Source organism: Variovorax paradoxus (assembly GCF_902712855.1).
GTDB lineage: Bacteria > Pseudomonadota > Gammaproteobacteria > Burkholderiales > Burkholderiaceae_C > Variovorax > Variovorax paradoxus_Q.
Genome location: NZ_LR743507.1, coordinates 2,369,635 through 2,482,280, shown reverse-complemented (window position 1 = coordinate 2,482,280; position 112,646 = coordinate 2,369,635). Strand labels below are relative to the sequence as shown.

Sequence of the window (112,646 nt, the reverse complement as noted above, 5' to 3'; positions counted from 1 at the left end):
TTTTCACTTTCATACGTTCCGGAGAGCTCATGAATCACAAGTTCGGCATCGCCCTCGCGGGTCTGACCCTTGGCGCCGCAGCCTTCGCGCAGACCAAGTGGGACATGCCCACCGCCTACCCGGCCAGCAACTTCCACACGGAGAACATCGCCCAATTTGCCAGCGACGTGGAAAAGGGCAGCAGCGGCAAGCTCAAGATCACGGTGCACGCCAACGCGTCGCTCTTCAAGGCGCCCGAGATCAAGCGAGCGGTTCAGGGCGGTCAGGCGCAGCTGGGCGAAATCCTCCTCGTGAACTACCAGAACGAATGGCAGATGTTCGGTGCCGACGGCATCCCGTTCCTGGCCGACAGCTACGACGCCGCCTGGAAGCTCTACCAGGCACAGAAACCCGCGTTGGAGAAGAAGCTGGCCGAGCAAGGCATCCAGTTGCTCTACACGGTGGCCTGGCCGCCGCAGGGCATCTTCGTGAAGAAGGAGATCGCCTCGGCTGCCGACCTCAAGGGCGTGAAGTGGCGTGCCTACAGCCCCGCCACGGCGCGCATCGGCGAACTCGTCGGCGCGCAGCCCGTTACTGTGCAGCAGGCCGAACTGTCGCAGGCCATGGCTACCGGCGTCATCGAGTCGTACATGTCCTCGGGCTCCACCGGCTACGACACCAAGACCTACGAGTACATCAAGAACTTCTACGACACCCAGGCGTGGCTTCCGAAGAACGCGGTGCTCATGAACAAGAAAGCGTTCGACGCGCTCGACAAGCCGACGCAGGAGGCGGTGCTCAAGGCCGCGGCCGACGCCGAGAAGCGCGGCTGGGACCTCTCCAAGAAGAAGAATGTCGAATACCTGGACCTCCTCAAGAAGAACGGCATGACGGTGCACGTGCCGTCGGCGCAGCTCAAGGCCGACATGAAGAAGGTCGGCGACACCATGATCAAGGAGTGGACCGAGAAGGCCGGCCCCGAAGGCCAGGCCGTCGTCGATGCCTACAAGAAGATGTGAGTCGGACTTCCACTGCATCCGATGCGCAAGTCGCTTGATCTTCTCTACATGAGCGCCGCCGCACTGGCGGCGCTTTTCATGGTCGGCCTGCTTGTGATGGTGCTCCTGTCCATCGTCGGCCGCCAGCTTCACTTCAACATCCCGGGCATCGACGCCTACGCCGGCTACCTGATGGCGGGCGCGGGCTTCCTGGCGCTGGCGCACACCCTCAAGCGCAGCGAGCACATCCGCGTCAGCCTGGTGCTGCAGAACCTGCCGCCCGCGGCGCAACGCTGGCTCGAGCGCTGGGCCACGGGCGCCGGGGCGCTGCTCGCGCTGCTGTTCGCCTGGTACAGCATCCGCCTGGTGTGGCAATCGCTCGACTACCATGACATTTCCACCAGCAACGACGCCACGCCGTTGTGGATTCCCCAGTTGTCGATGGCACTCGGCACAGCCGTCTTTGCGATTGCATCGCTCGACGAGTTCGTGATCGAGTGGCGCGGCCGCCCGGCCAAGGCCGCCGAGACGGAGGCGCTTCGCCATGAATGACATCGCCATTGCGGGTCTTCTGATTGCCGCGCTGTTCCTTATCCTGGGCAGCGGCGTCTGGATCGGCCTCACGCTTTCGGGCGTGGCCTGGATCGCCATGCAGATCTTCTCGTCCCGCCCTGCCGGCGACGCCATGGCCGTGACAATCTGGGGGTCGGCCTCGAGCTGGACGCTCACCGCGTTGCCACTGTTCGTCTGGATGGGCGAGATCCTGTTCCGCACACGACTCTCGCAGGACATGTTCAAGGGCCTCGCGCCCTGGATGCAAAGCCTGCCGGGCCGCTTGCTGCACACCAACGTGGTGGGCTGCGCGGTGTTCGCCGCCGTCTCGGGCTCGAGCGCGGCGACCTGCGCCACCATCGGCAAGATGAGCCTGCCCGAACTCAAGCGCCGTGGCTATCCCGACGACATGGTCATCGGCACGCTGGCTGGCGCCGGCACGCTCGGGCTCCTGATTCCGCCATCGATCATCATGATCGTCTACGGCGTGAGTGCGGACGTATCGATTGCGCGCCTCTTCATCGCAGGCGTCATCCCGGGCATCCTGCTGGCGCTGCTGTTCTCGGGCTACATCGTGTTCTGGGCGCTGCGCCACCCCGACCGCGTGCCGCCCGCCGATGCAAAGCTGCCCTTCACGGAGAAGCTCAAGGCTTCGATGTCGCTGATTCCAGTGGCGTTGCTGATCGTGTCGGTGCTCGGATCGATCTACGCGGGCATCGCCACCGCGACCGAAGCAGCCGCCGTGGGCGTGGTCGGCGCGATGGTCATCTCCGGCGCGCAGGGGTCGCTGACCTGGCACAGCTTCAAGGAAGCGCTGCTGGGCGCCACGCGCCTGTACTGCATGATGGCGCTGATCCTCGCGGGCGCGGCGTTCCTCACATTGGCCATGGGCTACATCGGACTGCCACGGCACCTGGCCGAATGGATCGGCTCGCTCGGGCTGTCGAAGTTCCAGCTCATCCTGATGCTGGCGGCGTTCTACGTCGTGCTCGGCTGTTTCCTGGACGGCATCTCGATGGTGGTCCTGACCATGGGCGTGATCATGCCGACCGTCACCGCGGCCGGCATCGATCCGGTGTGGTTCGGCATCTTCATCGTGCTGGTGGTCGAGATGGCGCAGATCACACCGCCGGTGGGCTTCAACCTGTTCGTGCTGCAGGGCATGACCGGCAAGGATCTGCTCTACATCGCGCGTGTGACGCTGCCGATGTTCTTCCTGATGGTCGCAGCCGTGCTCATCATCTACTTCGTGCCGCAGTTGGTGACGTGGTTGCCGCAGCAGATGGCCCCCTGACAATCGAGGGATGCTGCTTCCTGTTCTCGCTATCTGCATCGGCGCCTCCGTGGGCGCACTGGCCCGCTGGGGCCTCGCCCTCTGGTTCGGCGCCGGCGGCCTCATGCCTTGGGGCACGCTGGCTGCCAACCTGATCGGCGGCTACCTCATCGGCGTGGCCATTGCCACCTTTCAGCTGCTGCCGGACCTCGACCCGGTCTGGCGGCTCGCGCTGGTGACCGGCTTTCTCGGCGGCCTCACCACCTTCTCGAGCTTCTCCGCCGAGGTCACGACCATGCTGCTCGAAGGACGGTTGGGTGTGGCCATGCTCACGGCCGCAGCCCACCTGGGCGGCTCGCTCTTCCTCACCTGGCTCGGCATTCGCACCGTGCAGGCCTTCTCCGCTTGAACAGGCTGAAAACAGCCTTATGTCTTGCGGTTATAGATAAGGCATTCCATAGGTCGGCCGATAGAATCGACCCCAATGCCCCTGGTCTTTCTCGTCGCACTCCCATTCATCGCCAGCGTGCTGGCCGCGTTGATGCCGTCCAACGCGCGCAACCGGGAGTCGACGCTGGCAGGGCTGGTCGCACTGGGTTGCGCCGTCCAGGCGGCCTGGCTTTTTCCGCAGCTCGCGAACGGCAACGTGCTGCGCCAGGAAATCGAATGGCTGCCGGCCCTGGGCCTGAACCTTGTGTTCCGCCTCGACGGCTTCGCCTGGCTGTTCTGCATGCTGGTGCTCGGCATCGGCGCACTGGTGGTGCTCTACGCGCGCTACTACATGTCGGCCTCCGACCCGGTGCCGCGCTTCTTCTCGTTCTTCCTCGCGTTCATGGGCGCGATGATGGGCGTGGTGCTCTCGGGCAACCTCATCCAGATGGTGCTGTTCTGGGAGCTCACGAGCCTGTTCTCGTTCCTGCTGATCGGCTACTGGCATCACAGGCGAGACGCGCGACGCGGCGCGCGCATGGCGCTCACCGTCACCGGGGCGGGCGGGCTGTGCCTGCTGGCCGGCGTGCTGGTGCTGGGGCGCATCGTCGGCAGCTACGAACTCGACGTGGTGCTGGCCTCGGGCGAACTGATCCGCGCCCATGCGCTCTACCCGGTCGCGCTGGTGCTGATCCTTCTGGGCGCCTTCACCAAGAGCGCGCAGTTCCCGTTCCACTTCTGGCTGCCGCGCGCCATGGCCGCGCCCACGCCGGTGTCGGCCTACCTGCACTCCGCCACCATGGTGAAGCTCGGCGTGTTCCTGATGGCGCGGCTGTGGCCGGTGCTCTCGGGCACCGAGCAATGGTTCTGGCTGGTGGGCGGCGCGGGCGCGATCACGCTGCTGCTCGGCGGCTTCATCGCGATGTTCCAGCGCGACCTGAAGGCGCTGCTCGCCTACTCCACCATCTCGCACCTCGGGCTCATCACGCTGCTGCTGGGCCTGAACAGCCCGCTCGCGGCCGTCGCAGCGGTCTTCCACGTGATGAACCACGCGACCTTCAAGGCCTCGCTGTTCATGGCAGCCGGCATCATCGACCATGAAACCGGCACGCGCGACATTCGCAAGCTCAGCGGCCTGATGCGGCTGATGCCCGTCACGGGCGCACTGGCCATCATCGCCAGCGCATCGATGGCCGGCGTGCCGCTGCTCAACGGATTCCTCTCGAAGGAGATGTTCTTCGCCGAGACGGTGTTCATCCAGGCCACGCCGTGGGTCGACTTCAGCCTGCCCGTCGTCGCCACCGTCGCGGGCATCTTCAGCGTGGCCTATTCGGCGCGCTTCGTGTTCGACGTGTTCTTCGGCCCGCCCTGCGGCAACGACGTGCCCAAGCATCCGCACGAGCCGCCGCACTGGATGCGCGTGCCGGTCGAACTGCTCGTGCTGATCTGCCTGGTGGTGGGCGTGGCGCCGGCATGGTCGGTCGGCCCGATGCTGGCGGCCGCGGCCGCGCCGGTGGTCGGCGGCGTGCTGCCCGACTACAGCCTGGCCCTGTGGCACGGCTTCAACCTGCCGCTGGCCATGAGCTTCGTGGCGCTGGCCGGCGGCGGCGTGCTGTACCTGGTGCAACGGCGGCAGCGCGCCCGCGGCGGGCTCGAGCACACGCCGCTGCTGCATCGCTTCGACGGCCAGGTCATCTTCGAACACGTGATCGCGCTGCTCAGCGAGGCCGGCCGCCGCAGCCGCCGGCTCTTCGGCACGCGCCGCATGCAGACCCAGCTCCTGCTGCTCGTGGTGGTGGCGGTGGCAGGCGCCTTCGCCGCGCTGCAACAGACACCGGCGGGCACCGGTTCGCGCGAGCTGTTGCCGTTCTCGCCGATGTTCACCATGACGTGGCTGATCGGCGGCGTCTGCGCGCTCGCCGCCGCCTGGCAGGCCAAGTTCCACCGCCTCGCGGCGCTGATGCTGGCCGCGGGCGCGGGGCTGGTCTCCTGCGTCACCTATATCTGGTTCTCGGCGCCCGACCTCGCCCTGACGCAGCTGGTGGTCGAGGCGGTAACGACGGTGCTGATCCTGCTCGGGCTGCGCTGGCTGCCGATGCGCAGCAAGGACGTCATTCAACCCGCCAGCGCGCGGCTGCGCCCGTGGGGCCGGCGCGGTCGCGACCTGCTTGTGGCCACCGTGGCCGGCGCCGGCATGGCGGCGCTGTCGTGGGCCATGATGACGCGCAGTTTTCCGCAAAGCATCTCGCCCTTCTTCCTCGATCGCGCGCTCAGCGAAGGCGGCGGCACCAATGTGGTCAACGTGATGCTGGTCGACTTCCGCGGCTTCGACACCTTCGGCGAGATCACCGTGCTCGGCGTGGTGGCGCTCACCGTCTACGCGCTGCTGCGGCGCTTCCGGCCCGCGGTCGAGTCGATGGCGCTGCCGCCGCAGCAGCGCGCGCAGTCCGACGACGGCAGCAGCGACCTGCTGAACCCGCGCCGCGCCAAGGACACCGCGGTCGGCTACCTCATGGTGCCGGCGGTGCTGGTGCGCCTGCTGCTGCCCCTCTCGGTGCTGGTGGCGGTCTATCTCTTCATGCGTGGCCACAACGCGCCCGGCGGCGGCTTCGTCGCGGGTCTGGTGATGTCGGTGGCATTGGTGCTGCAGTTCATCGTTTCGGGCACCGAATGGGTCGAGGAGCACCTGCGCATCTACCCGCGGCGCTGGATCGCCATCGGCCTGCTCTTCGCGCTGGCCACCGGCAGCGGCGCGGTGTTCTTCGGCTACCCCTTCCTGACCACGCACACCGCCCACCTGCACCTGCCGGTGCTCGGCGAGCTGCACGTGCCCAGCGCCCTCTTCTTCGACATCGGCGTGTTCGCGCTGGTGCTCGGCGCCACCATGCTGATCCTCACCGCACTGGCCCACCAATCGGTCCGCAGCCATCGCTGGGCCGACGAGCAGGCAGAACAATGACCACCCCCGTTGCTTGCTCACTCTGTGTAGCCGCCTCCCCCCTCGAGGGGACAATACCCGCGGCCCGGCACAGCCGGTTCCGCGGTGTTCCCCGCGACAAGCGGAAGGCCGTGTTGCGCGGGGCATCATCGATCCGGCTTTGCCGGGCGATCGATGCCGCCCCCGGCAGGGGGTTGGCGAAGCGACACGCAGTGCGCGCAGCCTGGGGGGGAGCCTAGGATGGAAATCGTGCTCGCCCTCGCCATCGGCGTGCTCACCGGCTCGGGTGTCTACCTGCTGGTGCGCCCGCGCACCTTCCAGGTGATCATGGGCCTCACGCTCATCTCGTACGCGGTCAACCTCTTCATCTTCAGCATGGGCCGGCTCAAGGTCGACAGCGAACCCGTGCTCACGCCCGGCTTCGCGGCCACGCTCGCCAACACCGCCGACCCGATGCCGCAGGCGCTGGTGCTCACCGCGATCGTGATCGGCTTCGCGATGACCGCGCTGTTCCTGGTGGTGCTGCTGGCCTCGCGCGGCCTGACCGGCACCGACCATGTGGATGGCGAAGAGCGCCAGGAACGCGAGGACGCGCGCGAATGACCGAGCTCTTCCGCCTGCTCGACCAGCTGCTCGAGTTCAGCATGCCGCACCTCGTGGCGGTGCCGATCCTGGTGCCGATGCTCACCGCCGCGCTGATGCTGCTGCTGGGCGAGAACCGCCGCCGCGCCAAGTCCTTCCTCAGCGTGGTCTCGGGCCTGGTCGGCCTGCTGGCCGCGCTCGCGCTGCTGCGCTGGGTGAATGCGGCCGACACCGGCGGCGGGCCGGGCTCGATCGGCGTCTACCTGCCGGGCAATTGGCGAGCGCCCTTCGGCATCGTGCTGGTGGCCGACCGGCTCTCCACCATGATGGTGGCACTGACCGGCGTGATCGCCTTTGCCGCGTCGATCTATTCCACTTCGCGCTGGGACCGCGCGGGCGTTCACTTCCATCCGCTGCTGCAGCTGCAGCTCATGGGCTTGAACGGCGCCTTCCTTACCGGCGATCTGTTCAATCTCTTCGTGTTCTTCGAGGTGATGCTGGCCGCCTCCTACGGCCTGCTGCTGCACGGCTCCGGCCGGCTGCGGGTGCAGGCCGGGCTGCATTACATCGCGATCAACCTCGCTGCCTCATCACTGTTCCTGATTGGCGCGTCGATGCTCTACGGGGCCACCGGCACGCTGAACATGGCCGACCTCGGCATGCGCATCGCCGAGCTCGCGCCCGGCGACCGCGGCCTGGTGCACGCGGCCGCCGCCATCCTGTTCACCGCCTTCTTCGCCAAGGCCGGGGCGTGGCCGCTCAACTTCTGGCTGGTGCCCGCCTACAGCGCGGCCGTGTCGCCGGTGGGCGCGGTGTTCGCGCTGCTGACCAAGCTCGGCGTCTACACCGTGCTGCGGCTTTGGACGGTGCTCTTCGCGCCCGACACCGGCGCCTCGGCCGAGTTCGGCCAGGCGGTGCTGATCGGGGCCGGCATCGCGACCCTGTTCGTCGCGGCCATCGGCATCGTCGGCACGCAGCGCCTGTCCAACCTCGCGGGCTTCAGCGTGCTGATCTCCGCCGGCACGCTGCTCACCGCGGTGGGACTGGGCCAGCCTGCCGTCTGGGCCGGCGCGCTGTTCTACCTGCTGAGCTCCACGCTCGCGGTCAGCGCGTTCTTCCTGCTCACCGACATGATCGAACGCTGGCGCAACGCCGGCATGAGCGTGGCGCCGCACGAGGCCGCGGGCAACGCACCCTTCCTGGCAGAGGACCTGCGCGCGCTCGACGACGTGAACCTCGACGACGATGCGCAGGCGCTCTATGGCCGCGCCATTCCGGCGGGGGTCGCCTTTCTCGGCCTGAGTTTCATGATCTGCACGCTGCTGCTCACCGGGCTGCCGCCGCTGTCGGGCTTCGTGGGCAAGTTCGCGATGCTCACCGGAGTGATGGGCGGCGACGCGCCGCTCTCCGCGGCCGACTGGACCTTCCTCATGCTGCTGATCGTCTCCGGCTTCCTCGCGCTGATCGCGCTCAGCCGGACCGGCATCCGTCATTTCTGGACCCAGCCGCATGCCAACCTGCCCTCGCTGCCCGCGCTCGAGGTGCTGCCGGTGGCCGGGTTGATCGCGGCCTGCATCGCGCTCACCGTCTGGTCCGAGCCGGTGATGCGCCACGCGATGGCCACCGCCGAAGGCCTGCGCATGCCCGCCGCCTACCGCGAAGCCGTCATGACCGCCCGGCAGATCCCGAACCCGGCACCCGCAGCGGCAGCGGCCAAGGCCGACGGAAAAGGCGGCACGCCGTGAAGCGCCTGATTCCCTCGCCCCCGCTGTCGTTCGCCCTCCTGGTCGTCTGGCTGCTGCTCAACCAGTCGCTGGAGGCCAGCACGCTGGTGTCGGGCGTGCTGCTTGCCATCGCCGTTCCCCTGCTGACCAAGGGCCTGCGCCCAGCCACGGTGCGCATGCGCCACCCCGGCGTGGCGCTGCGGCTGTCGGCCGTGGTGCTCTACGACATGTCGCGCTCGGTGTTCGCGGTGGCGCGGGCACTGCTCGGGCGGCGCAGCCGCGACATCCGCGCGAGCTTCGTGCAGGTGCCGCTCGACATGCGCGACCCCAACGGCCTCGCCGTGCTCGCGATGATCATGTGCCTCACGCCCGGCACCGCCTGGGGCGAAGTGGCCTTCGACCGCAGCACGCTGCTGATCCACGTGTTCGACCTCGAGGACGAGGCGGCCTTCATCGCGCAGATCAAGGCTCGCTACGAACGTCCGCTGATGGAGATCTTCGAATCATGACGCCCATCCTTTTCTGGTCGCTCAAGTTTGCGCTGTTCCTGCTGGCGGTGGCGATGCTGTGCGCGGTCGCGCGCCTGCTGATCGGTCCCTCCGCGCAGGACCGCGTGATGGCGCTCGATTGCCTCTACATCAACGGCATGCTGATGATGCTGGTGCTGGGCATCGTCTATGCGAGCGACGTGTACTTCGGCGCCGCCATGCTGATCGCGCTCTTCGGCTTCGTGAGTTCCACCGCGATGGCCAAGTTCCTGCTGCGCGGGGAGGTCATCGAATGAACGCCGCGCCGGGCCGCCCCGGACACGCTCGCACCGCAGCGCGAAGCACGGAGGTACTCTGATGAGCGATTTCATCGTGGGGCCGCTGCCCCTGTGGGCAGAGATCGTCACCGCCGTGTTCGCGGTGCTGGGGGCCGCCTTTGCGGCCATCGGCTCCTTCGGCCTGGTGCGGCTACCGACCTTCTTCAGCCGCATCCATGCGCCCACGCTGGGCGCCACCGGCGGCGTCTGGTCGATGACCGTCGCCACCATCGTGTATTTCTCGGTGCAGAGCCACAGCATCTTCCTGCATGCGGTGCTGATCGTGCTCTTCGTCGCGCTCACCACGCCGGTCACCACCATCTTCCTGATGCGCGCCGCGCTGTTCCGCGAACGGCAGAAAGGCGGCGCCGTGCCGCCCACCGCGCCGTCGGACAGCGTGCCGATCCCAAAACGACGGGCCGACGAACACGAGGAAGAGTAGGCGCGCCGGCGGCCGCTCAGGCCGTCAGCCGTTCCTTGGCGCGCGCCACTTCCATCTCGCGCGGCAGCGTCACCGCGTTCTTCACCGCGAGGATCTCGGCCATGACGCTCACCGCGATCTCGGGCGGCGTCTTGCTGCCGATATAGATGCCGATGGGCCCGCGCAGCCGCGCGAGTGATGCCTCGGTCTGGTCGAAGTGCTCGATCATCCGGTCGCGCCGCGCATCGGCATTGCGGCGCGAACCGATCGCGCCGACGTAGAAGGCATCGGTCTGCAGCGCCTCGAGCAGCGCGAGGTCGTCGAGCTTCGGGTCGTGCGTGAGCGCCACCACGCAGCTGCGTCGGTCGGGCCTGAATGCGAGCACCGCGTCGTCTGGCATCTCCGTCGTGATGTGCACGCCGGGCAGCGACCATGCGGTGCGGTATTCGGCGCGCGGATCGCACAACGTGACCGTGAAGCCGCTGAACTTGGCCATGGTGGCGAGGTACTCGGCCAGCTGGCCGGCGCCGATGAGCAGCATGCGGTACTCGGGGCCGAAGGTGTTGGTGAGCTCGACGTCGTTCACCGCGAGCTCGTCGGGTGCCCTGGCCTCTGCGAGCCGAACCGCGCCGGTGGCCAGCACGACGGTGCGCCGCATGAGCCTGCCCTGCTCCAGTTGCGCCACCAGCAGGTCGAGAGAACCCGCATCCGGCGCGTACTCGAGCAGCAGTTCCAGCGTGCCGCCGCACGGCAGGCCGAATCGGTGCGCCTCGTCGGCGGTGATGCCGTACTTCACGAGCGAAGGCGGCGCGCCCAGCGGCACGTCCTCGCCCTTGCCGTGGGCGTGGCTGTAGCGCGCGATCAGGTCGTCCTCGATGCAGCCGCCCGAGACCGAACCCACTACCGCGCCGTCTTCCGCCAGCGCCATGATCGAACCGACGGGCCGCGGCGACGAGCCCCAGGTGCGAACCACGGTCGCCAGCAGCGCACGCTTGCCGGCGCGCCGCCAGTCGCGCAGCGTGCGCAGCACCATGACGTCGAGGTTTTCCATGATGGCGCGGCCCGTCCGCTCAGCCGGCGTCGCCGGGGGCAGCGGGGTCGTCCTTCTTGCCCAGGCCCATCTTCTTCATGAGGCCGGACATCATTCCGGCCTTCTCTGCCGGCGACTCGCCCACTTCCGCCACGGACGCGGGCGGCGGGCCGTAGCGGCTCTGCATCTCGGCCTCGAAGCGCTTGAAGAAGTCGTCGGCGGTCGACTTGGCGGCGCCGTCGATCAGCCGCTGGCCGAGCTGCGCGATCTTGCCGCCGACCTGGGCCTGCACGGTGTAGTCGAGTTCACAACCGGCAGCGGGCGGCGAGGCCGCTTCGGCTTCGTGCGCCACGGCGGCATCGGCCTCGGTTTCCGCAGCTGCAGCGGCAGCAGGTGCAGCGGCCACCGGCTTGAGCGTGACGCTCGACGAGCCCTTGGCGAATCCGGCCACGCCGCCCTGCCCTTCGAAGCTCAGTTTGTAGCCGTCGGGCGCCACGATGTCCGACAGCACGACCTTGCCGTTGAACTTGGCGGACACAGGGCCGATCTTGACCGCCAGGGCCACGCTGTAGGTGTTGTCGCCGGTCAGCTCGAACTTGTCGCAGCCGGGAATGCACTTCTTCAGCGTTTCCGGGTCGTTGAGCGCTTCCCAGGCCTGTTGTTGGGTCACGCCGAGGTGTCGGTTGCCGAGCATTTCCATGGTGGTTTCCTTCTTGTACTTGCCGGCACGCTACCTGCCGGACCGCATCAGCGCGGCCAGGCTGGCGGCCAGCTGGTCGAGCGCGCTGAGATTGTGAACCGCGAGCATCGCGTCCGCATGGGCATGCAGCACGGCAGCCCCACGGGCCAGAGGGGCGTAGCCCTCGAAGCGCAGCAGTGGGTTGAGCCACAGCAGGCGGCGCGAATGGCGCCGGAGCCATTGCAGCTCCTGCGCCAGCAGCGCGGGCTCGCCGGTGTCGAGGCCGTCGCTGATCACCAGCACCAGCGTACGCCGGCCGGTCAGCCGGCGAGCATGGCTGCGGCGCAGTTCGGCCAGTGAGCTGCCGAGCCGCGTGCCGCCCGCGAAATCGTCGATCGCCGCGCTGGCCGCGCCGAGCATGGCATCGGTGTCGGCCAGCCGGAAGGCGGGGGTCAGGTCGGTCAGGCGCGTGCCGAAGGCGAACACGTCGCGCCGGCCGGCGCGACGGGTGGCCGCATGCAGGAACGCCAGCAGCAGCCGCGCATAGCGCTCCATCGAGCCCGACACGTCCACGAGCACGAGCAGTGGCAGCGGCTGTTCCCGCCGCGCGAGCCGGGGCAGCCGCAGGATCTCGCCGCCGGTGCGCGCGGCCTCGTGCAGCACGCCAGGCCAGTGCATGCGCGCGTGCTGTCGGCCGGCATCGCCCGCCACGCGCAGGCGGCGCGACGGCAGCTCGGGGATCGGCAGGCGGACGTCGCGCGCGAGCCGCTCGACCAGGCGGTATTCGTCGCTGCCGAGCGCGTTGAAGTCGGCATGCTTCAGCCGCTGGCGATCGCTCGCCGTCATCGCCGCGTCGAACCCGATCTCGCGGTCGGGTTTGGCCGGCTCGGCGGGCCTGGCGTTGTTGCGCGGCGCGGTGAGCGCCTCGCGCACGCGCGGCCGGCGCTTCGACGGCTCGGCCTTGCCTTCTGCGCTGGGCAGCATCTGCGCGAGCAGCTTGTTGGCCAGCTCAGGGTCCTGGAACCAGGCATCGAACAGCTCGCGGAACACCATGCGGTCCTGCTCGCGGCTGACCATCACGGCCTCCATGGCGGCGCCCAGGTCGAGCTTGTCCTCGACGCCGACCAGCATCGCCGCCTCGGCGGCGAGCGCGATGCGCATGGCATCGGTGCGCACGCCCGCGCGGCGCAGGGCACGGCCGAAGGCGGTGATGTTGCCGCCGAGCTTGCCCTTGCGGACGTCGCCGAGTTGCTGGATGCCGGCCATGCGCACGCCAGGCGCTCAGCGCGCGGCCGGCTCCTGGGGTTGCAGCAGGTCGGACGCCAGTTCCTGCGTCAGCGCGGCCACGTCGTCGCGCTGCTTGAACAGGATGCCGGCGGTGTCGACCACTACCTCGGGGTCGAGCTCGACCGTGTCGAGCGCAATCAGCGCCCTCGCCCACTCCACGCTCTCGGCGATGCCGGGCGCGCGCTGGAAGGCATTGACGAAGGGCGCCGCGCGCAGCCGCGCAACGAAGGCCGAGACCTGCGCCGACAACGTCTCGCCGGCCTCGGGCACGCGAGCGCGCACGATGGCCAGTTCGCGTTCGCGCTCGGGGTAGTCGAGCCAGTGGTACAGGCAGCGCCGCTTGACCGCGTCGTTGAGCTCGCGCGTGCGGTTGCTGGTGAGGATGGTGACGGGCGGCACCACCGCGCGCACGGTGCCGAGTTCGGGAATGCTCACCTGGTACTCGCCCAGGTACTCGAGCAGGAAGGCCTCGAAGGGCTCGTCGGCGCGGTCGACCTCGTCGATCAGCAGCACGGCGCCGGGCAGCGGCGTTTGCAGCGCCTGCAGCAGCGGGCGGCGGATCAGGTAGTGCGGCTGGTAGACCTCGGCCTCCACGTCCCGGGCCGCGCCCGTGGCCTCGGCCGCGCGCATGTGCAGCAGTTGCGCGGCGTAGTTCCATTCGTAGAGCGCCTCGCGCTGCTCCAGGCCGTCGTAGCACTGCAGGCGCAGCAGCTCGCGGCCCAGCGCAGTCGACAGCGCCTTCGCCAGTTCGGTCTTGCCGACGCCGGGTTCGCCCTCGAGCAGCAGCGGACGCTGCAGCTTGAGCGCGAGGAACACGGCCGTGGCGAGCCGGCGGTCGGCGAAATAGCCGGCCTGCACCAGGCCTTCGGAAAGCGAATCGATGGTCGGGAAGATCATGGCGAAGCGTAGCGGAAGAGGCGTGACGGTCGCGTCTTCCGGCCCGCCATCAGGACAGCCCGCGCGTTCAGCCCAATGCCTTGGTCACCGCGCGCTGGGTCAGCACGCCGATCAGGTTGGCGCGGTAGGCCGCAGAGGCATGCAGGTCGCTGTTCAGGTCGCTCGCGTCGATCTTCACACCGGCCGCGGACTCGGCGGCGAAGCGCTTGTTCAGCGCATCTTCCAGGCCCGCATGGAGGAACACGCCGTTGCCCGCGCCGGTGACGGCCACGCGCACGCCGCTGTCGTACTGGGCGACGAACACGCCGACCAGCGGGAAGTGCGACGCCTTCTGGCGCAGCTTCTCGTACGCCGCCCGCTTCGGGATGGGAAAGCGGATCGCGGTGATCAGCTCGTCTTCTTCGAGTGCCGTGGTGAACAGGCCCAGGAAGAAATCGTCCGCCGCAATTTCGCGCTTCGACGTGACCACGGTGGCGCCGGTGCCCAGCACCGCGCTCGGATAGCAGGCCGCCGGGTCGTTGTTGGCCACCGAGCCGCCGATGGTGCCCATGGCACGCACCTGCCGGTCGCCGATGCGCGAGGCCAGGTCGGCCAGCGCCGGGAAGGCGGCCTTCACGTCGGCGTTGTTCGCCACCTCGAGGTGGCGCGACATGGCGCCGACGCTCAGGGTGTCGCCGCTCTTCGCGATGCCGGCGAGTTCCTTGATGCCGCCCAGGTCCACCAGTTGCTCGGGGGCCGAGAGGCGCAGCTTCATCGACGCCAGCAGGGTCTGGCCGCCTGCCAGCGGCTTGGCGCCTGCCGCCAGGAGGCGGGTCGCGTCGGCCACGGACGCGGGTTGTTCGAGTGTGAAGGCGTACATGGTGCGTGGTTCCTTCGTTGTTGCTTCGTTCTTGTTTATGGAGCCGGACGGCCCTGGGTGCTGGCGGCCAGCGCGGGCTGCTGCGGCATCGAGTCCTTCGCGGCGCTGCCGCTGCCCTTCTGCATCGCCTCCCAGACACGGCTGGACGATGCGGGCATGTCGAAGTCCTTCACGCCCAGCGGCGCCAGCGCATCGAGCACCGCGTTGATCACGGCCGGCGGCGAGCCGATGGCGCCCGCCTCGCCGCAGCCCTTGGTGCCCAGCGGGTTGTGCGTGCACGGGGTGCACACGGTGTCGAGCTTGAACTGCGGGAACTCGGCCGCGCGCGGCATGGCGTAGTCCATGAAGCTGCCGGTGAGCAACTGCCCGGTCTCGTTGTCGTACACGCAGTTCTCCAGCAGCGCCTGGCCGATGCCCTGCACCAGCCCGCCGTGTACCTGGCCCTCGACGATCATCGGATTGATGATGGTGCCGAAGTCGTCCACCGCGGTGAAGCGGTCCACGCGCACCTCGGCGGTCTGCCTGTCGATCTCGACCTCGCAGATGTAGGTGCCGCCCGGGAACGTGAAGTTGGTCGGGTCGTAGAAGGCGGTCTCGTTCAGGCCCGGCTCGAGCTTGTCGAGCGGGTAGTTGTGCGGCACGTAGGCGGTGAGCGCCACCTGTCCGAACGGGATCTTCTTGTCGGTGCCCTTGACCGTGAACTCGCCGTTGGCGAACTCGATGTCGGCGTCGCTCGCTTCCATCAGGTGCGCGGCGATCTTCTTGGCCTTGGTCTCGATCTTGTCGAGCGCCTTCATGATGGCTGCGCCGCCCACCGAGATGGAGCGCGAGCCGTAGGTGCCCATGCCGAACGGCACGCGGCCGGTGTCGCCGTGCACCACGTCGACGTTCTCCACCGGAATGCCCAGGCGTGCCGCCACCACCTGCGCGAAGGTGGTCTCGTGCCCCTGGCCATGGCTGTGGGAGCCGGTGAACACCGTCACGCTGCCGGTGGGGTGCACGCGGATCTCGCCGCACTCGAACAGGCCCGCCCGCGCGCCGAGGGCACCGGCGATGTTCGACGGCGCGATGCCGCAGGCCTCGATGTAGCTCGAGTAGCCGATGCCGCGCAGCTTGCCCTGCGCTTCGCTGGCCGCCTTGCGCGACGCGAAGCCGTCGACCTCCGCCAGCACACGCGCCTTGTCCATGCAGGCATGGAAGTCGCCCGTGTCGTACTGGAGCGCCACCGGCGTCTGGTAGGGGAAGGTGGTGATGAAGTTGCGCTTGCGGATCTCGTCCTGCCCCAGGTTCATTTCCCAGGCGCAGCGCGACACCAGCCGCTCCAGCAGGTAGGTGGCCTCGGGCCGGCCCGCCCCGCGGTAGGCATCGACCGGCGCGGTGTTGGTGAACCACGCATCGACCTCGACGTAGATCTGCGGCGTGGTGTACTGGCCCGCGAGCAGCGTCGCGTAGAGGATGGTCGGCACCGCGGTCGCGAAGGTCGACAGGTAGGCGCCGAGGTTGGCGTCGGTGTGCACGCGCATGGCCAGGAACTTGCCCTGGTCGTCCATCGCCATCTCGGCGTGGCTCACGTGGTCCCGGCCGTGGGCATCCGACAGGAAGCATTCCGAGCGCTCGGCCGTCCACTTGATGTTGCGGTTGAGCTGCTTGGCGGCCCAGGTCAGGCACACGTCTTCCGCGTACAGGAAGATCTTCGAGCCGAAGCCGCCGCCCACGTCGGGTGCCACCACCCGCACCTTGTGCTCGGGCAGCCCCAGCACGAAGGCCGTCATGAGCAGGCGCTCGACGTGCGGGTTCTGGTTGGACACGTACAGCGTGTAGTCGTCGGTGCCGCGGCTGTAGCTGCCGATGGCCACGCGCGGCTCGATCGGATTGGGCACCAGCCGGTTGTTGACCAGATCGAGCTTCGTGACGTGCGCGGCGTTGGCGAAGGCCGCATCGACCGCCGCCTTGTCGCCCAGCGCCCACTTGTAGCACTGGTTGTCGGGCGCCTCGTCGTGCAGCGTGACGCCGCCGGCCTTCTTCGCTGCGTCGGCCACGCTCACCAGCGCGGGCAGCACGTCGTAGTCGACCACGACCGCCTCGGCCGCGTTCTTCGCCTGCTCGACCGTCTCGGCCACCACCATGGCCACATGGTCGCCCACGTAGCGCACCTTGTTGATCGCCAGGATCGGGTGCATCGGCTCCTTCATCGGCGTGCCGTCGGGGTTGTTGATGAGCCAGCCGCAGGGCAGCCCGCCCATCTTGCCCTCGATGTCCTTGCCGCTGAAGATGCCGACCACGCCGGGCATCTTGAGGGCCTCGGCGGTGTCGACCGACCTGATGACGGCGTGGGCATGCGGCGAGCGCACGAAGACCGCATGGCTCTGGTTGGCCAGCGTGATGTCGTCGGTGTAATTGCCCGCGCCGGTCAGGAAGCGGTAGTCTTCCTTGCGGCGCAGCGCCTCGCCGATGTGGGGCAGGTTCGAGAAGTCGGAAGCACCCATGATGCTGTTTCCTTCACGCCGTGACGGTGGTCTTGACCGGAGCGCCCGAGGCCATCGCCTCGCCGCCCATCTTCACGGCCTTTACGATGTTCTGGTAGCCCGTGCAGCGGCACAGGTTGCCGTCGAGCAGTTCGCGGATCTCCGATTCGCTCGACTTCGGGTGGTGGGTGCACAGGTCGATGGCGCTCATGACCATGCCCGGTGTGCAGAAGCCGCATTGAAGGCCGTGACACTCCTTGAAGGCAGCCTGCATGGGGTGCATGGTGCCATCGGCCTCGGCGATGCCCTCGATGGTGGTGATGTCCGCGCCCGCTGCCTGCGCGACCAGGATGTTGCACGACTTCACTGCCCTGCCGTTCACATGGACGGTGCAGGCACCGCACTGCGCGGTGTCGCAGCCGACGTGCGTCCCGGTGAGATGGAGGTGCTCCCGGATGGCGTGGACGAGGAAGGTGTTGGGAGGAGCGTCGACCGTGACCTGGCGGCCGTTGACCTTGAAAGCGACCTGCATGTGGCTGTCTCCGTTGAAGGTGATGGCTGGTTCAGCAAAAGGCATCTTGGATGCCGGTCCGTCGCGCCATCCTAGGCAAAAACCCTTGACACTTGCACAGAGCGCGCGAAATTCTCAAAATGAAACAGGTTGCCGCCCGGCGAGCCCGGAAAAGCCGCCGCACGAGCGAACACACACGATGACCCCCACTCTCGTCCCGCCCTCCGCAGAGCGCTCCCTGGCCATTGCCCAAGCCCGCCGCGAACTCATCGAAGGCGACTCGCACGGTGCGCGCGCGCATGCATGCATCGACGCCTGGATCGCTCGTTCGTGGCAGCGCTGCCTCGAGGCCGGCCGCCGGCCGCAGCAGCGGGTCAGCTTCGAGCCGGTGAGCCGGTCGGCCAGCTGCGATGTCACCGAACGCAACCGCGCGCTGGTCGCGGCGGCACGTCCGGTGATCGACCGCCTCTCGCGCGCCATCGCGGACACCCGCTACTTCGCCATCCTGACCGACGCCGACGGCATCGTCGTCGACGTGGGTAACCTCCCCGACGGCACCGATGCCGCCAGCCGCTTCGCGCGCGACATCGGCCGCGTCGGTGTCGACCTGTCGGAACGCGCCATCGGCACGAGTGCAATAGGCACCGCGCTGGCCGAGCAGGAATCGGTGTGGCTGCACCGCGGCGAGCACTTCCATGACGACACCAGCGTCTACAGCTGCGCCGGCGCGCCGCTCTTCGGGCCGCGCGGCGACTGCATCGGCATGCTCGACCTGACCGGCGTGCAGGTGGTGGAGCGGCCCGAGCTGCGCCACCTGGCCACGCTGTCGGCGCGCAGCATCGAGAACTCGCTGGTGCTGCGCGAGCCCTGCGAGCTGCTGCTGCACCTGGCCTGGCCCGGCTGCACGGCCAGCGAAGCCACCGAGGGCCTGCTGTGCATCGACGCGGAAGGCCGCGTCACCGGGGCCAACGCAGCGGCACGGCAGATGCTGCACCAGCCGCTGGCGCGCAACGAGCATGCACTGATGTTCAACGACCTCTTCGCGCTGCCGCTGCACATGATGTTCGATGCGGCTCGCCGCGGCGACGCAGTGCTCGAGGTGCCGCTCTGGTCGGGCCTGCGGGTGCAGGTGCGGCCGCACCGCGGCGGTGCCACGAGCGGCGCCCCGGGTGTGCCGCCTGCCGACGCGCGACCGCGCCTGCGCGACGTCGAGACCGCGCTGATCCGCAAGGCGGTGGCCGATGCGCGGGGCAACGTGGCGGAGGCCGCAAGGGCACTGGGGATCAGCCGCGCGACCGTCTATCGCAAGCTGTGGCGCGGCCGGCCGGCCGGCGCGCCGGACTGAGCCCTCGCCAGGCTTTCATCCGGCTTGCGCTCAGGCACCGACGGGCACCTTGTCGAGAAAGCCGGTGACGCTGCGCAGCTTGCCCGCATCGAGCTGCACGAAGTCCGTGCCCTGGATCAGGTCTTCCGCGCCGCTCGGACCCAGCGTCCACGAGAAACGCAGGTGGTCGCCGTGCGCGTCCGCCTTGCCCAGCAGGTTGAAGCGGAAGCCCGGAAAGCGCTGGTGCACCGCGCCGACCAGCGCACTGATCTGGTCGTGCCCGCTGGCCTGCGCCATCGGGTCGACGTAGCGGGCGTCGGCGCTCCAGCCGGCCTCGATCAGCGCGGCGCGGCGCGCGGCGTCGGTCTCGTTCCAGACTGCGATGTAGCTGCGGGCAATGGCGGTGGCATCGTGTGCTGCGGTGTTCATGGCGACGGTTCCTTTCGAGGGGTTCGACCCGCAACATCGCGGGGTGAAGGAATGGTCGCGCCGCACGCGAGGCGCGTCGATGACGTGGCAGGTCATGCGGCCGTGTCCGCCGGCGCACCCGAACCGAACAGGAACAGCGGCTTGCCGCATATGCGCGACTTCCACGGCAGCAAGCGCCAGACGCGCAAACCGCGCGCGGCGATGCCCGCCGGACGCTACGAGTGCCCGTGCGCCCGCTCCAGGCACTCCTGAAACGCCAGCACCGCACGCGACGGCTTCGGCGAGCGCCGCAGCAGGCTCACGAAGCGGCACGCGTAGTTGAAGCGCGCCGGCAGCACCGGCTTCATGAGCCCGCGCTGCTCGAAGGCCTGCGCATAGTGGTCGGGCAGGAAGCCCAGGAAGCGCCCAGACAGGATCAGCGTGGCAATCGCTTCCTGGTCGAAGCCCGTGGCCTTGCGCGACAGCTTCGCGCGGTGGCTCAGTTCCATGTTGGGCGAGTGGTAGCCGAGCCCCGCGAAATGGTGCTCGCGCAGCTTTGCCCAGGTGAGCTTCGCGTGATCGGCATCGAACAGCGGGTGCCCCGCGCCGCAGTAGAGCAGCATGGTCTCGTCGAACAGGTCGGCGTACACCAGGCTCTTGGAACTGCGGTGCGCCGGGATGATGCCGATCTGGAAGTTGCCTTCCAGCACGCCCTGCTCGATCGCGTTGATCGAACCCACATGCAGCGCCAGGCTCACCTCGGGCGCGAGCTCGGTGAACCGCGCGATCGCCTCGCCGATGCGCGCCTGCGGATTGGTGGCGGTCTTGTCGAACACCGCCACCTCGAGCTGCCCGCCCATGCGGCTGTGGATGTCGTCGATGCTGCCCCTGAAGGCGTCGACCGAAGCCAGCAGCCGCAACGTCTCGTCGTACACACGCTGGCCTTCGGCGGTGAGCCCGAAGCCCGCACGGCCACGCCGGCACAGCACGAGGCCGAGCCGCGTTTCCAGGTCCTTCACGTGGCGGCTCACGGTCGAGGTGCCGATGTTCAGCTCGAGCTCGGCGGCCGCCATGCCGCCGCAATCGACCACGCTCCTGAACACCTTGAGAAGGCGCAGGTCCATGTCGCTGAGCTGCCCCAGAACGGCGCGATTGCGGGTGCCGGCGGCACCGTTTCGGGCTTTCTCTCTTACTTGCATGAACTGTCAAGTGAACATTGATATTGCGCCATTCTCCACACTGATGGCTCTGCCAACAATCGGCACACCCCGTTCACCCTCTTTACCTCTGGAGCCCGCCCTGCGCGGGAATCGCCATGACCCTTGCAACGCCCGCCATCGATCCGACACCCGCGACGCGCACCGACGCCGCCTGGCTCGACGCGCACTGGATGCCCTACACCGGCAACCGCAACTTCAAGGCCGATCCGCGGATCATCGTGGAGGCCAAGGGCGCCTACTTCACCGACATCGACGGGCGCAAGATCTTCGACGGCCTGTCGGGCCTGTGGTGCTCCGGCCTGGGCCACGGCCGCCCCGAGATCACGGAGGCAGTGAGCCGCCAGATCGCCAGGCTCGACTACTCGCCAGCCTTCCAGTTCGGCCACCCCGCCTCGTTCGAGCTGGCCAACAAGATCAAGGAACTCACGCCCGCCGGCCTCGACTACGTGTTCTTCACCGGCTCGGGCTCCGAAGCCGCGGACACCTCGCTGAAGATGGCGCGTGCCTACTGGCGCACCAAGGGACAGGCCAGCAAGACCCGGCTGATCGGGCGCGAGAAGGGCTACCACGGCGTGAACTACGGCGGCATCTCGGTGGGCGGCATCGCGGCCAACCGCAAGCTGTTCGGCCAGGGCGTCGAAGCCGACCACCTGCCGCACACGCAACTGGCGGCCAACGCCTTCACGCGCGGCATGGCCGACAACGGCGCCGAACTGGCCGACCGCCTGCTCGACCTGATCGCGTTGCACGACGCATCGAACATCGCGGCCGTCATCGTCGAGCCCTTCGCGGGCTCCGCCGGTGTGGTGATCCCGCCCAAGGGCTACCTGAAGCGCCTGCGCGACATCTGCACCGCCAACAACATCCTGCTGATCTTCGACGAGGTCATCACCGGCTTCGGCCGCTGCGGCGCCTTCACCGGCGCGGAAGCCTTCGGCGTGACGCCCGACATCATGAACATCGCCAAGCAGGTCACCAACGGCGCGCAGCCGCTGGGCGCCGTGGTCGCCAGCAAGGAGATCTACGACACCTTCATGGCCGCCGGCGGCCCCGACTACATGCTCGAATTCCCGCACGGCTACACCTATGGCGCGCATCCGGTGGCCTGCGCCGCCGGCATCGCCGCGCTCGACGTGCTGCAGAAGGAAGACATGATCGGCCGCGTGCAGGCGCTGGCGCCGCACTTCGAGAACGCGGTGCACAGCCTCAAGGGCAGCAAGCATGTCGCCGACATCCGCAACTACGGCCTGGCCGCGGGCCTCACGATCGCCGCGCTGCCGGGCGAGCCCGCACGCCGCCCGTACGAGATCGCGATGAACTGCTGGAAGAAGGGCTTCTACGTGCGCTACGGCGGCGACACCATCCAGCTCGCGCCGCCCTTCATCGCGGAGAAGGCCGAGATCGACCGCATGGTGAACGCGCTGGCGGACGCGCTGGCCGAGACGGCCTGACCTGCGCAGGGCCACGGCCTCATCGGAGGCCGGGTCCTACAGGCGGTGCGCCGGCCGCCTTCCAATAATCGGCTGGATGACGGTACTGCGCAGCGACATCCCCGCCCGCCTCGACCGCCTGCCATGGTCCCGATGGCATTGGCGCGTGGTGATCGCACTGGGCGTGGCCTGGGTTCTCGACGGGCTCGAGGTCACGCTGGTGGGCTCGATCGGCGCGGTGCTCGAGCGGCCCGACACGCTCGGACTCTCGGCCGGGGAGATCGGCCTGTCGGGCTCGGTGTACGTGGCGGGCGCGGTGCTCGGCGCCCTGCTCTTCGGTCGGCTGACCGACCGGCTGGGCCGCAAGAAGCTCTTCCTGATCACGCTCGTGGTCTATACCGTCGGCACGCTGGCCACGGCCTTTTCTCCCAACTTCGCCTTCTTCGCGCTGTGCCGCTTCGTCACGGGGCTGGGCATCGGCGGCGAATACGCGGCCATCAACTCGGCCATCGACGAACTCATTCCGGCGCGTGTGCGCGGGCGCGTCAACCTCGCCATCAACGGCAGCTTTTGGATCGGTGCGGCGCTGGGCGCGGCACTGAGCCTGGTGCTGCTCGACACGCGCGTCGTCGGCCCGGTGTGGGGATGGCGCGCAGGCTTCGCGCTGGGTGCGGTGCTGGCGGTGGCCATCCTGCTGGTGCGGCGCGACGTGCCCGAAAGCCCGCGCTGGCTCATCGCGCACGGCCGCGCCGACGAAGCGAAGCGCATCGTAGACCGGATCGAAGCGGAGGTCGAAGCGCAGCACGGCCCGCTGCCCGCGCCGCAGGGCCATGTGAACTACACGGCCGCGCGCGCCACCAGCCCGTCGATGCGCGAAGTGGCGCGCGTGCTGCTGCAACGCTACCGGCAGCGCAGCGTCGTCGCGCTGGCGCTGATGGTGTCGCAGGCCTTCTTCTACAACGCCATCTTCTTCACCTACGCGCTGGTGCTCACGCGCTTCTACGGCGTGCCCGAAGGCAGCGTGGCGCTCTACATCTTTCCGTTCGCGCTCGGCAATGTGCTGGGGCCGCTGCTGCTGGGGCCGCTGTTCGACAGCGTGGGCCGGCGCAAGATGATCGCGCTGACCTATGTGCTCGCGGGCGTCGGCCTGGCGTTCACGGGCTGGGCGTTCATGATGGGCTGGCTCGACGCGCGCAGCCAGGCGCTGTGCTGGTCGGCGGTGTTCTTCCTGGCCTCGGCCGCAGCGAGCTCGGCCTACCTCACCGTGAGCGAGGTGTTCCCGCTCGAGATGCGCGCGATGGCGATCGCGATCTTCTATGCGGTCGGCATGGGGGCTGGCGGCTTCGCTGCGCCGGTGCTGTTCGGCCTGCTGATCGAGACCGGCAGCCGCGGCGCGGTGATGGTGGGCTACGCCATCGGTGCCGCGCTGGTCATCGTGGCGGGGCTGCTGGCCTTGCGCTATGCGGCCGACGCCGAACGCAAGCCGCTGGAGGAAGTGGCGCCGCCGCTGTCATCCGAAGACGGCGCCGCCGACGCACGCACCTGACCGATCGCCGGGGACGCCGAAGCCCCGGAGCGAATCAAAGGCTGCAGGTGCGGAAGCCGAAGAATCCGTCGTCGCGGCCCGGCAGCGCGAAGCCGCGGCGGCGCGGCGAGCGCAGGCGCGCGCGGGTCGCGAACGAGGCGCCGCGCAGCACGCGCGCGCGCCCGAAGGCAGCGGCCGGGTCGAAGTCGCTGCCTGCGCTCCACGGGTCTGCCCGGTAGCCGGGCCACGGCTGCAGCGTGCCGGCCGTCCATTCGTGCACGTCGGCCCAGCGGAAGCCGCGCCGCGCCGCAGTGTGTGCCGCGATCTCCCATTCGACCTCGGTCGCGATGCGCCGTCCGGCCCAGCGCGCCCAGGCATCGGCTTCCCACCAGCTCAGGTGCACCGCGCTGTGGTGGCCGGCGGCGCGCACCGTGGTGCCGAAGCGCTGCTGCAGCACCGATCCGCCGGTGCCGCTGCGCGACACGCCGATCTGCTCCACATGCCTCGGTCCGCGCCGCCCGTCGATCTGCGACGAGAGCCAGCGCCAGCCTTCGCCGTGCCACAGCTCCTCGCGGTCGTAGCCGCCGTCGTCGACAAATTCGATGTACTGGTTCCAGGTGACCGGCTGCGCGTCGATCTCGAATTCGGGCACCTCCACGCGGTGCGCGGCGCGCTCCTGCGAGAAGGCGAAGCCGCTGTCGGGCACGCCCAGCTCCCAGCGCGTGGCCGGCAGCAGCAGCGGCTCGCGCGTGACGGCGATGGGCGCCTGCTCCACGCCCAGGGGCAGGCCGAGCGTCTGCGCCATCACCACGAACTGCTCGCCGCGCAGGTCTTCGTGGAACAGCGCGAGGCGATAGAAATACAGGCCCGCATCGGTCTCGGCCGCGTGCTCGAGCAGCTCGAGCGTGCTCTCCAGCGTCTCCAGCAGGTAGGCCTTGGTCTGGGCCAGGTCGGGCAGCTCGGGCGCCCAGCGGTGGCGCGGGTCGCTGTGCGCCGGGTTCCACCAGCCGTCGGCACCGGGGTCGATGGCCGCGAGCCGCGTGGGCCGCACCGGACAGTCGGCGCCGAAGGCACGCTGCGTGTTGCGCCCGATCCACCACTCGGCGAACCAGCCGATATGGCCGGCCAGCCAGATGGGCGGCACCACGTCGGGCAGCGACTCCACGCGCATGTCCTGGCCGAGGGCCTGCTCGAAGAGCGACAGCAGGTGCAGGGTGTGGTTGCGGGCGTCGATCAGGGCCAGCGACAGCATGTCGCGCCCGGCCCGGCACATGTCGGGGGAATCGATGGACAGGGGCATTGCTGCAACAGGGGCTGGCAGGGGGCGCGGAGTCTGGGCCATGAACCATTATGGCGATGGCTGGCCCCCGGGTACGACCCGAAACGACGCTTTCGATTGCACCGATAAAATCCGCTCCGCCTCATGCACCCGACCCGCCGGCGCACAACGCCGGTGCGTCGGGTGCGTTCGTATATGGGGCAATCCAATACAAAAATGGAGATGTGATGCACGGTTTGCTCAAGCTTTCCAGAGCCATCGACTGGCTCAATGCCCAAGTGGGCAAGTACGCGATATGGCTGATCCTGGCCGCCACGGTGATCAGCGCCCTCAATGCCATCGTGCGCAAGGTGTTCAACAGCAGTTCCAACGCCTTCCTCGAAGTGCAGTGGTATCTGTTCGCCTGGTCGTTCCTCATCGCCGCCGGGTTTACCCTGCTGCACCGCGAACACGTGCGCATCGACGTGATCAACAGCCGCCTGTCCAAGCGCAAGCAGGTCTGGATCGACATCATCGGTTTCGCATTCTTCCTGACCCCGCTGTGCCTGACGGTGCTCTACCTGTCGGTGCCGGTCGTGATCCAGATGTACCAGTCGGGCGAAATGTCCGGCAACTCGGGCGGCCTGATCCGCTGGCCCGTGTGGGCGGCGCTGCCGGCCGGCTTCACGCTGCTGCTGCTGCAGGGCTGGTCGGAACTCATCAAGCGCATCGCCTTCCTGCGCGGCCAGGGCCCCGATCCGATGGGCCGGCTGACCGACAAGACGGCCGAGGCCGAGCTGATCGAGGCCCTGCGCCTGCAGGCCGAAAAGGACGCCGCCCAAGCCGCGGCCGAAACGGGCGCCGCGCCCAAGCCGCAACACTGAACGGGCGAGCACCGGAACACCATGGAATTCATCGTCGCCAACTTCGCCCCGATCATGTTCGCGGGGCTGATCTGCTTCCTACTACTGGGCTTCCCGGTCGCATTCAGCCTCGGCGCCTGCGGCCTGTTCTTCGGATTCGTCGGCATCGAGCTCGGCGTGTTCCAGCCCTCGGTGATGGCCTGGCTGCCCCAGCGGCTGATCGGCATCATGGCCAACGACACGCTGCTGGCGGTGCCGTTCTTCACGCTCATGGGGCTCGTCCTCGAGCGAAGCGGCATGGCCGAGGACCTGCTCGACACGGTCGGCCAGGTCTTCGGCCCGATGCGCGGCGGGCTCGCGCTGGCGGTGATCTTCGTCGGCGCACTGCTGGCCGCCACCACCGGCGTGGTGGCCGCCTCGGTGATCTCGATGGGCCTGATCTCGCTGCCCATCATGCTGCGCTACGGCTACGACCGGCGGCTGTCCAGCGGCGTCATCGCCGCCTCGGGCACGCTGGCGCAGATCATCCCGCCCTCGCTGGTGCTGATCATCATGGCCGACCAGCTCGGCCGCAGCGTCGGCGACATGTACAAAGGCGCCTTCCTGCCCGGCTTCATGCTGATGGGCCTGTACGTGGTCTACGTCGTGTTCCTGGCGATCTTCAAGCCCGCGCAGGTGCCCGCGCTGCCGGCCGAGGCGCGAACTTTCCGCGAGCCCGACGGCAGCGGCGGCTATCCCTCGCTGGTCGGCATCACTGCGCTGTCGGCGGTCGTGGCCGTCGTGCTGGCACGCAACATGGAAGCCGTGCACACCTGGTTCCAGGGCGAGCCCGTCACCTTCGTCGCCACCGACGAAAAGGTCGTTGTCGCCATGTGCGGCGGCGTGTTCGTGGCGCTGGTGATCGCGCTGATCAACAAGGGCCTGAAGCTCAACCTGCTGTCCCGGCTGGCCGAGCGCGTGACCTTCGTGCTGATCCCGCCGCTGCTGCTCATCTTCCTGGTGTTGGGCACCATCTTCCTGGGTGTCGCGACGCCCACCGAGGGCGGCGCGATGGGCGCGGTCGGTGCGCTGATCATGGCCTGGCTCCGCCGTCGCATGAGCATGTCCCTGCTCAAGCAGGCGCTGGCCTCGACCACCAAGCTGTCGAGCTTCGTGATGTTCATCCTGATCGGCGCCACGGTCTTCAGCCTGGTGTTCCAGGCAGCAGATGGCCCGATCTGGGTCGAGCACCTGCTCTCGGCCCTGCCCGGCGGCCCGGTGGGCTTCCTGATCGCGGTGAACGTGCTGGTGTTCTTCCTGGCATTCTTCCTGGACTACTTCGAGCTGTCGTTCATCGTGGTGCCGCTGCTGGCGCCCGTGGCCCACAAGCTGGGCATCGACCTGATCTGGTTCGGCGTGCTGCTCGCGGTGAACATGCAGACCTCGTTCATGCACCCGCCGTTCGGCTTCGCCCTCTTCTTCCTGCGTTCCGTGGCGCCCGACAAGCAGTACGTGGACCGCGTGACCCAGAAGGTCATGGAGCCGGTGACGACGATGCAGATCTACAAGGGCGCGGTTCCCTTCGTGCTGATCCAGCTCACGATGGTCGGCGTGCTGATCGCGTTCCCGCAGATCGTCACAGGCAGCCTCGACAAGGAGGTCAAGGTCAACCTCGACGACATCGGCGCTCAGATGCGAGAAAGCCTGCAGCCCGACAACGATGCGACGCCGGCCGATCCCTACGGCGGCACGCCCGAGCCCGCGCCGGGCGCCGAACCCGCGGCGCCGGGCGCCACCGAAGGCGGTGCCTCGCCTGTGCCCGCCCCGGCGGACAGCGGCGCGAGCGACGACCCCATGAAGGCGATGCAGGACGCGCTCAAACAGCAGCCGCAGAAGCCCTGAACCTCACCCCCGCGCCCGTGCGGGGGCCGGGGCGAACAGCAAAAAGGCCGGCCCGTTCACACGGGCCGGCCTTTTTTGCTTTGAGTTGCGGCAGGATCAGATCTTGACGCTGTTCATGTACTGGTTGAACGGGTACTCCGAGAAGCGGTTCCACAGGATCTGGTCGCGCTGGAACGTGCGCATGTCCTGGTGGATCTTCTTGAACTCGGGCGACTTGGCCTCGTGCTCGGCGAAGACTTCCATCGAGGCCTTGAAGCCGGCGTCCATCACTTCCTTCGGGAACGGCTTGAGCTGCGTCTTGGCGGCCACGAGGCGCTTGAGCGCCACCGGGTTGAAGGCGTCGTACTTGGCGATCATGTCGCGCGCGGCGACCTTGGTGGCCGCGTCGAGGATGGCCTTGTTCTCGTCCGACAGCTTGGCGAAGGCCTTGTTGTTGATGAAGAACTCGAGGTCGGCGCCGCCTTCCCACCAGCCGGGGTAGTAGTAGTACGGGGCGACCTTGTTGAAGCCCAGCTTCTCGTCGTCGTAGGGACCGACGAACTCGGCCGCGTCCAGCGTGCCCTTCTCGAGCGCCTGGTACACGTCGCCCGCGGGCATGTTCTGCGACACCACGCCCAGCTTGGCCATCGCCTCGCCGAACACGCCGCCGCCCATGCGCATCTTCAGGCCCTTCAGGTCGGCGACCGTCTTGATTTCCTTGCGATACCAGCCGCCCATCTGCGTACCGGTGTTGCCGGCGCTGGCGGTGCGGAAGTTGTACTGCGCGAAGAAGGCGTCGAGCAGCTTGCGGCCGTTGCCGTATTCCTTCCACGAGTCGGTCTGGCGCGCAGTCAGGCCGAAGGGCACTGCGCAGCTGAAAGCGAAGATCGGATCCTTGCCGGTGAAGTAGTAGGCGGCGGTCTGCGCCATTTCGAGGGTGTCGCCCTGCAGGGCGTCGACCACGCCGAAGGCGGGCATCAGTTCGCCGGCGGGGTGCACCGAGATTTCGAACTTGCCGCCGGACAGCGCCTTGACGGTCTTGGACAGCATTTCGGCGCTGCCGAAAATCGTGTCGAGCGAACGGGGGAAGCTCGACGCCAGGCGCCAGCGCACCGCGGTCTGCGCATGCACGGCGGGCGCAATGCCGGCGGCCAAAACACCGGCGATGCCGGCGTTTTTGATGAGGGAACGACGATCCATTGATTGCTCTCCGAGTTCTAGGAAAAAACGAAACGCGGCTTGTGACAGCGTTGGGGACTTTTGTATAAGCCGGGGCGATTGTAAAAACGCGCTTACAGCGTCCGGCCGGGGTTTACCCTGCGCCACATCCCCGAGGCGTGAAGCACGCGCCCGAGGGCCTGGCGGACGAAGCATAAAATGTTAAATCGCCTTACATCCCCCTCAGACACCGGCATTTCCAGCATGAGACTCCCAACTTCCTTCAAGCCCGCACTGCTCGCGCTCGCCGCAGCCACCGCTTTCGGCGCGCAAGCCGCCGACATCAAGATCGGCGTTGCCGCCGCCCTGTCCGGCGGCGCCGCGCAATACGGCGCAGCCATCCGCAACGGCTTCCAGCTCGCGGCCGACGAAATCAATGCCGCCGGCGGCATCAACGGCGACAAGATCGTGCTGGCCATCGAAGACGAGCAGGGCAAGAAGGAAGACGCCATCAACGTCTTCAAGAAGCTGATCTTCCAGGACAAGGTCCTGATGACCTTCGGCCCCACGCTGTCGAACTCGGCCCAGGCCGCCGACCCGATCGCCCAGGCATCGAAGACCGTGGCCTTCGGCACCTCGAACACCGCCGACGGCATCACCTCGATCGGCGACTACGTGTTCCGCAACTCGGTCACCGAAGCGGACGTGCTGCCCGAGACCCTGCGCGTGGCCATCAAGCACGGCAACGTGAAGAAGGTCGCCGTGCTGTACGGCAACGACGACGTGTTCACCAAGAGCGGCTACGACAACTTCAAGAAGGCCCTCGAAGACCTGAAGCTGCCCGTGACCACGACCGAGACCTTCGCCAAGGGCGACGTGGACTTCAAGGCCCAGCTCACCAAGATCAAGGCCACCAACCCCGACGCGATCGTGCTGTCGGCCCTGCTGGCCGAAGGCGCGCCGATCATGGTGCAGGCCCGCCAGCTCGGCCTGAACGTGCCCGTCATCGGCGGCAACGGCATGAACTCGACCAAGATCTTCGACCTGGCCAAGGGCAGCTCGGACAACCTGTACGTCGGCAGCCCGTGGTCGGCCAGCAACGCCACGCCGGAGAACACCAAGTTCCAGAAGGCCTACAACGACAAGTTCAAGATCGCTCCGGACCAGTTCGCCGCCCAGGCCTACGACGGCCTGTACGTGGTGGCGCAGGCGCTCAAGGGCGTGAAGCTCTCGGGCAACCTGGCCGCCGACCGCACCGCGCTGCGCGACGCACTGCCCAACGTGAAGTGGACCGGCGCCACCGGCGCCTTCGCCTTCGCACGCGCCAAGGACAAGGCCGGCAAGCCCGCCGGCTACGACGCCCAGCAGACCGCCATCGTGAGTGTCACGAAGGGCACTGCGTTCATGATCGAGAAGTAAGCAAGGCCCTTTTCTTGCCGCTTCGATGGCGGGCCGGGTGGCCCGCCATGTTTCTCGCAACTGGCGCAGGACTGCCCTCTGCGCCGTTTTCTTTTTTGATTCGCCGCAATGCCCTGGAGGTTGCGGCCTGACGGAAGCCCATCGTGCTCGATCAGCAGCTTGTCAACGCCTTGTCGCTGGGGTGCGTCTACGCACTCTTCGCGCTCGGCTTCACACTCATCTTCGGCGTGCTCGGCGTCATCAACCTCTCGCATGGCGCGGTGTTCATGGTCGGCGCCTACTCGGCCGCCGAGTTCATGCGCGTCTCGGGCATGCCGCTGTGGGTCGGCCTGCCTTTCGCCTTCGCCTTCTGCGGGGTGCTGGGATTCCTGGTCGACGTGCTGGTGCTCAAGCCGCTGCGCAAGCGCAACGCACCCCACCTGATTCCGATGATCGCCACCATCGGCGTGGCCATCATCCTGAACAACGGCATCCAGGGCATCTTCGGCGCGGAAAACCTGCGCTTCCCGCCCGGCACCATTCCCGACGACGCGCTGGTGTTCGCCGGCATCCACGTCACCGTGCTCGAGCTGGGCATCGTGCTGGCGTCCTTCGTGCTCATGGGCGTGCTGATGCTGTCGCTGCAGCGCACGCAGCTGGGCCGCGCGCTGCGCGCCATCGCGGAGTCGCCCAAGGCGGCCTACCTGGTGGGCGTGAACGTCGAGGGCCTGTTCTACCTGACCTCGTTCGTGGCCGCCGGCCTGGGCGGCGTGGCGGGCGTGCTGATCGGCCTGTATTCGAACGCCCTCTTCCCGCTGATGGGCCAGCCGATGCTCGAGAAGGGCATCGCGGTGATCATCCTGGGCGGCATGGGCGACATCCGCGGGGCATTGCTCGGCGGCCTGTTCCTCGGCTTCGCAGAGGTGCTGTCGGTGGCCTACGTAGGCTCCAACATGCGCGACGCGGTGGCCTTCGGCCTGCTGTTCCTCGTGCTGCTGGTGCGCCCGAAGGGTCTTTTCGGTTCGCTGAAGGAGCGCAAGGTCTGATGATGGAAGCGCTCGACAACTTCTGGTCGGTCTACAGCAACCTGGTGCTCTCGCTGGGCATCAACGGGCTGCTGGCTCTCTCGATCTGGCTCACGCTCGCCTGCGGCATGCTGGCCCTGGCCAACGCGGCATTCATGGGCATCGGCGCGTACACCGCGTCGATCCTGACGCTGAACTACGGCGCGCCCTTCCCGGTGGCCATCGCCGCGGGCATGGCCGCGCCCGCCGTGGTGGCGTTCGTCATCGGCAAGCCCACGCTGCGCCTGTCGGGCGTGTACCTCGCGATGGCCACGCTGGCCTTCGGCGAGGTGGTACGCATCGCCATCCTCAACGCCGAGTCGCTCACGGGCGGCGCGCTGGGGCTGAACGGCATTCCGCAATCGACCGAGTGGTGGCACGTGGCGCTCGCGCTGGTGCTCACGCTGCTGGTGCTGTGGCGCGTGCGCCGCTCCAAGGTGGGCCGCGCCTTCGAAGCCATCAAGGAAGACGAGACCGCCGCCGGCCTGATGGGCATCGACGTGGCGGGCCACAAGATGCTGGCCTTCGTGCTGGGCGGTGCCATCGCCGGCCTGGCGGGCACGCTGAATGCGCACCTGACCTTCTTCATCGGTCCGGCCGAGTACGGCTTCAACCGCGCGGTCGACATCCTGACGATGGCGATCCTGGGCGGCATCGGCGGCCTCACCGGCCCGGTGCTGGGCGGCACCATCCTCACGCTGCTGCCGGAAACGCTGCGCGGCCTGGGGGCCTTCCGCCTGGTGGTCAACGGCTTCATCCTGGTGCTGATCGTGCTGTTCCTGCCCAAGGGCATCTGGGACCCGGCGCGCATCCGCCAGTGGTTCGGCCGCAAGGGGAGCGCAGCATGAGCGATACGCTTCTGACATTGAAGGGCGTGTCGCGCCACTTCGGCGGGCTCAAGGTCCTGCAGGACGTGAACCTCGACATTCCCAAGGGCGGCATCTTCGGGCTGATCGGTCCGAACGGCGCCGGCAAGACCACGGTGTTCAACCTGATCACCGGCCTGCTGCCGACCACCAGCGGCACCATCCACTTCGAGGGCCAGGACCTGGCGGGCCGCAAGCCCTTCCAGATCACCCGCGGCGGCATCGCGCGCACCTTCCAGAACATCCGCATCTTCAAGGAGATGTCGCTGCTGGAGAACGTGATCGTGGGCATGGACGCCAAGCTGCGCTACGGCCCTTTCGGCCTGCTGGCGAGCTCCGGCCTGTTCCGCAGCGAGGAGAAGCGCGCACGCGACCGCGCCCGCGAACTCCTGAGCTGGGTCAGGCTCGACCACAAGGCCGACGACGTGGCCGACAACCTTTCCTACGGCGACCAGCGCAAGCTGGAGCTGGCGCGTGCGCTGGCCACCGACCCCAAGCTGCTGCTGCTCGACGAGCCGGTGGCGGGCATGAACAGCACCGAGAAGAGCGAGCTGATGGTGGAGATCGAGAACATCGCCACGCGCGGTTTCACGGTCTTCATGATCGAGCACGACATGCGCTTCGTGATGGGCCTGTGCCAGCAGATCGCGGTGCTGAACTTCGGGCGCATCATCGCGCGCGGCGGCCCCGACGCGATCCGCAACGACCCGCAGGTGATCGAGGCCTACCTGGGCCGCGAAGACGACGAAGCCACGAACGAGGAGGCAGCGGCATGAGCGGCACCATGACGCCCCCCCTGCTGCAGGTGAAGGACCTGAAGGTGTCCTTCGGCCACGTGGAAGCCGTGAAGGGCATCGACTTCGAACTGCACGAAGGGCAGATCACCACGCTCGTGGGCGCCAACGGCGCCGGCAAGTCGACCACGCTGCTGGCGCTGTCGGGCCTGGTGAAGAAGGCATCCGGCCGCGTGACCTTCGCGGGGCAGGACATCACCGCGCTGTCTCCGCACAAGATCGTCGCCGGCGGCGTGGTGCAGGTGGCCGAGGGCCGCGCCACGCTGACCACGCTGACGGTGCGCGACAACCTGGAGCTCGGCGCCTACACGCGGCGCGACGGCGCGGCCGCGCGCGCGGCCGACCTGGAACGCATCTACGCGCTCTTCCCGGTGCTGAAGGACCGGGCCGACGGCCTGGCGGGCAACCTGTCGGGCGGCGAACAGCAGATGCTGGCCATCGGCCGCGCGCTGATGGCCAAGCCGCGCGTGCTGCTGCTCGACGAGCCTTCGATGGGCCTCGCGCCGATCATCGTGCAGGACATCTTCCGCACGCTGCGCGAGATCAACCGGCAGGGGCTGACGATCTTCCTGGTGGAGCAGAACGTGCGCCAGGCGCTGAAGATCGCGGACCGGGCGTATGTGATCGAGACCGGGAGCATCGTGCTGGAAGGCACGGGGCGCGAGCTGCTGGGCAACCCGAAGGTGCAGGACGCTTACCTGGGCAGCTGAGCCGGCTGTCTTTTCTTTCTCCCTCCTTCCGGGGGAGGGTCGGGGCGGGGGCACGCGGCCTTCAACGCCGCGCAGCTTTGGAGCCGCTTGCCCCCATCCCAGCCTTTCCCCGGGAGGGGAAAGAGCAATACCGAAAACTCAGGCGCGGCCGAAGCGGTCGGCGATGGATTTTTCGATGCCTGCCGCATCGAGCCCGATGCCCGACAGCAGCTTGGCCGGGTCGCCGTGTTCGATGAAGCGGTCGGGCAGGCCCAGCTGCAGCACCGGCTTCTGCACATTGGCAGCCTGCAGGGCCTCCAGCACCGCGCTGCCGGCGCCACCCATGATGGCGCCCTCTTCCAGCGTGACGATGGCGTCGTGCGTGGCCGCCACTTTCAGCAGCAGCTCGACATCCAGCGGCTTGGCCCAGCGCATGTTGACCACGGTGGCATCGAGCAACTCGGCGGCGGCGAGTGCGGGGTACAGCAACGTGCCGAAGGCAAGAACGGCGATCCGCTTGCCTTCGCGGCGGACTTCGCCCTTGCCCAGAGGCAGGGATTCCAGCGTGAGGTGCGGCGCCACGCCGGCACCCGAGCCGCGCGGATAGCGCACGGCCACCGGATGGTTCTGCTCGTAGGCGCTGCTCAGCAGCTGGCGCGTTTCGCGCTCGTCGGCCGGGCACGCGATGCTCATGTTGGGAATGCAGCGCAGGAACGGGATGTCGTACGCGCCCGCATGCGTCGCGCCATCGGCGCCCACCAGCCCGGCGCGGTCGAGCGCGAACACCACCGGCAGGTTCTGGATCGCCACGTCGTGGATCAGCTGATCGTAGGCGCGCTGCAGGAAGGTCGAGTAGATCGCCACCACCGGCTTCAGCCCCTCGCAGGCGAGGCCGGCCGCGAAGGTCACGGCGTGCTGTTCGGCGATGCCGACGTCGTAGTAGCGCTCGGGGAAGCGCTTCTCGAACTCCACGAGTCCCGAGCCCTCGCGCATCGCGGGCGTGATGCCCACGAGGCGGCCATCGGCGGCGGCGGTGTCGCACAGCCACTGGCCGAACACCTGCGTGAAGGTCTGCTTGGCGACGGCGGTCGGCTTGACCAGGCCCACCTGCGGATCGAACTTGCCGGGGCCGTGGTAGGCCACGGGGTCGGCCTCCGCCAACTTGTAGCCCTGGCCCTTCTTGGTGACCACGTGCAGGAACTGCGGGCCGTCGAGGTGCTTGAGGTTCTCCAGCGTGGGCACCAGCGAGTCGAGGTCGTGGCCGTCGATAGGGCCGACGTAGTTGAAGCCGAACTGCTCGAACAGCGTGGCCGGCACCACCATGCCCTTGGCATGCTGCTCGAGGCGCTTGGCCAGTTCGAACAGCGGCGGCGCATTGCGCAGCACGCTCTTGCCGACGCTCTTGGCGGCGGCGTAGAAGTTGCCGCTCATCAGCTGCGCGAGGTAGCGGTTGAGCGCACCCACCGGCGGGCTGATCGACATGTCGTTGTCGTTCAGGATCACCAGCAGCTTGCAGTCGCACACGCCCGCGTTGTTCAGGGCCTCGAAGGCCATGCCGGCCGTGAGCGCACCGTCGCCGATGATGGCCACGGTGTGGCGGTCTTCGCCCTTCTGCTTCGCGGCCATGGCCATGCCCAAGGCGGCCGAGATGCTGGTCGACGAGTGCGCGGTGCCGAAGGTGTCGTACTCGCTCTCGGTGCGCTGCGGAAAGCCCGAGATGCCGCCGATCTGGCGCAGCGTGGGCATGCGCTCGCGCCGGCCCGTCAGGATCTTGTGCGGGTACGTCTGGTGGCCCACGTCCCACACCAGCCGGTCGTGCGGCGTGTTGAACACATGGTGCAGCGCGACCGTGAGTTCGACGGTACCGAGGTTGGAACTCAGGTGGCCGCCGGTGCGCGAGACGTTGTCGAGCACGCAGGCGCGCACTTCGTCGGAGAGCTGGCGCAGTTGGGCCCGGTCGTATTTGCGGATCGGTGCGGGGTCGTGGAGTGTGGGGAGCAGCGGAGCCATGAAGGGTTGTTCTTTTCTCTCTCAGCGATCTCGGTCGACCACCATGTGGGCCAATGCGCGCAGCGCTGCGGTGTCGGCCAGCCCGCTTCGTTCCAGCGCGGCGAGCGCGTCGGCCAGCAGCTGGCGGGCCTGGGCGCGCGCGCCGTCGAGGCCGAGCAGCGAGACGTAGGTGGGCTTGTCGGCCGCTGCGTCCTTGCCGGCGGTCTTGCCCAGGGTCTGCGAGTCGGCGGTGACATCGAGGATGTCGTCGACCACCTGGAACGCGAGGCCGATGGCCGCGCCGTAGTCGCGCAGCGCAGCCAGCGCGGCCGATGAGACAGGGCCGCATGCAGCGCCCATCTCCACGCTGCCCTGCAGCAGCGCGCCGGTCTTCAGGCGGTGCATTTCGCGCAGTTGCGCTTCGTTCAGTGCGATGCCGACGCTGGCGAGGTCGATCGCCTGGCCGCCCGCCATGCCCTGGCTGCCCGCGGCGCGTGCGAGCAGGCGGCACAGCGAGGCCTTCATCGCGGGTGGAATCTCGTCGCCTTCGGGCGTGAGCAGCTCGAAGGCCAGGGCCTGCAGCGCATCGCCGGCCAGCAGCGCGTCGGCCTCGCCGAACTTGACGTGCACCGTGGGTTTGCCGCGGCGCAGGACGTCGTTGTCCATGCACGGGAGATCGTCATGCACCAGCGAATAGGCGTGGATCAGCTCGGTGGCGCAGGCCGCGCGCAGGGCCGCGACAGTGTTGCCGCCGACGGCCTCGCTGGCCGCCAGCACCAGCAGCGGCCGCAGCCGCTTGCCGCCGTCGAGCACGGCATAGCGCATCGCGTCGCCGAGCAGCACCGGCGCATCGACGCCGACCCAGCGCGACAGCGCCGATTCGACATTCGCCAGGTGGGGTTCGCTCCATCCGGCCAGGGTCTTCGCGTCCCAATGGGGGGGATTCATCGTCGCGGCGCTCATTCGGCCGCCCAGGCCTTGAGGCTGCCCGCGTCGAGCACCTTGATCTGGTCCTCGACCGCCTGCAGCTTGTCGCGGCAGAAGGCGAGCAGCGCGGCGCCGCGCTGGTAGCTGCCGAGCAACTGGTCGAGCGGCAGCTGGCCCGATTCGAGTTCCGCCACCAGCTGTTCCAGTTCCTGGAGTCCGGCCTCGTAGCTGGCAGGCAGCGGGCCGGTATCGGGCGTTGCCGCCGGGCTGGTCGGGGAAGGAGAAGGCACCTTGGGCATGCAAGCGAAACGTGGGTGAAACCGGGCATTTTAGGACGGTGACCCGGGCGCCCGCCGCAGGCACCCCGAAGCCGGACAAAAAGGCGAGGGGCAAAAAAGTGCCCCCCGGGTACAATGCGAACTTCTCTCGTTGACGAAGTCAGCACCCTCTTCGGGCCGCCGAACCACACAGGCGGCGCCTTTCCGTTCTTTTTTCTTCTTCTCTCCCTGTGGGGAGCTTGGTCAGGTCCTCCATGTCTGATTTAAGTCTTCAACTGCAGCAGGCCGCGAGCCAACTTCCAGTTTCCGCGTATTTCGACGAGGCCCTCTATGCCCGCGAAATGCAGAACCTTTTTGCGCGAGGGCCCCGCTATGTCGGCCATCGCCTGGCCGTGCCCGAAAAGGGCGATTTCCATACGCTGCCCCAGGAGCACCAGGGCCGCGCGCTGGTGCACACGCCCAAGGGCGTGGAGCTGATCTCCAACGTGTGCCGCCACCGCCAGGCCCTGATCCTGAAGGGCCGGGGCCAGCTCGACAGCCAGACCGGCGGCAACATCGTCTGCCCGCTGCATCGCTGGACCTATGCCGCGAGCGACTCGCGCACCACCGGCACGCTGATCGGCGCCCCGCACTTCGAGCAGGACCCCTGCCTGAACCTGCACAACTACCCGCTGACCGAGTGGAACGGACTGCTGTTCGAAAAGAACGCCGACGGCTGCGGCCCCGACGTGGCCGCCGACATGGCCGGACTCGGACCGCAAGCCGATCTCGACTTCTCGGGCTACGCGCTCGACCGCGTCGAATTGCACGAGTGCAACTACAACTGGAAGACCTTCATCGAGGTCTACCTCGAGGACTACCACGTCGGCCCGTTCCACCCCGGCTTGGGGCAATTCGTCACCTGCGACGACCTGCGCTGGGAGTTCAAGCCGCGCTACTCGGTGCAGACGGTGGGCGTGGCCAACCGGCTCGGCCGCGCGGGCAGCCCTGTCTACCAGAAGTGGCAGGAGCAGCTGCTCAAGTACCGCGAAGGCAAGCCGCCGAAGTACGGCGCCATCTGGCTCACCTACTACCCGCACGTGATGGTCGAGTGGTATCCGCACGTGCTCACGGTGTCGACGCTGCACCCGGTCAGCCCGACGAAGACCCTCAACATGGTCGAGTTCTTCTATCCCGAGGAAATCGTCGCCTTCGAGCGCGAGTTCGTCGAGGCCCAGCAGGCCGCCTACATGGAAACCTGCGTGGAAGACGACGAGATCGCCGAGCGCATGGACGCCGGCCGCCGCGCGCTCATGCTGCGCGGCGACAACGAGACCGGCCCCTACCAGAGCCCGATGGAAGACGGCATGCAGCAGTTCCACGAGTGGTACCGCAGCGCGATGCAGAACGCCTGAGCCGATGAACGCGGCATCGACGGGTGTTCGGGGAACACCGCGGAACCGGCTTCGCCGGGCCGCCGGTGTTGCCCCCGGCGAGGGGGCAGGAGAAGCGACACGAAGTGCGCGAAGTCTGGGGGAGAGCCAATAGTGCAAGCGCTGTGGATGGTGCTGGGGGCCTTTCTGTTCGCCACGATGAGCGTGGTCGTCAAGATCGCCTCCGAGTGGTTCAACAGCGGCGAGATGGTCCTGGGACGCGGCCTGATCGGCATCGTGTTCCTGTGGCTGCTGGCGCGCAGCCGCGGGGTGTCGCTGGCCACCAGGTACCCCGGCATGCACGCATGGCGCAGCACCATCGGCGTGGTGTCGCTGGGCGCGTGGTTCTATGCGATCGCGCACATGCCGCTGGCCACCGCGGTCACGCTCAACTACATGAGCAGCGTGTGGGTCGCGGCCTTCCTCGTGGGCGGCGCACTGCTGGCCTGGGTGCCGGTGCCCGGGCGCGACGGCCGGGTCCAGCGACCGCCTTTGCAGGGCGCGCTGGCCATGACGGTGCTCGCGGGCTTCGTGGGCGTGGTGCTCATGCTCAAGCCCAGCGTCAGCGGCAACGAGGGTTTCGCCGGCATGCTGGGCCTGCTGTCGGGCCTGACCGCCGCCTTCGCCTACATGCAGGTGGTGGCGCTGTCGCGCATCGGCGAGCCCGAGTTGCGCACCGTCTTCTACTTCGCGGTCGGCTCGGCCGTGGCCGGCGCTTTCGCCACGGCCGCCACGGGGTTTTCGGGCGGCAGCGCATGGACATGGCAGCATGCGCTGTGGCTGCTGCCGATCGGCCTGCTCGCCGCCCTCGGACAACTTTGCATGACGCGCGCCTACGCCACGGCCAAGACCCAGGCCGGTACGCTGGTGGTCGCGAACCTGCAGTATTCGGGCATCGTCTTCGCTGCGTTCTACGGCGTGCTGGTGTTCCACGAGCGCATCGACGCCGCCGGCTGGGGCGGCATGGCCCTTATCATCGCCAGCGGCATTGCTGCAACTGTGTTGCGACAACGGGCGGTGCCCAAGGCGCCGGCGGAAGAACACTGACAGACGCAACGACGACGTCACTTTTCGAAGGAGCAAGCACCATGTACACCACCCTCATCTCCGTCGAACAGTTCCAGCAGCTGCAGGCGGGCGACACCCCGCACATGGTGTTCGACTGCAGCTTCGATCTCATGAAGCCCGAGGCAGGCGCGCAGCAGTACGCCGCCGCGCACATTCCGGGCGCTCACTACGCCAACCTCGACACCGACCTCAGCGCCAGGCATGGCGCACCCGGCGCGCATGGCGACGTGGTGGTGGCGCAGGACGACGGGATTCCGGCCTCGGGCGGGCGCCATCCGCTGCCCAGCCGCGAGAAGTTCGCGCAATGGCTGTCGAGCATCGGTTTTGCCAACGGCATGCAGGCCGTGGTGTACGACCGCAACGGCGCCAACTACTGCGGGCGCCTCTGGTGGATGCTCAAGTGGATGGGCCACGACGCCGTGGCCGTGCTCGACGGCGGCCTGCAGGCCTGGCAGGCCGCGGGCGGCGAAGTCACGGGCCGCGAGGAGCCCGCTCGCTTCCAGTCGAACTTCGTCACCGGCGAACCGATCGCGAAGCTCGTCACCACCGACACGGTGGTGCGCCGGCTCGGCCAGCCTGACCAGAACCTGATCGACGCACGCGCCGGTGCACGTTACCGCGGCGAGGTGGAACCTCTGGACCCGATTGCCGGTCACATCCCGGGGGCACTCAACCGCCCCTTCGCCGAGAACATCGGCCCAGACGGCAAGTTCAAGCCGGCCTCGCAACTGCGCGCCGAGTTCGAATCGCTGCTCGGGGGCCGGGACCCGGCGAGCGTTGTCCATCAGTGCGGCAGTGGCGTGAGCGCCGTGCCCAACCTGCTCGCGATGCAGATCGCGGGTCTGGGGACGACCGCGCTCTATGCCGGCAGCTGGAGCGAATGGAGCAACACGCCGGGGCTGCCGACCCGGCAAGGCGCTGAACCATGACATTGACGAATCGACGATTCCGGACACTGCAACGCACCGCCGGTCTCGCAATGGCCGCCGCACTTTTCGCGGCCGCCCCGTTCCTGCCGGCCCAGGCGCAACAGCAGCACGCGCACGTTCACGGCCAGCTCAAGCTCGACGTGGCCATCGACGGCCCCACGGTGGTGATCGACATGGAGTCGCCGCTGGACAACATCGTCGGCTTCGAACGCGCGCCCAAGACCGATGCCGAGAAGAAGGCCGTGGAGGACGCGGTGGCCCAGTTGCGCTCGGCCGACAAGCTGTTCGTCGTCGACCCCGCGGCCAACTGCAAGCTCGGCCCCGTCGACCTGCGCTCCGGCGCGCTCGGCCTCGGCAACCCGGACCCGGCCGAGCCCGCCGGCCACGCCGACCTCGACGCCACCTTCTCCTTCAACTGCACCAATGCGGCCGCCGCGAAGTTCATCGATGTGAATTTGTTCGGCGCCTTCAAGGGCCTGCGGCAGATCGATTCGCAGATCGCCTCCGCGCAGGGCCAGTTCAAGCGCCAGCTGAAGCGGCCCGCCGGTGCGCAGGCCGCGCAGCCCGCGCGCCTGAGCTGGGGCAAGTAGGACGTGAGCACCACCGCTCACGCAGGGTCGGCGGGTTCCGCCGACGCCTCGCTGCTGCGCGTCGTGCTCGCCGCCGAGGCACTGCGCTTCACCTGGCCCGGCGGCAAGGCGCCCTGCATCGACATCGAGGCCTTCCGCATTGCCGCTGGCGAATCGGTGTTCCTCCACGGCCCGAGCGGCTGCGGCAAGAGCACGCTGCTGTCGCTGCTTGCCGGCGTGCTGGTGGCCGACGAAGGCCGCGTCATGCTGCTGGGCCACGACTGGTCGCAGCTCTCGGGCGCCGCGCGCGACCGCTGCCGCGTGGCGCACGTGGGCTACATCTTCCAGCAGTTCAACCTTCTGCCGTACCTGAGCGTGCTCGACAACGTGCTGCTGCCCTGCCGTTTCTCGGCCCGGCGTGAAACGCAGGCCTCGCGCAACGGCAGCGCGCGCGAGGAAGCCGAACACCTGCTCTCGCAGATGGGCCTGGACCGCAACCTGTGGACGCGCCAGGCGCTGCAGCTTTCCGTGGGCCAGCAGCAGCGCGTGGCCGCGGCGCGTGCGCTCATCGGCCAGCCCGAGGTGGTGATCGCCGACGAGCCGACGTCGGCGCTCGACGAGGACCGGCGCGAAGCCTTCCTCGACGTGCTGCTGACAGCTTGCGTCGAGAACCGCAGCGCCCTGGTGTTCGTGAGCCACGACCAGCGCATTGCACAGCGCTTCGCGCGGCACGTGCTGTTGCCCGAGATCAACCGCGCCGCGAGCAGCGCGATGGCGGTGGACGCATGAGCCGCCGGGCCGCTCCCAGGACGAATGCCGCAGCGCGCGGCGCGGAGGTCTGCTGATGCGGGCGCTTTTCTCGATCGCATGGCGCAGCGCCTGGAACCGGCGCTTCACGCTTGCGCTCACGGTGTTCTCCATCGCGCTGTCGACCTTCCTTCTGCTCGGCGTGGAGCGCATTCGCACCGAGCTGCGCGAGAACTTCGCCTCGTCCGTCTCGGGCACCGACCTGATCGTCGGCGCGCGCACCGGCTCCACGCAGCTGCTGCTGTATTCGGTGTTCCGCATCGGGGCCGCCACCAACAACATCTCGTGGAAGAGCGTGCAGGCGCTGCAGGCGCACCCGGGCGTGGACTGGGTGGTGCCGCTGTCGCTGGGCGACTCGCACCGCGGCTTCGCGGTGCTGGCCACCTCGACCGACTACTTCACGCGCTTTCGCTACGGCGACAGGCAGACGCTGAAACTGCGCGAGGGCAAGCCCTTCAGCGAGCTGTTCGACGCGGTGGTCGGCGCCGAGGTGGCCGACAAGCTCGGCTACCACGTGGGCCAGAAGATCACCCTGGCGCACGGCAGCGGCGAGCTCAACGTGGCCGAGCACGCCGACAAGCCCTTTACCGTGGTCGGCGTGCTCGCGCGCACCGGCACGCCGGTCGACCGCACTGTGCACATCGGCCTCGCGGCCATGGAAGCGATCCACCTCGAATGGGTGGGCGGCGCACCGATGCCCGGCGTGCACATCCCGGCCGAGCAGGTGCGCAAGTTCGACCTCACGCCCAAGAACGTGACGGCCGCGCTGGTCGGCCTGAAGAACCGCGCCGCGGTATTCGGCGTGCAGCGCTGGATCTCCACCTACACCGGCGAACCGCTCATGGCCATCCTGCCCGGCGTGGCGCTCGACGAACTGTGGAGCGTGATCGGCATCGGCGAGAACGCGCTGCTGCTGATGTCGGCGCTGGTCGCACTCGTGAGCCTCGCGGGCCTGGTGTCGGTGGTGATGGCAGGCCTCAACGAGCGCCGGCGCGAGCTCGCCGTGCTGCGCGCCGTGGGCGCCGGGCTTCGCCATGTGCTGGCGCTGCTCGCGCTCGAAGGCGCGATGGTCACCGTGCTCGGCGTGGCGCTCGGCGTGATGATGGCGGTGCTGGGCATCGCCCTGCTCTCGCCATGGCTGCAGGCGCAGTTCGGGCTGACATTGAGCCTTTCCGAACCTACACTGAACGAATGGCTGCTGATGGCGAGCCTGCTGGTCGCGGGTTGGCTCGCGAGCCTGCTGCCCGGCATCCGCGCCTACCGGCTCTCCCTGGCCGACGGCCTCTCACCGAGAATCTGAACATGCCCATCGCCCACGCAACGACCACCACGAAGCCCTTCAGGGCCATGGCCATCTCGCGCGTTTCCATGCTGATCGCCGGAGCCGGCCTCGCCGCTGCCGCCTGGGCCGCCGAGCCCGCACCGAAGGACACCACCGCAGCCAACCCGCTCGGGGGCAAGACGGCGGCGCCGGCCGCGGCCAAGGCCACGCCGGGGCAGGCGCGCCAGATCACCTGGGAAGAACTGGTGCCCAAGGACTGGGACCCTGCCAAGGAGTTCAAGGGCATGGACCTGAGCGCGCTCGACGACGGCGACCCGAAGGCCAACGAGCTGCTCATGAAGATGCAGGAGGTATCCAACAACGCCCCCACCAACCCCGCCATGAACGGCGTGGAGGTGAAGATCCCCGGCTTCATCGTGCCGCTCGAGGAAGCCAAGGGCGAGGTCACCGAGTTCCTGCTGGTGCCCTACTTCGGCGCCTGCATCCACACGCCGCCGCCGCCGGCCAACCAGATCCTGCACGTGGTGCCGCAGAAGGGCGCCAAGTTTCGCGCCATGGACACCGTCTGGGTCACCGGCAAGCTCCAGACGCTGCGCAACGACTCGATGATGGGCGTGAGCGGCTACCACGTGAGTGCGGCCAACGTCACCAAGTACACGGGCGGTTCCAAGTAAGCAGGCACTCCGGCCTGTGGTTCTGCGCCGACAGGGTTGACGGCGCAGAACCGACACAGACCGTTGCATCCGCGGCGCAGGCTCTGTCATCGCCTCCTGCCGCGCACCGTTGAAAGAGTTCCGGGCGCGACGCCGGCGTCCTCATGGAACTCCAGATGACCAACAACAACTTCGCCCCGCGGCTGCTGACGATCTCGCTGTGCATCGGCGCGCTCGTGCTCGCAGGCTGCGACAAGACGTCCTCCACGGTCACGCCGCCGCAGCAGGCCTCCACCGATCCGACGACGACCATGCCTGCGCCGTCGGTTCCGCAGACACCCGCTGCGGCTGCGCCGGCCGCGGCTGTGCCGGCGGCCTACGCGCCGCCCTCGGCCGAGCAGCTCTACCAGATGGTCGCGCCCATCGCGCTGTATCCCGACAAGCTGGTGGCGCAGGTTCTAGCGAGCGCCACCTACCCCGACCAGATCACCGCCGCGCACGAATGGCTGGGCCAGAACAGGAACCTCAAGGCGGGCCCGCTGGCCGATGCCGCGAACCAGCAGCCGTGGGACCCGAGCGTGAAGTCGCTCACCGCGTTCCGGCCCGTCGTGGACCAGCTCGCGGGCAACATCCCGTGGACCACGGCACTCGGCCAGGCCTACTACAACGACCCGGCCGACGTGATGAACGCGATCCAGGTCATGCGCCAGCGCGCCGCCAAGGCGGGCCGGCTGAAGAACAACGACAAGCTGCGCGTGGCGAGCGCCGCCACGCCGCGCAACTACGTGCCGGCGCCGGACATGCAGCCGGTGTACGGCGGGCCTGCCATCATCGAGGCGCCGTCCGAGCTCATCACCATCGAGCCGGTACAGCCCGACGTGGTGTACGTGCCGGCCTATGACCCGCAGGTGATCTACGGTGCGTCCGAGCCGGTGTACCCCGGCTATGCCTATGCGCCGCCCGTGGCCGTAGCGCCGGGCTACAGCGGCGGCCAGCTCGCGGCGGCAGGCGTGCTCGCATTCGGCGCCGGCGTGGTGGTGGGAAGCGCGCTCGAGCGGCACGGCTGGGGCTGGAATTCCTGGAACGTGAACTGGGGCGCACCGCGCGCGCGTGGTCGCGACCGCGACCGAGGCGCCCCACCTCCACCGGCATTCGCGCGGCCTGCGGTCGTCTACAACAACAACACCTACGTCTCGCGATCGACCACCGTGGTCAACAACGTGAACGTGCGAAACGGCTACGCCAACAACGGCGGTGAGCGTGGCGGTGTGCCGCCGAATTTCGCAGGCGGACCGGGCTTCGCGCAGCAACAGCAGGCTCAGCAGGCCATGCTCGCGCAGCAGCAGCAGCAGCAGCAACAACGTCAACAGCAGCAGGCGGCCGTAGCGCAGCAACAGGCGCAGGCGCAGGCGCAACAGCAACGAGCCCAGCAGCAGGCCCAGCAACAACAGGCCCAGCAACAACAGGCACAGCAACAGCAGGCCCGTCAACTGCAGGCGCAGCAGCAACAGGCGCGGGACCAGCAGCAGCAAGCGCGGCAACAACAGGAACAGCAGCGCCGCCAGCAGATGCAGCAAGCCCAGTTGGCACAGCAGCAGCCGCGCGGCGGCAACCCGCAAGGCATCCAGCAACAACAACTCCAGCAGCAGGAGCAGCAGCGCCGCCAGCAGATGCAGCAGGCCCAGCTGGCGCAGCAGCAGGCGCGCGGAGGCAATCCGCAAGGAGCGCAACAACAGCCACAGCAGGCCCTTCAACAACCGCAGCAACGCCAGCAGCAGGAGCAGGAACAGCGGCGGGCCCAGGCTCAGGCGGAGCAGTCACGGCGACAGCAACAGCAACAACAGGTTGCGCAGAACGAGGCGCAACAGCAGCAGGCCCAACAGCGCGCGCAGCAGCAGGCGATGCAGCAGCAACAGCAGGTCCAGCGGCAACAGCAGCAGCAGGCGCAGCAGCAGCAGGCGCAACAGCAGCAGGCGCAACAGCAGCAAGCGCAGCAACAGCAGGCACAGAACCAGGCGCGGCAGCAGCAACAGGCGCAGCAGGAGCAGATGCGCCGCCAGCAGCAGGCTCAGCAGCAACAGGCTCAACAGGCTCAACAGGCGCAGCAGGCTGCAGCCGCGCAGCAGGCGGCGCGCGCCCAGCAAGAGCAACAGCAACAGCAACAGCAACAGGCTATGCAGCAGCGCCAACAGCAGATGCAGCAACAGCAGCAGATGCAACAGGCCCGCGCGCAGCAGCAGGCCCAACAGAAGCAACAACAGATGCAGCGCCAGCAGCAGATGCAGCAACAACAGCAGCAGCACCAGCAGGCACAACAACAGCAGGCGCAGCAACGCGCCGCAGCAGCCGCGCAGCAGCAACGTCAGCGCCCGCCGGGCCGACCCGGCGAGCCGGGACAGCAGCCCTAGCGACGCAGCCGTGAGCGCCGCACCGGGCGCTCAGGTCGGTCGGCTCAGTTCTTGCCGATCTCGGTCAGCAGCCGTGTGACGAGGTACAGGCGCGGCACGATCGAGTCGACCTCGATGTACTCGTCGCGCGCGTGATAGCCGAAGCCCGCGAGGCCGAAGCTCTCGACCACGGTGGCCTTGCCCGAGCGGCCTGCGAAACCCGCGTCGGTGCCCCCGCCCGTCATGGGTGCGAGCGCGAGGTCACGGTCGATTTCCTTGTAGATCGCCTGCGCCTTCTCGGCCAGCGCGCGGCCCTTCTCGCCCGCCACGAAGGCAGGACGGCCGACTTCCACCTTCACGCTGGTCTCGGTATCGGGAATGAGCTTGCCTGCAGCGATCTTCGCCTTCAGCGCGGCCTCGAGCTTCATCTCGGCGCCGGGCTGCGTGATGCGCACGTCGCCCATCGCCTGCGCCTTCTCGGTGATCTGGTTCAGCGGTCCGGCCGCACGCGCCACGGTCCAGTTGAGCGTCACGCCCGGGATGTCCTTCGGCAGGTCCCTGGTCTGCAGCATCTGGTACGACAGCTCGTACAGCGCGTTGCGACCCAGCTCGGGCGCCGCACCTGCGTGCGATGCGCGGCCCTTCACCTCGAGTGTGGCGGTCGCAATGCCGGCCGCGCCCAGCAGCAGCGATTCGCCCTTGACCACCGCCTTGGCCGCCGTGGGCTCGAACGACAGCACGGTGTCGTGCTGGTCGGCCAGCGTGGCGATCAGTTCGCCCGAGCCGACCGAGCCCACTTCCTCGTCGGGGTTCATGACCACGGTGAGCGTGTCGTAGTCGCGCCAGCCGGCGTCGGCGAGGATCTTCAACGACGCGAGGATCACCGCGAGGCCGCCCTTGTCGTCGGCGATGCCGGGGCCGTAGATGCGGTTGCCGTCGACCTTGTACGGCTGGCTCGCGAGGATGCCGCCCGGGTACACCGTGTCCATGTGGCCTTGCAGCATGATCCGGCGCTTGCCCGTGCCCTTGAGCGTGCCGACCACGATGTCGGCGCCCGCGCCGGCGGTGGCCTTGCGGCGCTCGGTCTTGAAGCCCACCGACTTCAGGCCGCCTTCCACGATGTCGGCCATCTTCATCAGGCCATCGACGTTCAGGCTGCCCGATTCGATCAGCACCATTTCCTTGAGGTTCTCGATGACGGCCGGCTGCGCCTTCTCGGCCGCGGCGAGCAGCCTGGCATCGGGCGCGGCGTGCGCGGCGGCAGCGGCGCCGAGTGCGAGGCCGCATGCCATCGCGATGGAACGGAGAGTGAAGAACGAAGCGTGCATGGTCATGGTGTGCCCTGGCTCGAAGTGAATGACGGCGGCCAGCATAGTGACCGCTCCGGAGATTTCGAGCAAATCGGCGACACGGCCGCCACCCGGCTCCGCACGCCGCGGCGAAACTTCAGCGCTTCGCGCGCGCCGCGCTCTTCCTGGCGGGCGGCGGCGCGCCCTTGGCAGCCTTGGGCTTTCGTGCAGTCGCCGTGGCGGGCACCAGCGGCGGCGCCTCGCGCGCGGACTTCATGTGCCCGCTTTCGCCGATGGTCACGCCCACGATGCGCGCGAGCTGGCGGCTCACGCTCACGTAAGCATGGCCGATGCCGCTGTCGTAGTACAGCGAATCGCCGCGCGCGAGGCGCACGACTTCGCCGGTGTCGAAGTGCACGTCGATCTCGCCCGACAGCACATAGGCGAACTCTTCGCCCGGATGCCGCGCGAAGTCTTCCGGACCGTTGATGCGACGCGCATGCACCGTGCCGAGGACCGGGCTCATCTGCTTGCCGGCGGCGGTGGTGCCGAGGAACTCGTAGGCGAATGACAGGCCGCGGTAGACCACGCCCTTGCCGGCGCGCGTGACCACCGGCCCGTCGAACTGCGCGGGCTTTACGCCGGCGCCCGCGAACATCGCGTTCATGTCCATGTCGAGCGCACGGCCGAGCGCGGTGAAGTTCTCGTAGCCCAGGGCGAGCTGCCCGCGCTCCGCTCGCGAGATGGTGGTGATCGACACGCCCGAGCGCTCGGCAAGCTCGGCCAGCGTCCAGCCGAAACGCTTGCGCGCGGTGCGCAGGCGGTGACCGAAAGTGGTGCGGTCCAGCGTTGGCGCTTCGTCCTTGGCCTTCATGGCCGGCTTGGTCCCTGTGTGTGGATTCACGCGCGCCTTTCTCTTGTGATGCACACGGATTCTGCCAGCCCGGGACACGCGCCATCGATACCAACCCGCGTGACGCGGGCCCGGAAGTTGCGTATACGCAAATTGCGGGAACGCAAATTTCACCGTTGCGGTGCACCATGGTTTCCCCTTGGTAGCTCGCTTTTAATTTGCGTATCCGCAAATTTGTTCCTACACTTTTCGCCGATGACTTCTTCCACAAACATTCCCGTCGAGACCGACTTCCTGGTCATCGGCGCCGGTATCGCAGGGGCTTCGGCGGCCCACTGGCTGGCACCGCACGCGCGCGTGATCCTGCTCGAGCGCGAGTCGCAGCCCGGCTACCACTCCACCGGCCGCTCGGCCGCGCTCTTCATGGAAAGCTACGGCACGGCGCAGGTGCGCGCCCTCACCATGGCGAGCCGGGCGTTCCTCGAACATCCGCCCGAGGGCTTCTGCGAACACCCGCTGCTGACGCCGCGCGGCGCGATGATGGTTGCGGGCGCGGATCACATGGCCGAGCTCGAGGCGCACTGGGACGTGCTGCGCGCCATGGGCACCGGCGCCTCGCGCCTCACCGGCGCGCAGGCGCGCGAACTGGTGCCGGCGCTGCGGCCCGACCAGGTGCTGGGTGCGGTGTACGAACCGGATGCGGCCGACATGGACGTGCATGCCATCCACCAGGGCTACCTGCGCGGCATGCGGCGCGCCGGCGGCCGGCTGGTGTGCGATGCGGGCGTGACCGCCATCGCCCGCGTCGGCAACCGCTGGCGCGTGGAGGCCGGCGGTGCGGTGTACGAAGCGCCGGTGGTGCTCAACGCCGCGGGCGCATGGGTCGACACCGTGGCGCGCATGGCCGGTGTGCCGCCGCTGGGCATCGAGCCGCGCCGCCGCTCGGCCTTCATCTTCGCGCCGCCGGAAAACGAGAGCGGCAAGGTCGACGAGAGCGTCGCGCGCTGGCCCATGGTGTTCGGCGCCGACGAAGGCTGGTACATCAAGCCCGACGCCGGGATGCTCCTCGGCTCGCCGGCCAACGCCGACCTGGTCGAGCCGCAGGACATCCAGCCCGAGGAATACGACATCGCCGTCGCCATGCACCGCATCGAGGAGGCGACCACGCTCACCATCCGCCGTCCCACGCGCACCTGGGCCGGCCTGCGCTCGTTCGTGGCCGACGGCGACCTCGTGGGCGGTTTCGAGCCCGGCGTGCCCGGCTTCTTCTGGGTGGCCGCGCAAGGCGGCTACGGCATCCAGACCTCGGCCGCCATGGGCGAGGCCTGCGCGGCGCTGGCACGCGGACTGCCGCTGCCGGAGCGCATCGCTTCCTTCGGGCTCACGGCCGAGATGCTGGGTCCGCAGCGGCTGCGCACATCGGCCACCGCAGCCTGAGCCCGAGTCCTCCCACGAACAAACCCACCTCCACGAGAACAACCATGCGCGTCTTCAGTGCCTCCCTCGCCACCGAAACCAACACCTTCGGTCCGATGCCCACCGGCCTCTCTTCGTTCAAGGACCGCGGCTACTTCGCCGCCGGCAAGCACCCGGAGGCCATGACGCTGTTCTCCGGTCCGCTGTGGGCGGCGCGCATGCGCGGCGCGGACAAGGGATGGACACTGTTCGAAGGCATGGTGGCGGGCGCGCAACCCAGCGGCACCACCACGCGGCATGCCTACGAGACGCTGCGCGACGAACTGCTGGCCGACCTGCGCGCGGTGCTGCCGGTCGACATGGTGCTGCTCGGCCTGCATGGCGCGATGGTGGCCGACGGCTACGACGACTGCGAGGGCGACCTGCTGGCACGCGTGCGGCAGATCGTCGGGCCCGAGGTGGTGATCGGCGCGGAGCTCGATCCGCACAACCACCTCACGCCCGAGATGATCGACAACGCTGACGTGATGATCTCGTTCAAGGAATATCCGCACACCGACGTGCTCGAACGCGGGCTGGAGCTGGTCGACATCTGCGCCGCCACGGTCGAGGGCAAGATCAGGCCGGTGGCCGCGGTGGTCGATTGCGACATGATCGTCACGGTGCACACCTCGCGCGAACCTGCGCGCCGCTTCGTCGAGCGCATGCAGTCGCTCGAGGGAAAGAACGGCGTGCTGTCGGTGTCGCTCACGCACGGCTTCTCGTGGGGCGACGTGCCCGAGATGGGCACCAAGGTGCTGGTCTACACCGACGGCGATCAGGCCAAGGCCGATGCGCTCGCGCGCCAGCTCGCCGACGAAGTCATCGCCATGCGCGACGGCCTCACGGTGAACTACCCGGACATCGATGCGTCGCTCGACGAGGCCCTGGCCTTCGACGGCGGCCCGGTGGTGCTGTCCGACGGCGCCGACAACCCCGGCGGCGGCGCGGCGAGCGACTCGACGTTCATCCTGCGCCGCATGGTCGAGCGCGGAATCTCCAACGCCGCCGTCGGCCCGATGTGGGACCCGATCGCGGTGCGCATCGCCTTCGACGCCGGCGTGGGTGCGCGGCTGCCGATGCGCATCGGCGGCAAGATCAGCCCGCTGTCGGGCGACCCGATCGACCTCGAATGCACGGTGAAGGCGCTCAAGCACGACCTGGTCATGACCGGCCTGGCAGGCACGCCGACACTGATGGGCGACAGCGCGCTGGTCGAGGCCGACGGCATCGAGATCGTGCTCATCACGCTGCGCAACCAGGCGATGGGCACCGACCTTTTCACGCAGCTGGGCTGCGATCTCGCGGCGAAGAAGATCGTCGTGGTGAAGTCGTCGCAGCACTTCTACGCGTCGTATTCCAAGGTCGCGAAGCACGTGATCTACGCCGGTGCCCCGGGGGCGGTGACGCTCGACCTCAACACCCTGCCCTACAGGAAGGCGCGCCTGCCCAAGTGGCCGATCGGCGCCGCGGCCTGAGCGCTTCCTTTGCTTTTCCTTCCTTCGCCTACCTCGCCCACCTCGACCGGAGAACCGACGATGAAACGACGCACGCTCGCCGCCCTCGCTGCCATGGCCACCTTCGCGCTTTCCACCGCGAGCGGCCCCGCGCTGGCGCAGACGCCCTCGCCCAAGACGCTGAAGGTGGTGGCGCATGCCGACCTGAAGATCCTCGACCCGACCTTTACCACCGCCTACATCTCGCGCAACTTCGGCTACATGGTCTACGACACGCTGTTCGCGCAGGATGCGAGCGGCAAGCCGCAGCCGCAGATGGTCGAGAAGTACACCACCTCGAAGGACGGCAAGCAATGGAGCTTCACGCTGCGCCCCGGCCTGAAGTTCTCCGACGGCAGCCCCGTTACCTCGGCCGACGCCGTGGCCTCGCTGCAGCGCTGGGCCGCGCGCGACAGCCTGGGTCGCGCCATGACCGCCAGCGGCGCCGAATGGAAGGCGACCGACCCGCGCACCATCGCGCTCACGCTCAACGAGCCCTTCGGCATGGTGCTCGACGCGCTGGCCAAGCCCTCGGGCTTCCCGCCGGTGATCCTGCCCGAGCGGCTCGCCAAGATGCCGGCCACCGCGCCGCTGCCCGAGGTGCTCGGCTCCGGCCCGTTCATCTTCAAGCGCGACGAATGGGTGCCCGGCAACAAGGCGGTGTTCGTGCGCAACCCGAACTACGTGGCGCGCAGCGAGCCGCCGAACGGTCTGTCGGGCAGCAAGAAGAGCAACTTCGACCGCGTCGAATGGCTCTACCTGCCGGACGCCAACAGCGCGGTGTCGGCGCTCAAGCGCGGCGAGGTGGACATCATCGAGCAGCTGCCGCCCGACTACATCGCGCCGCTGCGCGCCGACACCGGCGTGAAGATCGGATCGGGCGGCGCCTACCAGGGCTTTCTGGTCATGAACCAGCTGCATCCGCCCTTCGACAACCCGAAGGTGCGCCAGGCGCTGCTGCAGGCCGTGAGCCAGGAGCGCTTCGTGGCGGCCATGGGCTTCCCGCTGGACATGCGCATGGCCTATTGCGCCACCTACTTCATCTGCGGCAGCCCCAACGACACCGCGGCGGGCGCCGACCCCTATCGCAAGCCCGACGTGGCCAAGGCCAAGCAGATGCTCGCGGCCTCCGGCTACAAGGGAGAGAAGGTGGTGCTGATGGTGCCGAGCGACGTGCCCTATCTCAACGCCGAGGCCCTGATGGCCGCGCAGACCATGAAGAGCATCGGCATGAACGTCGATGCGCAGAGCATGGACTGGGCCTCCATCGGCGCGCGCCGTGCGAAGCGGGACGCGGGCGACGCCGGCGGATGGAACATGTACGTCACGGTGGCCGGCGAGTTCGACGTCAACTCGCCCATCGCCAATGCCTACCTGGGCGCGGCCTGCGGCAACACCCTGCCCGGCTGGCCGTGCGACAAGCCGCTCGACGAGTTGCGCACCGCCTGGCTGAAGGAAACCGTGCCGGCCAAGCGCCGCGAACTGCTCGACGCCTTCCAGCGCCGCGCCTACGAGGCGGTGCCGTACATCAATGCGGGCCAGTACTCGGCCGCGTTCGCCGCACGCGCCAACCTGAAGGGCCTGGACAAGCTGTGGGCCGGCATGCCGACGGTCTGGATGCTCGACCGGTAGCCGGCGCCACGAGCCAGCTCAGTCAGCCACTCAACCAGCCATAGCCAGCAACAGCCAGCCAAACCCTCGAGGGCATGCCCATGGGCTACATCGTTCGACGCTTCCTCTCCACGCTGCCGGTCATGGCCGTGGTGGCCGTGGTGGTGTTCCTGCTGATCCATCTCTCGCCGGGCGACCCGGCCGCGCTCATCGCGGGCGACCTTGCGACGACGGAAGACATCGAGAAGCTTCGCGCCGCACTCGGGCTGAACCTGCCGCTGTGGCAGCAGTTCGCGCTGTGGGTCGGCAAGCTGTTCACCGGCGACCTCGGCACCTCGATCTTCACGCAGGTGCCGGTGGCGCAACTGCTGGGGCAGCGGCTGGAGCCGACGGTGTCGATCGCGGTGCTCACCATGCTCATCACCCTCGTGGTGTCGGTGCCGCTGGGCACGCTCGCCGCCTACCGCGCGGGCAGCTGGATCGACCGGCTGGTGATGCTGTTCGCGGTGCTTGCGTTCTCGGTGCCGGTGTTCCTCGTGGGCTACCTGCTGGTCTACAGCTTCGCGATCCAGTTGCCGTGGTTTCCGGTGCAGGGCTACGTGCACTTCGCCGAGGGCGCGGGCGCATGGCTGCGTTCGCTGGTGCTGCCCTGCGTGAACCTGGCGCTGGTGTACATCGCGCTGATCACGCGCATGACGCGCGCCACCGTTCTCGAGGTGCTGCACGAGGACTACATCCGCACGGCACGCGCCAAGGGCCTGGGCGTGCTGCCGGTGCTCGCGCACGCGCTGCGCAACGCGGCCATCCCCATCGCCACCACCGTGGGCGCGGGCATCGCGCTGCTGATCGGCGGCGTGGTGGTGACCGAGACGGTGTTCGCCATACCGGGCGTGGGCCGGCTGGTGATCGACTCGGTGCAACGCCACGACTATCCGGTGATCCAGAGCGTTCTGCTGCTGTCGGCGGGTGTGTACGTGCTGATCAACCTGCTGATCGACCTGAGCTACCGGCTCTTCGACCCGCGAATCACCTACTAGATGACCTCGAGCCCCAGCGCATTCCGTGTCGCTTCGCCAACCCTCTTGCAGGGGGCGATACCGGCAGCCCGGCAAGGCCGGTTCCGCGGCGTCTTTCGAACCGATCACACAACAGCCACCGAATCATGTCCACGGTACTTCCGATGAGCGACCGCCCCGCGCCCGCCCCCTCCATCGCCGCGGCAGACGACGAGGCACCTTTCGTGCCGCCGCGCTGGCGCTGGGTGCGCAAGCACCCGACGCTGATCGTCGGCGCGCTGCTGCTGGTCGCGGTGGCGGTGCTGTCCATTGCCGCGCCGTGGATCGCCACGCACGATCCGCAGGACATTGACCCCCTCGCGCGCATGCAGATGCCGTCGGCCGAGCACTGGTTCGGCACCGACGCGCTGGGGCGCGACGTGTTCAGCCGCGCCGTATGGGGCGGCCGCGTGTCGATGATCGTGGGCGCCGCGGTCGCGGTGCTGGCGACGCTCTCGGGCATCGCGCTCGGGCTGGTCTCAGGTTTCGTGCGCTGGGCCGACGGCCCGATCATGCGGGTGATGGACGGCCTCATGGCCATCCCCGGCATCCTGCTGGCCATCGCGCTGATGGCCGTGACGCGCGCCAGCCTGACGACCGTGATCATCGCCATCACGGTGCCCGAGATACCGCGCGTGGTGCGGCTGGTGCGTTCGCTCGCGCTCACGCTGCGCGAGCAGCTGTTCGTCGAAGCGGCGCACGCCGTGGGCACGCGGCTGCCGGTGATCCTGGTGCGCCACGTGCTGCCCAACATCGTGGCGCCGCTGGTGGTGCAGGCCACCTTCGTGGCGGCCGCCGCGGTGCTGACCGAGGCCGCGCTTTCGTTCCTCGGCGTGGGCGTGCCTTCGCAAACGCCGAGCTGGGGCAACATGATGGCCGAGGGCCGCAACTTCGTCGCGGTCGCGTTCCACATCATCCTGTATCCGGGCCTGCTGCTCGCGGCCACGGTGCTGGCCATCAACCTGCTGGGCGACGGCCTGCGCGATGCGCTCGACCCGCGCCTGGCACGGCAACTGTGAGAACCTGAGGACGCGAGAACGCCATGACGATCAACATGTCCCACACCGCGCTCGCCCCCGGCGAGCCCCTGCTCGAGGTCGACAACCTGCGCACCCACTTCCACACGCTGGCCGGCGTGGTGCGCTCGGTGGACGGTGTCTCCTACACCGTCCGCGCGGGCCGCACGCTCGGCGTGGTCGGCGAATCGGGCTGCGGTAAGAGCGTGACGGCGCTGTCGATCCTGCGGCTGGTGCCGACGCCGCCGGGGCGCCACATGGGGTCCGTGCGGCTGCGCGGCACCGACCTGATGAAGCTCAGCGAGCGCGAGATGCGGCAGATCCGCGGCAACCGCATCTCGATGATCTTCCAGGAACCGATGACTTCGCTGAACCCGGTGCTCACCGTGGGGCGGCAGATCGCGGAGACGGTGCAGCTGCACCAGAAGGCGAGCCGCGCCGACGCGATGAAGCGCGCGGTCGAGATGCTGCGCGTGGTGCAGATTCCCGAACCCGAACGCCGCGTAAACGAGTATCCGCACCAGCTCTCGGGCGGCATGCGCCAGCGCGTGATGATCGCGCTGGCCCTGGCCTGCAACCCCGAGGTTCTGATCGCCGACGAGCCGACCACGGCGCTGGACGTGACCATCCAGGCGCAGATCCTCGATCTCATCAAGCGGCTGCAGAAGGAGTTGGGCATGGGCGTGGTGATGATCACGCACGACCTCGGCGTGGTGGCCGAGAGCTGCGACCGCGTGGTGGTGATGTATGCCGGCAGGAAGGTGGAGGAAGCCGACGTGATCGATCTGTTCGACCGACCGCTGCATCCCTACACGCGCGCCCTCATGGCTTCGATGCCTGCGATGAACACGGCGAGCACGCGGCTCACCGAGATTCCGGGGCTGGTGCCGGCCGCACACGAGCTGGGCCGCGGCTGCGCCTTCGCGGCGCGCTGCAGCCATGCGCGCGAACGCTGCCGCACCGCGACGCCGCAGCTCGTGCAGCAAGGCAGCGACCATGTGGTGGCCTGCTTTGCGGTCGAGGAACACTGGGAACAACCTGCCAGCGCCGAGGAGGTGGCCGCATGACGACGACCGCTGCAACGCCCCTGCTGCAGGTGCGCAACCTGCGCAAGCACTACACCGCACCCAAGCGCTGGCTGTCCAGGACGAAGCCGGCGATCCAGGCGGTCGACGGCGTTTCGTTCTCCGTGGCGCGCGGCGAGACACTGTCGCTCGTCGGCGAGTCGGGCTGCGGCAAGACGACCACGGCCAAGTCGGTGCTGCGCCTCGTCGAGCCCAGCGCGGGCTCGGTGCAGCTCGAGGGCGAGGAGCTGCTGTCGCTCACGGCCGAAGAGATGCGCATGCGCCGGCGCGACCTGCAGATCATCTTCCAGGACCCCTATGCCTCGCTGAACCCGCGCCTCACTGCCGGCGACATCGTGGCCGAGCCGCTGCGCAACTTCGGCATGGGCGCTGCGGCCGAGCGGCGCGAGCGCGTGCAGTGGCTGTTCTCGCGCGTCGGCCTGCGGCCGGAAGCCGCGAAGAAATTTCCGCACGAGTTCTCGGGCGGCCAGCGGCAGCGCCTGGGCATTGCGCGCGCGCTGGCGCTGAACCCCAAGCTCATCGTGTGCGACGAGCCGGTGTCCGCGCTCGACGTGTCGGTGCAGGCGCAGGTGGTCAACCTGCTGATGGACCTGCAGGCCGAGTTCGGCATCGCGTATCTCTTCGTGGCACACGACCTCGCGGTGGTGCGTCACATCAGCCACCGCGTGGCGGTGATGTACCTCGGCCACATCGTGGAGGTGGCCGACCGCGACACGCTGTTCAGCGCACCGCTGCATCCGTACACCGAGATCCTGCTGTCGGCCGTGCCGGTGCCCAACCCGCGCACGCCCGCGCGCCGCATGCTGCTGCAGGGCGATCCGCCGAGCCCCGCGAACCCGCCTTCGGGCTGCCGCTTCCACACGCGTTGCCCGCTGGCACAGGCAGTGTGCAAGGAACAGGCACCGGCGCTCACCGAACGTCCTACGCCTTCCAGTGGCAGCGGCAACAGCAGCCACTGGGTCGCCTGTCACTTCCGTTGAAAGAACCTCACCGATGACCGAAAAGACACCCCACTACGACCTGCTGATCCGCGGCGGCACCGTGATCGACGGCACCAAGGCGCCGCGCTTCGATGCCGACGTCGGCATCGTCGACGGGCGCATCGCCGCCATCGGCAACCTCTCGGGCCACACGGCGACACAGACGCTCGACGCCACCGGCCGCATCGTCGCGCCCGGCTTCATCGATTCGCACACGCACGACGACCAGGCCGTGCTGTCGCAGGCGCAGATGCCCTTCAAGGTCTCACAGGGCGTGACCACGGTGGTGGCCGGCAACTGCGGCATCAGCGCCGCACCGTTGCGCGCCGACATGGATCTGCCGATGCCGCTGAGCCTGCTCGACTCGCCGTCGGAAGGCCGGTTCACGAGCTTCGCGGCGTACCTCGACGCGCTGCGCGCCACGCCGTCGTCGGTGAACGTGGCCGCGATGGTCGGCCACTCGACCCTGCGCGCGGTGGTCATGGCCGACCTCGACCGCCCCGCCACGGACATCGAGATCGCGGCCATGCAGGCGCTGGTCGAGGAAGCGATGCAGGCCGGCGCCATCGGCATGTCGACCGGCACCTTCTATCCGCCGGCGGTGAAGGCCACCACCGAGGAGATCATCGAGGTGGGTCGGCCGCTGGCCGCGCGCAAGGCGCTGTACGTCACGCACATGCGCGACGAGAGCGACCGCGTGATGGAGTCGCTCGAGGAGACCTTCGAGATCGGGCGCGCGCTCGGCATTCCTGTGGTGGTGTCGCACCACAAGGTGCAGAACACGCAGAACTTCGGCAAGACCAAGGTGACGCTGCCCTTCATCCAGGAGGCGATGAAGCACCAGTGCATCGGCCTCGACTGCTACCCGTACACCGCGGGCTCGACCATGATCCGCACCGACCGCGGGATGATGGAAGGCCGCGTGCTCATCGCGTCGAGCGTGCCGCATCCCGAATGCGCCGGGCGCGACCTGAAGGACATCGCGGCCGAATGGGGCGTGTCGGGCGAAGAAGCGGCGCAACGACTGCAGCCGGGCAGCGCGATCTATTTCATGATGGACGAGGACGACGTGCAGCGCATCCTTGCATTCGACGAAACCATGATCGGCTCCGACGGCATCCCGCTCGGCGACAAGCCGCATCCGCGGCTGTGGGGCACCTTTCCGCGCGTGCTGGGCCACTACAGCCGCGACGTGGGCCTGTTCCCGCTGGAGACGGCAGTCTGGAAGATGACTGGCCTGACGGCACGCAACTTCGGCTTGCACGAACGCGGCACGCTGAAGCCGGGCCACCATGCCGACGTGGTGATCTTCGATGCCGCGACGGTGCGCGACACCGCGAACTACGAAACGCCGATGGCGCCGGCCGAAGGCATCGACGCGGTGATCGTGAACGGCGCCGTGACCTGGCGCCATGGCGTGCACAGCGGAGCGCGCAACGGGCAGGTGATCACGCGGCGCGAACCGGCCTGAAACCCAGGCGGTAGCGCTTGCGGCATTGCGCCGGCGAACGCAACCGGCAGGGATCGATGAGTTCCGCGCCGGCGCCAGGGAGCAATGAAGGCCGGGACCCCCGGCGTGCCGCGCGGCTCTCAGTCCGGGGCGTTCATGACGCGGTCGAACTCTTCGTCGGCCGGCACGTTGTCGGCGTCGAGCTCGCTCGCATCGGTCAGGTCGATGCCCGTTTCCTCGGACAGGTCGTCGGACACGTCGCTGTCCGGCTCCTCGAAATCATCGGCGGGCGTGTTGTCCTCTTCGTCCTCGGCGGACGAAGCGGAACTTGCGGTGGCGTCGATGTCGTTCATGATCGGTTCCTCGGCTGATTTCTGACAGGCCCCCTATGGTGCGCCTGTTTCGGCCATTCCGGTTCATCCGGGGCGCAGCGTCGGTGTCGGAAAGTTTCCCGCAGGGCGCGCAGGTTGCGCCGGACCGTGTCAGTCCTTGTGCACGTGGCCGGACTCGCCGTGCCCGGGGTTGTCGTGGTCATGGTCGTGCGCGTGTTCGCCGTGCGCGGCGCCTTCGTGGCCATGGTCGTGCCCGTGTTCGCCGTGGGCGAGCCGGCTCACCAGCGTGACCAGCACGATGCCTGCGGCCAGCCACAGGATCTGTGCAGCGGTCTGCCGGGCCGGCAGGCGCTTCTGCAGTTGCGGGATCAGGTCGGCCAGCGCGACGTAGACGAAGCTGCTGCCGGCCAGCACCAGGAAGTAAGGCAGCCAGCTGTGCAGCTGGTCGACCAGCCACCAGCCCACGATGCCGCCCAGTGCGGTCATGGTGCCGGCAAGCGACACCTTCACCAGCGCCGCGCGCTGGTTCGGCGAGCTCTGGCGCAGCACCACGAGGTCGCCGATGTGGTGCGGAATCTCGTGCGCCAGCACCGCGAGCGCGGCCACCAGGCCCAGCCGCAGGTCGGCGGTGAAAGCCGAGGCGATCAGGATGCCGTCGCCGAAGCAGTGCACGCTGTCGCCGGTGAGCACAGCCCAGCCGCCGGTGCGCGGGCCGTGGTCGTGCGCGTGGTCATGGGCATGGGCGTGCCCGTGATCGTGATCGTGATCGTGATCGTGGCCGTGGTGGCCATGCGCGCTCTTCTCGCCGCCATGGTGGTGCTCATGGCCGTGGTGCCACAGCTCGGCCTTGTCGAGCAGGAAGAAGAACACCAGTCCGAACAGCAGCACCGCGAACAGCAGCGCCGGCTCGATGCGGCTTTCGAAGGCCTCGGGCAGCAGGTGCATGAACGCGGTGGCCAGCAGCGCGCCGGCGGCCAGGCTCAAGAGGTGCTGTGGATTCACGCCGCCCGAGCCGCTGCGCACGCCGACCTTCAGCAGGAGGGCCGCGAGCCAGACGCTTCCGATGCCGGCAACCAGGGTTGCCGCAATGATGACTATCAAATTCATAGCTGCTTGCGCAAGAGGGACGGCCGTATCGACGGTTTCAGGGCCGTTGCCCGTTCATAAAAAGAGAAAAGGCCGTCATACGACGGCCTTCGGCGGGGGTGCGGCTACAGGGCGCCGCGATCAGGCGACGCCATTGGCTTTGAACCAGGCCGTGGCGCGTTGCCAGCCGTCGTCCGCCGCGCTCTTGACGTAGCTGGGGCGGTAGTCGGCGTGGAATGCATGGCCTGCTTCGGGGTACACGACGAAGCTCGATGCCTTGGCCGCGGGAGTCCCATTGGCCAGAGCAGCTTTCATCTTATCAACCGTGTCAAGGGGGATGCCCTGGTCTTTTCCACCGTACAGGCCGAGCACCGGCGCCTGCAGGCCGGCGGCCACATCGACCGGATGCTTCGGGGTCAGCTCGCTGGCCGTGCCGACCAGCCGGCCGTACCAGGCCACGCCCGCCTTGACCTTGCCGGTGGCCGCGTACAGCCACACGATGCGCCCGCCCCAGCAGAAACCGGTGATGCCGGCCTTGCTGGTGTCGCCACCGTTGGCCTTGGCATAGGCCAGCGCGCCGTCGAGGTCGGCCATGACCTGCGCGTCGGGCACCTTGCTGACGATGTCGGCCTGCAGTTTCGGAATGTCGGTGTAGCCGCGCGGGTCGCCCTGGCGCGCATAGAGCTCCGGCGCGATGGCGAGGTAGCCGAGCTTCGCGAAGCGGCGGCAGGTGTCGGCAATGTATTCATGCACGCCGAAGATCTCCTGGATCACCAGGATCACCGGCAGGCCGGTCTTGCCCGCGGGCGCGGCCGCATAGGCCGGGACCTCGAAGCCATTGACGGTGTACTTGATCGGCCCGGCCTTCAGGCCCTCGGCCGAGGTGACGATGGCGGTCTGCGCGACCACCGGCATCACGGCTGCGGCATAGCCCACGCCGATGGCGGCCTTCAGCGCAGTGCGGCGCGTGGCGCCCTGCTCGGTGCTGTCGCCGGGGCGCAGCGAATTGAAGTCGGAACGGCGGTCGTCAAGTGACATGAAGAGGGCTCCAGTTGATTCGTCGAACAGGGGGCGTGGCGAAAAAACGCACGCCGCAATGTAGGCCAAATCAGCACACGCCCCCTATGTCCCGAAATCCAGTGGGGTCGGCCACAGGTGCCGCCCCCCGCATTCACGATGCCCTGTAGGCGCGGCGGGCCAGCGCCGTTGCCAGCACCTGCGCCGGATCGACGAGGTCCAGTCCGGCCACGGCAGCCGAGCCTTGCAGGCCCAGCGGCACTTCGGTGCAGCCCATGATGATCGTGACAGGGCCATGGCGCTCGGCGAGCCGCAGTGCCACCTCGGAAAAGCACTGCTCGGCCAGCACCATGTTGTCGGCCTTCACGCCCTCGAAGATGCCGCGCGTGATGGCGAGGCGCTCCGTGTCGGACGGGATGTGGCAAGCCAGGCCGGCCTCGGCCAGCGCTTCCTCGTAGAGGCGCACCCGGTACGTGCCCTCGGTGGCCATCAGCGCCACGCCGCGCGCGCCCTGCGCTGACAGGTGCTGCGCGGTCTCGCGCGCCATGTGAAGCAGCTCGACTTGGGGAAAGCGCTCCTGCAGGCGCCCGTGCCAGGCATGCGCCGTGTTGCACGCGATGGCCACTGCACGGCTGCCGACCGCCGCCAGCCGGCCCAGCGCCTGCAGCATCGGTTCGAGCGGCTGGTGCGCGCCCTGCTCGGTCGACCCCAGCGCCCTGGTGCGGTCCGGCACCGGCACCTGCGCGAGCCAGTGCTCGGGAAAAGCCTGGTCATGCACCGGCTCGCCGCGTGCGCGCAACTCCTGCGCGCAGGCCTGCACGAAGAGCCGGACGAAATCCGCACCCGCCGCGGGGCCCATGCCCCCCAAAATACCAACAACGTTCGTCGAGCCCATCAAACCATCATCTTTCTCTTCAAAAAACAAACGACACCAAGCGCCGAGCACCCCGGCGCCGATTCCAGAAACACCGAGGAACCGGCTTTGCCGGGCCTCTGGTGTTGCCCCCGGTAGGGGGTAGGCGAAGCGACACGAAGTGCGCGCAGCCTGGGGGGCGAGCCCAGAACACCGAGGAACCGGCTTTGCCGGGCCTCTGGTGTTGCCCCCGGTAGGGGTAGGCGAAGCGACACGAAGTGCGCGAAGCCTGGGGGCGAGCCAAGACCACCGAGGAACCGGCTCTGCCGGGCCTCCGGTGTTGCCCCCGGTAGGGGGTAGGCGAAGCGACACGAAGTGCGCGCAGCCTGGGGGCGAGCTCAGGTCGCCGGTTTGTCGCTCAGCGCCTTGAGATTCTCCTTGAGCTGCTCGCTCATCGGCAGGTTCAGCGGCGTGTTCTTCGGCGGGATCGGCTGCATGAACCACTTGTTGTAGAGCTTCTCGAATTCGCCGCTCTTCATCATGTCCGAGAAGGTGTCGTCCACCAGCTTCTTGAAGGCCGGGTCGTCCTTGGGCAGCATGCATGCGTAGGGTTCGACCTGCAGCGACTCGCCGACCACTTCGTAGTCGGCCGGATTCTTGGAGTTGGCGATCAGGCCGAACAGCAGGATGTCGTCCATCGCGAAGGCAACGGCGCGATCGCTTTCCACCAGCAGGAACGAGTCGGCGTGGTCCTTGCCGAGCACGATGTCCATGCCGAGATTCTTCTCGGTGTTGTACTTGCGCATGACCAGCACGTTGGTGGTTCCGGTGGTGCTGGCCACGGTCTTCTTCGCGAGGTCCGCGTAGTCCTTGATCTTCGACGACTTCTTCACCAGCAGCCGCGTGCCGGTGTAGAAGTGGTTGATCGCGAAGGCCACGTCCTTGCCGCGCGCGGTGTTGTTGGTGGTCGAGCCGCATTCCAGGTCGACCGTGCCGTTGCTGACCAGCGGCACGCGGTTCTGCGACGTGACCGGCATCAGCGACACCTGCAGGTTGGGCTTGTTCAGCTTTTTCTTCACCGCGGCGACCACGGCGTTGGAAAGCTCCACCGAGAACCCGATCGGCTTGTTGGGGCCGTCGAGGTAGCTGAAGGGCACGGACGACTCGCGGTACGACAGCGTGATCTTGCCGGACTCGGCGATCTTCGCCAGCGTATCGGCAGCCTGCGCGGCGGGCGCGGTGACGAGCACCGCGGCTGCCAGGGAAGCCATCAAGACGGAGTGTTTCATTCGAGCCCTCATTCGGTTGGATTGAACAGGCCGCCAGTGTAGGAACGAGCGGCGCACAGCAACAATTCCAATTGAAACCGGACCCATGCCCAAAGGTTATGGGCGGGATTCGTTTTGGCATTTCCGGACGGCGCCATGCGCACCTACAGTCGTCGCTTCAGTTCCCAATCTCCCGAAAGTTGTCCATGCATGTGTGTGTGCTCGGCGCCGGCATCGTGGGCCTGGCGACCGCCTGGCAGCTCGAACGCCAGGGCCACCAGGTCACGGTGATCGACCGCGCCGCTCCCGGCGCGGGCGCCAGCGGGGGCAATGGCGCGCAGTTGAGCTATTCGTACGTGCAGCCGCTGGCCGACCCATCGATCTGGAAGCAGCTGCCGAAGCTGCTGCTGTCTCCCACGTCGCCGCTGAAGCTGCGGCCGCAGCTCGATCCGCTGCAGTGGCGCTGGGGCATGGAGTTTCTCGCGGCATGCAATGCGCGGACATCGCGCGACACCACCGCAAGACTGCTCGCACTGGCCGCCTCGAGCCGCACCGGGTTCGAGGCGATGCGCGCCGACATCGCGCCTGACTGCGACTTCTCCGCCACCGGCAAGCTGGTGCTCTATGCCAGTTCGGCGTCGCTCGACGGCGCGCGCGCCCAGCTCGAGCTGCAGCGCACCATGGGCAGCGAGCAGCGCCTGGTGACGCCCGACGAATGCATCGCCATCGAGCCGGCGCTCTCGAGCTACCGCGGCCAGATGGCCGGCGCCGTATACACGCCGAGCGAATGCGCGGCCGATTGCCTCAAGGTGTGCGCGGAACTCATGCGCGCGCTGAGCGCCCGTGGCGTGCGCTTCATGCTCGGCGCCGAGGTCCGGGGCTTCGCGCGCAGCGACAACCGGGTCGCGGCCGTGCGAACCGGCGAAGGCGAGGTGGAGGCCGACGCGTTCGTGATGGCGCTCGGCACGGCCTCGCACAAGCTCGGCCGCGCACTGGGTACTTACCTGCCGGTCTACCCGCTCAAGGGCTACAGCATCACGGTCGAGGTCGAACCTGCGCACGGCGCAGCGCCGCGAGTGAACGTGACGGACAGCGCGCGCAAGGTGGTGTTCGCGCGCATCGGCTCGCGCCTGCGCGTGGCGGGCATGGCCGAACTGGTGGGACACGACGCGAGCATTCCGGCCACGCGCATCGAGACGCTGGCGGCCGCCACGCGCGCGGTGTTCCCGCATGCAAGCCGGCTGGAGGAACTGCATCCATGGACCGGCATGCGGCCCGCCACGCCGAAGGGCCTGCCGATCGTCGGCCGGCTGGAGAGCGCGCCGCGGAACATGCTGTTCAACACGGGCCATGGCGCGCTCGGCTTCACGCTGGCCTTCGGTTCGGCGCTGGAGATCGGGCGGGCACTGCAGGCTTGAGGCTGGCACCGTAGCCGTCACCGTCACCGGCTCAGTCGCCCGAGACCAGCTTCAGGCCGATCACGCCGCCCAGTATCAGCGCGATGCACAGCAGCCGCAGCGGTGCCGCGGAGTCGCCCAGCACCACCATGCCCACGATGGCCGTGCCCGCGGCGCCGATGCCGGTCCACACCGCGTAGCCCGTGCCCATCGGCACCGTGCGCATCGCAAGCGACAGCAGCACCACGCTCGACATGCCGCTGGCAACGGTGAACAGCGCCGGAACCCAGCGCGTGAAACCCTCGGACGATTTCATGGCGAAGGCGAAGGCAATCTCGAGGATGCCTGCCACGCCGAGCAGTGTCCATGCCATGTGCGGTGGACGCCGCTCAGCCCTGCGTCACTGCGGCGGCGGCCGCGGCCGGGGTGGCGCGGAACGAGATGCCGAGGCGGTTGAAGGCGTTCATCAGGCCGATGGCGTAGGTGAGATCGGCGAGTTCCTTGTCGCCGAACTCGGCGATGGCGGCTTCGTAGTCGGCGTCGGGCACGCCGGTTTCCGAGACGCGCGTGACGGTCTCGGCCCAGGCGAGCGCGGCGCGTTCGCGGCGGCTGAAGACCTCGCCGGCTTCGTGCCACACCGGCACCAGCACCAGCTTGTCGACCGCGAGCCCGCCCTTGAGCAGGTCGCGCGAATGCATGTCGATGCAGTAGGCGCAGCCGTTGATCTGCGAGATGCGCAGGTAGACGATATCGACCAACTCCTTGGGCAGGCCGCTTTTCTGGAGGGTCATGTACACACCTCCGAAAGCCTTGTAGCCGTCCGGCGAAACCTTGGCGTAGTCGATGCGAGAGCTCATGTGATGTCCTTGAAGGCAGTGGTTGCAAAGGACCTCATCGTCTCGCGTCTTGGACCAGCCAGGAAGGGCCAAGAATGTGCTTTGCTACTGGTCCATGCCGCGGCTTCGCCACGCTTCTAGAGCAGCCGGGCGATGCGCCGGCCGAGCTTCTCGGCCATGGCCTGCGTCTCGACGTTGGTGAAGTTGAGAAGAATGGCCGGGCCGCTTTTGCGTTCCTTGCCGCTGCCGCCGTCCATGCCCCAGTCGGCCAGCGCCTCCGCGTACAAGCCCTCTTGCCGCATGCGCGCGACCAGCCGGCGATCGGACTGGCGCCCCTGCAGCCGCAGCACCAGGTGCATGCCGCCGGGCTGCGGATCGATGCGCACACGCCTGCCGAGCGCGCTCTCGAGCCCCGCCTTGGTCGCATCGCGCCGCTCGGCGTAGAGCCTGCGCATCCGCTGGATGTGGCGCGCGAAGTGGCCTTCGGCGATGAACGCCGTGACGATCGACTGCGTGAGTTCGGGGCTGCCGCCCGCGAAGGCATGGATGACGTCCTCGAAGCGTTCGACCTGTGCAGGCGGCACCACGAGGTAGGCCAGCCGGATGCTCGGGAACAGCACCTTGCTGAAGGTGCCCGCGTAGAGCACGCGCCCGTCGCGGTCGAGGCTCTTCAGCGCGGGCAGCGGACGGCTCGCATAGCGGTACTCGCCGTCGTAGTCGTCCTCGACGATCCACGCCTTGTTGCGCGTGGCCCAGTCCAGCAGCGCCGCGCGCCGGGGCAGCGACAGCGACACGCACAGCGGGCTCTGGTGCGCCGGCGTGACCACCGCCGCGCGTGCCTTCGGCGCCAGGCGGAGGCCTTCGGCGACGACCATGCCCTCGCCGTCCACGGGAACCGCGACCGCGTCGATCTGCATGCGCCGCAGCAGTTCGCGCGTGGGTGGATAGCCAGGGTTCTCGAGCCAGACGCGGTCGCCCGCCTTCAGCAGCGTGAGGCCGATCAGTTCCATCGAGTGCCGGTAGCCCGAGGTCACGAACACCTGCGAGGGTGTGCAGCTGATGCCGCGCGACACCTGCAGGTAGGCCGCGATCTCGGCGCGCAGCATCGGCGAGCCGTAGACCGGCGGATGCGTCATGTCGGCCGGCTGCATCGCGCGGATGCATCGCGCGCCGAGCCGCGCCCAGATCTTTCGGGGAAAGGCGTCGAGCGCGGGCAGGCCCATCTGGAACGGGAGGATCGAATCGGGCCGGAAGCTGACGGCGGACGCGCCGGCGTCGGGCATGGACGCGGGCCGCACGACCGGCATGCGCAGCCTCAGCCCCGGCGTCACGATGGTCCCGGCCTGACCACGCGCCTCGGTGTAGCCCTCGGCGGCCAGGAGCGAATAGGCAACCTCCACCGTGCCGCGCGCCAGGCCCAGCTCCTTCGCCAGCGCACGCGCGGCAGGTATGCGGTCGCCCGGCTTCAGCAGGCCGCTGGCCATGGCGTTGCGCAAGCGGTCGTAGATCTGACGGTAGTAGGGTTCGGCCGCCGAAGGGTCCAGCGGCGGAACGGGCATGGCTTTGTCGATGGTCATGGGGCGCCTCTGCCCCGGATCATGGACCAGTTCCGATGGCCGTTCATGCGGCCCGGACGTGGTTCAGGCGAATGGCTACAGCGTGCCTTCGATCGCCTGTTGCATGCATCGCGTGATGCCGCGCACCGCTACCGAGTCGGGCCGCGCGGCCGAGCGAAGCGCGCGGATCGGCACCGGGATCTGCGGCTCCAGCGTGAGCACGTCGACCTTCTCGCGATCGGCGGATCGCGCCGTGCAACCGTCGACCAGCGCCACGCCGATGCCGTGGTGCGCCATGGCCAGCGCCGCGTGGTACGTCTGCACGGTCACCACCGCCTGCTGGAAACCCACGCCAGCCTGGCGGCAGGCCTGGCTCAGGCTGGTGCCGACCGGATCGCGGCTGTCGAGGCCGATCACCGGGCGGCTCACCAGGTCGTGCAGCGCCACCGAACCGCTGCGCACCAGCGCGCGCGGCAGCATTCCCCTGGGCGCGATGCACACCATGCGGCTGTCCGCGAGCGTCTCCTGCGTGAGCGAGGGGTGCACCGCCGGGCTGAACGCGAAGCCCACGTCGGCCTCCTGAAGGAGCAGCGCCGACATGATCTGCGGCGAGTGCAGCGACTCCACGGTGATCTTGTAGCCAGGATGCTTCTCGCGGAAGGCCTTGAGCGCGCGCGGCAGGATGTCGTAGCTCAGCGCCAGCACGCTCAGGATGCGCAGCTCGCCGGTGTCGCCCGCGGTGCGCAGGTTGGACGCGAGCCGCTGCACCTCGTCAAGCTGCGCGAACAGCCGCTCGATGTGCGGGTACAGCGTGAGCGCCTCGGTGGTCGGCGTGAGCCGCCCCTTCGCGCGCTGGAACAGCGGAAATCCCAGCTGCAGTTCGGCATGCTGCAGCGTGCGGCTCACCGCCGGCTGCGTGATGTTGATGAGCCGCGCCGCCGCACTCACGCTGCCCGTGAGCATGATCGCGTTGAAGACCTCGATATGGCGCAGCCGCATGATGATCAGCGGAAGGCCATGCCTTCTTCGCGAAACACCGTGGAACCGGCTTTGCCGGGCCACAGGTGTTGCCCCCGGTAGGGGGTTGGCGAAGCGACACGAAGTGCGCGAAGCCTGGGGGCGAGTCCATATCTCCACCGTGGAACCGGCTCTGCCGGGCCACAGGTGTTGCCCCCGGAAGGGGGAAGGAGAAGCGACACGAAGTGCGCGAAGCCTGGGGGCGAGCTCATCGACCGCGCGCGATGTCCATCACCATGCGCGTGCCCAGGTACAGCCGCGGCTCGATCGAATCGACCAGCACGTACTCGGCATCGGCCGAATGCGCGCCGAAGCCCTGCAGGCCGAAGCGCTCGACGACGGGCGCCTTGGTCTTCAGCGCCGCGAAGGCCGCGTCGGTGCCGCCGCCGGCCGCCTTGTCGTCCGCGCCCAGCGGCAGGCCGAGCTCGTCCTTGTAGATCTGCTGCGCATGGCGGGCCATGGCGCGCGAGGCGTCGGTGGCTTCCAGCGGCGGGCGGCGGCGCTCGAACTTCAGCTCGACCTTGGCCTCGGGAATGAGCTGCTTCTTCACGCGCTCGTTCACCTGCTGCTCGATGCGGTCGTAGTCGCTCACCTTGAGCACACGCACGTCGGCACCGGCCGTGGCGCTGGCCGGGATCACGTTGCGGTTGCTGCCCGACTTCGAGATGGTCCAGTTCATCTTGAGGCCGGTGGCCGGGTCGGACAGGTCGCGCATCTGCAGGATCTGGTGCGACAGCTCGTACAGCGCGTTCACGCCCAACTCGGGCGCGGAGCCCGCGTGTGAAGCCTTGCCCGTCACGTGCAGCGTGACCGAGGCAATGCCAGCCGTGGCCAGCGAGAGCTTGTCTTCCTTCACGTACGCGCCCTCGAAGGACATGACGGCATCGTGCTCGGCGCCCATGCGCGTGATGAGCGCACGCGCGCCGGGCGAGCTGATTTCCTCGTCGCCGTTGATGAGCACGGTGAGCGTGCCGTATTCCTTGAACTTCATCTGCTGCAGCATCGACACGATGTGCGTGATGACCGCGATGCCCTGCTTGTCGTCGGCGATGCCCAGGCCGTAGGCCTTGTCGCCCTCGACGCGGAACGGCTGCTTGTTGAGCATGCCCACGGTGTAGACCGTGTCCATGTGCGCGATCAGCAGGATCTTCTTCTTGCCCGTGCCCTTGAAGGTGGCGCGCACCACGCGCCCCATCTTCTCGGGCGTGTCTTCCATGCGGTAGGCCTCGGCGCTGGGGTCGATCAGCTCGACCTCGCCGCCCAGCGCCTTGAACTTGCCGGCGATGAGGTCGGAGATCTTCTCGAGCCCTTCGAGGTCGCGGCTGCCGGATTCGATGGAGACCAGCTCCTTCAGCGTCTCGAGCAGCGCGGGCTTCTCCTTCGCGGCGAGCGCGCTGACGCGTGCATCGGGTGCTGCAGAGGCGGTGCCCAGGAAAGCCGCGCAGACGGCGGCAAGCAGGAATTGGCGGTGCGGTTTCTTCATGTGATTTTGGGTTCCTTCTTTGTCTCGTGCGCGATGCAATCGGCGTGCCGGACGGCCGCCGGCGGATTTCAGTGGGCCTTGTCCCAGTTCGGGCCGATGCCGATCTCGGCCAGCAGCGGCACCTTCAGCGCGGCCACGCCGGCCATGAGGCGAGGGATTTCGGTGCGCACCCATTCGACTTCCGCTTCGGGCACTTCGAACACCAGTTCGTCGTGCACCTGCATGATCATCCGGGTGCCGCGCTTCTCCGCGTCGAGCACGTCCTGCACCTTGACCATGCTGAGCTTGATCAGATCGGCCGCGGTGCCCTGCATCGGCGCGTTGATGGCCGCGCGCTCGGCGCCGCCACGGCGCGGGCCGTTGGGCGAGTTGATCTCGGGCAGGTACAGGCGCCGGCCGAACACGGTCTCCACGTAGCCCTGCTCCTTGGCGAGCGCCTTGGTCTCGTCCATGTAGGCCTTCACGCCCGGATAGCGCGCGAAGTAGCGCTCGATGTACGAAGCCGCGGCCTTGGTCTCGATGCCCAGGTTCTTCGCCAGGCCGAAGCTGCTCATGCCGTAGATCAAACCGAAGTTGATGACCTTGGCATAGCGGCGCTGCTCGCTGGAGACCTGGTCGGGCGTCGAGCCGAACACCTCGGCAGCGGTGGCGCGGTGCACGTCGATGCCTTCGGTGAAGGCGCGCAGCAGCGACTCGTCGCCGCTGATGTGGGCCATGATGCGCAACTCGATCTGCGAGTAGTCGGCGCTGGCGATCACGCTGCCGGCCGGCGCCACGAAGGCCTCGCGCACGCGCCGGCCTTCGGGCGTGCGGATCGGGATGTTCTGCAGGTTCGGGTCGTTGCTGCTCAGGCGGCCGGTGACGGCCACGGCCTGCGCATAGTGCGTGTGCACGCGGCCGGTGCGCGGATTGGCGAGCTGGCCAAGCTTGTCGGTGTAGGTGCCCTTGAGCTTCGACAGACTGCGGTGCTCCAGGATCTTGGCGGGCAGCGGATAGTCTTCGGCGAGCTTCTCGAGCACTTCCTCGTCGGTGCTGGGCGCGCCGCTCGGCGTCTTCTTGACCACCGGCAGGCCCAGCTTGGTGAAGAAGATTTCGCCGATCTGCTTGGGCGAACCCAGGTTGAAAGGCTGGCCCGCGATCTCGTAGGCCTCCTGCTCGAGCGCCATGATGCGCGTGCCCAGTTCGTGGCTCTGCGCGGCCAGCGTGGGCGCGTCGATCAGCACGCCGTTGCGCTCGACGCGGTAGAGCGCCTCGCTCGAATCCATCTCGAGCTGGTAGATGAAGCGCAACTGCTCGTTCTTCTCCAGCTGCGGCCACAGCGTGTTGTGCACGTCGAGCGTCTGGTCGCTGTCCTCGCACGAGTACTCGGCGGCCTTGGCGATGTCGACCTGGCTGAACGGGATCTGGTGCGCGCCCTTGCCGCACAGGTCTTCATAGGAAATGCCGCTGCGGCCCAGGTGACGCTCGGCCAGGCTCGAGAGGCCGTGCGGCTTGTGCACCTCGAGCACGTAGCTCTGCAGCATGGTGTCGTGCGCATAGCCCTGCACCTCGATGCCGTGGTTGGCGAAGACGTGGCGGTCGTACTTGATGTGCTGTCCGAGCTTCTTCTTCTGCGCGTTCTCCAGCCAGGGCCTGAGCCTGGCGAGCACCTCGTCGATCGGCAGCTGCTCGGGCGCGTCGGGATAGTTGTGCGCCAGCGGAATGTAGGCGGCCTCGCCCGGAGTGACGCTGAAGCTCACGCCGACGATCTGCGCGACCATCTCGTCGAGCGAGGTGGTCTCGGTGTCGACGGCGGCCAGTTCGGCAGCGTCGAGCTTCGCGAGCCAGCCGTCGAGCTGTTCCCAGGTGGTGATGGTGTCGTACTTGAGGTTGCTCGCGGGCGCTGCGGCCTCCAGTGCCTCCAGCTCGGAGGGCTCGTCGAACAAGCCGCTCTGGTCGCTGCTGGCCGACGCCCTGGTGGACTTCTTCCTGAGGTTTTCCTCGATCAGCTCTGGCGGCACTTCCTGTGCCTCGAGCCCCTTCACCAGGCTCTTGAAGCCGAACTTCTCGTAGAAGGGCTTGAGCTCGGCGGTCTGCGGCGCACCGACCGGCAGGCCTTCGAGCGAAGGCAGGCCGGTGACGTGGCCGTCGAGATCGCAGTCGGTGCGGATGGTGACCAGGCGCCGGCTGAGCGGCAGCTTGTCGAGCGCGTTGCGCAGGTTCTCGCCGGCGGCGCCCTTCACTTCAGCGGCACGCTCGATCAGCGCGTCGAGCGAGCCGTATTCGGCCAGCCACTTGGCAGCCGTCTTGGGGCCGACCTTCGGCACGCCGGGCACGTTGTCGACCGAGTCGCCGACCAGCGTCTGGTAGTCGATCATGAGGCTGGGCGGCACGCCGAACTCGGCCGTCACGCCGGCCACGTCGCGCTTCTTGCCGTTCATGGTGTCGATGATGGTGATGTGCTCGTCCACCAGCTGGCTCAGGTCCTTGTCGCCGCTGGACACGATCACCTCGACGCCCTGCGCGGCCGCCACCTTGGCGAGCGTGCCGATGACGTCGTCGGCCTCCACGTCGGGCACGCTGAGCACGGGCCAGCCGAGCAGCTTGACCACCTCGTGGATGGGGTCGATCTGGCTGCGCAGGTCGTCCGGCATCGGCGAGCGGTTGGCCTTGTACTCGGGGTACCAGTCGTCGCGGAAGGTCTTGCCGGGGGCATCGAAGATGCACGCCGCGTAGTCGGCGCGCACCTCGCGGCGCAACGCGGTCATCATGTTGATCATTCCCCGTATCGCACCGGTCGCCGGGCTCTTGGGGTCGCCGGGCACGGCCCGCAGGTCGGGCATGGCGTGGAAGGCGCGGTAGAGATAGCTCGAGCCGTCCACGAGCAGCAGCGTTTTCTTGTCGGTCATCGGGGCATTTTGCCGTGCCCGCGCCGGCGTCCGGAACCACGACGACGCAAGGTGGCAACCGACGCCTTCCGCGCACGCCCGCGCCTACAATCGAGGCATGCCTAGCTCCACACTCCTGGTCGCCCGCCGCATCCTGCTGGCGCTGGCTTTCGCAACCCCCTTCGCCGCCGTTCAGGCGCAGCAGCCCGCGGCTCCCGCGTCCGCTGCCCCTGCACAAGGCGCCCAAGGAGAACCGCTACAAAATCAGGAGCAGTCCAAGGCCGAGGCCCGACGCAACCAGAAGATCGAGAACATCCATACCGAGGACAGCGGCGCTTCGGTCGACGAAGTGCGCTATGGCGGTCGCACGCAGAGCATCAACGTCAAGCCGAAGTCGAACATGCCAGGCTACGAAGTCATGCCCGCCGACCAGGCCACGGGCCGCCAGGGTTCCTCCGAAACGGGCACCAACGGCGCCCGCGTCTGGAACGTGATGAAGTTCTGACCGCCGTGCGTTCTCCCGTTTTCGCTTCCGTCTCCACCCCCGTTTCCGTTCCGGCAGCGGCAACGCCGCGCTGAATATTTCCATGGCAGTCTTTACCGAAGTCGGTTTCGGCGAGGCGGACGCGCTCGTCCAACGCCTCGGCCTGGGTCCGTTGCGCGAACTGCGCGGCATCGAGGGCGGCATCGAGAACACCAACTACTTCGCCACCACCGAATCGGGCGAATTCGTGCTGACGCTCTTCGAACGCCTGAGCGCCGAACAGCTGCCTTACTACCTTTGCCTGATGAAGCACCTGTCGGCCGCCGGCCTGCCGGTGCCGGCACCGGTCTCTGCTCCCGCCGCAACCGACACGCCGAGGAAGGGCCAGCCCGCCTCGCCGGCGGCCGATAGCGGCTGCGACCTGCTGCACATGGTGGCAGGCAAGCCCGCCGCGGTGGTGCAGAAACTCTCGGGCCGCAGCGAACTGGCACCCGGCCCCGCACATTGCGCCGAACTGGGTGCGATGCTGGCGCGCATGCACGTTGCCGGGCGCGACTACCCGCGCATCCAGCCCAACCTGCGCGGCCTGCCCTGGTGGAACGAGACGGTGCCCGTGGTGCTGCCCTACATCGAGGAATCGCAGGCCAGCCTGCTGCGCGCCGAGCTTGCCTACCAGAACCATGTTGCCGAAACGTCGGCCTACGCTGCGCTGCCTCGCGGGCCGGTGCATGCCGACATGTTCCGCGACAACGTGATGTTCGCGACCGGCGGCGATGCCGATGCACCGCCGCGCCTGACCGGCGTGTTCGACTTCTACTTCGCCGGCACCGACACCTGGCTGTTCGATCTGGCCGTGTGCCTGAACGACTGGGCGATCGACCTGCCCACCGGCCGGCACGACGCCGAGCGCGCCGACGCGCTGCTCTCGGCCTACGAGAGCGTTCGCGCCCTGAACGCCTCCGAACGCGCCCTGCTGCCCGCGATGCTGCGCGCCGCCGCGCTGCGTTTCTGGATTTCCCGCCTCTGGGACTTCCACCTGCCACGCGAGGCGAGCATGCTCAAGCCGCACGACCCCGCGCATTTCGAGCGCGTGCTGCGCGGCCGCGCCACCCACCCGCATGCCATGGCGCAGACCCTCGAGCCTGCCTTGGCTGCCTGACCCGAACACATGAAACTCAACCTCGTGCCGGCGCGAACCGGCGCCGAATGGGTCCGCCTCGGACTCAAGACCTTCTTGCGGCAGCCGCTGGCCTTCATCTCGCTGTTCTTCCTGCTGATGGCGGTGATCTCGACGGTGTCGGTCGTGCCCATCCTGGGCAGCCTGCTGGCGCCCGGGCTGGTGCCTTTCATGACCTTGGGCCTGATGGTGGCCACCTCGGTCGCCTACACCGACAACGCGGAAGGCATCGGGCGCGCCGGCGATGCGCGCCGCCCCACGGGCTCGGCGATGTTCGTGGCGGTGTTCGCCGCCATGCGCACCGAATGGCGCTCGCTGGTGGTGCTGGGCGTGATCTCGGCGGTGTTCTTCGTGCTGGCCGTGCTGGTAACCACGCTGGTCGACGGCGGCCAACTGGCCCGCGCCTACCTGCTCGACGATCCGCTCACGCCCGAGATCGTGGCCAGCAGCGACTTCCAGGTCGCGCGCATGCTGCTGATGTGCCTCAACCTGCCGCTGTCGCTGGCCATGTGGCATGCGCCGGCGCTGGTGCACTGGCACCGCGTGGAGCCGGTGAAGAGCATCTTCTTCAGCATCGTCGCGCTGTTCCGCAACTTCGGTGCCTATTCGCTGTTCGGCATCGCATGGTTCGGCGTGTTCCTGCTGGCGGGCATTGCCATGGGCCTGCTGGCCACGCTGCTGGTCGGCGTGGGCGCGCTGGGCTCGGGCGGCGCCGCGCTGGCGGTGGGCAACATCATGATCGTCGGCACCGCGCTGGTGCTGGCGGCGATGTCGCTGAGCTCGACCTGGTTCACCTTCCGCGACACCTTCGACGCGAACTGAACAGGAAGCGGCCCGTACCCGTCACCGGGGTCAGGGCCGCTGCGCATCCTTGCGCAGGCTGGCAAACAGCGACCATGCCATGCCGGCCAGCAGCAGCAGGCCACCCCCCAGCGCTCCCCACAACCACCATTTGCGCGACGGCTCCTGCGCGGGGACCGGCGGCTGAACGGCCGCGGCGACCGTCGCATTGACAGCCGTCGCCGCAGGCAGCGCGACCGAGGCATTGCCGGCGACCACCGGCTTGTCTGCCGCATACCCCGGGATCAGCGTCGACAACGCCAGCGGCGCGCCGGGCTCGCTGCCCTCGACGGCGTCCCTTGCCGGCGCCGCGCGCCATGCCAATGAAAACGGCGCTTCACCCTGCGCGAGGAACACCAGCGTGCGCGGCACCACGGCGACGGCGATCGTCGGCGGCGTGGCGCCCAGCATGCTGACCGGCCCCGCCGTGCGCAGCCGCAGCCGCGGATGCACCGCACCATCGAGCGCCAGCACTGGCGAGCGCGCCTCGCCGCCGGCCTGCGCGAGGCGGTACACCACGGCATCGACCAGTGGCGTTTCGTCCGGGCCGGCGGCCTGCTGCACGGGACGGCGCTGCGGATGCCGCAAGGCGTAGAGCGGGTTGCGCGGCACGATCACCGGCTGCGGGGCGGCCGCAACGGCCGGATCGGACAAGCCCGAGACGGCGACCTGCGCCAGCGTGTTGACGTCGGCCAGATCGATTCGCAGGCCCTGCACCGGCACGCCGTGCGGCAGCAGGTAGTCGCAGTGGTCGGTGCCGCAGCGCTCCGGCCTCAGGGCAACCGACCATTCGATCGGCGCGACGGGCTCGACCTCCTGCACGCTGTCGATGCCCACGCGGGTCAGCACTGCACCGTTCTTCGGGTCGCTCCAGCGCAGGCGCAGGAAGCGCGCGCGCACATGGTCCAGTTCGACCGCGAGGCGCTCGATGGTCTGGCCGCCGTGCGCCAGTCGCACCAGTTGCTCTTCGCCGCTCACCGGCCGCCACTGGCGCAGGTCGTCGCTGGCCTCGAGCCGGAAGGCGAACAGGCCGCGCGCAGCGGGCGCGATCTCGAAGCGGGCCTGCAGCAGGCTGCCCTTGACCTGGCTCACGTCGATCAGCCATTGCGGCGCGTCGTCGCTGCCGCGGGCCTCGGCGGCCTTGCTCTCGAGCTTCAGCGAACCGTCGGGCCGCACCGAGAACGCGAGTGCCGTATCGCCCGGCGCGGCGCTGGCCGCGATGCCGGGCAGCGCAAAGATCGGCACGTCGCGCGAGGCGGTCTTCGGCGCGGCGGCTTCGTTGCGCAGCCAGGCGTAGGGCACGGGATGGCCGGCGGCGTTGCGCACCCGCAGGTCTCGCAGGTCGGCGTAGGCGGCGCGGCCATAGAGCGCGATCGGCAGCGTGAGCCGGTGATAGGGCCCGGTGCCCTCCAGCGTGATCGGGGCGGTGGTGGCCGGCTGCGCAGCGGCAAGCCCGCAACCCGCCGCCATCAACGCGGCGCCGGCGCGAAGCGTCCACGTCATCGGCGCGCTCATGCGGCACCGCCTTCCGTGGGCGTCTTCGGCGCCGCCGCATCGTCCTTCTTCGGCGGTACCGGCGCGAAGTAACCCACCAGCAACAGCAAGGCGCCCACTGCAATGAACGACACGATGCGGAACAGGCCGCCGCGGTCCGCCAGTTCGACGAAGAACAGCTTCAGCACCACCACGCCGAGCAGCGCGGCACCCGCCACCCAGAGCGTGCGCACGCGGCGCGAATGGCCCAGCACCATCGCGACCACGCCGCAGATTGCCCAGGTGATCGACAGCGCCGCCTGCGTGAGCCATGAGGCGTAGAGGGCATCGAAGTTCCAATCGACGCCCGCGTAGTGATGGCTGCTGCGCAGCACCATGCCGGTCAGCAGCGCCAGCCCCGTGACGCCGGCCGCGCCCTTCGCGGCCATCGGCTGGACGCGCGCGAACGAGCCGACGGGCAGCGCACGCCACCAGAGCACCAGTGCGAACAGCACCAGCCATTGCGCCAGCTCGAGCGGGTTCAGCAGCGGCACATAGGGCAGCGGCGACGCGTCGCCCGGGCTGGCCGCATTGGTCACCCACACCCAGGCCAGCAGGTAGGCCGCCACCGGCGTGGCGGCGAACTCCAGGTAGGCGCTGCGGAACGCGGTAAGCGGCCAGCGCTGCAGCAGCGCGCGAGAGCGCAGTGCCCAGAGCACCAGCGCCGGCACGATGGCCCAGCCCAGCAGTTGCCAGCTCGACCACTCGCCGCCGACGCGGCCGAGCTGCCACTGGCATTCGCGCGCAGCCAGCAGCAGGAACAGCCAGAAGCCCGCGACATGGAACGGCGTGAGCGCCGACGCATCGAGCCAGCGCCTTTGCGCGCGAAGCAGGCGCAGGTGCCAAGCCAGAGCCAGCGGCCAGGCGAGCCAGCCCAGCGCGCTCGACGGCACGTAGAACGGCGTGGGACCGCCCGCGACGCCGTACGCAGCGATCAGGCCGAAAGCCGGCAGCGTGGCAAGCGTCGACTTGCCCAACTGCGGCCAGTCGCGCCGGTGCGCCACGATGGCCGCGAGCACCGAGGTGACGAGCACCACCGCCATCGTGGCGGCAGGAATGTGGCTTGCAAGGCCGTGGCGATTGAGGACTCGAACGCTTTCGTCGAGCATCCCGAACAGCCACCAGCCGAGCCCCCAGACCACTGGCGCCCACAGCACCGCCGGAATCGCGCACCATGCATTGGCCCAGCGCGTGCGGGCGGTGCCGGCCGGCTCGCTCGGGCGCGGACGCGCCTCGTCGCGCAGCCAATCGCCCGCAAGCAGCGCGGTCAGGCCGAGTACCACCGGTGTCCAGAAGCCGAGATGGGCAAACGCCGGCCGCGCCGTGTCGACGAAGTCCGCTGCGCCGATGCCGAACGCGACGGCAGCCAGGGCCTGCAGCACACCCGCCAATGCCGCGAGCGGGAAGTGCGCCATGCGCAGCGCCACCCACAGCACGACGGTGGCCGTCAACGGCCACAGCAATGCGGCCTGCGCCAGGCTCACCTGGAACAGCATCGCCAGGTGCAGCAGGCTCACGCCTGCGATCACGCCGACGACATTGCCGACCGACCACACCGGCTGCACGCCGCGCGCCAATGCCGCACGGTGCGCCTGCCGCATGGACCAGCCGGCGCTGGCGAGCACGCTGAGCGCGATCAGGCAGGCCACCGCAGCGCCCTGCCATCCGCTCTGCAGCACCTTGGCGTCGACCACCTGGCCGGTGCGGTGCAGGGTGGCAATGAAGCTCGCCACCGCCAGCGCCTGCATGCCGAAGCTCACGGAGGTCAGCGGCTGCAGCGCCAGCCGGATCGCCACCGCGAAAGTCACCGAAGCCAGCACGGCCGTGGCGGCCGCAGCCCACGGCGGCGTGAACCATTGCCACAGCAGCAACGTGAGCGCGGCCATGCCGAGCCACGGCAAGGCATTGCCGGCCAGCGCCTCGGCGTTGTCGCCCACGTCCAGCCTGGCGCGTCGATGGATCGCCCACATCGCGAAGGCGCTGACCGCCACCAGCACCGGACCGATGACGGAACCGTCGAGCAACGGATGGCCCGCGGCCGCGTCGATCCGCGTGGCCTCGAGCAGCTTGACCACCGCGCCCGCGAAGACCACGAAGGCGAAGGCGCGCGCATACACGCGCCCTTGCCGCGCGCCGAGCCAGTACATGCCGGCCGCCTCGACCGCCCAGGCCGCACCGGTCCACTGACCTTCGAGGCCGAGCGGAATCGCCAGCGTCCCGAAGATCACGCCGACGATGGCATAGGCCTCCGCGAGCAACGCCAGCCCCTTCGGCTGCGTGGAGAACACCATCCGGCCCAGCACCAGGTAGAAGGCCGAGAGCGCCATCGCCGAGAAGGCGGCGCCGTACTCCCACGGGCGCATCAGCAGCACCTGCATGCCGAAGGCGACCATGGGCGTGCCGAACACCAGCGAGCTGTCGACGCGGCCGGCGCGGCGCAGCGTGTCGAGCGCGCGCGTGGCAAGCGGCTGCGCGGGCTGCACCGGCGCATCGAACAGCGTGCGCCGCGCGAACAGCAGGCCGATGGCGGTGAACAGCAGGAAGAAGACGACGAGGAAGGGCTCGATGGTGCCGAACTGGTCGTCGGTGTAGTACTTGTGCGCCCAGCCGGCCGCCAGCGTGAAGGTGCCGACGAAGCCGATCAGGTTGAGCACGCGCCATGCCTTGAACCAGGCGATCAGCACGATGCCCACGTCGAGCACCAGCAGATAGGTGAACAAACCCACCGGCTGGTTCGAGCCGGTCGACGCCAGCACCGGTGCCGCGAAGCCTTCGAGGGCGGCCACGATGGCCAGCACCGGCGCGTTCTGCAGCACGGCCAGTGCCGCGCTGAGCACGGCCACGCCGAACAGGAAGGCGAAGCCCGCGCTGGCCGGCAGCAGCCCGCTGAGCTTCATGGCCGCGAGCGTCGTCAGGTAGAACACGCCGATGCCCGCGCCCTGCAGGATCAGCGCATAGCCGGCGCGCTTGTGGCGCAGCAGCCAGCCCAGCACCAGCAGGCCCGCGCCGACCAGTGCGACGGCCGCGTAGCGCAGTTCGATCGGCACCGTGACGCGTTCGGCCGTGTAGCGCAGCAGGAACGCGAGCCCGAGGAACAGGATCAGCACGCCCAGCTTGACCAGCATGTTGCCGCCGAAGATCAGGTTGGCGATGGGGGCCGGCAGGCGGTCGCGCAGCGGACCGGCGGGGGTGGCGGGGGTGGCGGAGGTGGAGGTGGGCGGCGAACAGTGACTGGCGTCTGGATGGTCGGTTGCGCGGGCGGTTCCGCGGATGGTTCCGCGGACACAGGGGCCGGTGCTTGCACCGAAGGCGCGGCGGCCTTTTCATCTACCGGCGACTCGGACGCAGGCACGTCGGCCTGCAGGCGCGACAGGCGCGCCTGCTCGATCTGCGCCGCGCGCGACGCCGGCATGGCCACGGGCAGCGGCGGCGCCTCCGGCAACGGCGTGACACCCATCGACGTGGCAAGTTCGCCGGAAGGCAGTTCGGGGATGACCGAGGCGTCGGCGCGATCCACCTTGGGTGCCTCGAGTGCGCCGGTGGCCGTCGCGCCCTGCGCCAGCCGGCTTTCGAGCGCTGCAACGCGCTGCTCGAGCTCCGACACCCGCTGCTGCAGCTTCAGCACGCCGCCGCCCGGCGCGGCCGGCAACGCGGCAGTGGCGCCGGCAGCCGGTGCGCGCTCAGCCTCGGTGCGGTGCGGTTCGGCCTTGTCTTTCTTCTTCCTGCCGACCAGCTGCGGCAGCGCGAACGCGCCGACCACCGCAAGCACCAGCGCCACGGGCACCGATTCGAACAGCGCTCCGATGAACAGGCCGGCAATGATGCCCAAGAACCACATCCCTGACTCCCCTTGTTTGGCGAGTGCGGAGTGTACGACCCTTCAGCGCAAAAGCGCCTTTTCGCCCGTCCTGTCTACGTTGTTCGCTATACCTTTGGTAGCAATTCAGATCGGCGTGAGCTTGGCCACCGAAAGCGCCAGCCACTTCACGCCGTGGCGCGCGAACTTGACCTGCGCGCGTGCATCGTCGCCCGTGCCTTCCAGCGCGGTGACAGTGCCCTCGCCGAACTTGTTGTGGAACACCTGCATGCCAGAACGCAATCCGTGCGACGGCGCCGTCTTCTGCGGCGGCACCGGAGGACTCGCGAAGGTGTCCTTGTCACGGCTGCTTCCGTAGCCTGAGCCCTGGCCACCTCCGTACCCGCCGCCGTAGCCCCCTGCCCCGCCGCGTGTGCTGCCGTAGCCGCCGCCATAGCCGAAAGCCGAGGGCGTGAAGCCCTGGTTCTTGGGCGTGAGCCATTTCAGCGCGCCTTCGGGGAGTTCGTCGAAGAAGCGGCTCTTGACGTTGTAGCGGGTCTGACCGTGCAGCATGCGCGTCTGCGAGTGGCTCAGGTACAGGCGCTTGCGGGCACGCGTGATCGCCACGTACATCAGGCGTCGTTCTTCCTCGAGGCTCTCGAAGTCGCTCATCGAGTTCTCGTGCGGGAACAGGCCCTCTTCCATGCCGGTGATGAACACGCAATCGAATTCCAGGCCCTTGGCGGCGTGCACCGTCATGAGCTGGACCGCGTCCTGCCCGGCCTGCGCCTGGTTGTCGCCCGACTCGAGTGCGGCGTGCGTCAGGAAGGCGGCCAGCGGGCTCAAGGTTTCGCCGGTCTCGGCGTCGGGCGCGAGCGGCTCGTCGATCACGGGGCGGGTCAGATCGATGCCCTGGCTCGCAGGCGACTGGCGCAGTTCGTCGACCGGCAGCGCCACCGCGTCACGGCCGAAGCCTTCCTGCGTGACGAAGCTTTCGGCCGCGTTCACCAGTTCGTCCAGGTTCTCGATGCGGTCGGCACCTTCACGGTCGGCCTTGTAGTGTTCCACGAGGCCGCTGTGGTCGAGCACCAGCTCGATGATCTCGCGCAGGCTCACGCCCTGCGTCTGCTCGCGCAGCACGTCGATCTTGGCGACGAAGCCCGTGAGGTTGGCGCCCGACTTGCCGCCGACCACGCTCACCGCGTCGTGCAGCGACCGGTTGGCCGCGCGCGCGGCATCCTGCAGGGTTTCGAGCGTGCGCGCGCCGATGCCGCGCGGTGGGAAGTTGACGACGCGCAGGAAGCTGGTGTCGTCGTCCTTGTTCTCCAGCAGGCGAAGGTAGGCCAGCGCGTGCTTGATTTCGGCGCGCTCGAAGAAGCGCAGCCCGCCGTACACGCGGTACGGCACCGACGCATTGAACAGTGCCGTTTCAATCACCCGGCTCTGCGCGTTGCTGCGATAGAGCACCGCCATTTCCTTGCGCTCGAAGCCGTCGCGCACGAGCTGGCGCATTTCCTCGACCATCCACTGCGCCTCGGCCAGGTCGGTGGGCGACTCGTACACGCGCACCGGCTCGCCGGGGCCCTGGTCGGTGCGCAGGTTCTTGCCGAGGCGTTTCTTGTTGTGGCTGATGAGCTCGTTGGCCGAGTCGAGGATGTTGCTGTAGCTGCGGTAGTTCTGCTCGAGTTTGATCTGGTGGCGCACGTCGAACTCGCGCACGAAGTCGCTCATGTTGCCCACGCGCGCGCCACGGAACGCATAGATGCTCTGGTCGTCGTCGCCCACGGCGATCACGCTGTTGCGGCCCGGCTCGAACTGGCCTGCGACGGTGTTGCCCGCGAGCATCTTGATCCACGCGTACTGCAGGCGGTTGGTGTCCTGGAACTCGTCGATCAGGATGTGGCGGAAGCGCCGCTGGTAGTGCTCGCGCACCGGGTCGTTGTCGCGCAGCAGTTCGTAGCTGCGCAGCATCAGCTCGCCGAAGTCGACCACGCCTTCGCGCTGGCATTGCTCTTCGTAAAGGCGGTAGAGCTCGACCTTCTTGCGGTCGTCCTCGTTGCGCACCTCGACGGCGTCGGGGCGCAGGCCGTCTTCCTTGGCGCCGGCAATGAACCACTGCGTCTGCTTGGCGGGAAAGCGCTCGTCATCGACGTTGAACTGCTTCATCAGGCGCTTGATGGCCGAGAGCTGGTCCTGCGTGTCGAGGATCTGGAAAGTGGACGGCAGGTTGGCCAGCTTCCAGTGGGCGCGCAACAGGCGGTTGCACAGGCCGTGGAAAGTGCCGATCCACATGCCGCGCACGTTGACCGGCAGCATCGCCGTCAGCCGCGTCATCATCTCCTTCGCGGCCTTGTTGGTGAAGGTCACCGCCAGAATGCCGCCGGCGGAGACCTGGCCGGTTTGCAGCAGCCATGCGATGCGGGTGGTGAGCACGCGGGTCTTGCCGGAGCCGGCACCGGCGAGGATCAATGCGTTGCCTTCCGGCAACGTGACCGCGGCGAGTTGTTCCGCGTTCAGGTTATGGAGCAGCGGCATGTCCGAAGGATTCGGGAGAGGGGCGTCGGCCGCAGGATCGTTAAACAACATCCACCGATTGTAGAAACCACTGCGTATGCGGGTTATATGAAGAATCGGAAGACCCGCCTCCACAACACCGCGTAGACTCAATCACCGGGCCCAAGTTTCTTGCGCCCGGTTTTTTGTGGGCGCGTCTTTTCAGAACGCACCTCGAGAACCGGCCGGACCAAGCGCTCATTCGTTCCTTTCAACGATACCTTCCAGGAGCCTGGTCATGCAAATCTTCGACTACGACAACATCCTTCTGCTGCCGCGCAAGTGCCGCGTGGAGAGCCGCTCCGAGTGCGACACCAGTGTGACGCTGGGCGAGCGCAGCTTCCGCCTGCCGGTCGTGCCCGCCAACATGAAGACGGTGGTCGACGAATCGATCTGCCTGTGGCTCGCGCAGAACGGCTACTTCTACGTGATGCATCGCTTCGACCTGGACAACGTGCAGTTCGTGAAGGACATGCAGGGCAAGGGCGTGTTCGCATCGATCTCGCTCGGTGTGAAGAAGCCCGACTACGACACCGTCGATCAACTGGTGGCGCAGGGCCTGGTGCCCGAGTACGTGACCATCGACATCGCGCACGGTCACGCCGACAGCGTGAAGAACATGATCGGCTACCTCAAGCAGAAGCTGCCGAAGACCTTCGTGATTGCCGGCAACGTCGGCACGCCCGAAGCGGTGATCGACCTCGAGAACTGGGGCGCTGACGCGACGAAGGTCGGCATCGGCCCGGGCAAGGTCTGCATCACCAAGCTCAAGACCGGCTTCGGCACCGGCGGGTGGCAGCTCAGCGCGCTCAAGTGGTGCGCCCGAGTGGCGACCAAGCCGATCATTGCGGACGGCGGTATCCGCGACCATGGCGACATTGCCAAGAGCGTGCGCTTCGGCGCGTCGATGGTCATGATCGGCTCGCTGTTCGCGGGGCACGAAGAGTCGCCGGGCAAGACGGTCGAGGTCGACGGTGTGCTCTTCAAGGAGTACTACGGCTCGGCCAGCGACTTCAACAAGGGTGAGTACAAGCATGTCGAGGGCAAGCGCATCCTCGAGCCCGTCAAGGGCAAGCTGGCAGACACGCTGGTCGAGATGGAGCAGGACGTCCAGAGCTCGATCAGCTATGCGGGCGGCCGCACGCTGATGGACATCCGCAAGGTCAACTACGTGACCCTGGGCGGCGACAACGCCGGCGAGCACCTGTTGATGTAGGCGCCCTGCCCGGGGCCGCTCAGGCTTCCAGCAATTGCACCGCGTGGCGGTGCAATGCATGGGCCGGATCGGCCAGCGCATCGACCACGTCGAAGTGGTTGAGCCCCGGCAGCACCTCGCACACCGGCACGGTATTGCGACCCCAGGCCGCGCGGATCATCGCGTTGTGGCGGATGAACTCCTCGCTCTCGCTGCCGCCGGCAACAGCATAGAGCTGGCCGCGCTTCGGCGCAGGCCACAGCGCCGGACTGGCGCGCAGCACGTCGTCATCGGTCAGCTTGAGCGTGTTCGCCAGGAACGGCGTGTGCTGCAGCGGGCGCAGGTCGTAGAGCCCCGAAATCGACAGTGCGTTGCGCACGAGATGCCCGGGCAGGTCCGGCGCGACCGCCTTCCAGTCGCACGAGAGCAGCGCCGCGGCCATGTGGCCGCCTGCCGAGTGGCCCGCGACGGTGATGCGCGAGGGGTCGCCGCCGAAGGCCGCGACGTGGCGCCACGTCCACTCGAGCGCGCGCACCATCTGCATCACGATGCCGGGAACGGTGACCGGCTGGTCTGCCGTACCGGGGCACAGCGCGTAGTTGGGTTGCACCACGCAGACACCTCGGTCGTTGAACGCGGGTGAAATGAACGAGTGGTCCTTCTTGTCCATCGCGCGCCAGTAGCCGCCGTGGATGAACACGAGCACCGGCGCGTTCGGCACGGGCGCGGGAAAGACGTCGAGCGTTTCATTCGTGCCATTGCCGTATGGAATGTCGATGCGGGCCGGCAGGGCATCGCGTGCTGCCGCGGAATCGCGAGCCCAGCGCTGGAAGTACGCAGGATGATCCTTCACCCGCGCGAGGTTGTTGTACATGCCTTCCAGCCAGGCGGGTTCGTACGAGACCATGCGATTCTTTCTCCGTGTTTCGCGAGGCGCGAATCTTGGCACGCCGGGGTGTGCCAAAACGAGTGCTTCTGGCTAGAATTTGCCTGCGTTGGGGGGGTAGCTCAGCTGGGAGAGCGCCGCGTTCGCAATGCGGAGGTCGGGAGTTCGATCCTCCTCCTCTCCACCAACCGTTCTGAAAAGGCCTCGGCATCCGCCAAGGCCTTTTCTTTTTGACGCTCAGGTGTCGAGCGTCAGGTGCTGGCCGTGCAACGCGGCCGCTGCGGGCGATGCAAGAAAGCCGATGGTCTGCGCGGCGACCGAGGTCGACACCCAATCGGCCGGGTTCGCATCGGGCATGGCCCGTCGGTTGGCCGGCGTGTCGAGCACGCTCGGCGCCACGCTGTTCACACTGACGCCATGCGGCGCTGCCTCGGCAGCCATCGCTTCGACCAGGCGCTGCAATGCGCTCTTGGATGCGATGTACGCGGCCATCGCGGGCAACCCCCGCGCCGCCACCTTTGCTGTTACCGCGATGATGCTGCCCGCCCGGCGCTCGATCATCGAGGGCAGCACCGCCTGCGTCACGGCAACGAAAGACCAGGCGTTGAGATTCATCATGCGGTCCCAACTCTCGCGCGTGAGTGCATGCGTGGCCTCGCCCATCTCGAAACCACCGGCAATGTGGACCAGCGTGTCGATGCGGCCGAAGGACTTGAGCGCGTGCTCCGCAAGGCTCTTCATGTCCGATGCGGACGTCACATCGCCGGACAGCAACAGGTGCTGCGAATTTTCGAGGCCCGGAAAGACTTCCGCCAAGCGGCCAGCCTGATGATCGACCAAAGCAAGACGCGCCGACCGGTCGATGAAATGCTGTGCAACCGCACGACCCAGCGCGCCTGCGGCACCGGTGATCAAGACATGGGAAGTGGTGCTTCCGTCGCTCATGGAAATTCTCCTGGTTGAAGGGCACGAAAGACTGTGCCCTGTCGGCGATGGCACATCCTAACGTTGCAACTGCAAATTTTTTGAAAAAGCTCCGAAACTGGTATATACTCGTGGTCTTGCCAGAAAGCACTGAACGCTTTCAAAGCAAGGGCTCTTAGCTCAGTTGGTAGAGCAGCGGACTCTTAATCCGTAGGTCGAGTGTTCGAGTCACTCAGGGCCCACCAACCAACATCGCGGCAACGCTGAAAAGCCCACTACCCCCTCGGTAGTGGGCTTTTTTCATTGCGCCCGGACCAAGTCAATGGTCTCGCAATCCAGTCATCGACGCAGCGTTCAAGCAGATCGTGCCGCTCGGCGACTTCCGCCATCAGATACTGCCGCGCATGATCCTGTGCGAGTTGGTTGGACAGGAACCATCGTTCTCGCGCATCTGTGCCTTGCGGTGGGGGCGCCCCCCATATCGCATCTCGGTCACCAAGAAACGCTTCTGTGACCGGCAGCCGCCCATCGGTCTGGCCCAGGTCTGCCAACGCATCTCGCGATTCGCCGAGTCCGATGCGAACCCTCACAACCTCATCGTCGGCTTCGATGAATGCACCCAGCCCGCCAGACTGATGCACCTGCCAAAGCTGGGCAGCGAAAGCATTGCGAACCCAGCTCTCGAGAGCACGAGTCAAGCCTTCAAGGATCATCGCCTTGTTCATGGTGGACTTTCGAAATCATGTTGAACACGTGCACTCCACGCCGGATGCAGCGCGGGGAAGCGCATCACGCGCATCTTGCGGTTTCCTTCGCGCAGAGCGCAAGCACCACGAGACAAGCCTTCTCGTACAGGGAAGATGCTCATGGCGGGGGCTTGGCCATCCATGCTGCATGGCTCGACCTGTGAGCTATATTTCCAGCCATGGAAAAGGCGTCCGACATAGGCAAACCCACGGTTCCCATCGACCTGATCGGGCCGGATCATTGGCCGCGCTCCAGGCGCGCTGGCAGTCGAGTGACCAAGTTGATCCTTGCCGTCGTCGGTGGGCTTGCCGCTGCAGGACTGGTCGTCTACGGGTTCTTCGGCAACGGCCGCTGATACCCGTTCCGCAGAAATGAAAAGCCCACCGCCCGATGGACGGTGGGCTTTCGTCATTGGACAGACCCAGCACCGCCGAGTCCTCATTGCAGACGCGAACCCTTGGGCAGGCGCCTGGCGAGCCACTCGTGGACATCCGCCCGGATGTTGCGGCCCTCGAGCAGAAAGTTCTCGTAGCGGCTCGGCACGTAGGGCAGGTAGACCAGCGGCATGCCCGCTTCTTCCGGCGTGCGCGCAGCCTTCCGGTTGTTGCAGACGGCGCACGCGCTCACGAGGTTGGTCCAGGTCCACGGGCCGCCGCGCGACTCAGGCATCACGTGTTCGCACTGCAGGTCGCGTTCGTTGAACACGTTCGCACAGTAGGCGCAGGTATGCCGATCGCGGCGCAGCAGCTTGCTCTTGGTGACGCTCGGAATCACGTCGAAGAGGTTGATCTTCGGTGCACCGCGCAACGCGATGATCGGCGCCACCTCGACGCGCGACTGCATACCGCGCGCCACATTGAAGCCGCCGCGCAGCGTGGCCAACGGCAGGCCGCCGTCTTCCCAGGCGACCGAATCGGTCGCGTAGTGCAACACCGCCTGCTCCAGCGAGATCCAGGCTTGGGGCGTGCCCTGAATGTCGAGTTGCAGGACGTGAGGATGCATATCTCGCCTCCTTTCGCGGCGATGGCTGTGATGAAGTTGAACGAAACGAAGCCATGGGGTACGCGAACGGAATCGAACCGTCGTCAGCGGGATCACAACCCGCGGCTCTGCCGTTGAGCTACGCGCACCATGAAAAACTGAAAACCGGCCGGCTACCACTCGCCGACAGCGCGAACGCGCTGGTCGAGATCGAGTCCATCCGCCAAAGGCTCGCGGCTCATCGATGCCGTCTTGTTTTCCGCTGCATGGCTCGTGCCGACAGCGATGCCGAAGCGGCGGGCCAGGACCACCACCATGCGATTGCGCGGCTGCGCCGGGCGCACGGTGATCATCCGGATCGGGGTGTTGCGCTTGCGCATGATGTGACTCCTTGGTGTGTGACAGCTGACGGATATGAGTGGCCCCACGTGCACGACTCGAACGTGCAACCCCTTGCTTCGTAGGCAAGTGCTCTGATCCATTGAGCTAACGCGGGTCGAAAAAAAGTGTCCGGTTACGAGTTCCGGCGCCGCCCAATCCTTGCGGCCGGTTTCCGCGGAAGGGCCATCTGCATGGCCCGGTCCCGCTCGGGTTTTTGATAAGAGAGGGGTGGCTCGCCTTCCCATTTCGGTTGTGCCCTCACGCGACGGACAGCGCGCTGAGCGCTGCCCCGACAGACGTCGCTGCACAGGAATGATCAGTTCCTGCACATCCCGCCGGACCGTCTACGCGGTGGGCACCGGCGGTGTGGTGAAGGCACACCCGAAATGGCAAACAAGCACGACGAACAAAAACAAAAAAGCCCGGAACCTTGCGGTGTCCGGGCCTCTGCACAAGAGAGCTTTGGAAGGTGTGCGCCTATGCGCAACCTCCACCCGGTGGCACCTGATCCTCTGCTTTTCCAACACGCAGGCTGCCTGCGGCCTGTGTCGAATACGCGTGGCTCTGGTGCTGATTCAGTCGGACCGACGGCATGCCATCGAAACCACCGCACACCCAGACGCGCACGAGCGATCGGCCCGAGGCGGGTCGAATGCTGGTGAGGTTCAATGCGGTGTTCACGATGGTTCCTGGGTCAAAATTTGCCGCTGCCGGCTACTGAGGTTTGTAAAAAGAGACGGCTCGGAGCCGCGAATGAAGACAACTGTAAATAGTGTTTACGGCGGCGTCAACAACCGGGACAATCTTTTCCTGTCTTGTTGTTGTTTTTGAACAGTGCCCAATCTCACCGTCGCGCGCCGCCGCAATGCCCTCGCGCTGCACCGCCGTTTTCTCGAAGAGGCAGTATGTGCCGGCCTCCCCGCCAAAGGACTCGACCAGGCATTTGCGAAGAAGATCGAAATCTCGCCGAGCATGTGGAGCCAGATCAAGAGCGCCAGGCCCATCGGCGACAACCTGGCGCGGCAGATCGAGACGCACTGCAACGTCGAGCCCGGCTGGCTCGACAAGGAGGATCGCCCTTCGGAAGTGCCCGACGCCGCGGAAGAGCGCTTCATCTCGGCCGCACGCGAGGCGTGGCGCACGTCCAATGCCAAGGGAAAGAAAGAACTCTCGGGCTGGCTGAAGAAGCGCGCGCAAGCCGCGGCCGGCAACGATTCCGACGCCTGAAGAAATCTGTCAGGGCAGTTCGGAGTTGCTGCGCAAGATGGCAGCGTGCATGTCTTCCGGAATTGCGACAGCACGATGAGTCTCGAGCGACGTCGTCACGATCACCTGCGTCATCTGCATGCGCACTTCACCGTCGTCGGCGCTGAAGCAGCGGACGGCCAGCGTCATCGAACGGGAGCCCAGTCGCTGGACGGACAGGCCGAGCATCACCGGGTCGCCCATGCGGCTCACGGCGCGGAAATCGACATCGAGCTTCACGGTCGGCAAGCCGATGCGGCGCTGCGCCACCAGGCCGTGATAGCTGAGTCCCAGGCCTTCGTTGACCCAGTCCTCGATCAACCCGTTGAGCATCACGAAGTACTGCGGATAGAAGACGATGCCCGCCGGGTCGCAATCGGAAAAGCGGATCAGCCGCGGCCTGCGGAACTCGTGGCTCGAAGCCGCGAGATCGAGATGCGTGCCTTCGCCCATGCTCAGCCCTCCTCGCCCGAGGGCTCGCCGCGCATCACGTGCACGCGCAGCAGGCCCAGTTGCGTGTGCATCTGCTTGACGGTCTTCATGTCGAGGCCGGAGAACATCTCGAGGATCCATTGCTCGTGCTCGCTCGCCATGGTCTCGAAGGTTCGGCGGCCCGCAGGCGTGAGGCTCACGATCCACGCGCGGCGATCGTCGGGGCTGGGCGATCGCGCCACCATGCCCTCGCGCTCGAGTTCGTCGGTCAGGCCTGTGACGTTGCCGCCGGTCACCATCAGGTAGCGCGACAGCACGCGCATCTTGAGCCCGTCGTTGTAGCGATAGAGCTGCGCCATGTAGTCGAAGCGCGCCAGCGAGATGCCGAAGCGCTCGCGCAACCGGCGCCGGATCTCGGCCTCGATCTGCGTGGTGCTGGCCAGCATGCGCAGCCACAGCTTCAGCATCGCGTGATCCTCGTGGCCCGCGCGGGCCTCGTGGCCGAGTTCTTCCGCGTCGCTGAGGACGGCGTGCGAGGCGTCGTTGCGTGTCATGTGACTTCCCCCCCCGAAACGGAGATCGACTGCCCGGTGACCGACGCAGCGCCCGCGCCGCAAAGCCAGCGCACCGCATCGGCGACTTCGGCTGGCTGCACGATGCGGCGCTGCGGGTTCACGCTCGAGAACTCCGCCAGTGCGTCGGCCTCGCTGCGTCCGGTCTTGCCGACCACGTTGGCGACGCTGTTGCGCAGGATGTCGGTGTCGGTGTAGCCAGGACACACGGCATTCACCGTCACGCCCTTGCGCGCCACCTCGAGTGCCAGCGAGCGTGTGAGCCCGACCACGCCATGTTTGGCCGCGGTGTAGGCAGCCACGTAGGCGTAGCCCTTCTGCCCCGCCGTGCTGGCGATGTTGACGATGCGGCCCCAGCCCGCTTCGAGCATGTCCGGCAATGCGGCCTGGGCACAAAGGAAGCTGCCCGTGAGGTTGACCGACAGCATCCGTTGCCAGAGTTCGAACGATGTCTTGAGAAACGGCGCGCTCTCTGCTGCCCCTGCGTTGTTGACGAGGACTCCGATCGGTCCGCGGGCGGCACGGGCCTCGGCAAAGGCCGACTGCACCGCCTCGGGGTTCGCCACGTCGGCAGCCACGACGCCGTGCCCGCTGCCCGCGAGGGAATCGGCCACGCGCTGCAAGGCTTCGCGATCGCGGCCCAGCAATGTCAGCGTAGCGCCTTCGGCGGCAAGAGTGCGGGCGATCTCGGCGCCGATGCCGCGCGCGGCGCCCGTGACGAGTGCGTGGCGGCCGGTCAATGAATTTGATTGCATACCTGAATGTTTTAGTTCTGAATGATTTTAGCGCCGGCTACATATCGGGGTTGTCAGCGCATGAAACGACCGCCGTTGAGGTCCAGCGTCGCACCGGTCATGAAGGCAGCGCCCGGCGAAGCCAGATACACGACCGCTGCGGCCACTTCATCGGGCCTCCCGAACCGTCCGAGCGGAATGGCGGCTCGCAACGCCTGCTGCCGCACGGGCTCCATCGCCTCCAGCGGCGGGCTCTGGATTGCAGCGGGCGCCAGCGCGTTCACCGTGACGCCATGAGGCGCCAGTTCCTGCGCGAACGAGCGCGTCAGCGCGAGCAGCCCGGCCTTGCTGGCGCCATAGTGCGCACCGGTCGCGGCGCTGACCTGCTGCCCCGCCATCGAACCCAGGTTGACGATGCACCCAGTACCGCGCTCGCGCATGTGCCGCCCGGCAATGCGACAGCCGAAGAAGCTGCCGCGCAGGTTCACCGCGAGCACGTCATCCCACTCCTGGGGTGTGATGTCCCACAACGAAGTGGCCGGCGTGCGCGCCGCGTTGTTCACCATGATGTCGACGGCACCGAAATGCGCGACCGCCCTGCCGAAGGCATCGCAGAACGCGTCCTCGTCGCGCACGTCGAGCCGCAGTGCGAGCCCGTCGATCTGCGCGGCCACGGCTTCTGCATTCGCCAGTTCGACATCGGCCAGCGCCACGCGCGCGCCGGCTTCCGCCAGTCCGCGCGCAATGGCCTCGCCCAGGCCCTGCCCCGCGCCCGTCACGAACGCCGTGCGTCCGGAAAGCGGAAGCAGTGCGGCATTCGTCATGCGCGCCTCAGGCCCGTGCGGGCCGGCCGTCCCAGGTACTCGGACCCACGCCGCGTTCGCGCAGCTTGAACTTCTGCACCTTGCCGTTCTCGGTGCGCGGCAGGTCGTCCAGCACGTCGATGTAGCGCGGCACGGCGAAGTAAGGCAGGCGACCCTCGCAGAAGCGCGCCAGCTCGGCCGGATCGACCGCTGCGCCCTCTCGCGCCACCAGCGCGGCCATGACCTCGTCCTCGGCCAGTTCGGAGCGCACCGGGTACACCGCGCACGAGGCCACGCCGGGGTGGCTCAGCAGCACCTGCTCGACCTCGAACGAGGAGATGTTCTCGCCACGCCGCCTGATCGCGTCCTTGATGCGGTCGACGAACCGGAACGCGCCGTCGGCATCCTGCACCACACGGTCGCCGGTGTGAAACCACAGGTTGCGCCAGGCCTCGACGGTCTTCTCCGGCATGTTGAAGTAGCCGCTCGCGAAGGCATGCGGCTCGTCCGCGCGCAACAGCAATTCGCCGGCCTCGCCGTGCGGCAGCGCCACGTCGTCCTCGTCGGCCACGCGCGCCTGGAAACCCGGGCGCAGCCAGCCCATGACACCGCCGCGCGGCGAGTCGGGCGCAGTGGAAATGGCGAAGTTGGTCTCGGTCGACCCGTAGCCCTCGAGCAGCGGCACACCCGTGCGCGCCCTGAACGCGGTGCCGGCCGCAGACGGCACGCCAGGGCCGAGGCCAATGCGAACGCGGTGATCGCGCTCGCCGGTACCTTCCGGCTGCGCCAGCAGTATCGGCACCATCGCCCCCAGCAGGTAGACGACGGTGGCCCCGTTCGCGCGCATCGCCGGCCAGAAGCCCGAAGCGGAGAAACGCGGCTCGAACACCACTTCCGCACCCGTCAGCGCAGCCTGCGCGAAGGTGTTGAGCGCGTTGATGTGAAAGAGCGGCAGCGTGCTGCACAGCACGTCGTCGGCACGCACGCCGAGCACTTCGGCGCTGTTCACGCCCCACCAGAAATACTGGGCGTGCGGGCAGACCACACCCTTGGCGGGTCCCGTGGTGCCGGAGGTGTAGAGGATCGCCAGCGGATCGCCCGGCTGGACCGCTGCTGGCGGCAGCGGTTCACCGCCACCGGGGTATGCCGACACGCGAACGCTCGCGGGCGCCTTCCATTCGATGGATTCCTTCTCGCCGGTCTTGCCGGTTTCGCCCGTCTCGCCGACGACCCAGATCTCGCGCAACGTGGTGCGCGACAAGTCCGCCGTGGCAAGCCGCGACAGGTATCCCGCCTCGATCACGAGCAGCCGCGCCTCGCTGTTCGCCAGGAAGTATTCGACCTGCGGTCCCATCGACGCGGTGTTGATCGGCACCACCGCCGCGCCGAGCCAGCCGGCACCCAGGAAGCTCTCGAGGAACTCCGCACGGTTGCCGCACATCACCGCGACGCGGTCGCCACGCACCACGCCGGCCGCCGCCAGCGCTGCGGCACGCGCTGCGCCCTCCTGCGCCGCATCGCGGTGCGTCCACGCCCGCCCCGCCATCCGCAACAGTGCACGCGAGCCGAACAGCGCGGCCTGCCGCTGCAGCAACGCGGGCAGCGTGCGCTGCCCCGGCGGCACGGCGCGGGCGTCATTCGTCATCGTGCGTGCCTCCGCCGAGATACGTCGCCTGCACGCGCGGGTCGCTCGCCAGCTCGGCCGATGCACCCGACAGCGCGATCTCTCCGGTCTCCAGCACATAGCCTTCGTCAGAGCTTTCGAGTGCTGCGCGCGCGTTCTGCTCGACCAGCAGGATCGACACGCCGTCGTCGCGCAGCTTGCGCACGATGGTGAGGATGTCCCGCACGATCAGGGGCGCCAGGCCCAGGCTGGGCTCGTCGAGCATCAGCAGGCGCGGCGCCGACATCAGCGCACGGCCCACCGCGAGCATCTGCCGCTCGCCGCCCGACAGCGTGTCGGCACGCTGCGCACGCCGCTCCGCCAGCCGCGGAAACCGGTCGTAGACCGACTGCAGCCGCTTCTTCATGGCGTCGCCGCGCAGCCGCTTGGCGTACGCGCCGAGCTGCAGGTTGTCGAGCACGGTGAGTTCGCCGAACAGCTCGCGCTTTTCGGGCACGAGGCACAGGCCCCGCTCCACGCGCGCCTCCACGTCGAGCCCTTGCAGATCCTCGCCCTCGAAGCGCAGCGTGCCCTTGCAGGGCAGCAGTCCCATGGCGGCGGCCAGCAGCGTGGTCTTGCCCGCGCCGTTCGGCCCGATCACCGAGATGATCTGGCCGGGCTGCAAGTCGAGCGAGACGCCGCGTACGGCTTCCACCTGCCCATAGGAAACGTGCAGATCCCCGATCTCGAGCATCGCGGTCATACGACGCTCCCCAGGTAGGCCGCCTGCACGCGCTCGTCCGCGCGCACCGCCGACGGCACGCCCTCCACGAGCTTGGAGCCGAAGTTCATCACTACCAGACGGTCCACCAGTTTCATCACGAAGTCCATGTCGTGTTCGACGATGAGGATGGTCACGCCCTCCTCGCGAAGCTTGCGCAGCAGGTCGCCGAGCGCCATCTTTTCCTTGCGGCGCAGGCCGGCTGCGGGCTCGTCGAGCACCAGCAGCACCGGGTCGGCGGCCAGCGCGCGTGCGATCTCCAATATGCGCTGCGTGCCGAGCGGAAGGCTGCCCGCCAGCTCATGCGCGCGATCGCCCAGGCCGATGCGGTCGAGCTGGCGCTGCGCCTCCTGGAGGATCTGGCTTTCTTCCGTGCGGTCGAGCCGCAAGCCCGCCTGCAGGATGCCGGAGCGCGTGCGCGAATGCGCGCCCAGCGCCACGTTGTCGAGCAGGCTCATGTGCGGGCGCAGCTTCACATGCTGGAAGGTGCGCGCCAGCCCCAGCCGCGCCACCTCGCGCTGCGGCATGCCGGCAATGTCGTTCTCGAGAAAACGCACCTGCCCGGCACTCATCGGGAGCGTGCAGGTCAGCAGGTTGAACATGGTCGACTTGCCGGCGCCGTTCGGCCCGATCAGACCGACGATCTCTCCGGCCTTCACATCGAAGCTCACGTCGTTCACCGCCACCAGTCCGCCGAATCGCTTGACGGCGCCGTTCACCGACAGCACCGGCGACCCGCGCGGGGGCAACGTGCGGTGCGGCAGCGGGTCGACCGGTGCGGCCTCGTGGCGCGACGGGCCCTGCGCACCGCCACGGCGGCGCGTCCAGCGACGCAACAGGCCCATCACCCCGCCCCGCGCGAAATGCAGCAGCAGGATGAAGAGCGCGGCGAAAGCTACGGCCTCCAGCTGCCCGGCGCGCTGCGTGAGCATCGGCAACACGTCCTGCAGGCCGTTCTTCAGCACCAGCACCAGCGCCGCGCCCACCAGCGCGCCGGCGAGCTGGCCGAGCCCGCCGGCCACCGCCATCAGCAGGTACTCGATGCTGGCGCGCACGTCGAAGGGCGAGGGGCTCACGAACCGGTTCATGTGCGCATAGAGCCAGCCCGCCAGCCCCGCGAACAGCGCCGCGGTGACGAACAGCGACAGCCGCACGCGGTACGCATCTGCTCCCACGCTCGCCAGCAAAGTCGCACCGCCGCGAAGCCCGCGGATGGCACGCCCCGGCCGCGACTGCAGCAGGTTGTGGCTGAACAGGCAGGCCAGCCCGACCACCACCCAGATCAGGTAGTACATCGCGCGGGGATCCGCCAGCGACCAGCCCGCCACGCGCAGCGGCGGAATGTTGGACAGCCCCGTGTGCCGGCCCAGCGCATCGACGTTGCCGAACAGCATGGCGATCGACAGCCCCCAGGCAATCGTGCTCAGCGGCAGGAAGTGCCCGCCGAGGCGCAGCGTGAGCATGCCGATGGCCAGCGCCGACAGCCCTGTGAGCAGCAGCGAGAACAACAGTCCGATCCAGGGCGACATGCCCTGCGTGGTCGTGAGCCATGCGGTGGCATAGGCCGCAATGCCCACGAAAGCCGCCTGCCCGAACGAGGTCGCGCCGCCCACACCGGTGAGCAGCACCAGGCCCAGCGCCACCAGCGCGCCGATGCCGATGTCGTTCAGCAGCGAGACGGTGAAGCTGCCGGCCAGCACCGGCACCAGGGCCAGCACGACGACGATGCCGGCGATCCACGCCCTGCGTTTGCTGCGGTTCGCGTTCATTGGTCCACCTCGTCTTCTTCCTCTTCGGCATGCACGGCCATGAAGGACCGCAGCATGAGCACGGGGATCAGCAGGCTGAAGACGATCACGTCCTTCAGCGCACCGCTCCAGAACGAAGCGAAGCTTTCAACCACACCGACCGCGAGCGCACCCACGGCCGTCATCGGATAGCTCACGAGACCGCCGATGATCGCGGCCACGAAGGCCTTCAGGCCGATGATGAAGCCCGAGTCGTAGTACATGGTCGTCACCGGCGCGATCAGCACGCCGATGAGCCCGGCCAGCAGCGATGCGCAGCCATAGGCCAGCAGCGCCGTGCGCACCGGGCGGATGCCCACCAGCCGCGCGCCCACGCGGTTCACGGCGGTGGCGCGCAGCGCCTTGCCGGCCACCGTGCGTTCGAACACGAGGAAGAACAACCCGCTCAGCACGATCGCCGCGCCCACCATCAGCACCACCTGGCCGCTGACGGTGAAGCCGTCGCCCAAGGTGAATACCGCGCTCGTGAGCGGCGTGGTGCGCGAGCCCTCGGGCCCGAAGAACAGCAGGCCCAGGCCCGACAGCAGGAAGTGCAGCGCGAGCGACACGATCAGCAGCACCAGCACCGATGCGTCGGCGATCGGCTGGAACACGACGCGCGCGAGCAGCGGCGCGATGGGCACCACCAGCAGCACCGCGACCGCGATGTGCACCGCCACCGGCACGCCGGGCCGCGCGGCCAGCCACGCCAGCACGCAAGGAATCGCAGGCAACACGCCCCACATCAGCACCGCCTTGGGAATGCGCGCGGCCTCGCCGCGCCGCAGCAGGCTGCCGACCTCGGTGGCCAGCGCCAGCGCCGCCAGCACCGCCACCATGCCGATGGTCGGCGGAACGCGGCCGGTCTCGAAGGCCGCGAGCGAAAGCGCCGCAAAGGCCGCGATGTCGCCGAACGGCACGAAAACCACGCGCGTGACGGAGAAGATCAGCACCAGGCCGAGGCCGGCCAGAAGATAGACGGCGCCGTTCGCCAGGCCGTCGGTGAGAAGGATGAGCGCCACGTCCCATGTCATCGCGCGGCCCTCCGGAAAATCAGGGGCATGCGGTTCAAGGTGCGAGCTTCCATTGGCCGTTGTCGAGCTTGACGATCACGCGCGCACGTTCGTCCACGCCGTACAGATCGCCGGGCTTGAAGGTGTAGACGCCGTGCGTGCCCACCACCTCCTTGGTGCTGAAGATGGCGTCGCGCAGGGCCACGCGGAACTCGGGCGTGCCCGGCTCCGCGCTCTTCATGGCGCGCGCGGCGGCGTCGGCGAACACCAGCCACCCGTCGAACGAGTAGGCCGAGAAGGCATCGCTGGTCGGCGCGTTGTTCACCTTCTGGAACACCGCGCGGAAGTCCGTCGCGATCTTCTTGGTCGGGTAGTCCGCCGGCAGCTGTTCTGCCACGATCACCGGACCGGTCGGCATCAGCGCGTTCTGGCCGGCGGCACCGACCACGCGAACGAAGTCGGGGTTGATGAGGCCGTGCTGGCCATACACGCCGCCCTTGAAGCCGCGCTCCTGCAGCGCGAGGAACGGCAGCGCGCCCGGCGTGCCCGCGCCACCCGTCATGACGGCATCGGGGCGCAGCGCCACGATCTTCAGCACCTGCCCCGTCACCGAGGCATCGGCGCGCGCATAGCGCTCGTTGCTCACCACCTTGATGCCGGCGCCGGGTGCGGACTTCATCAGCGCGTCGTACACCAGGTCGCCCCACGCATCGGAGAAGCCGATGTAGCCCACGGTCTTCACGTTGTTGCGCTTCATGCGCTCGACCACGGCGTCGATCATCAGCTGCGTGGGCTGCGCCACCGTCATCACCCACGGGTTCTCCTTGGGATCGAGCAGGATGGGCGTGAGGCCGATCATCGGGGTCTTCGCCTCCTTGCCGACCTGCGCCATCGCAATGGCGGCCGGCACGCCCGAAGTGCCCATGAGCACGTCCACCTTTTCCTCCTCGATCAGCTTGCGCGCGTTGCGCCCGGCCGTGGTCGGGTCGGAGCCGTCGTCGAGCACGATGAGCTGCACTTTGCGGCCGTTGACCTCGGGCTTGTAGGCCAGCGCAGCCTGCATGCCCTTGGCGTAGGGCACGCCCAGCGAGGAATTCGGCCCCGACAGCGACACGCTCAGGCCGACCTTGAGGTCGGCCGCGAATGCGCTGGCAATGCCACAGGCGGCGAGTGCCGCGGCGAGTGCGCCGCGCGTCAAGGTCTGCATCAGGCTCTTCATTTCGTAGCTCCGGTGAGGATGGTGGGAATGAACGGGTAACTCAGATGAACAACTGGATGGCCGGCAGCGCCCGTGCGGCATTCAGCAGGTCGATGCGTTTCTCGCGGATGCGCCAGCCCTCGGCCGTGCGCACGAGCCGATGCCGGGCGGTGCCGCTGAGCAGGACCTGGTCTTCGCCGCGCGCCTCGACATAGAGGAACGGCGTGCGCAGGCGAACTTCGTCGGCATCCTCGTGCTCGACGCGCGAAGGCTGCAGCACATGCTGGCTGTGGCTGGCAGGATGCTGCGAATGGGCACGCGGATTCTTCAGGCGGTCGACGCGCAGCTGCAGCAGCAGCCTGTCCTCGTAGGCCAGCGAGTTATGGGAGAACGGATCGGCCTGCGCCGCGCCGAGCAGCGGCACCCAGTAGTGCCCGTCCTCCGCGAACAGGGCCAGCCATTCGTCGAAGCGCTTCTCGTCGAGCAGCGCGGCCTCGTGGGCCACGACATCGCGCGGGTCGGTCATGGGGCTGCCTCCGCATTCATGCCCGCCGCCATCGATTTCGCCCAGGCGCGGAACTGGTTGCGCATCAGCAGCTCGTTGGTGCCGTTGGTGGTGACGGTGGCCTGCTGAAGTTCCGCCTCGTCGTAATTGCGGTGCAGGCTTACCCATTCGTTGCCGCCAGCGCGCAGGCCCTGCTGGATGCCCTCGAACAGGTGCACGTCGTCGTGCGCCACCACCGACATCGGCGAGAACACGAGGCGGTTGTAGCTCATGGCGCGCTCGAACAGCAGCGCAGGTGCACCGGCCGCGCGGAAGCTCCAGGCCTCGATCAGCGTCCGGTTGGCGGCCAGCGGCCGGATCACGCGGATCGCCTGCGGCGAGCCCTTGACCGACAGGCTCGGATAGAACACCGAGTTCTGCGGCGAGCGCTGCAGGATCTCTGTGGCGCGCGCCTCGCCGTGAGCGGCGCGCATCGCGGCCTCGTACTCGGGCAGCTGCGCATAGTTCGAGTGGATGCTGAAGTTCACGCCCAGCACGCTGTGGCCGTTGGCGAACACGCGCCCACCCATCTTGTCGAAGAATTCGTAGCCCGAGCCGAAGGGCAGGATCTGCTCCATTGCCATCGGCTTGGGGTCGGTGGGCGCGTGCCCTTCCCACAGCGCCTCGGCCGCCTTGGTGGCCGATTCGTGCGTCGACATGGGATGCACCGTGTCGTTGATGTTCTCGAGGTACATCTTCCAGTTGCAGTGCACGATGTTGCGCAGCACACCGCCGCCGACGGTCAGCCGGCCTTCCGGCGAACGATCGACCATGTTGTCGATGGCGCCGAGCACTTCTCCGAAGTAATCCTCGAACGACGGCCCTTTGTCCGAAAGCCGCACGAACACGAAGTCACGGTACACCTTCACGTGCTTCACCGCCGCCAGCCCCTGCCCCGACTCGCAGGCCTTCAGCTGTGTGCCTTCATAGCCGTTCTTCAGCGGCAGCCCGAGCGGCGCGCCGTCGAGCTTGTAGGTCCAGGCGTGGTACGGGCAGCGGAAGAAGCGGCCGGTGTTGCCGCACTCGTCCGTCACCAGCTGCGTGCCCTTGTGGGCGCACCGGTTGTAGAGCACATGCACCTCGCCGCCGGGATGGCGCACCATGAGCAGCGGCCGCCCCGCGATGTCCTGAGTGACGAAGTCGCCGGCCTCGGGCACCTGGCTCGCGTGGCCCAGAAAGACCCAGGTGTTGGCGAACAGATGCTCCTGCTCCAGCGCGAAGAGTTCGTCGCTGAGGTACAGGTCGCGGTGCACACGGTCGTTGCGGACCAGCGCCGCGACGAGATCGGGGCGGTTGCGGTAGGTGGTCATGTGAACGTGCTCCTGCCGGGAGTCATGTCACCGTGCTTCGGGGAACACCGTGGAACCGGCTTCGCCGGGCCACTGGTGTTGCCCGCGGCAGGGGGCTGGCGAAGCCACACGACCTGCGCGCAGCCTGCGGGCGAGCGCGTTCATGGCACCAGCTTCCACTGGCCCTTGGTCATCTGCACGATGACCACGCCGCGCTGGTCGGAGCCGTAGCGGTCGTCCGGCTTGAAGGTGTACACGCCGTGCGTGCCCACCAGCTCCCTGGTGCTCACGATCGCGTCGCGCAGCGCGGTGCGGTACTGCGGCGTGCCGGGCTCGCCCTTGGCACGCGACGCGGCATCGGCCAGCAGCAGGTACGCGTCGTAGGTGTACGACGAGAAGGCATCGGTCGGCACCACGCCGTTGACCTTCTGGTACGCGTTGCGAAAACCCATCGACACCTTCTTGATCGGGTTGCTGTCGGGCAGCTGGTCCGCCACCAGCACCGGGCCGCTGGGCACCTGCAGGCCTTCGATGGAGGCGCCGCCCACGCGCACGAAGTCGGCATTGATGAGGCCGTGCGTGCCGTAGATCTTTCCCTTGTAGCCGCGCTCGGCCAGCGCGATGTAGGGCAGCGCGCCGGGCGTTCCCGAATTGCCGGCGAACACCGCGTCCGGCCGCGCCGCGACGATCTTCAGCACCTGGCCGGCCACGGAGGAATCGCTGCGCGCATAGCGCTCGTTCGCGACCACCTTGATGCCCGCCGCATCGGCGCTCTTCACGAGCGAGTCGTAGGCCAGGTCGCCCAGCGCATCCGAGAAGCCGATGAAAGCCACCGTCTTCACGCCGGACTTCTTCATGCGCTCGACCACGCCCGCCACCATGAGCGGAAACGGCTGCGACACCGTCACCGTCCACGCGCCCTCCGGACCCGCGATGGTCACCGGCGTGGGCGAGATCAGTGGCGTATTGAGCTCCTTCGCCACCGCGGCGATGGCCATGGCGCCAGGCACGCCAGAGGTACCGATGAGCACGTCGACCTTGTCCTCGGTCACGAGCTTGCGTGCATTGCGCCCGGCGGTGGTGGGATCGGAGGCGTCGTCGAGCACGATCAGCTGGACCTTGCGCCCGGCGATCTCCGGGTGCTCGGCGATGGCCGCGCGAATGCCCTTCTCATAGGGAATGCCCAGCGCTGCCACCGGCCCCGACAGCGAGCTGATGAAGCCGATCTTCAGGTCGGCGGCCATGGCCTGTGCGGCGGCCAGTGCGATGGCAGTCGCGGCAAGGATGCGGGTGATCTTTTTCATGTGAGGTGGTTCGGTGCGGTTCTGATGTTCGGGCGATGCAGGCGGCTCAGGGCACGAGCTTCCACTGGCCCTTGTCGAGCCTCACCACGACGCGCGAGCGGTCGTCGGAGCCGTAGCGGTCGGTCGGCTTGAAGTTGTAGACGCTGTGCGTGCCCACCAGCTCCTTCGTGCTCACGATGGCGTCGCGCAGCGCCAGGCGGAACTGCGGCGTGCCGGGCTCGGCCTTGCTGGCCAGCGCGCGCTGCGCGGCGTCGAGGTAGATCAACCAGGCATCGAAGCTGTAGGCCGAGAAGGTGTCGGTGGGCGGCGCGCCGTTGGCCTTCTGGTAGGCGGCCCGGAAGTCCATCGCGATCTTCTTCATCGGGTTGGCGTCGGGCAGCTGCTCGGCCACCACCACCGGGCCGGTGGGCGCCAGCAGGCCTTCGACCGACGGGCCGCCGACGCGGATGAAGTCGGGGTTGATCAGCGAGTGCATGCCGTAGATCTTTCCCTTGTAGCCGCGCTCGGTCAGCGCCAGGTAGGGCAGCGCGCCGGGCGTGCCCGAGGCGCCGGTGATCACCGCATCGGGCTTCAGCGCGACGATCTTCAGCACCTGCCCGGCCACCGACGAATCGCTGCGCGCATAGCGCTCGTTCGACACCACCTTGATGCCGGCCGCGGGCGTGGACTTCATGAGCGCGTCGTACACCAGGTCGCCCCAGGCGTCGGAGTAGCCGATGTAGGCCACGGTCTTCACGCCGGCCTGCTTCATCTTCTCGACCATCGCGCCCATCATCAGCGGCGCGGGCTGGGGCAGCGTCACCATCCATGCGCCCTCCTCGCCCGCCAGGTCGGCGTTGGCGATGGAGATCAGCGGGGTCTTCGTCTCGCGCGCCACGCCGGCGATGGCCAGCGAACCCGGCGCGCCGGCCGTGCCGATGATGACGTCGACCTTGTCCTCCTCGATCATCTTGCGCGCGTTGCGCGCGGCGGTGGACGGGTCGGATGCATCGTCGAGCTGGATCACCTGCACCTTGCGTCCGCCGACCTCCGCCTTGTAGGCGAGCGCCGCCTTCATGCCCTTGTCGTAGGGAATGCCGAGCGACGACACCGGGCCCGACATCGAGGTGATGAAGCCGACCTTCAGGTCGGCGGCCCACGCGCCCGCGGCGCTCAGCGCGCCGAAGCCGGCGGCGATGGCTGCGAGTGTGCGAATTCGGTTCAGGACTTTCATGGCGATGCTCCAGTGGTGGTTTTTTGATGGAACGAGGGAAAGCAAAAGCGGATTCAGAGCGCCAGGCTGCCGACGCTGGTGCCACCGCACACGTACAGCACCTGGCCGGTGACGAAACTGTTGTCGGCGTCGGCAAAGAAACGCACGGCCCGTGCCACGTCGGCCGATTCGCCCAGCCGCTTGACCGGCACCGATGCGGCGAGCGCGCGTTCCTTCTCGCTGCCGGCCTCGACCACGTCGTAGAACATGTCGGTGCGGATCGGGCCGGGCGCCACCACGTTCACCGTGATGCCCTCGGGCGCGAGCTCCAGCGCCCAGGTGCGCGCCATGCCCAGCATGCCGGCTTTGGTGGCCGAATAGCTGGTGCGCGTGGCCAGCCCCAGTGCGGCACGCGAGGACAACAGCACGACGCGACCGAAGCGCTGTGCACGCATGGCGGGCAATGCACCCTGGACGAGCTGGATGGCACAGCCCAGGTGCAGATCGACCAGCGCGTCGAGGTCGTCGAGCTTCACATCGGGCAGCAGTGCGGCGCGGATCACGCCGGCGTTGTGCACGATGGTGGTGGGAGCGAAGCGCTGCACCAATTCCTGCACGGCCTGCCCGGTTGCCACGCGGTCGCTCAGGTCGACCTCGATGCTGTGCAGCTTCGGGTGATCGATCTCGGCCTTGCGCCGCGCGAGCGACACCACCTCGTAACCCTGCGCCAGCAGGTCTTCGCAGATGGCCTTGCCGATGCCGGCACTGCCGCCGGTGACGGCCGCGACCTTGGGCGCCGCGCCGCTCATGCCGGTGCTCCCACCAGGGCCAGCACGCGCAGCGGGCTGCCGCTGCCCTTCTCGATCTTCAGCGGCGGGCAGATCAGCACCGCGCCGGCCGGCGGGAGCAGGTCGAGGTTGCTCAGGCACTGCAGGCCGTAGCGGCCCGCGCCATGCATGTAGTAGTGGCAAGGGTAGGGAGGGCGCAGGTGATAGCCCTGCCCCGCGTCGGTGCCGATGGCCTCGGAGCCGAAGCCCAGCACGTCGCGCTGCTCGACCAGGAAGCGCACGGCTGCCGTGCTCGGGCCTGGCGTGTGCTGGCCGGTCTCGTCGAAGTTCTGGTAGGCCTCCGGGTCGGTGCGCTTGGACCAGTCGGTGCGCATCAGCACCCATGCGCCCTTCGGGATGCGGCCGTGGGCCGCCTCGTAGGCCTCGATGTCCTCCAGCGTCAGCAGGTAGTCGGGGTCGTCCTTCACCTGCGGCGAGCAGTCGATCACGCAGGCCGGCGCCACGAAGTTCTGCACCGGGATGGTGTCCACCGAGTTGTTCGGCAGGTCGCGCCCCGAGATCCAGTGGATCGGCGCGTCGAAGTGCGTGCCGGTGTGTTCGCCGCAGGAGAAGTTGTTCCAGTACCAGCCCGGACCGCGCTCGTCGTACTTCGACACCTCCTCGATGCGGAAGGGCCAGCACTGGCCCATCTCGGGCGGCAGTGCGATCTGCGGGAACTCGGGCGTGAGCGTCTGCGTGAGGTCGATCACGCGGATGCGGCCGCTGGCCATGGCCGTCACCAGGCCGCCGAGGACTTCGGCGGCGGACATCAGTGCGGTGCTTGTCGTCATTTCAGTCTCCGATCTCTGTTCCAGGAACACCGCGGAACCGGCTTTGCCGGGCCGCCGGTGTTGCCCCCGGCAAGGGGGTTGGCGAAGCGACACGAAGTGCGCGAAGCCTGGGGGTGTGCCTCATGACCCAGCGGCCAGCTCGCGCTCGAGCACCTTGGGGTTGTCGCGCCAGCGCTCCAGCCACTCCTGCGCCACGTCGCCGGGATACACGTCCTCCACGCCGTCGCGCAGCGCCTTCACGATGGCATTGGCCAGCGCGGTGGGCGCGAGCTTGGGCGGCGGCGTGTGCTGGTTCCATTCGTCGTCGATCGGGCCAGGGAACACGTTGATCACACGGATGCCGGCAGGCCGCATCTCTGCACGCAGACACTGCGCCAGCGAATGCGCCGCCGCCTTCGATGCGCTGAAGGTGCCGTGCGGCGGAAAGTTGCTCAGCGCGTAGACCGACAGCAGGTTGACCCACGCGGTGGCCCCCGTCACGCCGTCGGCCGAACGGCCCTTGAGCGCCGGGCCGAACTCCTGCGCCAGCCGCAGCAGGCCGAAGTAGTTGATGTCCATCTCGGCCTTGGCCACGTCGGTGCCGCGGCGCGCGCCGATGCCGAAGGTGCGGTGCACCTCGGCGTTGTTGATCACGATGTCGACCTTGCCGCCGATGGAGCCTGCGAGCTCCGTCACCTGCCGGCCGTTGGTGAGATCGAGCGGCACCAGCGTGACCTGCGGCAGCGCCGAGATGTCGTCGAGACCGTCGCCCATCTTCTTCCAGGGTTCGGCATGGCCGACCCAGACGATGTCGGCGCCGGCCTTCACCAGCGCGCGCACGATGGCCTGGCCGGTCTCGGTCTTGCCGTCGGTCACCAGCGCCTTGCGGAACTTGGGGTCGCTGGTCATTTCGCGCAGCATCCTGTCGTCGGCCATATGGGCACTCCCTTCATTCGGAAAACCAATGAGAACCGCCTGACCTGCGCGGTCGAGCCGGGCGCCGACGCGCACGCGCGCGGGTGCATCGCCGACCTCGCCGTGCAGGTGCACCATGAGCGTCGGGCCGGCATCCAGGTGCACCAGGCCCAGGCGCCAGGGCAGGCGCTCGCGGAAGAACAGGTCGTTGCTGTGGTGCAGCGTGGTGCTGCCCATCAGTTCGCCCTCGCCGCTTTGCTCGCGCCAGCGCAGCGCGGCGGAAAGGCATTTGTGGCAGACCTCGCGCGGCGGGTACTGCACCGTGCCGCAGTCGTCGCAGGTCTGCAGTTCGAAGCGGCCTTCGGCTGCGGCGGCCGTCAGGCCGAGTGCCACGCGGCCGCGCGCGCCGGGCGGCAGGTTCATCTGCCGGGTGCGCAGCACCGGGTTCTTGCGCGGGGGACGCATCAAGGGCATCGTCATGCGGTTCTCCCGAGAATGACGGCGCCTGTGCAAAGGCAGCGGTCGTAGGTCACCATGCCGAAGCCGGCAACAAGGCCCAGCTGGGCGTTCGGCACGGCGCGTTGTCCGGCCTGGCCGGTCAATTGCCGGATCGCCTCGACCATGCCGAGGAAGCCGCCGGCCGCGCCGGCCTGCCCTGCGGACAGCTGCCCGCCGCTCGTGTTGTTCGGAAAGCTGCCGTCGAAGGTCATGGTGTTCGACTGCACGAAGGCCGAGCCCTCGCCCTTCTCGCAGAAACCGAGGTCTTCGAACTGCATCATCACGATGACCGGATAGTCGTCGTAGGTCTGCACGAAATCGAGCTGGGCGGGCTGTACACCGGCCTGCGCGTAGAGGTCGTCGCGGTCCTTGCGCCAGCCGCCCTGCACCATCACAGGATCTTCGGCATAGGCGTTGTGGCGTTCGATGGCGCCTCGGATCACCACGTGCGCCAGCCCGAGGTCGCGCGCGCGCTCTTCGCTCATCACCAGGAACGCGTCGGCGCCCGCGCAGGGCATGACGCAGTCGAACAGGTGGATCGGGTCGGAGATGGGCCGCGAATCCATGTACTCGTCGAGCGTCAACGCCTTCTTGAACATCGCGTTCGGATTGCCGAGCGCATTGGTGCGCTGGTCGACGCAGATGCGGCCGAAGTCTTCGCGCTTCGCGCCGTAGGTGCGCATGTAGTTGGCGGTGATGAAAGCGAAGATCGAGTTGGGCCCGCCCGAGCCGTAGGGATAGCTTGCGTCGCGCGCGAAGTTGCTGAAGCTGCCGAGCGTCTGGCGGAAGGAGTCGACATGGTTGGTGTCCGCGCCAACGCAGGCAACGATGTCGGCATCGCCCGCCTGCACCGCACGTGCCGCACGGCGCAGGCACATCACGCCGGAGGCGCCTCCGGTGGGCACATGGTCGAGCCAGCGGGGCGACATGCCGAGGTGCTGCGTGACGCCGACCGCCGTATCGGGTGCGAGCGAGAAGCTGCTGAGGCACAGTCCGTCGATCTGTTCCTTGGGCACGCCGCTGGCCTGGACCAGCGCCTCGATCGCCTGGCCGATGAACCAGTGCGCGGTGCGCGTGGAGTAGCGCACATACGGCACGGTGATGGGCACCGCGACCGCGACGCCTTCGTAGGAGAGTCGCGGTTTCGTCATGCCGCGCCCACCTGTCGTTTCTTCATCGCGCGGGTGTCGATGCAGTGGCCCTGCCCCGGCAGCGACTGCGCCATCTCGCGCAGTTGGCCGCGCTGGATCTTCTGCGACGGGGTGAGGGGCAACGCATCGACGAAGGCGACGTAGCCGGGTGCTTTGTAGTACGCCAGCTGCGCCAGCGCGTGCTCGACGATGCTGGCGGCGGTCTGCGCGGGCTGCGAGGCATCGGCGCCTTCGCGCATCACGATGCAGGCCAGTACTTCGTCGCCGCGCACTGCGTCGGGCGTGGCGGCCACCGCCGACGCCTTCACGGCCGGATGCTGGTTCAGCACGCTCTCGACCTCGACCGCCGAGATGTTCTCGCCGCTGCGGCGGATCACGTTCTTCTTGCGGTCGACGAAGAAGAAGTTGCCCTGCGCGTCGCGGCGCACCAGGTCGCCGGTATGGAACCAGCCGTCGGCCCAGGCTTCGCGCGTGGCCTCCTCGTCCTTCAGATAGCCGGAGAAGAAGTAGCGCTTCGGGTCGCTGCCCGAAGACCGCACCAGCAGTTCGCCCGGCGCATCGACCGCCGCCTCGTGGCCGTCCTCGCCGACCAGGCGGATCTCGACGAACTCCTCCTGCCGCCCGAAGCAGCTCGTGCCCACCAGGCGCGGCTCGCGGTTGGCCATGATGCAGGCGGCGGCGCCGGTCTCGGTCATGGCCCAGGCTTCGACGAGCGGAAAGCCGAAGCGCTCCTCGAACGGTGCGTGGTTCTTGCGGTCGACGCCCGCGCCGAAGCCCCAGCGGATCGCATGGTCGCGGTCGGCCGGCGATGCGGGTGCGGACAGCAGCATCGCGGGCATCACGCCGAGGTAGTGCACGATGGTGGCGCCGCTTTCCCTGGCGCTGGCGAGCCAGCTCTTGGGATGGAAGCGGTCGAGCTGCACCAGGCAACCGCCCGCCACCAGCACCACCATGGTGGAGAACGCCATCGCGTTCATGTGGTTGAGCGGCAGCGGCGTGATGACGCGCTCCATGTCCGGGCGGATGCTGCACACACCGTCCAGCGCGGCGTACCACTCGCCCGCGCGCAGGAAGTAGGCGTTGCTCAGGATGCAACCCTTCGGACGGCCCGTGGTGCCCGAGGTATAGAGCAGGCCGCATTCGGTGTCGATGCCGATGGGTTCGTGGGCACGCGGTCCGGCGGTCTTCGCCGGCGGCACGGCATCGTCCGGGCCCATCGTCTCGAAGGCCACGCCGGCCTGCGCCGCGGCCGCCCGGAGGTCGGCGGCACGGCCCGGCAGCGTCACGGCCAGGCCGATCTCGCTGTGGCCGATGAGATAGACCAGTTCGGCCGAGCGCATCTCGGCATTGATCGGCACCACGCTCGCGCCCAGCGCATTCAACGCCAGCCAGTGGAAGATGAAGGCGGGCCGGTTCTCCAGCAGCAGGCCGACGCGGTGGCCATGCCCGTAGCCGGCCTGCGCATAGGCCGCGCGCAGGCGCTCGACCTCGCCTGCAGCCTCGCCCCAGCGGATGGCACCGGCCTCGATGCCGTAGGCGGCGGCGGTCACCGATTCGGTGAACAGGAACTCGGCCTGCGGCGTGCGCGCCGCGGTCGCCGCAAAGACTTGATGGACGGTGGCGTGGGGCATCGCGTCCTTAGATGAAGAGCTGCACGGCCGGAAGCGCCGCGTCGCAGTTGAGCAGGTTGACGCGCTTGAGCGTCATGCGCAGCGCACCGCCCTGCACGGCGAGGTGATGGAAGAAGGTGCCGACGTAGAACTGCAGCTCGTCGCCCTGCGACTCGGTATAGTGGAACGCGGTGCGAACCACGAAGCGGTTGGCCTGGGCATCGAACTGCTCGACCACCGGCACCTGCAGCAGGTGGTGGCAGCGGCTCGCCGGCTGCTGCGAGAAGGCGCGCGGGCTCTTGAGGCGCTCGATGCGCAGGTCGCGCAGCAGCTTGTCCTCGTAGAGGTGCGAGGTATGGTTGAGGCCGTCTTCCTGGTCGGGCACGAGCGGAATCCAGTAGAACGCGTTTTCGGTGAAGAGCGCATTCCACTCCTCGTAGCGGCGCGTGTCGAGAAGGTGCGCTTCGTTCACGACGAAGTCGATCAGGTCCTGATGAGTCACCGATGTCATTTCAGTACCTCCCCATTCGAGGAACACCGCGGAACCGGCTTTGCCGGGCCGCTGGTGTTGCCCCCTGCAAGGGGGTTGGAGAAGCGACACGAAGTGCGCGAAGCCTGGGGGTTGGCCATTTACATCGTCTCCGTCATGCGCTGCACCCAGCTGCGGTACTGGTTGCGCATCGGCAGCTCGTTGGTACCGCCGGTGGTGATCTCGCCGCCCTTCAGTTCCGACGGGTCGTAGTCGCGGTGCAGGCTTACCCATTCGTTGCCGCTCGCATGCAGACCGGCCTGCATGCCGCGATAGGCCTGCAGGTCGTCGTGGCCCACCACCGAGAACGGCGAGTTGATCAGGCGGTTGTACATGGTGGTGCGCTGCAGCAGTTCGGGCGGCGCGCCCTTCAGGCGGAAGGTCCAGCTCTCGATCAGGGTCCTGTCGGCCGAGATCGGCTTGACCACGCGGATCGCCTGGATCGCGCCCTTGATCGTGAGGTTCGGGTAGTACACGGTGTTGTGCCGCGCCATGCCGAGGATCTGTGCGGTCTTCTCCTCGCCGTAGCGCGCCTTCATGGCGTCGTCGTATGCGGGGATCGCCTTGTACTTGCTGTGGATGCTGAAGTGCACGCCCGTGAAGCTGTGGCCGTTGTCGTAGGTGCGGATGCCCATGTCCTCGAAGAACTTGTAGTCGGACATGAAGGGCACGAACTGCTCCACGGCCATGGGCTTGGGCTCGTCGGCCGGCTTGTCGGCCCACATGCGCTTGGCGGTGCCGGCCGAGGACTCGTGCGCCACCATGGGGTGCATGGTGTCGTTGAGGTTCTCGACGAACATCTTCCAGTTGCACTGGTGCATGAAGCGCAGGCAGCCGCCGGCGATCTCGAGCTCGCCTTCGGGCGAGCGATCGGCCATGTTGTCGATGGAGCTCAGCGAGTCCCCGAAGTACTCGTCGAAATCCGGCCCCGCGTCGTTGATCTTCACGAAGATGAAGCCGCGATGGCTGCGTACGTGCTTCACCGTGGTGAGGCCCTTGCCCGATTCGCACTCGTGCAGCTGCGTGTGCTCGTAGCCCGTCTTCAGTGGAATGGCCAGCGGGGCGCCGTCGGTCTTGAAGGTCCAGGCGTGATAGGGGCAGCGGAAGAACTTGCCGGTGTTGCCACAGGGCCCGTTGACCAGCCGCGAGCCCTTGTGGGCGCATCGGTTCATCATGGCGCGCACGCTGCCGTCCGAATGGCGCACGATGATCAGCGGACGGCCCGCGATCTCGTTGCTGATCCAGTCTCCGGGCTTGGGCAGCTGGCTCTCGTGGCCGACGTAGTTCCAGGTGTTGGCGAAGAAGTGCTGCTGCTCCAGCTCGAACAGCTCCTGGCTGGTGTACAGGTCGCGGTGCACGCGGTCGTCCTGCACCAGCGCGCGGATCGCATCGGGGTTGTCTCTGTATGCGGTCATGGTGTCGTGGCTCCCGGCTTCAGATGTCCAGCACCAGGCGCGCGCCCTTGGCGCGCGAGATGCAGATCTGCATGACGGCGCCCTCGGCCTTCTCGCGGGCGGTCAGCACGTAGTCGCGGTGGTCGATCTCGCCCTCGAGCACAGGCACGGCGCACACGCCGCACTCGCCGCGCTTGCAGTCGAACATCGGATCGCAGCCATGCTCGATGAGGCAGTCGAGGATGCTCTGGTCGGCCGGCACGGTGAAGCGCTGGCCCGACTGCGCCAGCTCCACTTCGAAAGGCTGGTCGCCGGCCTCGGCGACGACCTCGGTGAACAGTTCGAAGTGCACGCGGTCGTGCTCCCAGCCGCGTGCCTGCGTGCGCTCCAGCACGGCGTCGAGCATGACCTTCGGGCCGCAGACGTAGAGGCGGTCGCCAGCGGGCACGTCGTCGAGCAGTGCGTCGATGTCCAGCGGCCGGCCGGCTTCTGCGTCGGTGTGCACGCGCAGGTCGTCGCCCAGCAGGTCCTGCAGCTCGGGCAGGAAAGCCATCAGCTCACGCGCACGGCCGGCATAGTGCATGCGCACGGGCGCGCCTTCCGCACGGCGGCGGGCGGCCATGGTGGCGAGCGGCGTGACGCCGATGCCGCCGGCCACCAGCACCGAGCCGCCCGGCCCGGTGTGCAGCGGAAAGTCGTTCTTCGGGGCTTCGATCGCAAGCGCGTCGCCCTCCCTCAGATGCTCGTGCATGAAGCGCGAGCCGCCCCGGCCCTCCGCTTCCTTGCGCACAGCGATCACATACTCCGTCGGCGCATTGGTGGCATTGCGGGCGGTCGCGAAATTGATGAGCGAGTAATGGCGCCAGTCCGTCCTGCCATCGGGCAGCGACACCTGCACGCGGACGTGCGCACCGGCCGCGAAACCGGGCAGTGCACGGCCATCGTCGGCGCGCAGACGCAGCATGCGGATCAGCGGATTCAGTTCCCGCGCTTCGACGACGCGCAATGAAAGGGTGGCGGAGGGTGCGGTCATCTTCTTCGTCTCTTCAGGCCAGTGCGTGCTGTACCAGCGCGGCCTGCAGCTTGTGGCCGTGTTCGTCGGCCAGCGCCGCGTCGCGCAGTTCTCGCAGCGTGGCCGGTGCCAGCGCCGCTCCGGCGCGTTCGAAGGCGCGCATCACGGTGTCGTAGTTGCGGACGCCGCGCTCGTGCGTGTCGCTGTAGCCCTTCACGAGACGCTGGCACTGCGCGAGCTCGACGGCGAGCTCGGGGTTGCGCTGTGCTGTGGCGGCAATGCGCTGCAGCCATTGCTCGATGCGGCGGTTCTCGTCGGCATAGCGCATCGTGGAAAGGCGCCAGCGCTTCATGGCCGCGACGGTGCGCAGCATGAGGTAGCCGCGCAGCGAGCTGGTCTGGATCACGCGGCCATGTTGGGTGAAGCGCTCCACGAGCTTCTTCGGCAGCGTCGACCCCATGAGCCAGCGGCCGATGCCGCCTGGCAGCGTCTCGCATATCTCCTGCAGGCGCGGGTGCATGTATTCGTTGATGGCCAGCACCTGGTCCGGTTGCACGCGTGCCTCGCCCCGCACCCGCTCGAAACGGGTGGCGCGGGTCTTGAGCGCGGCCACGCGAGCGGTGTCCTCGTAGGACATCCACAGCGCCAGATGGCGCGCCGTCTCGTCCAGCAGGCGCTGGTTGTCCCCAGGGATGGCCGCTACAGCGGCCATGCGGTCGAGGTACAGGCCGGCATACGCCACGTCCTGGTAGTCGATGAGACGGCGCACGCCTTCGAGCAACAGGTTTTGCGCGGCCTCCGGAAAGCTGCGCTGCACGCGCTCGACCAGCGCGCGCACGGCCGGGTGGCGCGGCTGCGGCGCAGGCGCGGCAACCGCCGCCTGGACCGCAGGCTCACCGTCGTCGCCGCCTTGCGCGCGATCGAACGCTGCACCGAAGGCCTTAAGGCTGGGCTTGACGCCCACGCCGCCGCGTTCGATGGTCGATTCGAACTGCGCGCGGCTGAACGGCAGGACGCCCGAGCCCGCGAGCGCGCCGAAGAGCACGGCGCTGATCACGCTGCCCGATGCCTCCGCCGCCTGCGCCATGTCGAAGCGGATGAACCGCTTGGCGGCCCTGGCCGTGTGCGCAAGCAGTTGGCCGCTCTCCACGCGTCCGTCTCCGAGCGCGCTCTTCTCCGCGATCGAGAACACGCGGTGCGTCGACGCGATGAGCGTCGTGCGTTCCTGCGTGACGAGGCCTCGCTGCACGGCGCGCCCCGCCTCCATGAGTTCCGAAGCCAGCACTACGTCGACATCGCCCGGCAGCGGCATGAGCGCGAGCACCGGGCGGCCACCATCGGCCTCGGCCTGTGCCAGCGGGTACAACTCGACGTAGTAGATGGTGGCGCCCGTGCGCTGGGCCACGCCGGGCACCGAGGTGGTCTGGGCGACGTAGCCGTTGGCCTCGCCCATGTCGACGATCCAGTCGGCCAGCACGCCGCCGCCCTCCCCGCCCATGGCGAGGATCGCGATCTTGATGGGTTGCGCAGCGGTCATCGTTTCAGAAGGCGAAGGCTTCGCGGCGGCGGGCTTCGCCACGCTGCAGCCAGCCGATGACGGCGGCGCGCACGCGTTCACGCCACAGGTCCCAACGGCTCGGGTTGCTGACGATCTGCGCCTTGTAGAACGAAGGGCACAGCACCGCGGCGTGCGAGACCTCGCCGCACACGCCGCAGCCCACGCAGCTGTCGAGCACGGTGGCCACCGGGTCGGTACGCAGCGGATCGGGATTGGGCTTGATCGACAGCGAAGGGCAGCCAGACAGACGAATGCACGAATGGTCGCCGGTGCAGGTGTCGGAATCGACACCGAATTTTTCGCGCACCATGCGCTTGCCGTCGGCGACGGCCTTGCGCACCAGCGGCTTCTCGCGGCGTTGCTTGTTGAGCATGCACTCCGACTGCGCGATGAGCACCTTCGGACCCTTGGTCTTGGTGGTGAGCGCCTCTTTCAGCGCGTCGCGCATGCCTGCGACGTCGTAGGTGCGACGCAATGTCTTCACCCACTCGACGCCGACGCCGCGCACCGCGCGCTCGATCTCGTGGCCGGTGCTGCGCGTCTTGTTGACGGCGTGCGACGAGAGGATGTCCTGTCCGCCGGTGGCCGATGTGTAGTTGTTGTCGACGACGATGGTGAGGTTGTCGCTCTTGTTGAAGACCGCGTTGGCCACTCCGCTGGTGAGGCCGTTGTGCCAGAAGCCGCCGTCGCCCATCATCGAGATGGCGCGCTTGCCGGCCGGCGCGTTCAGCGCCGCAGCGCCCGCACCGCCCAGGCCGTAGCCCATGGTGGTGTTGCCGATGTTGAAGGGCGGCAGGAT

Annotated in this window: 102 protein-coding genes and 4 tRNA genes (1 of these 106 running past the window's edge); 45 read left to right on the top strand and 61 right to left on the bottom strand. The window is 68.1% G+C overall.

The annotated features are described in order from the left end of the window. Nucleotides 1-29: 29 nt before the first annotated feature. The 10 genes from AACL56_RS11200 (at nt 30) to mnhG (ending at nt 9,722) form a co-directional block, all read left to right on the top strand. A complete protein-coding gene (locus AACL56_RS11200; protein ID WP_339089905.1) occupies nt 30-998 on the top strand; it encodes a TRAP transporter substrate-binding protein in 969 nt (322 codons plus the stop codon). 21 nt (nt 999-1,019) lie between these two features. Further along, a complete protein-coding gene (locus tag AACL56_RS11195; protein WP_339089904.1) occupies nt 1,020-1,529 on the top strand; it encodes a TRAP transporter small permease in 510 nt (169 codons plus the stop codon). Then, nucleotides 1,522-2,823: a TRAP transporter large permease gene (locus AACL56_RS11190; protein WP_339089903.1), complete on the top strand. Its 1,302-nt coding sequence runs from the start codon at nt 1,522-1,524 to the stop codon at nt 2,821-2,823. The genes AACL56_RS11195 and AACL56_RS11190 overlap by 8 nt, the downstream gene beginning before the upstream one ends. 10 nt (nt 2,824-2,833) lie before the next feature. Then, nucleotides 2,834-3,211: a fluoride efflux transporter CrcB gene (gene crcB / locus AACL56_RS11185; protein ID WP_339089902.1), complete on the top strand. Its 378-nt coding sequence runs from the start codon at nt 2,834-2,836 to the stop codon at nt 3,209-3,211. A 75-nt stretch (nt 3,212-3,286) separates the two neighbouring features. Then, complete coding sequence (locus tag AACL56_RS11180; RefSeq protein WP_339089901.1) at nt 3,287-6,190, top strand: monovalent cation/H+ antiporter subunit A; 2,904 nt, start codon at nt 3,287-3,289, stop codon at nt 6,188-6,190. Nucleotides 6,191-6,409: 219 nt separating this feature from the next. Then, nucleotides 6,410-6,772, top strand: coding sequence for a Na+/H+ antiporter subunit C (locus AACL56_RS11175; protein ID WP_339089900.1), 363 nt, complete (start codon nt 6,410-6,412; stop codon nt 6,770-6,772). After that, on the top strand, nt 6,769-8,496 hold the full coding sequence (locus tag AACL56_RS11170) for a monovalent cation/H+ antiporter subunit D (protein WP_339089899.1): 1,728 nt from the start codon (nt 6,769-6,771) through the stop codon (nt 8,494-8,496). The genes AACL56_RS11175 and AACL56_RS11170 overlap by 4 nt, the downstream gene beginning before the upstream one ends. Continuing rightward, nucleotides 8,493-8,984, top strand: coding sequence for a Na+/H+ antiporter subunit E (locus AACL56_RS11165; RefSeq protein ID WP_339089898.1), 492 nt, complete (start codon nt 8,493-8,495; stop codon nt 8,982-8,984). Before AACL56_RS11170 ends, AACL56_RS11165 begins: the two co-directional genes overlap by 4 nt. After that, on the top strand, nt 8,981-9,259 hold the full coding sequence (locus AACL56_RS11160) for a K+/H+ antiporter subunit F (RefSeq protein WP_126022905.1): 279 nt from the start codon (nt 8,981-8,983) through the stop codon (nt 9,257-9,259). Before AACL56_RS11165 ends, AACL56_RS11160 begins: the two co-directional genes overlap by 4 nt. Nucleotides 9,260-9,320: 61 nt before the next feature. Then, complete coding sequence (gene mnhG, locus AACL56_RS11155) at nt 9,321-9,722, top strand: monovalent cation/H(+) antiporter subunit G (protein WP_339089897.1); 402 nt, start codon at nt 9,321-9,323, stop codon at nt 9,720-9,722. A 16-nt stretch (nt 9,723-9,738) separates the two neighbouring features. Here the strand turns inward: mnhG and AACL56_RS11150 are convergent, their stop codons facing one another. The 7 genes from AACL56_RS11150 to AACL56_RS11120 all read right to left on the bottom strand — a co-directional run bounded on the left by AACL56_RS11150 (nt 9,739) and on the right by AACL56_RS11120 (nt 17,450). Beyond that, nucleotides 9,739-10,752 (bottom strand): XdhC family protein, encoded by a 1,014-nt coding sequence (locus tag AACL56_RS11150; RefSeq protein WP_339089896.1) that lies wholly within the window; start codon nt 10,750-10,752, stop codon nt 9,739-9,741. Between the two features lie 19 nt (nt 10,753-10,771). Continuing rightward, entirely contained in the window at nt 10,772-11,431 is a 660-nt protein-coding gene (locus AACL56_RS11145; protein WP_339089895.1) for a CoxG family protein, read from the bottom strand. Nucleotides 11,432-11,461: 30 nt separating this feature from the next. Then, nucleotides 11,462-12,676 (bottom strand): vWA domain-containing protein, encoded by a 1,215-nt coding sequence (locus AACL56_RS11140; protein WP_339089894.1) that lies wholly within the window; start codon nt 12,674-12,676, stop codon nt 11,462-11,464. A gap of 15 nt (nt 12,677-12,691) precedes the next feature. Beyond that, a complete protein-coding gene (locus AACL56_RS11135) occupies nt 12,692-13,594 on the bottom strand; it encodes an AAA family ATPase (RefSeq protein WP_339089893.1) in 903 nt (300 codons plus the stop codon). Nucleotides 13,595-13,661: 67 nt separating this feature from the next. Beyond that, nucleotides 13,662-14,453 (bottom strand): FAD binding domain-containing protein, encoded by a 792-nt coding sequence (locus AACL56_RS11130; RefSeq protein ID WP_339089892.1) that lies wholly within the window; start codon nt 14,451-14,453, stop codon nt 13,662-13,664. Between the two features lie 35 nt (nt 14,454-14,488). Further along, nucleotides 14,489-16,939, bottom strand: coding sequence for a xanthine dehydrogenase family protein molybdopterin-binding subunit (locus AACL56_RS11125; protein WP_339089891.1), 2,451 nt, complete (start codon nt 16,937-16,939; stop codon nt 14,489-14,491). A gap of 13 nt (nt 16,940-16,952) precedes the next feature. Next, nucleotides 16,953-17,450 carry a (2Fe-2S)-binding protein gene (locus tag AACL56_RS11120; protein WP_339089890.1) on the bottom strand — a complete coding sequence of 166 codons (498 nt, stop codon included), beginning with the start codon at nt 17,448-17,450 and terminating at the stop codon, nt 16,953-16,955. 178 nt (nt 17,451-17,628) lie between these two features. Between AACL56_RS11120 and AACL56_RS11115 the strand changes: the two genes are divergently transcribed. Then, a complete protein-coding gene (locus AACL56_RS11115; protein WP_339089889.1) occupies nt 17,629-18,774 on the top strand; it encodes a helix-turn-helix domain-containing protein in 1,146 nt (381 codons plus the stop codon). A gap of 30 nt (nt 18,775-18,804) precedes the next feature. On the opposite strand, the gene AACL56_RS11110 is transcribed toward AACL56_RS11115, so the two are convergent. After that, the gene (locus AACL56_RS11110) at nt 18,805-19,182 is read right to left on the bottom strand and encodes a nuclear transport factor 2 family protein (RefSeq protein ID WP_339089888.1); all 378 of its coding nucleotides are present in this window, start codon (nt 19,180-19,182) and stop codon (nt 18,805-18,807) included. A gap of 215 nt (nt 19,183-19,397) precedes the next feature. Continuing rightward, complete coding sequence (locus AACL56_RS11105) at nt 19,398-20,360, bottom strand: LysR family transcriptional regulator (protein WP_339089887.1); 963 nt, start codon at nt 20,358-20,360, stop codon at nt 19,398-19,400. A gap of 116 nt (nt 20,361-20,476) precedes the next feature. Here AACL56_RS11105 and AACL56_RS11100 point away from each other — a divergent pair, with 116 nt between their 5' ends. Both AACL56_RS11100 and AACL56_RS11095 read left to right on the top strand, forming a co-directional pair. Further along, nucleotides 20,477-21,832, top strand: a complete 1,356-nt coding sequence (locus AACL56_RS11100; protein WP_339089886.1) for an aspartate aminotransferase family protein — start codon at nt 20,477-20,479, stop codon at nt 21,830-21,832. 76 nt (nt 21,833-21,908) lie between these two features. Beyond that, nucleotides 21,909-23,357, top strand: coding sequence for an MFS transporter (locus tag AACL56_RS11095; protein ID WP_339089885.1), 1,449 nt, complete (start codon nt 21,909-21,911; stop codon nt 23,355-23,357). A 34-nt stretch (nt 23,358-23,391) separates the two neighbouring features. Here the strand turns inward: AACL56_RS11095 and AACL56_RS11090 are convergent, their stop codons facing one another. Further along, a complete protein-coding gene (locus tag AACL56_RS11090; protein ID WP_339089884.1) occupies nt 23,392-24,636 on the bottom strand; it encodes an SUMF1/EgtB/PvdO family nonheme iron enzyme in 1,245 nt (414 codons plus the stop codon). A 206-nt stretch (nt 24,637-24,842) separates the two neighbouring features. On the opposite strand from AACL56_RS11090, the gene AACL56_RS11085 reads away from it, so the two are divergent. Both AACL56_RS11085 and AACL56_RS11080 read left to right on the top strand, forming a co-directional pair. Continuing rightward, complete coding sequence (locus AACL56_RS11085; RefSeq protein WP_339089883.1) at nt 24,843-25,478, top strand: TRAP transporter small permease subunit; 636 nt, start codon at nt 24,843-24,845, stop codon at nt 25,476-25,478. A 21-nt stretch (nt 25,479-25,499) separates the two neighbouring features. Beyond that, the gene (locus AACL56_RS11080) at nt 25,500-27,338 is read left to right on the top strand and encodes a TRAP transporter large permease (RefSeq protein WP_339089882.1); all 1,839 of its coding nucleotides are present in this window, start codon (nt 25,500-25,502) and stop codon (nt 27,336-27,338) included. 96 nt (nt 27,339-27,434) lie between these two features. Here the strand turns inward: AACL56_RS11080 and AACL56_RS11075 are convergent, their stop codons facing one another. Further along, entirely contained in the window at nt 27,435-28,517 is a 1,083-nt protein-coding gene (locus AACL56_RS11075) for a TRAP transporter substrate-binding protein (RefSeq protein ID WP_339089881.1), read from the bottom strand. A 222-nt stretch (nt 28,518-28,739) separates the two neighbouring features. On the opposite strand from AACL56_RS11075, the gene AACL56_RS11070 reads away from it, so the two are divergent. From AACL56_RS11070 to AACL56_RS11050, 5 genes are all read left to right on the top strand, one after another. Continuing rightward, nucleotides 28,740-29,894, top strand: coding sequence for an ABC transporter substrate-binding protein (locus tag AACL56_RS11070; protein WP_339089880.1), 1,155 nt, complete (start codon nt 28,740-28,742; stop codon nt 29,892-29,894). Nucleotides 29,895-30,037: 143 nt separating this feature from the next. After that, nucleotides 30,038-30,919, top strand: a complete 882-nt coding sequence (locus AACL56_RS11065) for a branched-chain amino acid ABC transporter permease (protein ID WP_339089879.1) — start codon at nt 30,038-30,040, stop codon at nt 30,917-30,919. Between the two features lie 2 nt (nt 30,920-30,921). Continuing rightward, nucleotides 30,922-31,785 carry a branched-chain amino acid ABC transporter permease gene (locus AACL56_RS11060; protein WP_339092848.1) on the top strand — a complete coding sequence of 288 codons (864 nt, stop codon included), beginning with the start codon at nt 30,922-30,924 and terminating at the stop codon, nt 31,783-31,785. Beyond that, complete coding sequence (locus tag AACL56_RS11055) at nt 31,782-32,579, top strand: ABC transporter ATP-binding protein (protein ID WP_339089878.1); 798 nt, start codon at nt 31,782-31,784, stop codon at nt 32,577-32,579. The genes AACL56_RS11060 and AACL56_RS11055 overlap by 4 nt, the downstream gene beginning before the upstream one ends. After that, nucleotides 32,576-33,307: an ABC transporter ATP-binding protein gene (locus AACL56_RS11050; RefSeq protein WP_425337007.1), complete on the top strand. Its 732-nt coding sequence runs from the start codon at nt 32,576-32,578 to the stop codon at nt 33,305-33,307. Before AACL56_RS11055 ends, AACL56_RS11050 begins: the two co-directional genes overlap by 4 nt. Nucleotides 33,308-33,445: 138 nt before the next feature. Here the strand turns inward: AACL56_RS11050 and dxs are convergent, their stop codons facing one another. Genes dxs through xseB form a run of 3 tightly spaced genes read right to left on the bottom strand, consistent with a single transcriptional unit; the run spans nt 33,446 to nt 36,501 of the window. Continuing rightward, nucleotides 33,446-35,296, bottom strand: a complete 1,851-nt coding sequence (gene dxs, locus AACL56_RS11045; RefSeq protein WP_339089877.1) for a 1-deoxy-D-xylulose-5-phosphate synthase — start codon at nt 35,294-35,296, stop codon at nt 33,446-33,448. Between the two features lie 21 nt (nt 35,297-35,317). Then, a complete protein-coding gene (locus AACL56_RS11040) occupies nt 35,318-36,238 on the bottom strand; it encodes a polyprenyl synthetase family protein (protein ID WP_425337006.1) in 921 nt (306 codons plus the stop codon). Beyond that, on the bottom strand, nt 36,235-36,501 hold the full coding sequence (gene xseB, locus AACL56_RS11035; protein WP_339089875.1) for an exodeoxyribonuclease VII small subunit: 267 nt from the start codon (nt 36,499-36,501) through the stop codon (nt 36,235-36,237). Before xseB ends, AACL56_RS11040 begins: the two co-directional genes overlap by 4 nt. 233 nt (nt 36,502-36,734) lie before the next feature. On the opposite strand from xseB, the gene AACL56_RS11030 reads away from it, so the two are divergent. From AACL56_RS11030 to AACL56_RS10995, 8 genes are all read left to right on the top strand, one after another. Then, the gene (locus AACL56_RS11030; protein WP_339089874.1) at nt 36,735-37,874 is read left to right on the top strand and encodes an aromatic ring-hydroxylating oxygenase subunit alpha; all 1,140 of its coding nucleotides are present in this window, start codon (nt 36,735-36,737) and stop codon (nt 37,872-37,874) included. Between the two features lie 147 nt (nt 37,875-38,021). Next, nucleotides 38,022-38,939, top strand: coding sequence for a DMT family transporter (locus tag AACL56_RS11025; protein WP_339092846.1), 918 nt, complete (start codon nt 38,022-38,024; stop codon nt 38,937-38,939). A gap of 41 nt (nt 38,940-38,980) precedes the next feature. After that, nucleotides 38,981-39,889, top strand: coding sequence for a sulfurtransferase (locus AACL56_RS11020; RefSeq protein WP_339089873.1), 909 nt, complete (start codon nt 38,981-38,983; stop codon nt 39,887-39,889). Nucleotides 39,890-39,939: 50 nt separating this feature from the next. Then, on the top strand, nt 39,940-40,479 hold the full coding sequence (locus AACL56_RS11015) for a DUF2796 domain-containing protein (protein ID WP_339089872.1): 540 nt from the start codon (nt 39,940-39,942) through the stop codon (nt 40,477-40,479). 3 nt (nt 40,480-40,482) lie between these two features. Beyond that, complete coding sequence (locus tag AACL56_RS11010) at nt 40,483-41,247, top strand: ABC transporter ATP-binding protein (RefSeq protein WP_425337005.1); 765 nt, start codon at nt 40,483-40,485, stop codon at nt 41,245-41,247. A 55-nt stretch (nt 41,248-41,302) separates the two neighbouring features. Then, entirely contained in the window at nt 41,303-42,565 is a 1,263-nt protein-coding gene (locus tag AACL56_RS11005) for an ABC transporter permease (RefSeq protein WP_339089871.1), read from the top strand. Nucleotides 42,566-42,567: 2 nt separating this feature from the next. Beyond that, the gene (locus tag AACL56_RS11000) at nt 42,568-43,221 is read left to right on the top strand and encodes a DUF3299 domain-containing protein (protein WP_339089870.1); all 654 of its coding nucleotides are present in this window, start codon (nt 42,568-42,570) and stop codon (nt 43,219-43,221) included. Nucleotides 43,222-43,376: 155 nt separating this feature from the next. Then, nucleotides 43,377-45,608 carry a DUF3300 domain-containing protein gene (locus AACL56_RS10995; RefSeq protein ID WP_339089869.1) on the top strand — a complete coding sequence of 744 codons (2,232 nt, stop codon included), beginning with the start codon at nt 43,377-43,379 and terminating at the stop codon, nt 45,606-45,608. Nucleotides 45,609-45,652: 44 nt separating this feature from the next. On the opposite strand, the gene AACL56_RS10990 is transcribed toward AACL56_RS10995, so the two are convergent. Both AACL56_RS10990 and AACL56_RS10985 read right to left on the bottom strand, forming a co-directional pair. After that, nucleotides 45,653-46,921, bottom strand: coding sequence for a M20/M25/M40 family metallo-hydrolase (locus tag AACL56_RS10990; protein WP_339089868.1), 1,269 nt, complete (start codon nt 46,919-46,921; stop codon nt 45,653-45,655). Nucleotides 46,922-47,033: 112 nt separating this feature from the next. Further along, nucleotides 47,034-47,780, bottom strand: a complete 747-nt coding sequence (locus AACL56_RS10985) for an XRE family transcriptional regulator (protein WP_339089867.1) — start codon at nt 47,778-47,780, stop codon at nt 47,034-47,036. Nucleotides 47,781-47,984: 204 nt separating this feature from the next. On the opposite strand from AACL56_RS10985, the gene AACL56_RS10980 reads away from it, so the two are divergent. The 8 genes from AACL56_RS10980 (at nt 47,985) to AACL56_RS10945 (ending at nt 57,898) form a co-directional block, all read left to right on the top strand. After that, nucleotides 47,985-49,166 (top strand): NAD(P)/FAD-dependent oxidoreductase, encoded by a 1,182-nt coding sequence (locus AACL56_RS10980; RefSeq protein ID WP_339089866.1) that lies wholly within the window; start codon nt 47,985-47,987, stop codon nt 49,164-49,166. A 44-nt stretch (nt 49,167-49,210) separates the two neighbouring features. Beyond that, nucleotides 49,211-50,662 carry a M81 family metallopeptidase gene (locus tag AACL56_RS10975; RefSeq protein WP_339089865.1) on the top strand — a complete coding sequence of 484 codons (1,452 nt, stop codon included), beginning with the start codon at nt 49,211-49,213 and terminating at the stop codon, nt 50,660-50,662. 60 nt (nt 50,663-50,722) lie between these two features. Then, entirely contained in the window at nt 50,723-52,312 is a 1,590-nt protein-coding gene (locus tag AACL56_RS10970) for an ABC transporter substrate-binding protein (RefSeq protein ID WP_339089864.1), read from the top strand. An 80-nt stretch (nt 52,313-52,392) separates the two neighbouring features. Continuing rightward, a complete protein-coding gene (locus AACL56_RS10965) occupies nt 52,393-53,328 on the top strand; it encodes an ABC transporter permease (protein ID WP_339089863.1) in 936 nt (311 codons plus the stop codon). A 143-nt stretch (nt 53,329-53,471) separates the two neighbouring features. After that, nucleotides 53,472-54,365 carry an ABC transporter permease gene (locus tag AACL56_RS10960; protein WP_425337057.1) on the top strand — a complete coding sequence of 298 codons (894 nt, stop codon included), beginning with the start codon at nt 53,472-53,474 and terminating at the stop codon, nt 54,363-54,365. A 23-nt stretch (nt 54,366-54,388) separates the two neighbouring features. Next, nucleotides 54,389-55,429, top strand: coding sequence for an ABC transporter ATP-binding protein (locus AACL56_RS10955; RefSeq protein WP_339089861.1), 1,041 nt, complete (start codon nt 54,389-54,391; stop codon nt 55,427-55,429). Beyond that, nucleotides 55,426-56,427, top strand: a complete 1,002-nt coding sequence (locus AACL56_RS10950) for an ABC transporter ATP-binding protein (RefSeq protein WP_339089860.1) — start codon at nt 55,426-55,428, stop codon at nt 56,425-56,427. The genes AACL56_RS10955 and AACL56_RS10950 overlap by 4 nt, the downstream gene beginning before the upstream one ends. Before the next feature lie 13 nt (nt 56,428-56,440). Beyond that, entirely contained in the window at nt 56,441-57,898 is a 1,458-nt protein-coding gene (locus tag AACL56_RS10945) for an N-acyl-D-amino-acid deacylase family protein (RefSeq protein WP_339089859.1), read from the top strand. 119 nt (nt 57,899-58,017) lie between these two features. Here AACL56_RS10945 and AACL56_RS10940 read toward each other — a convergent pair whose 3' ends face one another. From AACL56_RS10940 to AACL56_RS10920, 5 genes are all read right to left on the bottom strand, one after another. Continuing rightward, nucleotides 58,018-58,230 carry a hypothetical protein gene (locus tag AACL56_RS10940; protein ID WP_339089858.1) on the bottom strand — a complete coding sequence of 71 codons (213 nt, stop codon included), beginning with the start codon at nt 58,228-58,230 and terminating at the stop codon, nt 58,018-58,020. A gap of 129 nt (nt 58,231-58,359) precedes the next feature. After that, nucleotides 58,360-59,316 (bottom strand): ZIP family metal transporter, encoded by a 957-nt coding sequence (locus AACL56_RS10935; protein WP_339089857.1) that lies wholly within the window; start codon nt 59,314-59,316, stop codon nt 58,360-58,362. A 120-nt stretch (nt 59,317-59,436) separates the two neighbouring features. Continuing rightward, complete coding sequence (locus AACL56_RS10930; RefSeq protein WP_339089856.1) at nt 59,437-60,333, bottom strand: dienelactone hydrolase family protein; 897 nt, start codon at nt 60,331-60,333, stop codon at nt 59,437-59,439. A gap of 133 nt (nt 60,334-60,466) precedes the next feature. Beyond that, the gene (locus AACL56_RS10925; RefSeq protein ID WP_339089855.1) at nt 60,467-61,207 is read right to left on the bottom strand and encodes an aspartate/glutamate racemase family protein; all 741 of its coding nucleotides are present in this window, start codon (nt 61,205-61,207) and stop codon (nt 60,467-60,469) included. Nucleotides 61,208-61,563: 356 nt separating this feature from the next. Then, nucleotides 61,564-62,454: a transporter substrate-binding domain-containing protein gene (locus AACL56_RS10920; RefSeq protein ID WP_339089854.1), complete on the bottom strand. Its 891-nt coding sequence runs from the start codon at nt 62,452-62,454 to the stop codon at nt 61,564-61,566. A gap of 185 nt (nt 62,455-62,639) precedes the next feature. Between AACL56_RS10920 and AACL56_RS10915 the strand changes: the two genes are divergently transcribed. Beyond that, nucleotides 62,640-63,851, top strand: coding sequence for a D-amino acid dehydrogenase (locus AACL56_RS10915; RefSeq protein ID WP_339092844.1), 1,212 nt, complete (start codon nt 62,640-62,642; stop codon nt 63,849-63,851). A gap of 31 nt (nt 63,852-63,882) precedes the next feature. Here the strand turns inward: AACL56_RS10915 and AACL56_RS10910 are convergent, their stop codons facing one another. From AACL56_RS10910 to polA, 6 genes are all read right to left on the bottom strand, one after another. After that, nucleotides 63,883-64,203, bottom strand: coding sequence for a DMT family transporter (locus AACL56_RS10910; RefSeq protein ID WP_339089853.1), 321 nt, complete (start codon nt 64,201-64,203; stop codon nt 63,883-63,885). 16 nt (nt 64,204-64,219) lie between these two features. Continuing rightward, nucleotides 64,220-64,687 (bottom strand): carboxymuconolactone decarboxylase family protein, encoded by a 468-nt coding sequence (locus AACL56_RS10905; protein WP_339089852.1) that lies wholly within the window; start codon nt 64,685-64,687, stop codon nt 64,220-64,222. Nucleotides 64,688-64,803: 116 nt separating this feature from the next. Next, a complete protein-coding gene (locus tag AACL56_RS10900) occupies nt 64,804-66,243 on the bottom strand; it encodes a PLP-dependent aminotransferase family protein (RefSeq protein ID WP_339089851.1) in 1,440 nt (479 codons plus the stop codon). Nucleotides 66,244-66,318: 75 nt separating this feature from the next. After that, nucleotides 66,319-67,221 carry a LysR family transcriptional regulator gene (locus tag AACL56_RS10895; protein WP_339089850.1) on the bottom strand — a complete coding sequence of 301 codons (903 nt, stop codon included), beginning with the start codon at nt 67,219-67,221 and terminating at the stop codon, nt 66,319-66,321. A 226-nt stretch (nt 67,222-67,447) separates the two neighbouring features. Further along, nucleotides 67,448-68,722: a M20/M25/M40 family metallo-hydrolase gene (locus tag AACL56_RS10890; RefSeq protein ID WP_339089849.1), complete on the bottom strand. Its 1,275-nt coding sequence runs from the start codon at nt 68,720-68,722 to the stop codon at nt 67,448-67,450. A 68-nt stretch (nt 68,723-68,790) separates the two neighbouring features. Beyond that, nucleotides 68,791-71,610, bottom strand: a complete 2,820-nt coding sequence (gene polA / locus AACL56_RS10885; RefSeq protein ID WP_339089848.1) for a DNA polymerase I — start codon at nt 71,608-71,610, stop codon at nt 68,791-68,793. Nucleotides 71,611-71,707: 97 nt separating this feature from the next. Here polA and AACL56_RS10880 point away from each other — a divergent pair, with 97 nt between their 5' ends. The 3 genes from AACL56_RS10880 to AACL56_RS10870 all read left to right on the top strand — a co-directional run bounded on the left by AACL56_RS10880 (nt 71,708) and on the right by AACL56_RS10870 (nt 74,072). Beyond that, entirely contained in the window at nt 71,708-72,094 is a 387-nt protein-coding gene (locus AACL56_RS10880) for a hypothetical protein (RefSeq protein ID WP_339089847.1), read from the top strand. A gap of 82 nt (nt 72,095-72,176) precedes the next feature. Continuing rightward, the gene (locus tag AACL56_RS10875; RefSeq protein WP_339089846.1) at nt 72,177-73,232 is read left to right on the top strand and encodes a homoserine kinase; all 1,056 of its coding nucleotides are present in this window, start codon (nt 72,177-72,179) and stop codon (nt 73,230-73,232) included. Nucleotides 73,233-73,241: 9 nt separating this feature from the next. Beyond that, nucleotides 73,242-74,072, top strand: coding sequence for a BPSS1780 family membrane protein (locus AACL56_RS10870; RefSeq protein ID WP_339089845.1), 831 nt, complete (start codon nt 73,242-73,244; stop codon nt 74,070-74,072). A 30-nt stretch (nt 74,073-74,102) separates the two neighbouring features. On the opposite strand, the gene AACL56_RS10865 is transcribed toward AACL56_RS10870, so the two are convergent. The 4 genes from AACL56_RS10865 to AACL56_RS10850 form a co-directional block, all read right to left on the bottom strand. Then, nucleotides 74,103-75,605 carry a DUF3999 domain-containing protein gene (locus tag AACL56_RS10865; RefSeq protein WP_339089844.1) on the bottom strand — a complete coding sequence of 501 codons (1,503 nt, stop codon included), beginning with the start codon at nt 75,603-75,605 and terminating at the stop codon, nt 74,103-74,105. Beyond that, entirely contained in the window at nt 75,602-78,748 is a 3,147-nt protein-coding gene (locus tag AACL56_RS10860) for a DUF2339 domain-containing protein (protein WP_339089843.1), read from the bottom strand. The genes AACL56_RS10865 and AACL56_RS10860 overlap by 4 nt, the downstream gene beginning before the upstream one ends. 14 nt (nt 78,749-78,762) lie before the next feature. Continuing rightward, nucleotides 78,763-79,452 (bottom strand): hypothetical protein, encoded by a 690-nt coding sequence (locus AACL56_RS10855; protein ID WP_339089842.1) that lies wholly within the window; start codon nt 79,450-79,452, stop codon nt 78,763-78,765. A 114-nt stretch (nt 79,453-79,566) separates the two neighbouring features. Further along, complete coding sequence (locus tag AACL56_RS10850; RefSeq protein ID WP_339089841.1) at nt 79,567-82,005, bottom strand: UvrD-helicase domain-containing protein; 2,439 nt, start codon at nt 82,003-82,005, stop codon at nt 79,567-79,569. Between the two features lie 205 nt (nt 82,006-82,210). On the opposite strand from AACL56_RS10850, the gene AACL56_RS10845 reads away from it, so the two are divergent. Further along, entirely contained in the window at nt 82,211-83,188 is a 978-nt protein-coding gene (locus tag AACL56_RS10845; RefSeq protein WP_339089840.1) for a GMP reductase, read from the top strand. 19 nt (nt 83,189-83,207) lie between these two features. Here the strand turns inward: AACL56_RS10845 and AACL56_RS10840 are convergent, their stop codons facing one another. After that, the gene (locus AACL56_RS10840; protein ID WP_339089839.1) at nt 83,208-84,074 is read right to left on the bottom strand and encodes an alpha/beta hydrolase; all 867 of its coding nucleotides are present in this window, start codon (nt 84,072-84,074) and stop codon (nt 83,208-83,210) included. A gap of 90 nt (nt 84,075-84,164) precedes the next feature. Between AACL56_RS10840 and AACL56_RS10835 the strand changes: the two genes are divergently transcribed. Then, a tRNA-Ala gene (locus AACL56_RS10835) sits at nt 84,165-84,240 on the top strand. A 50-nt stretch (nt 84,241-84,290) separates the two neighbouring features. On the opposite strand, the gene AACL56_RS10830 is transcribed toward AACL56_RS10835, so the two are convergent. Continuing rightward, nucleotides 84,291-84,998 (bottom strand): SDR family NAD(P)-dependent oxidoreductase, encoded by a 708-nt coding sequence (locus AACL56_RS10830; RefSeq protein ID WP_339089838.1) that lies wholly within the window; start codon nt 84,996-84,998, stop codon nt 84,291-84,293. A 148-nt stretch (nt 84,999-85,146) separates the two neighbouring features. On the opposite strand from AACL56_RS10830, the gene AACL56_RS10825 reads away from it, so the two are divergent. After that, nucleotides 85,147-85,222: transfer RNA gene (locus tag AACL56_RS10825), tRNA-Lys, on the top strand. Nucleotides 85,223-85,252: 30 nt separating this feature from the next. Here AACL56_RS10825 and AACL56_RS10820 read toward each other — a convergent pair. Beyond that, nucleotides 85,253-85,702 carry a hypothetical protein gene (locus tag AACL56_RS10820; protein WP_339089837.1) on the bottom strand — a complete coding sequence of 150 codons (450 nt, stop codon included), beginning with the start codon at nt 85,700-85,702 and terminating at the stop codon, nt 85,253-85,255. Nucleotides 85,703-85,902: 200 nt separating this feature from the next. Between AACL56_RS10820 and AACL56_RS10815 the strand changes: the two genes are divergently transcribed. After that, the gene (locus AACL56_RS10815; RefSeq protein ID WP_339089836.1) at nt 85,903-86,079 is read left to right on the top strand and encodes a hypothetical protein; all 177 of its coding nucleotides are present in this window, start codon (nt 85,903-85,905) and stop codon (nt 86,077-86,079) included. Nucleotides 86,080-86,162: 83 nt separating this feature from the next. Here the strand turns inward: AACL56_RS10815 and AACL56_RS10810 are convergent, their stop codons facing one another. The 4 genes from AACL56_RS10810 to AACL56_RS10795 all read right to left on the bottom strand — a co-directional run bounded on the left by AACL56_RS10810 (nt 86,163) and on the right by AACL56_RS10795 (nt 87,201). Further along, entirely contained in the window at nt 86,163-86,726 is a 564-nt protein-coding gene (locus AACL56_RS10810) for an HNH endonuclease (RefSeq protein ID WP_339089835.1), read from the bottom strand. A gap of 54 nt (nt 86,727-86,780) precedes the next feature. Beyond that, nucleotides 86,781-86,854: transfer RNA gene (locus tag AACL56_RS10805), tRNA-His, on the bottom strand. 24 nt (nt 86,855-86,878) lie between these two features. Continuing rightward, a complete protein-coding gene (locus AACL56_RS10800; protein ID WP_339089834.1) occupies nt 86,879-87,085 on the bottom strand; it encodes a short-chain dehydrogenase in 207 nt (68 codons plus the stop codon). A 39-nt stretch (nt 87,086-87,124) separates the two neighbouring features. Then, nucleotides 87,125-87,201: transfer RNA gene (locus AACL56_RS10795), tRNA-Arg, on the bottom strand. Between the two features lie 857 nt (nt 87,202-88,058). On the opposite strand from AACL56_RS10795, the gene AACL56_RS10790 reads away from it, so the two are divergent. Continuing rightward, nucleotides 88,059-88,313 carry a hypothetical protein gene (locus AACL56_RS10790; protein WP_339089833.1) on the top strand — a complete coding sequence of 85 codons (255 nt, stop codon included), beginning with the start codon at nt 88,059-88,061 and terminating at the stop codon, nt 88,311-88,313. Nucleotides 88,314-88,322: 9 nt separating this feature from the next. On the opposite strand, the gene AACL56_RS10785 is transcribed toward AACL56_RS10790, so the two are convergent. From AACL56_RS10785 to AACL56_RS10675, 23 genes are all read right to left on the bottom strand, one after another. Further along, entirely contained in the window at nt 88,323-88,784 is a 462-nt protein-coding gene (locus AACL56_RS10785; protein WP_339089832.1) for an acyl-CoA thioesterase, read from the bottom strand. Between the two features lie 2 nt (nt 88,785-88,786). After that, the gene (locus AACL56_RS10780; protein WP_339089831.1) at nt 88,787-89,317 is read right to left on the bottom strand and encodes a MarR family winged helix-turn-helix transcriptional regulator; all 531 of its coding nucleotides are present in this window, start codon (nt 89,315-89,317) and stop codon (nt 88,787-88,789) included. Next, entirely contained in the window at nt 89,314-90,090 is a 777-nt protein-coding gene (locus tag AACL56_RS10775; protein WP_339089830.1) for an SDR family NAD(P)-dependent oxidoreductase, read from the bottom strand. The genes AACL56_RS10780 and AACL56_RS10775 overlap by 4 nt, the downstream gene beginning before the upstream one ends. Nucleotides 90,091-90,143: 53 nt before the next feature. Then, a complete protein-coding gene (locus AACL56_RS10770; RefSeq protein ID WP_339089829.1) occupies nt 90,144-90,893 on the bottom strand; it encodes an SDR family NAD(P)-dependent oxidoreductase in 750 nt (249 codons plus the stop codon). 7 nt (nt 90,894-90,900) lie between these two features. After that, entirely contained in the window at nt 90,901-92,517 is a 1,617-nt protein-coding gene (locus tag AACL56_RS10765) for an ATP-dependent acyl-CoA ligase (protein WP_339089828.1), read from the bottom strand. Continuing rightward, on the bottom strand, nt 92,507-93,238 hold the full coding sequence (locus AACL56_RS10760; RefSeq protein ID WP_042582496.1) for an ABC transporter ATP-binding protein: 732 nt from the start codon (nt 93,236-93,238) through the stop codon (nt 92,507-92,509). Before AACL56_RS10760 ends, AACL56_RS10765 begins: the two co-directional genes overlap by 11 nt. After that, nucleotides 93,235-95,025 carry a branched-chain amino acid ABC transporter ATP-binding protein/permease gene (locus AACL56_RS10755; protein ID WP_339089827.1) on the bottom strand — a complete coding sequence of 597 codons (1,791 nt, stop codon included), beginning with the start codon at nt 95,023-95,025 and terminating at the stop codon, nt 93,235-93,237. Before AACL56_RS10755 ends, AACL56_RS10760 begins: the two co-directional genes overlap by 4 nt. Continuing rightward, the gene (locus AACL56_RS10750; protein ID WP_339089826.1) at nt 95,022-96,077 is read right to left on the bottom strand and encodes a branched-chain amino acid ABC transporter permease; all 1,056 of its coding nucleotides are present in this window, start codon (nt 96,075-96,077) and stop codon (nt 95,022-95,024) included. The genes AACL56_RS10755 and AACL56_RS10750 overlap by 4 nt, the downstream gene beginning before the upstream one ends. A 34-nt stretch (nt 96,078-96,111) precedes the next feature. Continuing rightward, nucleotides 96,112-97,275 (bottom strand): ABC transporter substrate-binding protein, encoded by a 1,164-nt coding sequence (locus AACL56_RS10745; protein WP_339089825.1) that lies wholly within the window; start codon nt 97,273-97,275, stop codon nt 96,112-96,114. Nucleotides 97,276-97,315: 40 nt separating this feature from the next. After that, nucleotides 97,316-97,780, bottom strand: a complete 465-nt coding sequence (locus tag AACL56_RS10740; protein WP_339089824.1) for an aromatic-ring-hydroxylating dioxygenase subunit beta — start codon at nt 97,778-97,780, stop codon at nt 97,316-97,318. Continuing rightward, entirely contained in the window at nt 97,777-99,108 is a 1,332-nt protein-coding gene (locus AACL56_RS10735) for an aromatic ring-hydroxylating dioxygenase subunit alpha (protein WP_339089823.1), read from the bottom strand. The genes AACL56_RS10740 and AACL56_RS10735 overlap by 4 nt, the downstream gene beginning before the upstream one ends. 140 nt (nt 99,109-99,248) lie before the next feature. After that, nucleotides 99,249-100,391 carry an ABC transporter substrate-binding protein gene (locus tag AACL56_RS10730; RefSeq protein ID WP_339089822.1) on the bottom strand — a complete coding sequence of 381 codons (1,143 nt, stop codon included), beginning with the start codon at nt 100,389-100,391 and terminating at the stop codon, nt 99,249-99,251. A gap of 46 nt (nt 100,392-100,437) precedes the next feature. Beyond that, the gene (locus AACL56_RS10725; protein ID WP_339089821.1) at nt 100,438-101,604 is read right to left on the bottom strand and encodes an ABC transporter substrate-binding protein; all 1,167 of its coding nucleotides are present in this window, start codon (nt 101,602-101,604) and stop codon (nt 100,438-100,440) included. 53 nt (nt 101,605-101,657) lie between these two features. Continuing rightward, on the bottom strand, nt 101,658-102,392 hold the full coding sequence (locus AACL56_RS10720; protein ID WP_339089820.1) for an SDR family NAD(P)-dependent oxidoreductase: 735 nt from the start codon (nt 102,390-102,392) through the stop codon (nt 101,658-101,660). Continuing rightward, nucleotides 102,389-103,201, bottom strand: coding sequence for a cyclase family protein (locus tag AACL56_RS10715; RefSeq protein WP_339089819.1), 813 nt, complete (start codon nt 103,199-103,201; stop codon nt 102,389-102,391). The genes AACL56_RS10720 and AACL56_RS10715 overlap by 4 nt, the downstream gene beginning before the upstream one ends. A gap of 120 nt (nt 103,202-103,321) precedes the next feature. Continuing rightward, complete coding sequence (locus tag AACL56_RS10710; protein WP_339089818.1) at nt 103,322-104,575, bottom strand: SDR family NAD(P)-dependent oxidoreductase; 1,254 nt, start codon at nt 104,573-104,575, stop codon at nt 103,322-103,324. Then, entirely contained in the window at nt 104,572-105,744 is a 1,173-nt protein-coding gene (locus AACL56_RS10705; protein WP_339089817.1) for a thiolase family protein, read from the bottom strand. The genes AACL56_RS10710 and AACL56_RS10705 overlap by 4 nt, the downstream gene beginning before the upstream one ends. Further along, on the bottom strand, nt 105,741-107,375 hold the full coding sequence (locus AACL56_RS10700; RefSeq protein WP_339089816.1) for an AMP-binding protein: 1,635 nt from the start codon (nt 107,373-107,375) through the stop codon (nt 105,741-105,743). The genes AACL56_RS10705 and AACL56_RS10700 overlap by 4 nt, the downstream gene beginning before the upstream one ends. 7 nt (nt 107,376-107,382) lie before the next feature. Then, nucleotides 107,383-107,865 (bottom strand): aromatic-ring-hydroxylating dioxygenase subunit beta, encoded by a 483-nt coding sequence (locus tag AACL56_RS10695; RefSeq protein WP_339089815.1) that lies wholly within the window; start codon nt 107,863-107,865, stop codon nt 107,383-107,385. Between the two features lie 119 nt (nt 107,866-107,984). Next, on the bottom strand, nt 107,985-109,298 hold the full coding sequence (locus AACL56_RS10690; RefSeq protein WP_339089814.1) for an aromatic ring-hydroxylating dioxygenase subunit alpha: 1,314 nt from the start codon (nt 109,296-109,298) through the stop codon (nt 107,985-107,987). 19 nt (nt 109,299-109,317) lie between these two features. After that, a complete protein-coding gene (locus AACL56_RS10685) occupies nt 109,318-110,310 on the bottom strand; it encodes a PDR/VanB family oxidoreductase (protein WP_339089813.1) in 993 nt (330 codons plus the stop codon). Between the two features lie 13 nt (nt 110,311-110,323). Continuing rightward, nucleotides 110,324-111,826 carry an indolepyruvate oxidoreductase subunit beta family protein gene (locus AACL56_RS10680; protein ID WP_339089812.1) on the bottom strand — a complete coding sequence of 501 codons (1,503 nt, stop codon included), beginning with the start codon at nt 111,824-111,826 and terminating at the stop codon, nt 110,324-110,326. Between the two features lie 4 nt (nt 111,827-111,830). After that, nucleotides 111,831-112,646: the end of an indolepyruvate ferredoxin oxidoreductase subunit alpha gene (locus AACL56_RS10675; protein WP_339089811.1), read on the bottom strand. 1,377 nt of this gene lie beyond the right edge of the window; only the last 816 of its 2,193 coding nucleotides appear in the window; its start codon lies off the right edge, out of view; it ends in the stop codon at nt 111,831-111,833.

Bases quoted from the DNA above. Each gene is read 5' to 3' on its own strand.
- AACL56_RS11200 (WP_339089905.1), top strand. From the start codon at position 30: ATGAATCACAAGTTCGGCATCGCCCTCGCGGGTCTGACCCTTGGCGCC.
- AACL56_RS11195 (WP_339089904.1), top strand. From the start codon at position 1,020: ATGCGCAAGTCGCTTGATCTTCTCTACATGAGCGCCGCCGCACTGGCG.
- AACL56_RS11190 (WP_339089903.1), top strand. From the start codon at position 1,522: ATGAATGACATCGCCATTGCGGGTCTTCTGATTGCCGCGCTGTTCCTT.
- crcB (WP_339089902.1), top strand. From the start codon at position 2,834: ATGCTGCTTCCTGTTCTCGCTATCTGCATCGGCGCCTCCGTGGGCGCA.
- AACL56_RS11180 (WP_339089901.1), top strand. From the start codon at position 3,287: ATGCCCCTGGTCTTTCTCGTCGCACTCCCATTCATCGCCAGCGTGCTG.
- AACL56_RS11175 (WP_339089900.1), top strand. From the start codon at position 6,410: ATGGAAATCGTGCTCGCCCTCGCCATCGGCGTGCTCACCGGCTCGGGT.
- AACL56_RS11170 (WP_339089899.1), top strand. From the start codon at position 6,769: ATGACCGAGCTCTTCCGCCTGCTCGACCAGCTGCTCGAGTTCAGCATG.
- AACL56_RS11160 (WP_126022905.1), top strand. From the start codon at position 8,981: ATGACGCCCATCCTTTTCTGGTCGCTCAAGTTTGCGCTGTTCCTGCTG.
- mnhG (WP_339089897.1), top strand. From the start codon at position 9,321: ATGAGCGATTTCATCGTGGGGCCGCTGCCCCTGTGGGCAGAGATCGTC.
- AACL56_RS11150 (WP_339089896.1), bottom strand. From the start codon at position 10,752: ATGGAAAACCTCGACGTCATGGTGCTGCGCACGCTGCGCGACTGGCGG.
- AACL56_RS11145 (WP_339089895.1), bottom strand. From the start codon at position 11,431: ATGGAAATGCTCGGCAACCGACACCTCGGCGTGACCCAACAACAGGCC.
- AACL56_RS11140 (WP_339089894.1), bottom strand. From the start codon at position 12,676: ATGGCCGGCATCCAGCAACTCGGCGACGTCCGCAAGGGCAAGCTCGGC.
- AACL56_RS11135 (WP_339089893.1), bottom strand. From the start codon at position 13,594: ATGATCTTCCCGACCATCGATTCGCTTTCCGAAGGCCTGGTGCAGGCC.
- AACL56_RS11130 (WP_339089892.1), bottom strand. From the start codon at position 14,453: ATGTACGCCTTCACACTCGAACAACCCGCGTCCGTGGCCGACGCGACC.
- AACL56_RS11125 (WP_339089891.1), bottom strand. From the start codon at position 16,939: ATGGGTGCTTCCGACTTCTCGAACCTGCCCCACATCGGCGAGGCGCTG.
- AACL56_RS11120 (WP_339089890.1), bottom strand. From the start codon at position 17,450: ATGCAGGTCGCTTTCAAGGTCAACGGCCGCCAGGTCACGGTCGACGCT.
- AACL56_RS11115 (WP_339089889.1), top strand. From the start codon at position 17,629: ATGACCCCCACTCTCGTCCCGCCCTCCGCAGAGCGCTCCCTGGCCATT.
- AACL56_RS11110 (WP_339089888.1), bottom strand. From the start codon at position 19,182: ATGAACACCGCAGCACACGATGCCACCGCCATTGCCCGCAGCTACATC.
- AACL56_RS11105 (WP_339089887.1), bottom strand. From the start codon at position 20,360: ATGCAAGTAAGAGAGAAAGCCCGAAACGGTGCCGCCGGCACCCGCAAT.
- AACL56_RS11100 (WP_339089886.1), top strand. From the start codon at position 20,477: ATGACCCTTGCAACGCCCGCCATCGATCCGACACCCGCGACGCGCACC.
- AACL56_RS11095 (WP_339089885.1), top strand. From the start codon at position 21,909: ATGACGGTACTGCGCAGCGACATCCCCGCCCGCCTCGACCGCCTGCCA.
- AACL56_RS11090 (WP_339089884.1), bottom strand. From the start codon at position 24,636: ATGCCCCTGTCCATCGATTCCCCCGACATGTGCCGGGCCGGGCGCGAC.
- AACL56_RS11085 (WP_339089883.1), top strand. From the start codon at position 24,843: ATGCACGGTTTGCTCAAGCTTTCCAGAGCCATCGACTGGCTCAATGCC.
- AACL56_RS11080 (WP_339089882.1), top strand. From the start codon at position 25,500: ATGGAATTCATCGTCGCCAACTTCGCCCCGATCATGTTCGCGGGGCTG.
- AACL56_RS11075 (WP_339089881.1), bottom strand. From the start codon at position 28,517: ATGGATCGTCGTTCCCTCATCAAAAACGCCGGCATCGCCGGTGTTTTG.
- AACL56_RS11070 (WP_339089880.1), top strand. From the start codon at position 28,740: ATGAGACTCCCAACTTCCTTCAAGCCCGCACTGCTCGCGCTCGCCGCA.
- AACL56_RS11060 (WP_339092848.1), top strand. From the start codon at position 30,922: ATGGAAGCGCTCGACAACTTCTGGTCGGTCTACAGCAACCTGGTGCTC.
- AACL56_RS11055 (WP_339089878.1), top strand. From the start codon at position 31,782: ATGAGCGATACGCTTCTGACATTGAAGGGCGTGTCGCGCCACTTCGGC.
- AACL56_RS11050 (WP_425337007.1), top strand. From the start codon at position 32,576: ATGAGCGGCACCATGACGCCCCCCCTGCTGCAGGTGAAGGACCTGAAG.
- dxs (WP_339089877.1), bottom strand. From the start codon at position 35,296: ATGGCTCCGCTGCTCCCCACACTCCACGACCCCGCACCGATCCGCAAA.
- AACL56_RS11040 (WP_425337006.1), bottom strand. From the start codon at position 36,238: ATGAGCGCCGCGACGATGAATCCCCCCCATTGGGACGCGAAGACCCTG.
- xseB (WP_339089875.1), bottom strand. From the start codon at position 36,501: ATGCCCAAGGTGCCTTCTCCTTCCCCGACCAGCCCGGCGGCAACGCCC.
- AACL56_RS11030 (WP_339089874.1), top strand. From the start codon at position 36,735: ATGTCTGATTTAAGTCTTCAACTGCAGCAGGCCGCGAGCCAACTTCCA.
- AACL56_RS11025 (WP_339092846.1), top strand. From the start codon at position 38,022: ATGGTGCTGGGGGCCTTTCTGTTCGCCACGATGAGCGTGGTCGTCAAG.
- AACL56_RS11020 (WP_339089873.1), top strand. From the start codon at position 38,981: ATGTACACCACCCTCATCTCCGTCGAACAGTTCCAGCAGCTGCAGGCG.
- AACL56_RS11015 (WP_339089872.1), top strand. From the start codon at position 39,940: ATGGCCGCCGCACTTTTCGCGGCCGCCCCGTTCCTGCCGGCCCAGGCG.
- AACL56_RS11005 (WP_339089871.1), top strand. From the start codon at position 41,303: ATGCGGGCGCTTTTCTCGATCGCATGGCGCAGCGCCTGGAACCGGCGC.
- AACL56_RS11000 (WP_339089870.1), top strand. From the start codon at position 42,568: ATGCCCATCGCCCACGCAACGACCACCACGAAGCCCTTCAGGGCCATG.
- AACL56_RS10995 (WP_339089869.1), top strand. From the start codon at position 43,377: ATGACCAACAACAACTTCGCCCCGCGGCTGCTGACGATCTCGCTGTGC.
- AACL56_RS10990 (WP_339089868.1), bottom strand. From the start codon at position 46,921: ATGACCATGCACGCTTCGTTCTTCACTCTCCGTTCCATCGCGATGGCA.
- AACL56_RS10980 (WP_339089866.1), top strand. From the start codon at position 47,985: ATGACTTCTTCCACAAACATTCCCGTCGAGACCGACTTCCTGGTCATC.
- AACL56_RS10975 (WP_339089865.1), top strand. From the start codon at position 49,211: ATGCGCGTCTTCAGTGCCTCCCTCGCCACCGAAACCAACACCTTCGGT.
- AACL56_RS10970 (WP_339089864.1), top strand. From the start codon at position 50,723: ATGAAACGACGCACGCTCGCCGCCCTCGCTGCCATGGCCACCTTCGCG.
- AACL56_RS10965 (WP_339089863.1), top strand. From the start codon at position 52,393: ATGGGCTACATCGTTCGACGCTTCCTCTCCACGCTGCCGGTCATGGCC.
- AACL56_RS10960 (WP_425337057.1), top strand. From the start codon at position 53,472: ATGAGCGACCGCCCCGCGCCCGCCCCCTCCATCGCCGCGGCAGACGAC.
- AACL56_RS10955 (WP_339089861.1), top strand. From the start codon at position 54,389: ATGACGATCAACATGTCCCACACCGCGCTCGCCCCCGGCGAGCCCCTG.
- AACL56_RS10950 (WP_339089860.1), top strand. From the start codon at position 55,426: ATGACGACGACCGCTGCAACGCCCCTGCTGCAGGTGCGCAACCTGCGC.
- AACL56_RS10945 (WP_339089859.1), top strand. From the start codon at position 56,441: ATGACCGAAAAGACACCCCACTACGACCTGCTGATCCGCGGCGGCACC.
- AACL56_RS10940 (WP_339089858.1), bottom strand. From the start codon at position 58,230: ATGAACGACATCGACGCCACCGCAAGTTCCGCTTCGTCCGCCGAGGAC.
- AACL56_RS10935 (WP_339089857.1), bottom strand. From the start codon at position 59,316: ATGAATTTGATAGTCATCATTGCGGCAACCCTGGTTGCCGGCATCGGA.
- AACL56_RS10930 (WP_339089856.1), bottom strand. From the start codon at position 60,333: ATGTCACTTGACGACCGCCGTTCCGACTTCAATTCGCTGCGCCCCGGC.
- AACL56_RS10925 (WP_339089855.1), bottom strand. From the start codon at position 61,207: ATGGGCTCGACGAACGTTGTTGGTATTTTGGGGGGCATGGGCCCCGCG.
- AACL56_RS10920 (WP_339089854.1), bottom strand. From the start codon at position 62,454: ATGAAACACTCCGTCTTGATGGCTTCCCTGGCAGCCGCGGTGCTCGTC.
- AACL56_RS10915 (WP_339092844.1), top strand. From the start codon at position 62,640: ATGCATGTGTGTGTGCTCGGCGCCGGCATCGTGGGCCTGGCGACCGCC.
- AACL56_RS10910 (WP_339089853.1), bottom strand. From the start codon at position 64,203: ATGGCATGGACACTGCTCGGCGTGGCAGGCATCCTCGAGATTGCCTTC.
- AACL56_RS10905 (WP_339089852.1), bottom strand. From the start codon at position 64,687: ATGAGCTCTCGCATCGACTACGCCAAGGTTTCGCCGGACGGCTACAAG.
- AACL56_RS10900 (WP_339089851.1), bottom strand. From the start codon at position 66,243: ATGACCATCGACAAAGCCATGCCCGTTCCGCCGCTGGACCCTTCGGCG.
- AACL56_RS10895 (WP_339089850.1), bottom strand. From the start codon at position 67,221: ATGCGGCTGCGCCATATCGAGGTCTTCAACGCGATCATGCTCACGGGC.
- AACL56_RS10890 (WP_339089849.1), bottom strand. From the start codon at position 68,722: ATGAAGAAACCGCACCGCCAATTCCTGCTTGCCGCCGTCTGCGCGGCT.
- polA (WP_339089848.1), bottom strand. From the start codon at position 71,610: ATGACCGACAAGAAAACGCTGCTGCTCGTGGACGGCTCGAGCTATCTC.
- AACL56_RS10880 (WP_339089847.1), top strand. From the start codon at position 71,708: ATGCCTAGCTCCACACTCCTGGTCGCCCGCCGCATCCTGCTGGCGCTG.
- AACL56_RS10875 (WP_339089846.1), top strand. From the start codon at position 72,177: ATGGCAGTCTTTACCGAAGTCGGTTTCGGCGAGGCGGACGCGCTCGTC.
- AACL56_RS10870 (WP_339089845.1), top strand. From the start codon at position 73,242: ATGAAACTCAACCTCGTGCCGGCGCGAACCGGCGCCGAATGGGTCCGC.
- AACL56_RS10865 (WP_339089844.1), bottom strand. From the start codon at position 75,605: ATGAGCGCGCCGATGACGTGGACGCTTCGCGCCGGCGCCGCGTTGATG.
- AACL56_RS10860 (WP_339089843.1), bottom strand. From the start codon at position 78,748: ATGCTGGTCAAGCTGGGCGTGCTGATCCTGTTCCTCGGGCTCGCGTTC.
- AACL56_RS10850 (WP_339089841.1), bottom strand. From the start codon at position 82,005: ATGTTGTTTAACGATCCTGCGGCCGACGCCCCTCTCCCGAATCCTTCG.
- AACL56_RS10845 (WP_339089840.1), top strand. From the start codon at position 82,211: ATGCAAATCTTCGACTACGACAACATCCTTCTGCTGCCGCGCAAGTGC.
- AACL56_RS10840 (WP_339089839.1), bottom strand. From the start codon at position 84,074: ATGGTCTCGTACGAACCCGCCTGGCTGGAAGGCATGTACAACAACCTC.
- AACL56_RS10830 (WP_339089838.1), bottom strand. From the start codon at position 84,998: ATGAGCGACGGAAGCACCACTTCCCATGTCTTGATCACCGGTGCCGCA.
- AACL56_RS10820 (WP_339089837.1), bottom strand. From the start codon at position 85,702: ATGAACAAGGCGATGATCCTTGAAGGCTTGACTCGTGCTCTCGAGAGC.
- AACL56_RS10815 (WP_339089836.1), top strand. From the start codon at position 85,903: ATGGAAAAGGCGTCCGACATAGGCAAACCCACGGTTCCCATCGACCTG.
- AACL56_RS10810 (WP_339089835.1), bottom strand. From the start codon at position 86,726: ATGCATCCTCACGTCCTGCAACTCGACATTCAGGGCACGCCCCAAGCC.
- AACL56_RS10800 (WP_339089834.1), bottom strand. From the start codon at position 87,085: ATGCGCAAGCGCAACACCCCGATCCGGATGATCACCGTGCGCCCGGCG.
- AACL56_RS10790 (WP_339089833.1), top strand. From the start codon at position 88,059: ATGTGGAGCCAGATCAAGAGCGCCAGGCCCATCGGCGACAACCTGGCG.
- AACL56_RS10785 (WP_339089832.1), bottom strand. From the start codon at position 88,784: ATGGGCGAAGGCACGCATCTCGATCTCGCGGCTTCGAGCCACGAGTTC.
- AACL56_RS10780 (WP_339089831.1), bottom strand. From the start codon at position 89,317: ATGACACGCAACGACGCCTCGCACGCCGTCCTCAGCGACGCGGAAGAA.
- AACL56_RS10775 (WP_339089830.1), bottom strand. From the start codon at position 90,090: ATGCAATCAAATTCATTGACCGGCCGCCACGCACTCGTCACGGGCGCC.
- AACL56_RS10770 (WP_339089829.1), bottom strand. From the start codon at position 90,893: ATGACGAATGCCGCACTGCTTCCGCTTTCCGGACGCACGGCGTTCGTG.
- AACL56_RS10765 (WP_339089828.1), bottom strand. From the start codon at position 92,517: ATGACGAATGACGCCCGCGCCGTGCCGCCGGGGCAGCGCACGCTGCCC.
- AACL56_RS10760 (WP_042582496.1), bottom strand. From the start codon at position 93,238: ATGACCGCGATGCTCGAGATCGGGGATCTGCACGTTTCCTATGGGCAG.
- AACL56_RS10755 (WP_339089827.1), bottom strand. From the start codon at position 95,025: ATGAACGCGAACCGCAGCAAACGCAGGGCGTGGATCGCCGGCATCGTC.
- AACL56_RS10750 (WP_339089826.1), bottom strand. From the start codon at position 96,077: ATGACATGGGACGTGGCGCTCATCCTTCTCACCGACGGCCTGGCGAAC.
- AACL56_RS10745 (WP_339089825.1), bottom strand. From the start codon at position 97,275: ATGAAGAGCCTGATGCAGACCTTGACGCGCGGCGCACTCGCCGCGGCA.
- AACL56_RS10740 (WP_339089824.1), bottom strand. From the start codon at position 97,780: ATGACCGACCCGCGCGATGTCGTGGCCCACGAGGCCGCGCTGCTCGAC.
- AACL56_RS10735 (WP_339089823.1), bottom strand. From the start codon at position 99,108: ATGACCACCTACCGCAACCGCCCCGATCTCGTCGCGGCGCTGGTCCGC.
- AACL56_RS10730 (WP_339089822.1), bottom strand. From the start codon at position 100,391: ATGAAAAAGATCACCCGCATCCTTGCCGCGACTGCCATCGCACTGGCC.
- AACL56_RS10725 (WP_339089821.1), bottom strand. From the start codon at position 101,604: ATGAAAGTCCTGAACCGAATTCGCACACTCGCAGCCATCGCCGCCGGC.
- AACL56_RS10720 (WP_339089820.1), bottom strand. From the start codon at position 102,392: ATGAGCGGCGCGGCGCCCAAGGTCGCGGCCGTCACCGGCGGCAGTGCC.
- AACL56_RS10715 (WP_339089819.1), bottom strand. From the start codon at position 103,201: ATGACGACAAGCACCGCACTGATGTCCGCCGCCGAAGTCCTCGGCGGC.
- AACL56_RS10710 (WP_339089818.1), bottom strand. From the start codon at position 104,575: ATGACGATGCCCTTGATGCGTCCCCCGCGCAAGAACCCGGTGCTGCGC.
- AACL56_RS10705 (WP_339089817.1), bottom strand. From the start codon at position 105,744: ATGACGAAACCGCGACTCTCCTACGAAGGCGTCGCGGTCGCGGTGCCC.
- AACL56_RS10700 (WP_339089816.1), bottom strand. From the start codon at position 107,375: ATGCCCCACGCCACCGTCCATCAAGTCTTTGCGGCGACCGCGGCGCGC.
- AACL56_RS10695 (WP_339089815.1), bottom strand. From the start codon at position 107,865: ATGACATCGGTGACTCATCAGGACCTGATCGACTTCGTCGTGAACGAA.
- AACL56_RS10690 (WP_339089814.1), bottom strand. From the start codon at position 109,298: ATGACCGCATACAGAGACAACCCCGATGCGATCCGCGCGCTGGTGCAG.
- AACL56_RS10685 (WP_339089813.1), bottom strand. From the start codon at position 110,310: ATGACCGCACCCTCCGCCACCCTTTCATTGCGCGTCGTCGAAGCGCGG.
- AACL56_RS10680 (WP_339089812.1), bottom strand. From the start codon at position 111,826: ATGACCGCTGCGCAACCCATCAAGATCGCGATCCTCGCCATGGGCGGG.